Annotated in this window: 104 protein-coding genes and 1 tRNA gene (2 of these 105 only partly in view); 48 read left to right on the top strand and 57 right to left on the bottom strand. The window is 64.8% G+C overall.

Going from position 1 to position 114,163, the window contains the following annotated elements:
* The 11 genes from CEY09_RS05370 to CEY09_RS05320 form a co-directional block, all read right to left on the bottom strand.
* Nucleotides 1-1,419, bottom strand: partial view of a hypothetical protein gene (locus tag CEY09_RS05370; RefSeq protein WP_088587835.1) — the 5' portion only. Its footprint begins 717 nt before the window's first position; only the first 1,419 of its 2,136 coding nucleotides appear in the window; the start codon lies at nt 1,417-1,419; the stop codon falls past the left edge of the window.
* A 3-nt stretch (nt 1,420-1,422) separates the two neighbouring features.
* A complete protein-coding gene (locus CEY09_RS05365; protein WP_088587834.1) occupies nt 1,423-1,629 on the bottom strand; it encodes a hypothetical protein in 207 nt (68 codons plus the stop codon).
* Between the two features lie 17 nt (nt 1,630-1,646).
* The gene (locus CEY09_RS05360; protein ID WP_088587833.1) at nt 1,647-2,375 is read right to left on the bottom strand and encodes a hypothetical protein; all 729 of its coding nucleotides are present in this window, start codon (nt 2,373-2,375) and stop codon (nt 1,647-1,649) included.
* Nucleotides 2,375-3,145, bottom strand: coding sequence for a hypothetical protein (locus CEY09_RS05355; protein WP_143219541.1), 771 nt, complete (start codon nt 3,143-3,145; stop codon nt 2,375-2,377). The genes CEY09_RS05360 and CEY09_RS05355 overlap by 1 nt, the downstream gene beginning before the upstream one ends.
* Before the next feature lie 138 nt (nt 3,146-3,283).
* The gene (locus CEY09_RS05350) at nt 3,284-3,679 is read right to left on the bottom strand and encodes a hypothetical protein (RefSeq protein ID WP_143219540.1); all 396 of its coding nucleotides are present in this window, start codon (nt 3,677-3,679) and stop codon (nt 3,284-3,286) included.
* 304 nt (nt 3,680-3,983) lie between these two features.
* Complete coding sequence (locus tag CEY09_RS05345) at nt 3,984-6,521, bottom strand: phage/plasmid primase, P4 family (RefSeq protein WP_158218650.1); 2,538 nt, start codon at nt 6,519-6,521, stop codon at nt 3,984-3,986.
* Nucleotides 6,518-6,787 (bottom strand): hypothetical protein, encoded by a 270-nt coding sequence (locus CEY09_RS05340; protein WP_088587829.1) that lies wholly within the window; start codon nt 6,785-6,787, stop codon nt 6,518-6,520. Before CEY09_RS05340 ends, CEY09_RS05345 begins: the two co-directional genes overlap by 4 nt.
* A complete protein-coding gene (locus CEY09_RS05335; RefSeq protein WP_113914599.1) occupies nt 6,788-6,994 on the bottom strand; it encodes a helix-turn-helix transcriptional regulator in 207 nt (68 codons plus the stop codon).
* Nucleotides 6,995-7,362: 368 nt separating this feature from the next.
* Entirely contained in the window at nt 7,363-7,680 is a 318-nt protein-coding gene (locus CEY09_RS05330) for a hypothetical protein (RefSeq protein ID WP_088587828.1), read from the bottom strand.
* Nucleotides 7,681-7,965: 285 nt separating this feature from the next.
* A complete protein-coding gene (locus tag CEY09_RS05325) occupies nt 7,966-8,262 on the bottom strand; it encodes a hypothetical protein (protein WP_088587827.1) in 297 nt (98 codons plus the stop codon).
* Nucleotides 8,263-8,331: 69 nt separating this feature from the next.
* Complete coding sequence (locus CEY09_RS05320) at nt 8,332-9,525, bottom strand: tyrosine-type recombinase/integrase (RefSeq protein WP_088587826.1); 1,194 nt, start codon at nt 9,523-9,525, stop codon at nt 8,332-8,334.
* Between the two features lie 434 nt (nt 9,526-9,959).
* Between CEY09_RS05320 and CEY09_RS05315 the strand changes: the two genes are divergently transcribed.
* From CEY09_RS05315 to CEY09_RS05275, 9 genes are all read left to right on the top strand, one after another.
* Nucleotides 9,960-10,475: a sigma-70 family RNA polymerase sigma factor gene (locus CEY09_RS05315; protein WP_035212752.1), complete on the top strand. Its 516-nt coding sequence runs from the start codon at nt 9,960-9,962 to the stop codon at nt 10,473-10,475.
* 6 nt (nt 10,476-10,481) lie between these two features.
* Nucleotides 10,482-11,486 (top strand): FecR domain-containing protein, encoded by a 1,005-nt coding sequence (locus CEY09_RS05310; RefSeq protein ID WP_088587825.1) that lies wholly within the window; start codon nt 10,482-10,484, stop codon nt 11,484-11,486.
* 76 nt (nt 11,487-11,562) lie between these two features.
* Nucleotides 11,563-14,046 (top strand): TonB-dependent siderophore receptor, encoded by a 2,484-nt coding sequence (locus tag CEY09_RS05305; RefSeq protein WP_088587824.1) that lies wholly within the window; start codon nt 11,563-11,565, stop codon nt 14,044-14,046.
* Between the two features lie 3 nt (nt 14,047-14,049).
* A complete protein-coding gene (locus CEY09_RS05300; protein ID WP_088587823.1) occupies nt 14,050-14,331 on the top strand; it encodes a hypothetical protein in 282 nt (93 codons plus the stop codon).
* A complete protein-coding gene (locus CEY09_RS05295; protein WP_088587822.1) occupies nt 14,321-16,096 on the top strand; it encodes a PepSY-associated TM helix domain-containing protein in 1,776 nt (591 codons plus the stop codon). The genes CEY09_RS05300 and CEY09_RS05295 overlap by 11 nt, the downstream gene beginning before the upstream one ends.
* A gap of 88 nt (nt 16,097-16,184) precedes the next feature.
* The gene (locus CEY09_RS05290) at nt 16,185-16,700 is read left to right on the top strand and encodes a sigma-70 family RNA polymerase sigma factor (RefSeq protein ID WP_088587821.1); all 516 of its coding nucleotides are present in this window, start codon (nt 16,185-16,187) and stop codon (nt 16,698-16,700) included.
* Nucleotides 16,697-17,653 (top strand): FecR family protein, encoded by a 957-nt coding sequence (locus CEY09_RS05285; protein WP_088587820.1) that lies wholly within the window; start codon nt 16,697-16,699, stop codon nt 17,651-17,653. Before CEY09_RS05290 ends, CEY09_RS05285 begins: the two co-directional genes overlap by 4 nt.
* A 100-nt stretch (nt 17,654-17,753) precedes the next feature.
* Complete coding sequence (locus CEY09_RS05280; protein WP_088587819.1) at nt 17,754-20,141, top strand: TonB-dependent siderophore receptor; 2,388 nt, start codon at nt 17,754-17,756, stop codon at nt 20,139-20,141.
* A gap of 162 nt (nt 20,142-20,303) precedes the next feature.
* Nucleotides 20,304-20,741: a universal stress protein gene (locus CEY09_RS05275; RefSeq protein ID WP_088587818.1), complete on the top strand. Its 438-nt coding sequence runs from the start codon at nt 20,304-20,306 to the stop codon at nt 20,739-20,741.
* Between the two features lie 12 nt (nt 20,742-20,753).
* On the opposite strand, the gene CEY09_RS05270 is transcribed toward CEY09_RS05275, so the two are convergent.
* The 4 genes from CEY09_RS05270 to CEY09_RS05255 all read right to left on the bottom strand — a co-directional run bounded on the left by CEY09_RS05270 (nt 20,754) and on the right by CEY09_RS05255 (nt 24,982).
* Nucleotides 20,754-21,683: a hydroxymethylglutaryl-CoA lyase gene (locus tag CEY09_RS05270; protein WP_088587817.1), complete on the bottom strand. Its 930-nt coding sequence runs from the start codon at nt 21,681-21,683 to the stop codon at nt 20,754-20,756.
* A gap of 36 nt (nt 21,684-21,719) precedes the next feature.
* A complete protein-coding gene (locus CEY09_RS05265; RefSeq protein WP_088587816.1) occupies nt 21,720-22,679 on the bottom strand; it encodes a Bug family tripartite tricarboxylate transporter substrate binding protein in 960 nt (319 codons plus the stop codon).
* 71 nt (nt 22,680-22,750) lie between these two features.
* Nucleotides 22,751-23,959, bottom strand: a complete 1,209-nt coding sequence (locus CEY09_RS05260) for a CaiB/BaiF CoA transferase family protein (RefSeq protein ID WP_088587815.1) — start codon at nt 23,957-23,959, stop codon at nt 22,751-22,753.
* A gap of 162 nt (nt 23,960-24,121) precedes the next feature.
* Nucleotides 24,122-24,982 (bottom strand): LysR family transcriptional regulator, encoded by an 861-nt coding sequence (locus CEY09_RS05255; protein WP_234818225.1) that lies wholly within the window; start codon nt 24,980-24,982, stop codon nt 24,122-24,124.
* Between the two features lie 187 nt (nt 24,983-25,169).
* Between CEY09_RS05255 and CEY09_RS05250 the strand changes: the two genes are divergently transcribed.
* The 3 genes from CEY09_RS05250 to CEY09_RS05240 all read left to right on the top strand — a co-directional run bounded on the left by CEY09_RS05250 (nt 25,170) and on the right by CEY09_RS05240 (nt 28,877).
* A complete protein-coding gene (locus CEY09_RS05250) occupies nt 25,170-26,243 on the top strand; it encodes an RDD family protein (RefSeq protein ID WP_234818224.1) in 1,074 nt (357 codons plus the stop codon).
* A 29-nt stretch (nt 26,244-26,272) separates the two neighbouring features.
* On the top strand, nt 26,273-27,808 hold the full coding sequence (locus CEY09_RS05245; protein WP_088587812.1) for a tetratricopeptide repeat protein: 1,536 nt from the start codon (nt 26,273-26,275) through the stop codon (nt 27,806-27,808).
* Between the two features lie 442 nt (nt 27,809-28,250).
* On the top strand, nt 28,251-28,877 hold the full coding sequence (locus CEY09_RS05240) for a PIN domain-containing protein (RefSeq protein ID WP_377785523.1): 627 nt from the start codon (nt 28,251-28,253) through the stop codon (nt 28,875-28,877).
* A 21-nt stretch (nt 28,878-28,898) separates the two neighbouring features.
* Here the strand turns inward: CEY09_RS05240 and CEY09_RS05235 are convergent, their stop codons facing one another.
* The 4 genes from CEY09_RS05235 to rpsO form a co-directional block, all read right to left on the bottom strand.
* Nucleotides 28,899-30,116 (bottom strand): threonine ammonia-lyase, encoded by a 1,218-nt coding sequence (locus CEY09_RS05235; protein ID WP_006223618.1) that lies wholly within the window; start codon nt 30,114-30,116, stop codon nt 28,899-28,901.
* A 15-nt stretch (nt 30,117-30,131) separates the two neighbouring features.
* Nucleotides 30,132-30,857 carry a hypothetical protein gene (locus CEY09_RS05230; protein WP_088587811.1) on the bottom strand — a complete coding sequence of 242 codons (726 nt, stop codon included), beginning with the start codon at nt 30,855-30,857 and terminating at the stop codon, nt 30,132-30,134.
* Between the two features lie 181 nt (nt 30,858-31,038).
* The gene (gene pnp, locus CEY09_RS05225) at nt 31,039-33,201 is read right to left on the bottom strand and encodes a polyribonucleotide nucleotidyltransferase (protein WP_006223613.1); all 2,163 of its coding nucleotides are present in this window, start codon (nt 33,199-33,201) and stop codon (nt 31,039-31,041) included.
* A gap of 94 nt (nt 33,202-33,295) precedes the next feature.
* A complete protein-coding gene (gene rpsO / locus CEY09_RS05220) occupies nt 33,296-33,565 on the bottom strand; it encodes a 30S ribosomal protein S15 (protein WP_006223612.1) in 270 nt (89 codons plus the stop codon).
* A gap of 297 nt (nt 33,566-33,862) precedes the next feature.
* Here rpsO and CEY09_RS05215 point away from each other — a divergent pair, with 297 nt between their 5' ends.
* On the top strand, nt 33,863-34,381 hold the full coding sequence (locus CEY09_RS05215; RefSeq protein WP_088587810.1) for a hypothetical protein: 519 nt from the start codon (nt 33,863-33,865) through the stop codon (nt 34,379-34,381).
* A 65-nt stretch (nt 34,382-34,446) separates the two neighbouring features.
* Here CEY09_RS05215 and pssA read toward each other — a convergent pair whose 3' ends face one another.
* The 4 genes from pssA to CEY09_RS05195 all read right to left on the bottom strand — a co-directional run bounded on the left by pssA (nt 34,447) and on the right by CEY09_RS05195 (nt 38,755).
* A complete protein-coding gene (gene pssA, locus CEY09_RS05210; protein WP_006223610.1) occupies nt 34,447-35,220 on the bottom strand; it encodes a CDP-diacylglycerol--serine O-phosphatidyltransferase in 774 nt (257 codons plus the stop codon).
* A gap of 171 nt (nt 35,221-35,391) precedes the next feature.
* Complete coding sequence (ilvC, locus tag CEY09_RS05205; RefSeq protein ID WP_006223609.1) at nt 35,392-36,408, bottom strand: ketol-acid reductoisomerase; 1,017 nt, start codon at nt 36,406-36,408, stop codon at nt 35,392-35,394.
* A gap of 75 nt (nt 36,409-36,483) precedes the next feature.
* Nucleotides 36,484-36,975 (bottom strand): acetolactate synthase small subunit, encoded by a 492-nt coding sequence (gene ilvN, locus CEY09_RS05200; RefSeq protein ID WP_006223608.1) that lies wholly within the window; start codon nt 36,973-36,975, stop codon nt 36,484-36,486.
* 10 nt (nt 36,976-36,985) lie between these two features.
* Nucleotides 36,986-38,755: an acetolactate synthase 3 catalytic subunit gene (locus tag CEY09_RS05195; protein ID WP_255221298.1), complete on the bottom strand. Its 1,770-nt coding sequence runs from the start codon at nt 38,753-38,755 to the stop codon at nt 36,986-36,988.
* A gap of 540 nt (nt 38,756-39,295) precedes the next feature.
* Between CEY09_RS05195 and CEY09_RS05190 the strand changes: the two genes are divergently transcribed.
* Nucleotides 39,296-41,521, top strand: coding sequence for an FUSC family protein (locus CEY09_RS05190; protein WP_006223607.1), 2,226 nt, complete (start codon nt 39,296-39,298; stop codon nt 41,519-41,521).
* 264 nt (nt 41,522-41,785) lie between these two features.
* Here the strand turns inward: CEY09_RS05190 and yaaA are convergent, their stop codons facing one another.
* From yaaA to CEY09_RS05175, 3 genes are all read right to left on the bottom strand, one after another.
* A complete protein-coding gene (gene yaaA / locus CEY09_RS05185) occupies nt 41,786-42,556 on the bottom strand; it encodes a peroxide stress protein YaaA (RefSeq protein ID WP_088587809.1) in 771 nt (256 codons plus the stop codon).
* Nucleotides 42,557-42,576: 20 nt separating this feature from the next.
* Nucleotides 42,577-43,359: a 3-hydroxybutyrate dehydrogenase gene (locus tag CEY09_RS05180; protein WP_088587808.1), complete on the bottom strand. Its 783-nt coding sequence runs from the start codon at nt 43,357-43,359 to the stop codon at nt 42,577-42,579.
* Nucleotides 43,360-43,463: 104 nt separating this feature from the next.
* Nucleotides 43,464-44,690, bottom strand: coding sequence for a cation:proton antiporter domain-containing protein (locus CEY09_RS05175; protein ID WP_088587807.1), 1,227 nt, complete (start codon nt 44,688-44,690; stop codon nt 43,464-43,466).
* Nucleotides 44,691-44,889: 199 nt separating this feature from the next.
* Here CEY09_RS05175 and CEY09_RS05170 point away from each other — a divergent pair.
* A tRNA-Ser gene (locus CEY09_RS05170) sits at nt 44,890-44,980 on the top strand.
* A gap of 97 nt (nt 44,981-45,077) precedes the next feature.
* Here CEY09_RS05170 and CEY09_RS05165 read toward each other — a convergent pair.
* The 4 genes from CEY09_RS05165 to CEY09_RS05150 all read right to left on the bottom strand — a co-directional run bounded on the left by CEY09_RS05165 (nt 45,078) and on the right by CEY09_RS05150 (nt 50,271).
* A complete protein-coding gene (locus CEY09_RS05165) occupies nt 45,078-46,691 on the bottom strand; it encodes a methyl-accepting chemotaxis protein (RefSeq protein WP_088587806.1) in 1,614 nt (537 codons plus the stop codon).
* 330 nt (nt 46,692-47,021) lie between these two features.
* Nucleotides 47,022-47,639 (bottom strand): flavin reductase family protein, encoded by a 618-nt coding sequence (locus tag CEY09_RS05160; RefSeq protein ID WP_088587805.1) that lies wholly within the window; start codon nt 47,637-47,639, stop codon nt 47,022-47,024.
* 3 nt (nt 47,640-47,642) lie between these two features.
* Nucleotides 47,643-48,602, bottom strand: a complete 960-nt coding sequence (locus CEY09_RS05155; protein WP_006223601.1) for a carbon-nitrogen hydrolase family protein — start codon at nt 48,600-48,602, stop codon at nt 47,643-47,645.
* Between the two features lie 16 nt (nt 48,603-48,618).
* A complete protein-coding gene (locus CEY09_RS05150) occupies nt 48,619-50,271 on the bottom strand; it encodes an MFS transporter (protein ID WP_088587804.1) in 1,653 nt (550 codons plus the stop codon).
* A 172-nt stretch (nt 50,272-50,443) separates the two neighbouring features.
* Here CEY09_RS05150 and CEY09_RS05145 point away from each other — a divergent pair, with 172 nt between their 5' ends.
* The gene (locus tag CEY09_RS05145; protein ID WP_006223599.1) at nt 50,444-51,292 is read left to right on the top strand and encodes an IclR family transcriptional regulator; all 849 of its coding nucleotides are present in this window, start codon (nt 50,444-50,446) and stop codon (nt 51,290-51,292) included.
* 28 nt (nt 51,293-51,320) lie between these two features.
* On the opposite strand, the gene CEY09_RS05140 is transcribed toward CEY09_RS05145, so the two are convergent.
* On the bottom strand, nt 51,321-52,307 hold the full coding sequence (locus CEY09_RS05140) for a Bug family tripartite tricarboxylate transporter substrate binding protein (protein ID WP_088587803.1): 987 nt from the start codon (nt 52,305-52,307) through the stop codon (nt 51,321-51,323).
* A gap of 73 nt (nt 52,308-52,380) precedes the next feature.
* Complete coding sequence (locus CEY09_RS05135) at nt 52,381-53,508, bottom strand: mandelate racemase/muconate lactonizing enzyme family protein (protein ID WP_088587802.1); 1,128 nt, start codon at nt 53,506-53,508, stop codon at nt 52,381-52,383.
* A 162-nt stretch (nt 53,509-53,670) separates the two neighbouring features.
* On the opposite strand from CEY09_RS05135, the gene CEY09_RS05130 reads away from it, so the two are divergent.
* Entirely contained in the window at nt 53,671-54,555 is an 885-nt protein-coding gene (locus CEY09_RS05130; protein WP_088587801.1) for a LysR family transcriptional regulator, read from the top strand.
* Here CEY09_RS05130 and CEY09_RS05125 read toward each other — a convergent pair.
* Nucleotides 54,552-55,742 (bottom strand): amidohydrolase family protein, encoded by a 1,191-nt coding sequence (locus tag CEY09_RS05125; RefSeq protein WP_088587800.1) that lies wholly within the window; start codon nt 55,740-55,742, stop codon nt 54,552-54,554. The two genes, CEY09_RS05130 and CEY09_RS05125, sit on opposite strands and share 4 nt — an antisense overlap.
* A 63-nt stretch (nt 55,743-55,805) precedes the next feature.
* Nucleotides 55,806-56,003, bottom strand: coding sequence for a hypothetical protein (locus tag CEY09_RS05120; protein ID WP_006223594.1), 198 nt, complete (start codon nt 56,001-56,003; stop codon nt 55,806-55,808).
* Nucleotides 56,004-56,193: 190 nt separating this feature from the next.
* On the opposite strand from CEY09_RS05120, the gene CEY09_RS05115 reads away from it, so the two are divergent.
* Entirely contained in the window at nt 56,194-56,691 is a 498-nt protein-coding gene (locus CEY09_RS05115; RefSeq protein ID WP_088587799.1) for an ASCH domain-containing protein, read from the top strand.
* Between the two features lie 290 nt (nt 56,692-56,981).
* Nucleotides 56,982-57,317: a hypothetical protein gene (locus CEY09_RS05110; RefSeq protein WP_006223592.1), complete on the top strand. Its 336-nt coding sequence runs from the start codon at nt 56,982-56,984 to the stop codon at nt 57,315-57,317.
* 256 nt (nt 57,318-57,573) lie between these two features.
* Here the strand turns inward: CEY09_RS05110 and CEY09_RS05105 are convergent, their stop codons facing one another.
* From CEY09_RS05105 to CEY09_RS05090, 4 genes are all read right to left on the bottom strand, one after another.
* A complete protein-coding gene (locus CEY09_RS05105) occupies nt 57,574-57,822 on the bottom strand; it encodes a hypothetical protein (protein WP_081534068.1) in 249 nt (82 codons plus the stop codon).
* Nucleotides 57,823-58,051: 229 nt separating this feature from the next.
* Nucleotides 58,052-59,398 (bottom strand): serine--tRNA ligase, encoded by a 1,347-nt coding sequence (serS, locus tag CEY09_RS05100; RefSeq protein ID WP_006223591.1) that lies wholly within the window; start codon nt 59,396-59,398, stop codon nt 58,052-58,054.
* 42 nt (nt 59,399-59,440) lie between these two features.
* On the bottom strand, nt 59,441-60,781 hold the full coding sequence (locus CEY09_RS05095; RefSeq protein ID WP_088587798.1) for a replication-associated recombination protein A: 1,341 nt from the start codon (nt 60,779-60,781) through the stop codon (nt 59,441-59,443).
* 90 nt (nt 60,782-60,871) lie between these two features.
* Nucleotides 60,872-61,663, bottom strand: coding sequence for a deaminated glutathione amidase (locus tag CEY09_RS05090; RefSeq protein ID WP_088587797.1), 792 nt, complete (start codon nt 61,661-61,663; stop codon nt 60,872-60,874).
* A gap of 175 nt (nt 61,664-61,838) precedes the next feature.
* Between CEY09_RS05090 and CEY09_RS05085 the strand changes: the two genes are divergently transcribed.
* The 9 genes from CEY09_RS05085 (at nt 61,839) to CEY09_RS05045 (ending at nt 71,747) form a co-directional block, all read left to right on the top strand.
* A complete protein-coding gene (locus CEY09_RS05085) occupies nt 61,839-63,107 on the top strand; it encodes an amino acid deaminase (RefSeq protein WP_088588048.1) in 1,269 nt (422 codons plus the stop codon).
* A 113-nt stretch (nt 63,108-63,220) separates the two neighbouring features.
* The gene (locus tag CEY09_RS05080; protein WP_088587796.1) at nt 63,221-64,780 is read left to right on the top strand and encodes an ABC transporter substrate-binding protein; all 1,560 of its coding nucleotides are present in this window, start codon (nt 63,221-63,223) and stop codon (nt 64,778-64,780) included.
* Nucleotides 64,781-65,025: 245 nt separating this feature from the next.
* Nucleotides 65,026-65,967, top strand: a complete 942-nt coding sequence (locus CEY09_RS05075) for an ABC transporter permease (protein ID WP_088587795.1) — start codon at nt 65,026-65,028, stop codon at nt 65,965-65,967.
* 64 nt (nt 65,968-66,031) lie between these two features.
* Nucleotides 66,032-66,901, top strand: a complete 870-nt coding sequence (locus CEY09_RS05070; RefSeq protein WP_006223585.1) for an ABC transporter permease — start codon at nt 66,032-66,034, stop codon at nt 66,899-66,901.
* Between the two features lie 2 nt (nt 66,902-66,903).
* Nucleotides 66,904-67,911, top strand: coding sequence for an ABC transporter ATP-binding protein (locus tag CEY09_RS05065; RefSeq protein ID WP_088587794.1), 1,008 nt, complete (start codon nt 66,904-66,906; stop codon nt 67,909-67,911).
* Nucleotides 67,908-68,906: an ABC transporter ATP-binding protein gene (locus tag CEY09_RS05060; protein WP_088587793.1), complete on the top strand. Its 999-nt coding sequence runs from the start codon at nt 67,908-67,910 to the stop codon at nt 68,904-68,906. Before CEY09_RS05065 ends, CEY09_RS05060 begins: the two co-directional genes overlap by 4 nt.
* A 36-nt stretch (nt 68,907-68,942) precedes the next feature.
* Nucleotides 68,943-69,815, top strand: coding sequence for a MurR/RpiR family transcriptional regulator (locus CEY09_RS05055; protein ID WP_006223582.1), 873 nt, complete (start codon nt 68,943-68,945; stop codon nt 69,813-69,815).
* A gap of 14 nt (nt 69,816-69,829) precedes the next feature.
* The gene (locus CEY09_RS05050) at nt 69,830-71,323 is read left to right on the top strand and encodes an N-acyl-D-amino-acid deacylase family protein (RefSeq protein ID WP_088587792.1); all 1,494 of its coding nucleotides are present in this window, start codon (nt 69,830-69,832) and stop codon (nt 71,321-71,323) included.
* Between the two features lie 10 nt (nt 71,324-71,333).
* Nucleotides 71,334-71,747, top strand: a complete 414-nt coding sequence (locus CEY09_RS05045; RefSeq protein WP_088587791.1) for a RidA family protein — start codon at nt 71,334-71,336, stop codon at nt 71,745-71,747.
* A 204-nt stretch (nt 71,748-71,951) separates the two neighbouring features.
* On the opposite strand, the gene lolA is transcribed toward CEY09_RS05045, so the two are convergent.
* Both lolA and CEY09_RS05035 read right to left on the bottom strand, forming a co-directional pair.
* On the bottom strand, nt 71,952-72,575 hold the full coding sequence (gene lolA / locus CEY09_RS05040) for an outer membrane lipoprotein chaperone LolA (protein WP_006223579.1): 624 nt from the start codon (nt 72,573-72,575) through the stop codon (nt 71,952-71,954).
* Nucleotides 72,575-74,959 carry a DNA translocase FtsK gene (locus CEY09_RS05035; protein ID WP_085946895.1) on the bottom strand — a complete coding sequence of 795 codons (2,385 nt, stop codon included), beginning with the start codon at nt 74,957-74,959 and terminating at the stop codon, nt 72,575-72,577. Before CEY09_RS05035 ends, lolA begins: the two co-directional genes overlap by 1 nt.
* 42 nt (nt 74,960-75,001) lie before the next feature.
* Between CEY09_RS05035 and trxB the strand changes: the two genes are divergently transcribed.
* The 5 genes from trxB to CEY09_RS05010 are packed head-to-tail and all read left to right on the top strand — an operon-like array spanning nt 75,002 to nt 78,712.
* Complete coding sequence (gene trxB, locus CEY09_RS05030) at nt 75,002-75,961, top strand: thioredoxin-disulfide reductase (RefSeq protein WP_006223577.1); 960 nt, start codon at nt 75,002-75,004, stop codon at nt 75,959-75,961.
* On the top strand, nt 75,948-76,616 hold the full coding sequence (locus tag CEY09_RS05025) for a Smr/MutS family protein (protein ID WP_088587790.1): 669 nt from the start codon (nt 75,948-75,950) through the stop codon (nt 76,614-76,616). Before trxB ends, CEY09_RS05025 begins: the two co-directional genes overlap by 14 nt.
* On the top strand, nt 76,613-76,942 hold the full coding sequence (locus CEY09_RS05020; protein WP_006223575.1) for a DMT family transporter: 330 nt from the start codon (nt 76,613-76,615) through the stop codon (nt 76,940-76,942). The genes CEY09_RS05025 and CEY09_RS05020 overlap by 4 nt, the downstream gene beginning before the upstream one ends.
* Nucleotides 76,939-77,586 (top strand): hypothetical protein, encoded by a 648-nt coding sequence (locus CEY09_RS05015; RefSeq protein WP_088587789.1) that lies wholly within the window; start codon nt 76,939-76,941, stop codon nt 77,584-77,586. Before CEY09_RS05020 ends, CEY09_RS05015 begins: the two co-directional genes overlap by 4 nt.
* Entirely contained in the window at nt 77,573-78,712 is a 1,140-nt protein-coding gene (locus tag CEY09_RS05010; protein WP_088587788.1) for a hypothetical protein, read from the top strand. The genes CEY09_RS05015 and CEY09_RS05010 overlap by 14 nt, the downstream gene beginning before the upstream one ends.
* On the opposite strand, the gene CEY09_RS05005 is transcribed toward CEY09_RS05010, so the two are convergent.
* Together CEY09_RS05005 and CEY09_RS05000 are read right to left on the bottom strand one after the other, a co-directional pair.
* Complete coding sequence (locus tag CEY09_RS05005; protein WP_088587787.1) at nt 78,709-80,799, bottom strand: sodium:solute symporter family protein; 2,091 nt, start codon at nt 80,797-80,799, stop codon at nt 78,709-78,711. The two genes, CEY09_RS05010 and CEY09_RS05005, sit on opposite strands and share 4 nt — an antisense overlap.
* Entirely contained in the window at nt 80,799-81,083 is a 285-nt protein-coding gene (locus CEY09_RS05000; protein ID WP_088587786.1) for a DUF4212 domain-containing protein, read from the bottom strand. Before CEY09_RS05000 ends, CEY09_RS05005 begins: the two co-directional genes overlap by 1 nt.
* A gap of 1,028 nt (nt 81,084-82,111) precedes the next feature.
* Here CEY09_RS05000 and kdpF point away from each other — a divergent pair.
* The 9 genes from kdpF to CEY09_RS04955 all read left to right on the top strand — a co-directional run bounded on the left by kdpF (nt 82,112) and on the right by CEY09_RS04955 (nt 92,647).
* Nucleotides 82,112-82,201 (top strand): K(+)-transporting ATPase subunit F, encoded by a 90-nt coding sequence (gene kdpF / locus CEY09_RS04995; RefSeq protein ID WP_006223569.1) that lies wholly within the window; start codon nt 82,112-82,114, stop codon nt 82,199-82,201.
* Complete coding sequence (gene kdpA, locus CEY09_RS04990; protein WP_088587785.1) at nt 82,201-83,997, top strand: potassium-transporting ATPase subunit KdpA; 1,797 nt, start codon at nt 82,201-82,203, stop codon at nt 83,995-83,997. The genes kdpF and kdpA overlap by 1 nt, the downstream gene beginning before the upstream one ends.
* Before the next feature lie 22 nt (nt 83,998-84,019).
* Nucleotides 84,020-86,179 (top strand): potassium-transporting ATPase subunit KdpB, encoded by a 2,160-nt coding sequence (gene kdpB / locus CEY09_RS04985; RefSeq protein ID WP_088587784.1) that lies wholly within the window; start codon nt 84,020-84,022, stop codon nt 86,177-86,179.
* 43 nt (nt 86,180-86,222) lie between these two features.
* On the top strand, nt 86,223-86,843 hold the full coding sequence (kdpC, locus tag CEY09_RS04980) for a potassium-transporting ATPase subunit KdpC (RefSeq protein ID WP_088587783.1): 621 nt from the start codon (nt 86,223-86,225) through the stop codon (nt 86,841-86,843).
* Nucleotides 86,844-86,894: 51 nt separating this feature from the next.
* A complete protein-coding gene (locus CEY09_RS04975) occupies nt 86,895-89,681 on the top strand; it encodes a sensor histidine kinase (protein ID WP_088587782.1) in 2,787 nt (928 codons plus the stop codon).
* 12 nt (nt 89,682-89,693) lie between these two features.
* Nucleotides 89,694-90,386, top strand: a complete 693-nt coding sequence (kdpE, locus tag CEY09_RS04970; RefSeq protein WP_006223564.1) for a two-component system response regulator KdpE — start codon at nt 89,694-89,696, stop codon at nt 90,384-90,386.
* 117 nt (nt 90,387-90,503) lie between these two features.
* Nucleotides 90,504-91,271: a TorF family putative porin gene (locus CEY09_RS04965; protein WP_088587781.1), complete on the top strand. Its 768-nt coding sequence runs from the start codon at nt 90,504-90,506 to the stop codon at nt 91,269-91,271.
* 143 nt (nt 91,272-91,414) lie between these two features.
* Entirely contained in the window at nt 91,415-91,744 is a 330-nt protein-coding gene (locus CEY09_RS04960) for a hypothetical protein (RefSeq protein ID WP_234818223.1), read from the top strand.
* A gap of 3 nt (nt 91,745-91,747) precedes the next feature.
* Entirely contained in the window at nt 91,748-92,647 is a 900-nt protein-coding gene (locus CEY09_RS04955) for a 4-hydroxy-tetrahydrodipicolinate synthase family protein (protein ID WP_088587780.1), read from the top strand.
* Here the strand turns inward: CEY09_RS04955 and CEY09_RS04950 are convergent.
* The 3 genes from CEY09_RS04950 to icd form a co-directional block, all read right to left on the bottom strand.
* Nucleotides 92,625-94,166 carry a methyl-accepting chemotaxis protein gene (locus CEY09_RS04950; RefSeq protein WP_088587779.1) on the bottom strand — a complete coding sequence of 514 codons (1,542 nt, stop codon included), beginning with the start codon at nt 94,164-94,166 and terminating at the stop codon, nt 92,625-92,627. The genes CEY09_RS04955 and CEY09_RS04950 overlap by 23 nt on opposite strands.
* A gap of 215 nt (nt 94,167-94,381) precedes the next feature.
* A complete protein-coding gene (locus tag CEY09_RS04945) occupies nt 94,382-95,647 on the bottom strand; it encodes an O-antigen ligase family protein (RefSeq protein WP_377785519.1) in 1,266 nt (421 codons plus the stop codon).
* Nucleotides 95,648-95,765: 118 nt separating this feature from the next.
* On the bottom strand, nt 95,766-97,022 hold the full coding sequence (icd, locus tag CEY09_RS04940) for an NADP-dependent isocitrate dehydrogenase (RefSeq protein ID WP_006217809.1): 1,257 nt from the start codon (nt 97,020-97,022) through the stop codon (nt 95,766-95,768).
* 281 nt (nt 97,023-97,303) lie between these two features.
* Here icd and CEY09_RS04935 point away from each other — a divergent pair, with 281 nt between their 5' ends.
* Complete coding sequence (locus tag CEY09_RS04935) at nt 97,304-97,729, top strand: DUF1841 family protein (protein WP_006223558.1); 426 nt, start codon at nt 97,304-97,306, stop codon at nt 97,727-97,729.
* A gap of 72 nt (nt 97,730-97,801) precedes the next feature.
* Here CEY09_RS04935 and CEY09_RS04930 read toward each other — a convergent pair whose 3' ends face one another.
* Both CEY09_RS04930 and CEY09_RS04925 read right to left on the bottom strand, forming a co-directional pair.
* On the bottom strand, nt 97,802-98,164 hold the full coding sequence (locus tag CEY09_RS04930; protein ID WP_088587777.1) for a c-type cytochrome: 363 nt from the start codon (nt 98,162-98,164) through the stop codon (nt 97,802-97,804).
* Between the two features lie 11 nt (nt 98,165-98,175).
* Nucleotides 98,176-98,529, bottom strand: a complete 354-nt coding sequence (locus tag CEY09_RS04925) for a c-type cytochrome (protein ID WP_006217806.1) — start codon at nt 98,527-98,529, stop codon at nt 98,176-98,178.
* A 178-nt stretch (nt 98,530-98,707) separates the two neighbouring features.
* Here CEY09_RS04925 and CEY09_RS04920 point away from each other — a divergent pair, with 178 nt between their 5' ends.
* Nucleotides 98,708-99,589, top strand: coding sequence for an AAA family ATPase (locus CEY09_RS04920; RefSeq protein WP_006223556.1), 882 nt, complete (start codon nt 98,708-98,710; stop codon nt 99,587-99,589).
* 25 nt (nt 99,590-99,614) lie between these two features.
* Nucleotides 99,615-100,787, top strand: a complete 1,173-nt coding sequence (locus tag CEY09_RS04915; RefSeq protein WP_006223555.1) for a vWA domain-containing protein — start codon at nt 99,615-99,617, stop codon at nt 100,785-100,787.
* A gap of 72 nt (nt 100,788-100,859) precedes the next feature.
* On the opposite strand, the gene CEY09_RS04910 is transcribed toward CEY09_RS04915, so the two are convergent.
* From CEY09_RS04910 to CEY09_RS04900, 3 genes are all read right to left on the bottom strand, one after another.
* Nucleotides 100,860-101,417 carry a GNAT family N-acetyltransferase gene (locus tag CEY09_RS04910; RefSeq protein ID WP_088587776.1) on the bottom strand — a complete coding sequence of 186 codons (558 nt, stop codon included), beginning with the start codon at nt 101,415-101,417 and terminating at the stop codon, nt 100,860-100,862.
* Between the two features lie 102 nt (nt 101,418-101,519).
* A complete protein-coding gene (locus CEY09_RS04905; protein WP_088587775.1) occupies nt 101,520-101,897 on the bottom strand; it encodes a hypothetical protein in 378 nt (125 codons plus the stop codon).
* 249 nt (nt 101,898-102,146) lie between these two features.
* The gene (locus CEY09_RS04900; RefSeq protein ID WP_088587774.1) at nt 102,147-102,746 is read right to left on the bottom strand and encodes a GNAT family N-acetyltransferase; all 600 of its coding nucleotides are present in this window, start codon (nt 102,744-102,746) and stop codon (nt 102,147-102,149) included.
* A gap of 107 nt (nt 102,747-102,853) precedes the next feature.
* Here CEY09_RS04900 and CEY09_RS04895 point away from each other — a divergent pair, with 107 nt between their 5' ends.
* Together CEY09_RS04895 and CEY09_RS04890 are read left to right on the top strand one after the other, a co-directional pair.
* Nucleotides 102,854-105,610 (top strand): M16 family metallopeptidase, encoded by a 2,757-nt coding sequence (locus CEY09_RS04895; protein ID WP_088587773.1) that lies wholly within the window; start codon nt 102,854-102,856, stop codon nt 105,608-105,610.
* A gap of 287 nt (nt 105,611-105,897) precedes the next feature.
* The gene (locus CEY09_RS04890; RefSeq protein WP_088587772.1) at nt 105,898-106,287 is read left to right on the top strand and encodes a DUF4148 domain-containing protein; all 390 of its coding nucleotides are present in this window, start codon (nt 105,898-105,900) and stop codon (nt 106,285-106,287) included.
* A gap of 421 nt (nt 106,288-106,708) precedes the next feature.
* On the opposite strand, the gene dnaJ is transcribed toward CEY09_RS04890, so the two are convergent.
* The 7 genes from dnaJ to hrcA form a co-directional block, all read right to left on the bottom strand.
* Nucleotides 106,709-107,842 carry a molecular chaperone DnaJ gene (gene dnaJ, locus CEY09_RS04885; RefSeq protein WP_006223549.1) on the bottom strand — a complete coding sequence of 378 codons (1,134 nt, stop codon included), beginning with the start codon at nt 107,840-107,842 and terminating at the stop codon, nt 106,709-106,711.
* A gap of 109 nt (nt 107,843-107,951) precedes the next feature.
* On the bottom strand, nt 107,952-109,877 hold the full coding sequence (dnaK, locus tag CEY09_RS04880) for a molecular chaperone DnaK (protein ID WP_088587771.1): 1,926 nt from the start codon (nt 109,875-109,877) through the stop codon (nt 107,952-107,954).
* Nucleotides 109,878-109,957: 80 nt separating this feature from the next.
* Nucleotides 109,958-110,362: a thioredoxin family protein gene (locus CEY09_RS04875; RefSeq protein WP_088587770.1), complete on the bottom strand. Its 405-nt coding sequence runs from the start codon at nt 110,360-110,362 to the stop codon at nt 109,958-109,960.
* 17 nt (nt 110,363-110,379) lie between these two features.
* Nucleotides 110,380-110,937 carry a nucleotide exchange factor GrpE gene (grpE, locus tag CEY09_RS04870; RefSeq protein WP_088587769.1) on the bottom strand — a complete coding sequence of 186 codons (558 nt, stop codon included), beginning with the start codon at nt 110,935-110,937 and terminating at the stop codon, nt 110,380-110,382.
* Nucleotides 110,938-111,060: 123 nt separating this feature from the next.
* Nucleotides 111,061-111,297, bottom strand: coding sequence for a hypothetical protein (locus CEY09_RS04865; RefSeq protein WP_006223544.1), 237 nt, complete (start codon nt 111,295-111,297; stop codon nt 111,061-111,063).
* The gene (gene hemH, locus CEY09_RS04860) at nt 111,287-112,411 is read right to left on the bottom strand and encodes a ferrochelatase (RefSeq protein WP_088587768.1); all 1,125 of its coding nucleotides are present in this window, start codon (nt 112,409-112,411) and stop codon (nt 111,287-111,289) included. The genes CEY09_RS04865 and hemH overlap by 11 nt, the downstream gene beginning before the upstream one ends.
* Before the next feature lie 45 nt (nt 112,412-112,456).
* Nucleotides 112,457-113,461, bottom strand: a complete 1,005-nt coding sequence (gene hrcA / locus CEY09_RS04855) for a heat-inducible transcriptional repressor HrcA (RefSeq protein WP_006223542.1) — start codon at nt 113,459-113,461, stop codon at nt 112,457-112,459.
* 144 nt (nt 113,462-113,605) lie between these two features.
* Here hrcA and CEY09_RS04850 point away from each other — a divergent pair, with 144 nt between their 5' ends.
* On the top strand, nt 113,606-114,163 hold the 5' portion of the coding sequence (locus tag CEY09_RS04850; protein ID WP_006223541.1) for an NAD kinase. It continues 342 nt past the right edge of the window; 558 of the gene's 900 nt are visible here — the first part of the coding sequence; its start codon is at nt 113,606-113,608; its stop codon lies off the right edge, out of view.

Genomic DNA, 114,163 nt, shown 5'->3' with positions numbered 1-114,163 from the left:
ATCCAGTTGTTGCATCGCGGCCAAGTAGGTGCGCGAGTCGCCGAATGCGTTGTACAGCGCTCCCAGGACTTGCCCCCGCTGCTGTGGGGTCCCCGTCGTCAAAGCTTGGTTCAAGCTGTCGACTTCCGCCTTGAAGAATGGCGCCATCGTCACCGACACCTGCGGGTTTTGCACTTGAGCCGCTTCGATCGTGGCAACCCGGGCGCGCAGCTCGGTGCCGATTTCGGCGGTTCCGTTCGGGTTGGCAAGGCCGCCGAAGTTAAGCGGATTCACCACCAACCCGGCGCGAGCGCGCGCCCATTCCAAGGGCTCGTCCTGGATCAGCTTTGCATTCGCCTGCATTGCCCGTTGAAAGCGCTCGAGGCGCTGCACCTCGCGAGGCTCGCCACCCTGCTTTTGCAAGCGGGCGCGTTCCGAAACGATGTAGTTGGCCTGTTCACCGAGAGGCTGGGTCAGCAGCCGCTGCAACTCGGTCCCCTCCTGGTCGCGCGCCCGGTACTCGTCCTCGTAGGCAGTGCCGGAAACCGCCTGTTGCCATTGCGCCTGCTTCTGAGGCGTCGCAGGGATACCCGATGCTTCCTGCCGGTCGAGTTCGTTGAGCGCGCGCTGCGCCAACGCGTCGCGCCTGTCCGCCTGCACCTGCGCCGCCTTCGCTTGGCGGTCGAACATTTCCTCAATCTTAGGATGCACGCCGCCCGTAATCTCGCCCTTGTTAGCCTCGAAATACTGCCGGGCTTTCGTCGGATCTTGATACAAGGCGTTCTTGATCGCACCCAAGTGCATCGCCGACAGCGATTTGCCGATCTCAAATTGCTTCTGCTCATCGCTCCACCCGTTCAAGACGGCAGTAGCGTTGCTCTGGTCTAGGATGGTTTGCCGCGCGGCCGCCAGGGCGCCTGGCACAGTGAAATTCGCTACCGCCGTCTGTATCGCAGTATCGATTGACGCCTCGTAGGAATTATTCAGGGACACGCGGCGCTCCTGCGCCTCGAACCGCGACACGGCCCCTAAGGCAGTCTGCCGCGTCCCCTCGATGCCTTGCAAGAAAAGCTGTCTCTGCGTGGTGTTCTCGAGCCCTTCCGCAGCTTGACCAACGTTCTGCGCCCACCATTCCCCGGCTTGCTTCGTCGATCCGGTCGCCTCAGCGCCCCGACGATTGGAGAGCTCGGCCTGATAGGCTCGAAAGTTGTCCCGAACTTGCGCCTCAGCACGAAATACGGCGTCAGCGTTATCCCGCTTCTGCATGTCGGTGGCGATGTCAGTCGCGACCCTACCGGCGGACATCAGCGCATCGCCCAACTGCACTTGTTGCTTGGCGGCGATCTCGGCGCCCAACGGGCCTACACCGGGCTGCTGCCGGACTCCCGGAAGCGCGGACGAGCTGACGCGGGGCGCATCGACGATGGGTACACGGGGCATGATCTAGCTCCTATTTCCGAGTGAATCGCCCGCCATCGGCACGCGCGAAAAAAGCACTTGTTCACGCACCTCGGTAGACGTCGAGGTAAACGTGGCCAGTAACTTCTTGCGAAGAGCCAGGCGCGACTTGCTATCTTGCGCGTCAATGACACCCGCCTTGATGGCAGCAGCCTCGCAATCTTCGACCAACTGAATCATCGAATCGATCATTTGCTTTCCCTCTCCGTTCACTTCAACCGGCCCTGCGCCCGCTGGCGCGCCGCCGCTCGGGCCACAAGCACCACCGTGTCGGGGTCATCACCCAGCCCCCACCCATGCAACAAATTGCGCACACGAGGATCGCGGTTCAACAGTGCATTGGCGTCCTTGAGCGCCTTCTCGATGCCATCGGCGCCAAACTCGGCCGCCAACCGCACTCGGGCTTCGGCCTGTTGCAGCTCCGGCGGGACCGGGTTGTCGCGCAATGTCAGCGTGCGATCCTTCAACAACCGCACATCGTCACTGGACAGGCCAGTGTCGGCGGCCATTTCCCTGTATTCGTGGATGATCGCGGCCTGAACTTCTTGGGGCATATCCTCCGGCACCGTGCCGTGCTGCTCGAACATGTCGTCAGGAATCACGCTGCTGTACGTCTGCTGGGGCGAGTAGAGCTTTCGCGGTGTGTCTTCTTCACGAAGCGTGCGCACAGCGTCAGGCAGGTGCTTGTTCACGTCGAGCGCTGGCGGCTCCTGCGCCGCTTCCTCCGTGGCTGCCTGCTCGGGCTCGTCCGGCGGCGAATTCGGATACAGCTTGGCAACGTCGATCTGGGGCGGTTCCGCGGTGGGTTCGGAAGCGCGCGCAGAGGGCTGCACCTCTGGCGCCTGCGTGGACGTGAGCACCGTTGCGATAGACGGCTCGGGGTTGTCCAGCGCCGCAGAGCTGCCGAACAAATTGGCGGCAAGGGTCGCGTTATCCATCACTGGTCCCCTACCGACAACTCCCGCAGCTCGCTGTCCAGAACGTTCCGAATTCGGGGGATTTCACGCTCGGCCTCAGCCTTCAAGGTCGCATTGGCCAGGTACTCGACGGTCCAGACTCCGTAGGGGCGCAAATCCACGCAGCCGGCGGTGCACTCGTCGACTCCGGCACGCTTTAGCGCCGCGAGAATTTCGTTCGCGCCGAAGTCTCGAGAGCTTACGTTGCGCCCCGTGTTCATTTTCGACTGGCGGAAGTGGTCAAACCCTGCAAGGTGTTCACAAACCGTTTGCATCATCTCGTGGACAGACTGCCGCACCTCTTCATTGACGTTACGCCAGTCGCGCATTGCTTGGGCGAGTTGGCTGAAGCAACCGTCGAGCCGCTCCGCGATCTTGATGCGCTTCTGCGCGGCTGCGACAGCGTTGTCTCGACTCGTCGTGGCGTTCAGTACGCGTGCATTGCCACGGTCGGCCTCATCCTGCGATGCCGCTTGGACGCGCGCCTGTCGATACAACTCCAGGCGCCGCGATACGACAACCAGTTGTTCTTCGTTGGCGTCGATACGTTCCAGGACATCAGGGTTTTTCGGGGCCCCGACAAGTTCCAGGCCGAGCTCGCCTTTGGTGCGCGTCAGGGACTCGAGGTCGGCCGAAAGTGTGCGTATGAGCTGGTCAACGGTCGCGGTGCGGCTTTGCGCCTGGGCCGGTTCAGACGCGGCGGACGTTTTGTCGATTTCCGCTTGCGGCGACGAGGTGGGTTGGTTCTTCAAGGCAGGCACCATTCAAGGTCATTGGTGCCGCAAGTATTCAGTGCCTGACGGGCTTTCGCGAATCCGTATAGGGCGATATACGAGTTAGTTCATCTGGTGGGTACAGTGGTGGGTAGATTCCCGTTGCATACTCACAAGCTAGGCAACGCGTTGATCTATGGCGGAAATTATTTCCTCCATCCGACCCGCGAGCGCAGTCTCGATGCGCACCAGCGCTCCGGCTTTGTCGTAACGCCATAGCAGCCGGCCGTCCCCTTGCCGCTTGCTCCCCAAGCCCCGTAGAAGCTCTCGCGCCAAACTTGGGCATGCTGCTTGAATAGCGCGCGCAGTGTTCACCAGGCGTTGATACTCCGCGCTACGCGCCTTCGACACGCCGCCCGAATTCGCCACCTCGATACGCCAGCCCGGGACCGTAACGAGGGTGTGCAGCGCGGCCAGAGCCTCCGGGTTGGCCGGCACCCACGGTTGTAGGTTGTCAGGATCGCCAACCAGGTAATGATCGTTCTGTTTCACGAAGAGCACGGTGATGAGCATGTGTACGTCCTTTTTCAGGTGTCCGGATGTCATTTTTTTCAGGTGTAAGGTCGGCAGGCGCGTCTGCCTTTTTTAGGTGTCACATTGGCGCGGCCCGCGCCGCCTTTCAGGTGTGCGGATCACACGAAAAACGTTAAGTTCTGGCGCGCGTGCGTACTGCGCAGAAATGCCGCCCCGCGCCCCATTCCTGCAGGGCTGCAGGGTCCTGCAGGGGGTCCCAGGTTTCTCCCCTATTCTTGAATTTTCAATTCTCATATGGGAAAAGGTAGGAAAGGGTGCAGGACCCTGCAGCCCTGCAGGATTGCTAGTCAAAGCCGTTCCCCTCGGCCTTCAATCCGTAAAAAATTCCAGATTCGAGTTTCTTGAAGGCGATTCCCTCACGTTTAAGGCGCGTGGAAAAGGCTGTCTGGCTGCCGCCCGCGCTCGTGTCATGCCCTTCGTCTCCGCACCACCCGAGGAAGTCATCGAACAGCGCCGACGCCTTCGACCCCTGCTTCGGGTCACACCGTCCCCGACCGTCAAGCCACAAGCCGACGGGATCCTGTGCGCGGAAATAGGTGTTCGTCATGTCCGAAACCTCGGCCGGCGGCTCCAAGCCATCGCGACCATACGCCACCGCGCCAGCCACCAGCCACGCTAGGATGCCGGCGGCCTCGGCCTTGAGCTTGGGCACCAGGTCCTTGTCGCCATCGGCCAGTTGCGGATCGCGTGCCGGCGCGCCCGGGCGGTTCCAGCGCCGATCAAAAGGGATCAGGTGCAGGCGGCCCCGGATCGCGTCGTCGACGTGATCGAGGTTCGGGCGGTGATTTGTCATGAGCCACAGCTTGTGCGTGATCTCGAAGGTGAAGGGGCTTTCGTGCAAGCCGCGAGCCGTCATGTATCCGTCGCCGGTATGACGCTTGACCAGCGCCACGTCCAGGCGCTGGTTTTCCTTGCTCTCGCTGCTGATAGCCGCACGTGCGCCGGCCAGCTTGCGCGCGCTGGGCGTGGGCCTTTCTGCATCGGCGTCGAACCTGCCGGCCATCAGCGCTTCGGGCGCGATCGTCTGGCAGTAATCGCCCATGATCCAGGTCAGAATATCGAGCAGCACGTTCTTGCCGTTTGCGCCCTCGCCCACGGCGATGAACATCTTGTGTTCCCTGGCCAGCCCGGTAATGCTGTAACCCAGGGCCCGTTGCAGATAGCTCGCCAAGTGCGGCCGCATGCGGTGGCCACCTGGTGCGCGGGCGTCGGGTTTGGATGTGATCTCGTCAATGAACTGGCGCCATCGCGGCGCGCGGGCTCCGGCATCGAACGCGACAGGCGCGCGCCGCGTCACGAAGGCATCCCGGCCGGCGTCGTGCAACTGGCCGGTGCGCAGGTCAACGACGCCGTTTTCAGCCCCGAACAACCAGGGGTCGCGATCAAGATCAAGGATCGATACCGCGAAGCGCGCGTCGCACTTCGCCAACCCCTGCATGTTCACCAACGCGCTCCGATTGCGGCAGTGCACCGCCCACTTGTCCAGGCTATCGGCCGCCTTGGTGATCGCCTTGCGCTCCTTGTCGTCGTGCATGGGGTCCGCAGCGTCTTCTCGTACCTTGATTGCCTTGGCGTAGTAGAACTCGGCCACGCGCAAGGACTGCGCCTGCGCCGCCAAGCCAGCGGCGTCAACTTGCCAACGCCCAGCAGTCCAGCATAGCCAAGCGCTCGTTTCGGTCACATGGCGCAGGTCGCCACCGGTGAGATCGGCCAGCAGCGCCAGGTTGCCCGCATCGGTGCGATCAAGGCGCGTGTCGGCGGTAGCGTTTGCTTTCAGCGCTTCGGTGCTTTTGGGATTGAGCCAGCCGCGATCCGCTGCCCACTTGAAGATGGATTGATAGGTGAGCTCCTGCGGCTCAAGATCCTCATCCCATTTCCGTTGTGCTTCCACGGGGTCGTATTTTGACGATAGGTCACTGAAGGTGTGCCACATTTCCAGCGCCTGGGCATCGCGCCCGGCCTGGGCCAGGCTCTTGAGCGCCAAGCCCATTTCGGCCCAGAACGCATAGCCGTCTGCGTCTTCCGAATCGAAAGCGGCCATCGCCGACATCACGTCGGCGACGGTTTCATCGGACACCCGGTGCAGCGTCACGGTACGGTCTAGGTCGCTAGGCGGCAATCCCGCTGCACCGCGCTCAGGCCGCTCTATCGTGTCTGGCCCGTATGTAGCGCTCAGCCAATCGACGAAGCCCTCCGGCGCCGCCATCACGTCGGCCGCCGCATCGGGCAGCCGATGCCCCGTCACGGTCAGGTACCGCCCGCCGTTGCCACCATACACTTCGATCGGCTTGGCCCAGTCCTGGGCGATAGAGGCTTTGAGGAAGATGCGAACACCGCGCCCCGAGGGCGACAGCTCCGCATAACTTGCGGCCCGCTCCACGATCTCGGCGGCCCACGGCTGCAGCTCGCCGCTTGAATCCACGCAGGCGTCCAGGTCGATGCCAACAAGCGTCGACTGCTCAGACATCCGAAAGCCTAGCCCGCCCTCGCCAACCAGGCTCAGGACGTCGTGGCCGGCTACAGCGGTATCGAAGTCACTCCAGCCCGCCGCCCGATTGCTTGAGACGTTGCGCGAGACGTTGAGCGGGTTCTTCGGCACCTTTGTGTGCTTGCCCTTTTCTTCTGACCAAACTGCCTCCCACACGCACCAGCGCGCTGGGTATGCGCGCAGTGTTGCAGGAACGCCAGCGATGAGGGGAGACAGGAGGTCAGGCGGTTGGCATCCGCTGACTCTGGCGCCTACAATATCGACAGCAGAAATAACGCTTTGCAGTTCAATGACCCCGACCCGACCCGTCGGGGTTTTTTCTTTGTCGCTCATGCAACTCCCCCGTTCTTCTGATCCCATTCCAGACGGCCCACCTGCAACTGCGCAAAACCTTTGATATCGGCAGGCACCAGGCCATATCTGTCGCGCACATACGGGATCAGAACCGCCTCAGACCATACGGGATGGCCCGCCATGTCATAGTCGATAGGCTTGGGCAATGCGCCGCGGGCGTAGGCACATGTGAGCTGATGGGGGGTCAGGTTGAAAAGTGCCGCGACCTCGCTGAAGGACAATTCAACATAAGGGAATCGGGACATTTAGCGCCCCTGCTCAAGCAGGCGGTAGATGTCGGCCGCACGCCACATGGTCATGCGTTTGCCGAAGCGAACAGGCTGCGGGAAGCGCCCAGACTTAACTCCGTTCCACCACGTCGTGTGCGATACAGGGAAAATCGGGGGGATACCCTTCTCTTTGTCACCAAGTATCTGCTTGGCGCGAAGAAAGGTAGGTACAGGGTTCTGCATGGCAGGCTCCAATTTGGAACGATGCCACCGGCCAATACTGGAAGGTGAGCCGGCAGCGGCACCAGGCATACGCCTGGCGTGTCGATCCGCGATCTGCCGTCTCTGATGGGGATCAGAGGGAAGACGTTCCCAGGGAGCGGAAAAACCTGGGGCCGCGTCTTCACCATCTTTGGCCCTGTAGGGCCCGGGGAAGGTGCCTCGAACTACGCGAGTGATAGCCCACTGCGCAAAGCAATTCTTGATTGGTCGAAACCGTGCTGCAATTGTAGGACGTTGAATAATCGTCTACATCGCTACCCGACATTGCGCGGGCCTTAAACGGCCCGCGCGTTGCCATTTTGCTACATTAAATTAGCACCTGCTTATGTTCAGGCCACACCGCTCGCCACGGCGTTTGCTTCGCGCTCGAGCAAGTGAAATGTGTTGGCCATGAACCGCAACAGGGCCTGCTCCGTTGCAGGAGTCAAGGGCGCACCGTCTTCGACGCAATCTTCCGCACGAGCTTCGCGCTGAACGCTGTTGTTGAGCAGAATGGACAGGACCCTGGACGCATCGCTGGCCAGCGCCTCGGTCAAGCTTGCAAGCTCGACAACGCGATGCATTGGCGCCGGCGTGGCCAACAGCGCTTCGTCGCTGGGGGTGCTATGAGGAAATTCGAGAAACGAGATGGGGAGTTGATTAGCCATTGCGAGGCTCCTGGGGACGGTTAGGCCCGCGTCCCATCGCCAAATGGGGTGGGCGAGCAGAAAGCAGGGTTGGCGAACCGGCGTCCCAGGGGACCGGCATACCCGAAGGTATCCCCGCAATCGCCCGCCCAAAGAGGGTGCGCAACTGCAAACGGACGTAAAAATACCGCCAAGCGGCGGTCATCCGCCTGAGAACAATCTGGTCGCCAAACCAGGCCCCTGTTGAGCAGGGACGACTTCAGTATATAGAAGCGCGTTGCGCTTGTGAACAAGTTTCGACGCTGCCTATTTTTCTCGTGTCCGAGCAGCCCGCACCACCGCTAGTTTCGCTTCGTTGAAGCTCAGCTTCGAACCGCCGCCAACACGAGGTTTTGTGGCCGGCACGTCCACCCGCCGGGCCGCGGATAGGGAAGCCTTGTAATCATCCCAGACCGCATCCAGATCGGTGCGTTCATAGATGATGGACGGGCCCGCGGGCGTCCCCTTGCCGGCCAAGCGCGGCGCGATGTTGGTTTCAAAGAAACGACGCCGCACGCCCAGATAGGCCTGGACCTCTTGCGTGGTGAATCCGCGCTTTTCCATGACACGCCTCCTGCAAATGACCAGGCCCAGCCTACTTCAGATTGCGCATGACTGTCTGCTCAACTCGTTTTAGCAAGCGCTACTTTTCGGAGCGCACCAAGCAGCCCAGTCGCTCATCATCTGCCGCCGTCTTTCCAACATGTCGCCGCGCCGATACGCAGCCTCCACCTTGCTGCTTACCGCATGCGCAAGCGCCATTTCAGCCATTTCGGACGGGTATTCCGTTTGCTCTGCCGCCCAGTCGCGGAACGAAGAACGAAACCCGTGAACGGTATAGCCTGGCCGCATGCGGCGTAGCAACATCGTAAGCGCCATATCGGTCATGGGCTGGCCGCTGCGCACGCCAGGGAACACCCATTTGCTTTGCGCGATCCCTTTGGCGCGCTTCAGCACCTCTTGCGCGGCTTCGGAGAGCGGAACCCGGTGCGCCTTACCGGCCTTCATTCGGTCGCCGGCAATTGACCACAGCGTCCCGTCTGGCGAAAACTCATCCCACGTTGCTCGCAGAACTTCCCCACTGCGCGCGGCCGTGTAAATGAGAAATTCCACAGCAAGCGCGCTCACCCCAACCACACCGCGCAGGTCTTCCACGAATCCTGGCAAGTCGTCATAGGGCATGGCGGGGTGATGGCGAACCTTCGCCACTTTGGCAGGCTTAGGCAGAAGCTTATCGAGATGCCCGCGCCACCGCGCAGGGTTCTCACCCTGGCGCAGCTTGCGCGCCTTTGCCGCATCCAGCACGCATTCAATTCGACCGCGCAGCCGGCTCGCGGTCTCCGTTTTTGACGTCCAAATCGGTTGGAGGACCTTCAGCACAGCGACGTCGTCCACCTCGCCCACCGGCACGCCACCGAACACGGGGTACGCGTAAGTGGCCAACGTGTTCTCCCACTGCTGCAGGTGCTTCGGATTTTTCCAACCGGCACGATTCGCCTTTATGTATGCCTCCGCAGCGGCCTGAAACGTCACCTGTTGAGCGCGGCCCCGCGCATCCCGCTCCGATGACTCGGCGAGTAGCCTGTCGCGGTTGTCCACCGGGTCTACTCCATCCGCCAGCAGCGCGCGTGCCTTGATCGCCTTTTTTCGCGCTTCCTTGGCGGGCACTGCAGCCAATGCCCCCAACCCCATCTCACGCCTGCGCCGATTGAGCTGGTAGCGAAAGATCCAGGATTTCGCACCGGAACTGCTGACCTGCAGATAGAGGCCGTCGCCGTCCAGATGCATCCCCTCGTTCGCGTGCTTGATTTTCAGTTCACTCAGCATGACCGCTCCTGTCTATACCCGCCATTCTACCCACCACAATAGGCCTTTATTGTAACGGATCAATTTGAACAACATGGCACAAACTTTTCAGAGTAGGTTAATTTTATCCATGAAATCAAATAGATAAACAGGTAAAACTGAACCAATCCGTATTAAGTAACACCAAACAATGGCGGACACCGCTTCCGCCAAATATCGGCATCATCAGGGCCCATCGCCAGACTGCGGCCCGAACCGCCCCCCCGTGCAAGCCTTCGGGCTGGGCGCCATCACCGGCCGTGGCCGCCGGCTCCCTCCTCTTCCGACGTAAAGCCCTGCCCTGCAACACTTTTGTGTGAAGGATTGCGCGCGCGCCACCCGGATTCGGCAGGTTTTACAATGAGAACGATTATCCTTTAATATTCCAGGGCTCCCACTTCCCTGCGACGTGCTTTGTGTCGACCTCCTCTGATCAAGTGCACCAGCTTTACGACAGCCACCACAGTTGGCTTCGGACATGGCTGCGCGGGAAGTTGAACAATGTGCATCAGGCGGCGGATCTGGCCCACGACGTGTTCGTGCGGGTCCTGAGCAAGCCCTCGGACCTGGATCAGGTCCGCGAGCCGCGCGCCTACCTGACCACCATCGCCCGCCATCTGTTGTTTGACCACTGGCGGCGCCAGCAGATCGAACAGGCCTGGCTGGAGACCGTGGCGGCCCAGCCCGAGCAGTTCGCCCCGTCTCCCGAAGAAACCGCCCTGGCGCTGGAAGCGCTGATGGCGGTGGACACCATGCTCAACCGGCTGGGCGAGCGGCCACGGCAGGCGTTCCTGATGTCGCAGGTCTACGGCATGCGCTATCACGAGATCGGCACCGCCTTGGGCGTGTCCGAGCGCATGATCAAGAAGTACATGGCGCAGGCCATGCTGCATTGCCTGGCGCTGGACATGTCCGCAGCGCCGGCGGCGTAGTCCACCATGCCGCAACGCCCGCCGGAGGCTTCCGCGGATTCGGTGGAGTTCCGCATCCTGCAAGAGGCCGCCAACTGGTTCGCGCTGCTGGCGTCGGATTCGGTGACGTCCCAGGATCGGGAGGGCTGGCGCCGATGGCTGGCGGATTCCACGCAGCATCGGCACGCCTGGGCCCGGGTCGAAGCCATCAGCGGCCAATTTTCTCCCTTGTCCACCGACGCCACCCGCGTCCCGTCCATGGCGGCACTGCAATCCGCCGGGCGCAGGCGTCAGGCGACGCGGCGCCGCGCGCTGGCCGGCCTGGCCGCACTGGGGTTGGGGTCCTTGTTGGGTTGGGCGGCATGGCGCGATGGGCGCGGCGCGGCCTGGCTGGCGGCGATGAACGCCGATTACCGCAGCCCGTTCAGCGGGACGCGCGCCGTCACGCTGCCGGACGGCACCCGAATCTGGCTCAATGCCGATACCGCCTTCAACACCCATTACACCGACGGACTGCGCGAAATTGTCTGCCTGTCAGGTGAAATACTGGTCGAAACCGCCGCGGATCCCGCGCGGCCCTTCACGGTACGCACCGCCGACGGCCTGCTGCGTGCGCTGGGAACGCGGTTCACGGTCAAGCTGGAACCGGGCCAGACCTTTCTGGCGGTCTACGAAGGCGCGGTGGAAGTGCGGCCTGCCGACGGCGCCACGCCGCCGCAGGTGGTGGCTTCGGGACAGCAATTGCGCTTTACCCGAAGCGCGATCGGCGCAGCGCAGGCAGCGGAACCGGCGCGGCAAGCCTGGGCCTCGGGCGTACTGCTGGCGGAAGACACCGCACTGGGCGAACTGGTGCGGACCTTGAGCCAATACCGCAGCGGCTACCTCGGGTGCGATCCCCGCGTGGCCGCCTTGCGGGTCACCGGCGCCTTTCCGATTCACGACACCGACCGGGCGCTGGAAATGCTGGCGGCCGCCTTGCCCGTGCGCGTACGCACGACGCTGCCTTGGTGGACCACCGTGGATCCGCGCTAGGCAGGTTCCCTTTTTTTGCGGCCTGTCCGTCATACCGGAAGAACACGTAATTCTATTTCCGGATCGGAACCCTGCCATGACCTCATTGCCCCCGCCCGCGCGACACCGCTCCCACGGCCGCCTGCTGTCCCGATTGACGTTGCTGGCCCCGCTGGGCCTGTCCATGCAGCCGGCGCTGGCGGCATCCGGCGCGCAGCCTGCGCCTACCCTCGCCCAAGCTGCCACGGCGCCGGCGGCAATCCACTACGACATCCCGCCCGGCCCCCTCAGTCAGGTCCTGACGCAGATCTCTTCCCGGGCAAAGATCTTCGTGGTGGCGGATTCCGCGCTGACGGGCGGCAAGCGCAGCTCCGGGCTGAGCGGCACGTACACCCCTCAGGAAGCCATGTCGCGCGTGTTGGGCGAACAGGGCCTGCGCGCGGCGCAACAAAGCAACGGCACGTGGCTGGTGCAGGCCGCGCCGGCCCCGGGTGTGACGACCCTGCAACCCGTCACCGTCAGCGGCCGCCAGGACACGGCGCGCGGGGCGGTCGACGGCATTGTGGCCACGCGCAGCCTGGCGGGCACCAAGACGGACACGTCGCTGCTGGAAACCCCGCAGGTCATCAACGTGATTACGCGCGACCAGATGAACCAGCAGGGCGCCAACAGCGTCGCCGAGGCCTTGCGGTACACGCCTGGCGTCATCGCCGAACCCAACGGGTTCGACGTGCGCTACGACTGGAACTACGTGCGCGGCTACTCCACCATGGGCACGCAGTGGCTGGACGGCCTGGCGCTGCCGGGCGACCCCAGCAGTTATGCCGTGCCGCGCATCAACGGCTACGCGCTGGAGCGCGTGGAAGTCATCAAGGGCCCCGCATCGGTCCTTTACGGCAAGAGCGTGCCGGGCGGACTGCTGAATCAGGTAGGCAAGCGGCCGCAGGAAGAAGCCATGCGCGAAGTACAGGTGCAGGCCAGCGGGTTCGGCGGCACGCAGTTCGCCGCCGACCTCACCGGGCCCGTCACCGAGGACGGGCAGTGGCTATACCGGGTCGTCGGCCTGCAACGCCAGTTGCATACCCAGGTGGACCTGGAACGCGATCGCCAGACCTTGATTGCCCCCAGCCTCACGTGGCGGCCATCGGCGGCCACTTCGCTGACGCTCAATGCGTTCTACCAGAAAGACAAGCCCCAGATGAGCGCGCGCTTCTACCCGGCCAAGGGCACGCTGCACGACAATCCGGCCGGCAACATCCCGCGCAGCATGTACCTGGGCGAGCCGTCATCCGACAGCTTCAACCGCACCTATCAATCCATCGGCTACGAGTTCGAACACAAGTTCAACGACACCACGACGGTCCGGCAGAACCTGCGTTTCGCACAGGGCAAGCAGGACATGTTCCTGATCCGCGCGCATCCCTTCGTGGCCTATCAGCCGGATGGCCACACCTTGAACCGGGTCTCGGCGATCTCGGACGACAGCATCAAATCGCTGGCGGTCGACAGCCAGATCGAGACCCGGTTTGACACCGGCGCGTTGCGCCACACCTTGCTTGTGGGCTTGGACCTCCAGCGCGGCACGCTGTCGAACAACTTCGCCAACAGTTCCATCGGCGTCCCGCCGCTGGACATTCTTGACCCCATCTACGACCGGGTCATCCCCAAGCCCCCGGCCTACACCTCGTCGTCCTTCCAGAATGTGCGCCAGGTGGGCTTGTACGCCCAGGACCAGATCCGCTTCGGGCGGGCCATCGCCACGCTGGGCCTGCGTCACGACGATTCACGGATATCGGCCAATAACCGCATCACGAACGCAACCACGATCACGTCCGACTCGAAGGTCACCGGCCGCGCCGGCCTGACCTATGTCTTCGACAACGGCATCGCGCCCTATGCCAGCTACTCCACCTCCTTCCTGCCCACCACCGGGCTGGACCGCCAGGGCAATACGTTCAAGCCGCAGACCGGACGCCAGTTCGAATTCGGCGCGAAGTACGAACCGGCAGGCGGTTGGGGGTTTGCGACCTTGTCGTTCTTCCGCAATGACATGAAGAACGCCCGCACGCCGGATCCGGTCGACTCGATCTTCTTCGTGCAATCGGGCAAGCAGCGCGTGCAAGGCATCGAATTCGAAGGCAAGGCGCAACTCTCCACCAACCTGGATTTCCTGCTGTCTTATTCCTACATGAACTCCGAGGTGCGCTCCAGCAGCAACCCGGCTGACGTCGGCCGCCACATGCTGTACGTGCCGGAGCATCAGGCAAGTGCGTGGATCAACTATCGGCTGCCCGCCGTGCCCGGCCTGCAAGTGGGCATCGGCGGCCGCTTCATGTCTTCCTATGACACGGCATCGGACTACAACCCCGATCTGACGATTCCGTCACTGTTCCTGGCCGACGCCAGCGTGGCCTATGACTTCGGCGCGGTCAGCAACACGCTCAAGGGCACCATGCTGCGCGTCTCGGTCTGGAACCTGGCCGACAAATCCTATGTGTCGCACTGCCTGAACGCGACCGGCGCAACCTGCAACTACGGCGCCCGCCGCAGCGTCATCGCCAACCTGACCTATCGTTGGTAACCCATGACGCCGATGATTCTGGTCGGCGCATCGGCGGCCACCGTCGCGGGCGCGGCACTGATGCATTTGAGCTCCCGCCATCAGCAGTGGCTTGCGCACCCCCTGGGGCGCGCAAGCGGCTGGCTGGGCGCGATGGTCCTGGGCCTGAGCACGTGCGTTTGGGCGAGCTTGATGCACGTGGCGGCGGGCCTGTGCACCGCCCTGATCCTTACCATGGCGACGTGGATCGCCCTGCCTTACGGCGCGATCTGGCTACGGCGAAACAAGGGCGGACATGGCGGCTAAACCTTGGACCGCGTGGGACTGGTGCTGGCGGATCCTGGCCGGCAGCACGGCTGGCCTGACGCTCGCGTTCTTCGTTCCGGCCTGCTTCGCGCTGGCCGGAGACGGCATCATGCACCTGAACAAATACCAGGTCGCGATGTGGATGGTGCCGCCGCTTTGGGTCGCGGTGGTTGGTATCGGTTTCTCGTTGCGCACAACCTCGCGCGCCGGTCTGATCAAAACGTACAAGCAGGTGCACACCTGGACCGGCTTGTTGAGCGGGCTGGCGCTGTTCGTGGCCTTTTATGCCGGCGCGATCACCATGTTCAAGGAACCGATTGCGCGCTGGTCGGCTCCCCAGGCCAGCTTGCAGACGACGTTGCCGCAGTTGCCCGCATTGATTGACCAGGTGATGGCCGCGCACCCGGCCGCCGCCCGCGCGTTCGTGGTGGAGTTGGCCGCGGACCCGAGCGGCGGCGCCGCTCTGCACTGGCAAGAACCGGGGGCGGCAGGCAAGCCGCCCGGCGCCGGCACGACATTTTCGGCGCGCCGGGAAACCGACGGCACTCTGCAGGTGGACGCGGTCCGGCAAAGCCGCATCGGGCAATTCGTGGATGAGCTGCATCGCACCGCCGGCCTTCCGGCCGACCTGGAGTCCGGCGTCCTGGTGATGGCCGTCATCAGCGGCCTCTACGCGCTTGCCCTGGTGTCGGGTGTGGTCGTGCTGTGGCCCACCCTGATCAAGGATTTCTTCGCGCTGCGCTGGGGCGCCAATCTGAAACGCCTGTGGCTGGATGCACACAACGTCATCGGCATCGTCAGCTTGCCCTTTCATATGACGATGGCGTTGAGCGCCATGGTCTTCGGCTTGCATGACCCGATCTACGCCGTGCAAGACCGCCTGGTGTACGACGGGCAATTGGCCCGGATGTATGAGGAAAGCAGCCCGATGCGGGAAGCCCGCGCTGGGGAAGGCGCCCGCGCCATGCTGCCCGTCGCGGATCTTCTGGCTCGAGTTCGCGAACAGGAACCCGGCGTCACGCCCCTGCGGCTGACCTATCGCCACTATGGACAGACAGGCGCCACGGTCTGGTTGCAAGGCCGCGACGACCGCCAGTTCATGCGCAAGCCCGAAGGCGGGTTCCTGTTGGTCAGCGCGGAAACCGGCCAGGTGCTGAACCGGGAATATGGGCCGGGGGGCCAGGGGTGGATGCGCTGGGTGACCGGATTCTTCGCCCTGCACTTCGGCAGCTATGGCGGCGAACCCGTGCGCTGGGGTTACTTCGTCTTGGGGCTGGCCGGCGCCTTTCTGTTCTACACGGGCAACCTGCTCTGGATAGAATCGCGGCGCAAACGGGCGCGAGGCGCGTCGGGCAATGTCACGCAGCGCCGGGATGTCCGCGCCATGGGGGCGTTGACCGTGGGCGCCTGCATGGGCTGCATCGCGGGCGTTTCAGTGGCGATCGCCGCGGCGCGTTTCGTGGAGGGCCCGGCCTGGGCGCTCTATTACCTGACCTTTCTGGGATTTACCGGCGCCGCATTTGCCTTGGGGCCGGCCCGTGCCGCCACGGCCCTGCCGCGGGCGGCCGCGGCGGCCACGCTGGCCATTCCAGCGGCGACTCTGCTGGCGTGGGCGCTGTCGGGCTGGAACGCCCAGGTGGCGCTAAGCGCTCCAGGGGTAGACGCGGTGGCCCTGGTGGGCGCGGCCCTCCTGTGGCGGACGGCCGTCGCCGCCCGGCGGCGTACCCGCAACGGCCCGCAAGACAGCATCTGGGCAAGCGGCTGAGCCCTGCGGGTCTTCCCCTGCTGTTTGCGGCGCGCCTTTTTCTATATACTGAATGATACTTATTCCTATTTTTTAAGATCTTCAGTTCATGGGAAAGCACTCCGCCCATTCCGCCCTGGCTTCCCTGTACGTGAACTATCGCCCCTGGCTGGTGGACCGCCTGCGCTTTCGTCTGCGCAATCAGGCAGACGCTGAAGATCTGGCCTCCGACACGTTTCTGCAAGCCGCCGTCAGCCGCGAACCCGTGGCGGCGATCGCAGAACCCAAGGCCTACCTGTCCACCATCGCCCGCCGGCTGCTGTTCCATTTCTGGCGCCGGCGCGAACTGGAACAAGCGTATCTGCAATGGCTGGCCTTGCACGCCGACGACATGGCGCCCTCGCCCGAAGCCGTGGCGCTGGGCGTGGAAATGCTGATGCGGGTGGATGCCGTCCTGCACGGATTGCCTCCGGCGGTGCGCGCCGTCTTCCTCTATAGCCAGCTGGACGGCCTGGGGTATGAAGACATCGCGCGGCGCATGGGCTTGTCGGTGCGCACGGTGCAGCGGCACATGGCGCTGGCGCTTGAACGTTGCCTGCGCGTGCGCCGCGAGGGGCACGCATGAGCCCCGAGATCGATCGCCAGGCCGTGCAATGGATGCTGCGCCTGAATGCCGGCAACGCCGATGCCGCTGAACAACTGCGGTTCCAGCAATGGCGCCAGGCCGACCCCGCGCACGCCCAGGCCTGGACCACCCTGCAGGAAAGCGTGGCGGGCCCGCTGCAGGCGTTACGCGCGCTGGGTGCGGCCCAGACGCAGGATTCCGCCGGCGCGACGCTGCGCGGCATGCTGGTCCGGGGCCCGTCACGGCGCCTTTTCCTGGGCAAGACCCTGGCCCTGGCGGGAGTGGCAGTAGGCACCGGCTGGCTGGGTGCGCAGCAATGGCGGCAGCGTGGCGACCAGGTCACCGGCACGGGCGAGCGACGGTCCCTCACGCTGGATGACGGCAGCCAATTGCAATTGAACGCGGACAGCCGCATACGGCTGGAATTCACCGGCGCGGTGCGCCGCGTGCGGCTGCTGCGGGGCGCATTGATCGCCGCCGTGGCGCCTGACGAATCGCGCCCGTTTGGCGTCAGCACCGATGACGGCACGGTGTGGGCGCTGGGCACCCGCTACATGGTGCAGAAGGAAAGCGACCACAGCGTGGCTGCCGTGCTGGAGCATACGGTACGGGTCCGGGCGCGCAACGGCGCAACGGAACAACTGGCCGAAGGACAGGCGGCCGTCTATGACGTCTCGGGCGTCCGGCGGCTGAGCGGCTCGCCGGCCCACGCGCTGGCGGCCTGGGAAGCAGGCCGGATCGAGGTGCTGGACGCGTCGCTCGCAGAAGTCGCCTCGGCGTTGCGCCCCTACATGCGGGCAACGCTGCATGTGTCGGAAGCGGCGGGCCGGCTGCGGGTGCAGGGGGTCTTTTCGCTGGACCGGCCCGATGAGGCCTGGGCCGCGCTGGCAGCGACGTTGCCGTTGCGCATCAACCATTACGGCGGCCTGCTGACCTGGGTGGACCGGGCCTGACCCTGCACCCGCGCTTTTTACAATTTTGTTGTCCGGTTTTCCGGCGCCGATACACCTCTGGGTAGGAATTCGAGAAATCAGCAACCCGGAGTTGTACGTCATGCATCCTTTGTATCGGGCCAGCCTTGCGGTGGCCGTCGCCGTGGTCTCCCCTGCCGCGCTTGCGCAGCCGGCCCCCACTTCCCAGCACTACGACATTCCCGCCGGGCCGCTGGCGGTCGCCTTGAACCGTATCGCGGCGCAGAACAACCGCGTGCTGTCGGTCGACCCCGCAATGGTCCGCAATATCAGCGCGCCCGCGCTTAGCGGCACCTACTCGTTCACCGACGCGCTGGGCCGCATCACCGCCGGGTCCGGCCTGGAAGTGGTGACGCTGCCCGGCGGCGCGTTGACCGTGCGCCGCGTCCCGCAGTCAGCCGTGACGACGCTTGCGCCGATCAACGTGACCGCCAACGCGGAAACGGCCTGGAGCCCGGTCACGGGATACGTGGCCAAGCGCAGCGCCACCGGCACGAAGACCGACACGGCCATCCTCGAAACACCGCAATCGATCTCGGTCGTCACCGCCGACCGCATCAGCGCCATTGGCGCCACCACGCTCAAGGATGCGCTGGGCTACACGCCAGGCGTGGCCACCACCACCTACGGCGCCGATTCCCGTTACGACTGGATCGCGATCCGCGGCTTCGACGCCTATTCCCCCGGCTTCTACCTGGACGGCATGCCGCTGCGCAACAACGGCAACTGGGGCATATGGCAGACGGAAAACTACGGCGCGGAACGGATCGAGATCCTGCGCGGGCCGTCATCGGTGCTGTACGGGCAGACGGGCCCTGGCGGCCTCGTCAATGTGGTCAGCAAGCGACCGACCGAAGAGCCCCTGCACGAATTGCAGGCCCAGTTGGGCGACCATTCCCGACGGCAGTTAGCCGGCGACTTTTCGGGACCGCTCGACGAAGACGGAAAGTGGCTGTACCGCATCACGGCGATGGGGCTGGATTCCGAGATGCCGGCCCACGGCATCTCCAATGATCGCCTGTACATCGCCCCGTCGTTGACGTGGCGCCCGTCCGCCGACACCTCGCTGACGCTGCTGTCGCAATACGGCCGCAAAGAGGGCGGCACCTATACGCGCGTTCGTCCGGCCGTGGGTTCTCTCGTGCCCACGCCCATTGGCACCCGCATCCCCACCGACCTGTTCGTGGGCGAACCCGATTACGACAATTTCGACCAGACGCAATGGATGGTCGGCTACCTGTTCGAACACCGCGTCAATGATGCGGTGACGCTGCGCCAGAACGCGCGCTATGGCAAGTTGCGGGTGGATTACGCCGCGGTGCAGTCCCTGGGCTACCTGCCCGTCAATGAAGATCCGTCCGATCCGGCCAACTATCAGACCTTGCGGCGCAGCGTCTCCGGCAGCAAAGAGAACATTTCCAGCTTCACCATCGACAACCAGGCGCAGACCGATCTGCGCTTCGGCAACTGGCAGCATCGGATACTGCTGGGGGTGGACTACCAGCGCACCACCATCGACCAAGTCAGCTTCAACGGCGGCTATGCCCCCCCGCTGTCGATTTACGATCCCGTCTATGGCCGGGGCGGCATCGAACGGCCGACGCCGTGGATGGACGCCGACATCAGCGTGGCGCAGACCGGCGTGTATCTGCAAGACCAGATCAAATGGAACGACCGGTGGGTCCTGACCCTGGGCGGCCGGTACGACGACGTATCGGGCAAGATGCGCAACCGCCAAGACGGATCCACCACGCGCTTTCCGGATAACCACTTCACCAGCCGCGCCGGCCTGGTGTATGTGGATCCGACGGGCTGGGCGCCGTACCTGAGCTATTCGGAATCGTTCTCCCCCACCGCAACCATCGATCCGGTCAGCGGCACCCCGTTCAAGCCTGAAACCGGCAAGCAATACGAAGCCGGCGTGCGCTACCAACCGGTCGGACGCACGGACAGCTACAGCGCCGCGGTCTTCGAGCTGCGCCGCAAGAACTACATCACCTACGACGACCAGTCGATGCCCAGCCAGAAGGGCGAAGTGCTGGTGCGCGGCCTGGAGCTTGAAGCCACCTTCCAACCCCTGCCCCGCTTGAATGTCGTGGCCGCCTATACCTGGACGCCGAAGGCCGACGTGGTCGAAAGCAGCAATCCCGCAGAGGTCGGCAAGCAGGCCACCGCCGTACCCAAGCATCGCGCATCGCTGTGGCTGGACTACCGGTTCGAATCCGCCATCAAGGTCGGCGTGGGCGCACGCTACACCGGCACGAACTTCGGCGACGGCGAAGCCGCGCCGGCCAAGGTGCCGTCGTTCCTGCTGTTCGACGCGATGATCGGCTACCAGATCAAGAACTGGACCCTGGCGCTGAACGCCCGCAATCTGACCAACAAGACCTACATCGCCAACTGCGGCTATGGCAACTGCTACTACGGCGACCAGCGCACCGTAGTGGGCACCGCCACTTACCGCTGGTGAAGACCGGCCGGCCACGCTTCGTGGCCGGCGCTTGATCCGCGTCAGGCGCGGGCGGACGCGCGCCTACCGGGCCGGGTAGCGCAGGCGTAGTATGGGACTTGTTGTTCTCGCCCCGCGTGGCGGCCATGACCCGCGCCGCCCTCCCCACCCTCGGAGGTTGCCATGTACAAGCACATTCTTATCCCCATCGACGGATCCAGCCTGGCCAATACCGGCCTGGAACAAGGGTTGGGCCTGGCCCGCGCATTGGGCGCCAGCGTTACCGTGGTGACGGCATACGGCTCCTTCCATATGCCATCGATGGAAACCGTGCAGCTGGAGGGCGTGCGCAAGACCTACGAACACCAGGCCAAGGAACTGGCTGGCTCGTACCTGGCAGAAGCCGCCGCCCGGGCCCAGGCCTTGGGCGTGCCTTGCACGACTGAAATGCGGGAAAGCGACACGCCCTACCAGGTCATCATCGACATCGCCTTGACGCAAGGCTGCGACCTGATCGCCATGACCTCACACGGACGCAGCGGCATGGCCGCCCTGTTGTTGGGCAGCCAGACGCAAAAGGTCCTGGCGCACTCGACCGTGCCGGTACTGGTGTACCGCTAGGCCTGCGGGCCGTTACCCCACGGCCGCCGCGCCGTGGAACGTCTTGGGGATGCCTGCCGCGGCCACGCCGCTGCGCAGGGTCTCTTGCGGCAAGGCGCCGGCCAGCAACGCGCGCGCGGCCAGCAACCGGCCCAGGTCCACCCCCGTCCGGTAGCCCATGCTTTCCAGCATGAACACCAAGTCCTCGGTGACGATGTTGCCCGATGCGCCCGGCGCAAAGGGGCATCCGCCCAGGCCGCCCAGGCAGGAATCGAAGCTGCGGATGCCTTCGTTCAAGCCAGCCAGCGCATTGGCCAGGCCCAACCCCATGGTGTCGTGCAGATGCAGCTTGGTCAGTTGGCTGCCCACCGCATCCTGCGTGGCGCGCACCACGTCGCGCACCTGAGCCGGATGCGCATAGCCCACGGTGTCGGCCAGCGCGATTTCATCGACACCGGTTCGCGCCACGGCCTCGGCCACCAACGCCACGCGCCGCACCGGCACGTCGCCTTCCATCGAACACCCGAACGCCGTGGCGACTGCCGCGTCGATGCGCATGGGGCGCGGCTGCGACCGCACCCAGTCGACGATCGACGCCATCATCTCTACCTGCGCGTCGGTGCCCTTGCCCACGTTGGCATGGCTGTGGGTGTCGCTGACCGAGATCGGGAACGACAGCACGTGCGCGCCCGCCTCGTAGGCGGCGATGGCCCCCTTCAGATTGCAGGCCAGCGCGCAGACGGTCAGGCCGTCTATCTTCAGCACGTGAGGCAGGAGGACGCCCGTGTCCGCCATCTGCGGCACCAGCCGCGGCGAGACGAAGCTGCCCACCTCGATTTCCCGCAAGCCCGCCTCTGCCATCTGGCGGATCCAGCGCAGCTTGTCGGCCGCCGGCATCATGCCCTTGGCCATTTGCAGCCCGTCACGCGGCCCCACCTCACAAAGCCTGACGTCCTGGTTCATGTGCTCTCCTGTCGTGTACCCAAGCCTCTGCGCAGCCTATTGCTGCACCACGATGCCGGCGCTCTTGATCGTCTGCTGCGCCTTGCCGATATCCGACTGGATCAGCGCGGCGAACTGCGCGCTGGACACCGGGTCCGTTTCCAGCCCCTGGGACGCCAATGCCTCCTGCACGTCCTTGCGCGACAGCAGCTTGTTGAAATCGGCGTTCAAGCGCGCCACGATGTCGGCGGGCGTCTTGGCCGGCGCCAGCACGCCGTAGTAGGTCACCACGCTGAAATCCTTGTAGCCCAGCTCGGCCACGGTCGGCACATCCGGCAATGCGGGATTGCGCTTGGGCGACGTCACCGCCAGCGCGCGCACCTTGCCCGCCTTGATCAGCGAGGCCGCCGACGAGATCGACGAACCGGCAAACTGCAGATGCCCGCCCATCAGGTCGGCCAGCGCAGGCGCCGATCCCTTGTACGGCACGTGCTGCATCTTGAAGCCGGCCTCGTGCTGCAGCATTTCCATGGCGATGTGCACCCCGCCACCCGTGCCCGACGTGCCATAGGAGATCTTGTTGGGCTCTTTCTTGGCGGCGTCGATCACTTCCGGCAAGGTCTTGTAGGGCGAGTTCTCGGCTACCAGCAGCACCATGGGCGTCGTGGCCACCAAGGCCACGGGCGCCAGATCCCTGATGGGGTCGTAGGCCACCTTCATCAGCAACGGAATCAGCGTGACGTTGTCGGATTGGCCGATCACCAGGTCATACCCTTGCGCCGGTGCGCGCGCCGCTTCAGCCAGGCCTAGCGCGGTGCCGGCGCCGGGCTTGTTCTCGGGCACCACGGCCCAGCCGTTCAGCTCATGTAGCTTGTTGCTCATCAGGCGGCCGATGTAGTCGGTGCCGCCGCCCGGCGTGGACGGGATGATGATGCGGATGGGCTTGTTGGGATAGTCCTGCGCGTTGGCCGTGCAGGCGACGGCCAACGCGGCCAGCGCAATCAGTTTTCGAATCATGGGGTCTCCTCTTTGATGGATGTCTTGGCGGTCTAGCGCCGCCTCGACAGGGCACAAGCGCTATGGCCTGGTCATGCAATGACTCCCGCCGCGCGCAGCGCATCGATACGCGCCGCATCCAGGCCCAGGCCCTGCAAGATGGCGTGGGTCTGGCCGCCTTGCACGGGCGGATCGCAACGCTTGCCGGCCTTGCGCCCGTCGAATTCGATGGGCAGCGCGGCCGTGGATATTTCACTGCCGTCAGGCAGCAGGGTCTTGAGCAACGCGCCCCCCGCATTCAGGTGCGCGTCGTCCAGCAAGTCATGGGGCTGGCGGATCGGTCCGTAAGACAGATTGGCGGCCTCCAGGGCCTCGCACAATGCATCGGTCTTCCAGGTTTTCAGGATCTCGGCCACGCCGGGCACCAGCCACGACCGAGCGGCTTCGCGGTCGACGGCCGTGGCCAGCCGCGGGTCGGCGGCCCACTCCGGCGGCAGGAATTTCTGAGCGAAATTGCGCCACTGCGCATCCCCCACCACGGCGACGAACACGCGGCCGTCCGCCGTCTCGAAGACGTCGTACACGCCCCAGGGCGGCTTGCGCTCCGCGCCCATGGGTTTGGGCGCCGTGCCGGTCAACTGATATTGCGCGATGAACTGCGCCACCAGCAGCAGGTTGTTCTCGAACAGGCCCGACCGCACATGGCGGCCGCGGCCGGTAGCATGGCGGTCGTGTAGCGCAGCCAGTGCGCCCACCACCCCGAAGGTGCCGCCCAGGATGTCGTTGACGGACGCCGCCACGCGCTGCGGCGTATCCGCGCCGCCGTTGATATAGGCCAGCCCGCCCATCATCTGCACGACTTCATCCAGCGCCGTGCGATGCTTGTACGGGCCCGACAGGAAACCCTTCAACGACACATAGATCAGCCCCGGATTTTCGGCCGACAGGGACTCGTAGTCCAGCCCGTACTGCGCCAGGCTGCCATCGCGGAAGTTCTCCACCACCATGTCGGTCTGCAGGGCCAGCTTGCGCACCACGTCCTGCCCTTCAGGCGATTTCAGATCGATCGCCAGGCTCTGCTTGTTGCGGTTGAACACCGGGAAATAACCGCTGCCCGACCCTTTCAGGCGGCGCGTGCGGTCGCCGTCGATGGGCTCCACCTTGATCACGTCGGCGCCCAGGTCCGCCAGCGACAGGCCGGCGGCCGGCCCCATGATCATGTGGGACAGTTCCAGCACCTTGATTCCCCGCAGGGGCAACTCAGAACTATCCATGAAGGGTGAAGCCGGTGCTGCGCTCATCAACGTTTCCTCTGCCTGCCGGGTGGTCGGATGCGTGCCGGCCAGGTCAGAAGACCGTCATGCCGCCCCGCGAATGCGTCCATCATCGCGGGCCTGCCCGTCTTCGGGGTAGCGGTCTTTCAGCACGGGGGCATTCTCGTTTGGGAACGTCCGGGTTTGCCCCTAACGCTCGCCCGCCGGCAGCACGCCCAAATGGGCCAGCAAGGCCCGGGCGGCGGGCGACAGGGCATCCGGATCCCGCACTGCAATACAGATCGGCGTGCTGGACCACGCGCCAGTCAACGGCACGAAGCGGATGTCCAGGTGCGACAGGCGCGCCTTCAGGTACTGCGGCACCACGGCCACGCCCATGCCGCGCGCGACCAGCATGCAGATGGTCTCGTGCGAACTCACCCGCGCGCTGATGCGCCGCATCACGCCCGCGTCTCTCGCGGCCTGTTCAAACACGCTGCTGATGCCGTTGTCGCGGTTCAGCTCGATCTGTTCAAACGGCAGCAATTGCGCGTAATCCAGCGTCTCGCGGTCGGCCAGCAGGTGCTGGCCCGGCACCACCGCCGCCAACTCGCAATGGCCGCAGGCGAACACCTGCAAGCCGTCATGGCCGAAATCCGACCCGGCGGCCACATCGGCGTGGCCGTCCAGCACGGCGCGGAACGCCGCTTGGGTCGTGTCTTCTTCCAGCGAGATATCGATTTGCGGATAGGCCCGGCGAAACGACTGGATCTGGGCGGGCAGCTCGCCCGACAGGGCCGCCACGCTGACGGCCAGCCGGATATGGCCGCGCACGCCGGTCGCAAACCCCGCCATCTCGCGATGCATGCGGTCCATGTCCTGCAGCAGGCGGCGCGCATGGGTGGCCAGTGCGTTGCCCGCCGGCGTGGGTTGCACCCCTTTGACGCCGCGCTCCAGGAGGGGCACGCCAAAGGCTTCTTCCATCTCGGACATGCGCTTGCTGACGGCGGACGGCACGATGTTTTCGCGCGCGGCGGCGCGGGCCAGGCTGCCTTCTTCCAAGGCGGACAAGAACAATCGAAGCGATACGGGGTCGATATCACGGGGGGCTGGCGGGACAGGCTGGACAGGCTTCATGGCAGGAAGTGTCCCGCGTTGCCCGCCCGGGGAGGGATCGGGGTTTTCCCGCACGCAGGACCTGGGTATGATCCGCAGTCCGGCCGCTCAGCGGCCTTCGTTTTGCGGATCACGCGCCCCCATGCAATGCCCACGCTGTAACTGGCAGAACCCGGCCTCCAATACCCTGTGCTTCAGTTGCCAAGCGCCATTGCCGGTCAAAGCGGCAGCGCCTGCATCCGCCCCCGCCAAGCGGGCGGCCCCGGCGCAGAATGCACCCGTCTTCCCCAGCATCTGGGTCCGGCTGGGCGCCACCGCCATCGACGGCCTGTTCATGGTGGCGGCGATATTCACCCTGATCTGGGCCGCCTCGCTTACCTACGAGGGTCTGACCGGCGAGCCCCGGCCCGTGCTGCTGCTGGTACTGGCCGGGCTGATCGGCTGGCTGCTGCCGGCCTTCATGGACGCGTGGACCAATGGGTCCCCCGGCAAACGCCTGTTGAAACTGCTTGTGGTGAACCGCAAGGGGCAGGCCCCTGGCCTCGCCCGTTCAATATGGCGGCACACGCTGAAGTACACGCTGAATCTGGCGCTGCCGGGCCTGTTCCACCATATCCAGCAAGCCATCTTCGGCGAACGGGCGATGCACAACGCCCTGGCCGGCACGCACGTCGTCGCCAGCCGGGCGCACCCGCGTGCGGTGCAGGCAGCCGTCGCCAAGGCGCCCGCAGTCACCGGCACGGGCAAGTTCCTGTTCTTCGTGTTCGGCGTCCTGGCGCTGGTGCTGGGCGGCGTGGTCATCGGGGTGGGCGTCATGAGCGGGGACGATAGCGACAACCCCTTGCATGCCGACGTCCGCCGTTTTGACCTGGTGTCCGACCCCATCCGCATGCTGGTCGAGAACCACTATCGCAGCAAGAAGGCCTTTCCCGCAACGCTGGAAGATATCGGCATGACCCAGGAATCGCTGCAGAACAGCGGCTTTTCCAAGCTGGAGATGAACCCCGTCAACGGCGTGCTGCGGCTGACGATTGCCGGCACGCCGCGCGAGGACGGTTTTCCCACGCTGGCGGGCAAGCACCTGATGTACCTGCCGGAGCTGCGCTCGGAGAAGAAAGGCGGCGGCATCCGCCGCTGGCAGTGCGGCAGCGACGATATCGCCCAAGCCGACCGCCCCTATAGCTGCCGCCACGACACCAGCGCCTTTGCGCGCTAGTCCGCCCTTTTGAATACGGAACACCCCGCATGTCCAGTCTGATCGAAGCCATCCACCGCGCCGACGACGGCCACGACCACGCGCAGATGCTCGCCTTGTGCGAACAGGGCGTGCGCGAACAGCCCGGGTCCGCGGTGATGTGGGCCCTGCGCGCCCGCTATCACGACAAGCGCAGCGCCCACGCCTTGCGCGATGCCGACCTGGCCCGGTCGCTGACCTTGGACCCGCAGTGCAGCGACGCCCTGCGCGTGCGCACCACCGCGCTCTATGACGCCGGCGAACAGCAGGAAGCCTGGCGCCTGCTGCGCGACGCACGGCAGCGCGCGCCCTCGCATTTCGGCTTGATGATGTCCGAAGCCTATCTGCTGATCAACGATCGCCGGCTGGAAGACGCCATCGAATGCTGGGCCCGCGCCTCCCAGCTGCGGCCGTCCGCCGCGGCCCCGCATTGCTACATCGGTTCCAACCTGCACAACGCCGGCCGCTACCAGGACGCCCTGCCCTACCATCAGCGCGCCGTGGCGCTTGCGCCCAACAACGGCGGCTTCCTGTATGACGCGGGCAACAACTACCGCCGCCTGGGCGACCTGAAGAACGCCATCGCGATGTTCGACCGCGCCCGCGCCATCCTGGGCGAGGAAAACGCCATCCAGCACAACCGGGCGTCATGCCTGCAAGCGCTGGAGCGTCATGAAGACGCGGTGGAAGAATGGACCAGCCTGCTGCGCCGCGAACCCGATTGGGATTGGCCGCTGGAAGGCAAGGCGCGGTCGCTGCACCGCCTGGGCCGCGCCCAAGAGGCCGTGCCGTTGTGGCGGCATCTGGACGCGCTGTCGGACAACGGCTGGGAAGGCCGCAAGGAACAGGCACGCGAATACGTGCGCAGCGGCGACCCTGAATTGGCCGAGCAGGCCTTGCAAGGGCTGGATCCGATGAACAGCGGCGACGCGCAATTGCTCTTCGTCGCCGGCAACGCGCAGCGAGACCAGCGCAACTGGGAAGCCGCGCTTGCCTACTACCTGCGCGGCTATGAACTTGCGCCCGACAACGATTTCCTGCCGGGCAACGCCGCCGACATGCTGACCCGCCTGGAGCGCTACGCCGAAGCCCTGCCGCTGTCGGAAGTGGCGATTTCGCTGGACCCCGACTGGCTGAAGTGGCGCCGGGTCCGCATCGACGCGCTGACGAACCTGGGCCGTGGCGCCGAGGCGGTTGCCGATGCCGACCGCGCGCTCACGAAGTGGCCGGACAGCGGCCCCCTGCACGCCGAACGCATCAACGCGCTGATTGCCGCCAAGCAACAGGAAGAAGCGCTTGCCGCGTGCGACCGCCTGATCGGGCTGGATCCCGACTACCGCAGCTGGGCCATGTTTTCGCGCGGCGAAATCTACGGCCACCTGAAGCGCCATGCCGAATCGGCCATGGCCTTCCGCCAGGCAGCGGCCTCGTACCAGCAGAACGGCAAACCCGAATACCAGGACCTGTCGCTGCGCCGCGCCCAGGCGGCGGAAGATGCCGCTGCCGCGCCGCGCGGGTTCCTGGGCCGCTTGTTCGGCCGGAAGTAGGCGCGTGGTTGCCCCGGTTTGCCGCGGGCGCGACAATATCCCTGCGCCCAAGATGGTATAGTCACGCCCGCTGCCGGCCCTGCATGAGCCGCGCAACGCCCGAGTGGTGAAATTGGTAGACACAAGGGACTTAAACTAATTTGAGCCCTTTGGAGGAAACTCCAAAGGTGTAGCCCGTCAAATTCGGCGAACGCCCTGGACCCGTTCCGAGCCAACGCCGAGCCAAGCCCCGGTTGAAAAACCGGGGAAGGTGTAGAGAGCAGACGGCGGGCACCTAAGGCCGCAAGGCTATGGTGAAGGCGTGCTCCAGACCACGAACAGCGCCCCGCGCTGGCGGCGAAAGCCGAAGTGGTAAGAAAATCCCTCGGCCGCAAGGCCGTACCGGTTCGATTCCGGTCTCGGGCACCACTATTTTTGCCGTTCGAAGGCCTTGGCCTTTCACATTCCCATCTTGACCGCTCCTGCCGCCCCCGCCCCCTTCATCGTCCTGGACGCCTGCGTGCTGATGTCCGGCATTCTGCGCCGGTTGCTGCTGCGTCTGGCCGAGGCTGGCGTGTTCATTCCGGTCTGGACGGAACGCATCGGCGAAGAATGGCGCCGCAACGCCTCACGCATCTGGGACATCCCGCCGGAAGTGCTGGCGGAATTCTGGGCCGACATGAACGCGCGCTTTCCCGAGGCCAACGAAGCCGACACGCAGGTCTACGAAGCGTCGCTGCGCTACAGCGACCCGAAAGACTTCCACGTGATCGCGGCCGGCCTGGCGCGGCGCGCGCGCTGCGGGCTGCAACAGCCGCCCGTCGTGCAGATCGCCACCTGGAACCTGAAGGATTTCAACCGGTCGGAATTGCGCCGCCAAGGGCTGGATGTCTACAACCCGGACCGGATGCTGGTGCAATGGTGGCAAGGCAACGTCGAGCGCATGCGCGAAGCCATCGCCCAAATTCCGGCCGATTACGTCGCGCTGGGCCGCGAGCCCGAGCCCCTGTCCACGACCTTACATCGCGAACGCCTGTACGGCCTGAAGAGCCTGGTGGCGCGCGACGCCGCGCAACGCGACGCCGCCTGATCGCCCGGCTAACCGTCGTTTCTAGTGATCGTGATTGCTGGCCGCAAACCCGGCAGCATTCAGAATGTCGATCACTTCAAGGATGTGGTCAGGACCGCGCGTCTGCAACACGAAGTCCACCTCGACGTTACGCACCGGCAATGAGGTGAACGCGCGCTGGTGATGCACTTCGGTGATGTTTGCCTGGGCGTCGGCGATCAGCTTGGTGGCGTGCGCCAAAGCACCCGGCAAGTCGCGCAAGTCCACGCGGATGCGGGCCAGACGCCCGGCGCGCACCATGCCGCGTTCGATCAATTCGCCCAGCATCAACGGATCGATGTTGCCGCCCGTCAGCACCAGCCCGATGCGCTTGCCCTTGAAGCGGTCGCTGCCCGCTTCCTGCGCGCGCAGCAGTGCCGCCAAACCCGCGGCGCCGGCGCCTTCCACCACGGTCTTCTCGATTTCCAGCAGCACGACGATGGCGTGCTCGATATCGCTTTCGCTGACCAGTTCAATCTGGTCGACTAGCTGGCTGACGATGGGCTGGGTCAACGCGCCCGGCGACTTCACGGCGATGCCTTCGGCAATGGTGTACTGGCCCTGCGGCATGGACACGCCCTTGACGGCGGCGTACATCGACGGGAAGCGCTCGGTCTGCACGCCAACGATTTCGATGCCCGGCTTCAAGGCCTTGGCTGCCGTGGCGATCCCCGAGATCAGGCCGCCACCGCCGATGGCGATGACCAGCGTGTCCAGCTGGGGCTGGTCTTCCAGCATCTCCAGCGCCACGGTGCCCTGCCCCGAAATGACGGCTTCGTCGTCATAGGGGTGGATCATGATCAGCCCGCGCGCTTGCGCCAGCTCATAGCCATGGGCCTTGGCGTCGTCAAAGGTGTCACCCGCCAACACCACTTCGGCGCCGAAGCGGCGCGTGTTGGCCACCTTGACCGTCGGCGTGAAGCGCGGCATCACGATCACGGCGGGCACGCCCATGCGCTGCGCATGGTAAGCCACGCCCTGGGCATGGTTGCCGGCCGATACCGCGATCACGCCCTTGGCGCGCTCTTCGTCGGATAGGGTCAGCATGCGGTTCAACGCGCCGCGTTCCTTGAACGAAGCCGTGAACTGCAGGTTCTCGAACTTCAGCCAGATCTCGGCGCCGAAAATGTCGGACAGCGTGCGCGACAGGGTAAAGGGGGTCTTCAGCACCTGGCCGCGCAGGTTTTCGCGGGCGGTCTGGATAGAGGCGATATCGATCACGATGGGTAGATCCGGTTAGCGGACAGGCAGAAAATTGAACAGCAGCAGGCCCTGCGCATAGTTGATCCCGATGCGCCGCGAGTTTTCACCCAGCAGGTTGGCGATCAGGTCCAGCCGGCCGATGATGGCGCCGAACTCCCGCTCGAAGCTGAGGTTCGTGGCGTTGGGGGACATTTCGTTGGCCAGCAACAGCGGCTCGCCTTGATTGTTGCGGCGCGACGCCAGCAACCAAGCGGCGGCCTCGACATTCCGTGCGGCATTGTAGACCCGCTGGCCGTCCAGCGCGTCGGTGGCATACAGCCGGGTCTTGCCGTTGTGGGCCGCGATGATGGTGTCGGCCAGGCCGTAGATGAAGGCGCCGACGCGGTCGCCCGAGTAGTTGGGGTCCAGCGACACAGCCAGGATCTGGATGTCGCGCAGGCCGGCCAGGTCGCTGGGCGGGATGCGGACCTCGATGGCGTGCTTGACGCGATTCACGGCCGTCTTCTGGTCGGCCACGCCGGTCTTGCGCCATTCTCGGGGGTTTCGGCGGTAGAGCTTGTCCAGCAGGGAATACAGGCTCGCCAGGTTGTCGCGGACTTCCAGCGTGACGGTGCGGTTGAAGTCGGTCTGTCCGAACTGATCGGCCGACATGTCTTCGCTATTGGGTCCGCGCTGGCCCGGACCGGGGCTGCTCATGCAGCCAGTCAGCAGCACGGCAAGCAGCACCGCGGCGGTGGCGCCACCTGGCCATCCCGTCATACCTGACTCATCCGATTCCCCCTTTTCTGCCGCAAGACTTTACAGCAAGGTCGGCGAAGATGGGAGACGTCAGCGGGGTGAAGTCGCAAGAAGATGAATCAGGCCGCTGGCCGATTTATTGTGGCGCAGCAAAAAAAACGGCGCCTCGCGGCGCCGTTCTTTGTTCAATCAGCCTGCCAGCTTATTCAGCTTGCGGTTCCGATTGGGGGGCTGCCTCGGTAGCGGCAGCGGGTTGCTGCGCTTCGATGCCGCCGATCGCCTTGATGGACAGGCGCAGGCGGCCCTTGTCGTCGGCCTCGATGACCTTGACGCGGACTTGCTGGCCGACCTTCAGCACATCGTTGATGTTCGCGATGCGGTAGTTGGCGATTTCCGAGATGTGCAGCAGACCATCACGGCCCGGCAGCACTTGCACGATGGCGCCGAAGTCCAGCAGACGCAGGACCGAGCCTTCGTAGATCTGGCCCACTTCGACGTCGGCGGTCAGTTCGACGATGCGGCGCTGGGCTTCTTTGGCCTGCGCTTCGTCGACGCTGGCGATCACGATCGTGCCGTCGTCGGAGATGTCGATCTGCGTGCCGGTTTCTTCGGTCAGCGCGCGGATGGTGGCGCCGCCCTTGCCGATCACGTCGCGGATCTTCTCGGGGTTGATCTTGATGGTCAGCATGCGCGGGGCGAAAGCCGAGAGCTCGCCACGCGAACCGTCCAACGCTTCCTTCATCTTGGTCAGAATGTGCAGGCGGCCTTCGCGGGCTTGCGCCAGCGCCACTTGCATGATTTCCTTCGTGATGCCCTGGATCTTGATGTCCATCTGCAGTGCGGTGACGCCGTTTTCGGTGCCCGCGACCTTGAAGTCCATGTCGCCCAGGTGATCTTCGTCACCCAGAATGTCGGTCAGAACAGCGAACTTGCCGCCGTCCAGGATCAGGCCCATGGCCACGCCGGCCACGTGATCCTTGACCGGCACGCCGGCGTCCATCATGGCCAGCGAGCCGCCGCAGACCGAAGCCATCGACGACGAGCCATTGGACTCGGTGATTTCCGACACGATGCGAATCGTGTACTGGAAGTCTTCAGGCGCCGGCAGCAGCGGGATCAGCGAGCGCTTGGCTAGGCGGCCGTGGCCGATTTCGCGGCGCTTGGGCACACCGATGCGGCCCGTTTCGCCGGTGGCGAACGGAGGCATGTTGTAGTGCATCATGAAGCGGTCACGGTACTCGCCCATGAGCGCGTCGATGATCTGTTCGTCTTGCTTGGTGCCCAGCGTGGCCACGACCAGCGCTTGCGTTTCACCACGGGTGAACAGCGCGCTGCCGTGTGCGCGGGGCAGCACGCCCAGACGCACGCTGATGGGGCGCACGGTGCGGGTGTCGCGGCCGTCGATACGCGGCTCGCCGTTCAGGATCTGGCCGCGGACGATGGCCGATTCCAGCGAGAACATGATGTTGTCGACGGTCACGGCGTCCGGCAGCGACTCGCCCTTTTCAGCAGCGGCGGCAGCCAGCTTGGCCGACACGTCAGCCGACACTTCACGCAGCTTGGCGGTACGGGCTTGCTTTTCGCGGATCTGGTAGGCGGCGTTCAGGCCTTCCTGGGCAGCCGAGGTCACGGCGGCGATCAGGGCTTCGTCCTTGGCCGGAGCTTGCCAGTCCCAGTCGGGCTTGCCAGCGTCCTTCACCAGTTCGTGAATGGCGTTGATGACAGCCTGCATTTGCTCGTGGCCGTAGACCACGCCACCCAGCATGATTTCTTCGGACAGCTGTTGGGCTTCCGATTCCACCATCAGCACGGCGTTTTCGGTACCGGCGACAACCAGGTCCAGCTTGGACGACTTCAGCTGCGAAGCGGTCGGGTTCAGGGCGTACTGGCCATCGATGTAGCCCACGCGCGCGGCGCCGATCGGGCCGTTGAACGGGATGCCCGAAATGGCCAGCGCGGCCGAGGCGCCGATCATGGCGGCGATGTCGGGATCGATCTCCGGATTGACCGACAGCGTGTGGATGACCACTTGGACTTCGTTGTAGAAGTCTTCGGGGAACAGCGGACGCAGCGGACGGTCGATCAGGCGCGAGGTCAGCGTTTCCTTTTCGGACGGCTTGCCTTCACGCTTGAAGAACCCACCCGGAATACGGCCGGCAGCGTAGGTCTTCTCGATGTAGTCGACGGTCAGCGGGAAAAACGTTTGACCCGGCTTGGCCTTCTTGGAAGCCACAACGGTGGCCAGAACAACGGTGTCCTCGATCGACACCACAACGGCGCCGGAGGCCTGGCGAGCGATCTCGCCAGTTTCCAGAACGACCGTATGCTGGCCGTATTGGAACGATTTTGTCACTTTGTTGAACATGACGATTATTCCTTACAAATGAAAAACCGTGGCCGTCGCGACAATACGTCGCACCGACCACGGTTATTGCGTCATGGGGAGCCAGCCCCGTCGATCACTTACGCAGACCGAGTTTTTCGATCAGAGCGCGGTACGAATCGGGATTGCGGCCCTTGAGATAGTCGAGCAGCTTGCGGCGACGGCTGACCATACGCAGCAGACCGCGGCGCGAGTGATGGTCCTTCATGTGTTCTTTGAAGTGACCAGTCAGTTCGTTGATACGGGCGGTGAGCAGAGCCACCTGAACTTCGGGGGAGCCGGTATCGCCTTGAGCGCGTTGGAATTGCGCAACGATATCGGATTTCTTGATGTCAGCTACAGACATTGATGACCTCTTCGGACATGCGACAGGGCCGAGGTGCCCTGACGTGGTTTGGAAAAAATTTGCGATTCCGGCGATAAGCGTTTTTGCTTTCTCACTGCTGCTTCAATAGCTGTGAAGGGGCCCTCTGAAGGCGGTTCCTTCTCCAGCCGGACTGCCGGCGCAAAGCATCTTGCAAAATCAATACACTTGATAAAGCTCGATGATTATAGCTGATTCGCTAGAATTACCCCAGAGACGGTTTCGGCCGATCGGCAGAGGCCGGCAGGTGCCCGACCGGCGCCCCAGAGGAGCAAACATATGTCTAAATATTACAAAACTGCCCGCACCGCCCTCGCCTCGCTGGCGCTGACCGGGCTTGCGGCTTGTGCCAACCTGGCCCAGGTGCCCCCCGGCACGCCTTACGGCGAGGTCCTGACCCAGTTCGGGCAGCCCAACTTTACTTGCCCGCAAGCCGGCGGCGGCCAACGTGTGATCTGGACGCAACAGCCCATGGGCCAATTCGCCTGGGGGACCAATGTGGGCACCGACGGCCGCGTGGGCCAAGTGGTGCCGCTGCTGACCGACCAGCACTTCAAGGTGCTGGAAGTGGGCGAATGGGGACCGGACCGCGTGCGTTGCGAATTCGGGCCGCCAGCGCGCATCGAAGAAGCGGGCCTGGGCGAAAAGCGCGAAGTCGTGTGGTCGTATCGCTACAAGGAAAACGGCGTCTGGAATTCGCTGATGTACGTCTACATGGGCCGCGACGGCAGCAAGCTGACGCACTTCCACCCCGGTCCCGACCCCATGTACGACGACGACAAATTCATGTGGCGCTGACTTCCCCCGCCTCAAAAACAAAACCCGCCGAATCGGCGGGTTTTGTTTTGAATGGTGCGAGCGGGTCAGGAAGAATGGCCGCGGCGCTCTTGCGTCAGGCGGCGGGCCTTGTTCCAGCGCCAGCCCCACATGATCCAGCCCGACAGGCCGTACAGCACGAAGAGGCCGAACAGCACGACCGGAGGATCGCTGGACACGAAGACGAACACCGCCACCACCAGCAAGATGCCCCAGAACGGCACGCTGCGGCCCAGGGCGAAGCTCTTGCCGCTGAAGAACGGGGCGTTCGACACCATGGTGATGCCGGCGTACATGGTCAGCGTGAACGCCACCCAGGCCATCAGGCTGTCATGGATAGGCAGTTTGTTGTCCACGGCCAGCCAGACGAAACCCGCCACCAGCGCGGCCGCAGCCGGGCTGGGCAAGCCCTGGAAATAGCGTTTGTCGACGACGGCGATATTGGTGTTGAACCGTGCCAGGCGCAAGGCGGCACCGGCCACGTAGACGAAGGCGGCCAGCCAGCCCCAGCGGCCCAGGTCGTTCAGGATCCACTCGTACATGACCAGCGCGGGCGCCACGCCGAAGGACGTCATGTCCGACAGCGAGTCGTATTGTTCGCCGAAGGCGGACTGCGTGTTGGTCAGCCGGGCGACCCGGCCGTCCATGCCGTCCAGCACCATGGCCACGAAAATGGCGATGGCGGCGACTTCGAAGCGATCGTTCATGGCCTGCACCACGGCATAGAACCCCGCGAACAACGCCGCAGTGGTGAATGCGTTGGGCAGCAGGTAGATGCTTCGGTGGCGGTTCTCGGAATCGCGCATGGAAAAATTGGGCATGGTCTCAATAACTTACAACGGACTGTGAAAGGTTAACCCATCTGGCCCCGCTTGCGGGACAGAGCAAGCCTCGTGCCTGAGCAATAAGCCAAGAAAAAGCGGCATGCCCTCGCAGGCATGCCGCTTTGATCGCTGTTGCGCGAGGGTTAACCCCCCGCGCATGGGCGTCGATCAGTTCTTGGACTTGTCCACCAGCTTGTTGGCGGCGATCCAGGGCATCATGGCGCGCAGCTTGCCGCCCACTTGCTCGATCTGCGATTCCGCGTTGATGCGGCGGCGCGAGGTCAGGGTCGGGGCGCCGGCGGTGTTTTCCAGGATGAACTTCTTGGCGTATTCGCCGGTCTGGATGTCCGTCAGGCACTGACGCATGGCCTTGCGGGTTTCGTCGGTGACGATCTTCGGGCCCGTTTCGTACTCGCCGAACTCGGCGTTGTTCGAAATCGAGTAGTTCATGTTGGCGATGCCGCCTTCATAGATCAGGTCGACGATCAGCTTCAGTTCGTGCAGGCATTCGAAGTACGCCATTTCGGGCGCGTAACCGGCTTCCACCAGCGTGTCGAAACCGGCCTTGATCAGTTCGACGGTACCGCCGCACAGGACGGCTTGTTCGCCGAACAGGTCGGTTTCGGTTTCTTCGCGGAAGTTGGTTTCGATGATGCCGGCACGGCCGCCGCCGTTGGCGCTGGCGTACGACAGGGCCACGTCACGCGCGGCGCCCGACTTGTCCTGGTACACGGCCACCAAGTGGGGTACGCCGCCACCTTGCTTGTACGTGTTGCGCACCGTGTGGCCCGGGGCCTTCGGGGCGATCATGATGACGTCGATGTCTTCACGCGGCACGACCTGGCCGTAGTGGACGTTGAAGCCGTGGGCGAAAGCCAGCGCAGCGCCGGCCTTGATGTTGGCGTGCACTTCCTTGTTGTAGACCGAGGCGATGTTCTCGTCGGGCAGCAACATCATGACGATGTCGGCGGACTTGACGGCATCAGCCACTTCCTTGACTTCCAGGCCGGCGTTGGCGGCCTTGTTCCACGAAGCGCCGCCCTTGCGCAGGCCGACGATGACCTTCACGCCCGACTCATGCAGGTTCTGCGCGTGCGCGTGGCCTTGCGAACCGTAGCCGATGATGGCAACGGTCTTGCCTTTGATGAGGGACAGATCGCAGTCTTTGTCGTAGAAAACTTTCATGGTTGTGCTCCAGATTCCAGTATTTGGATATTCGATTGGTTCAGATGTAGGGTGCGGCTTGGCCTGGAAGGCCGGTCAAATCTTCAAAATCCGTTCACCGCGTCCGATGCCGGACACGCCGGTGCGTACGGTTTCAAGGATGGCACTGCGGTCCAGGGCCTCCAGGAAGGCCTGTACTTTTTCCTGCACCCCGGTCAATTCGATGGTGTAGGACTTGTCGGTGACGTCGATGATGCGGCCGCGGAAGATGTCCGCCATGCGCTTCATCTCTTCGCGTTCCTTGCCCACGGCGCGCACCTTCACGAGCATCAGCTCGCGCTCGATGTGGGCACCTTCGGTCAGGTCCACCACTTTAACGACATCCACCAGGCGGTTCAGGTGCTTGGTGATCTGTTCGATGACTTCATCGGAACCGGTCGTCACGATGGTCATGCGCGACAGCGTGGAATCCTCGGTGGGCGCCACGGTCAGGGTCTCGATGTTGTAGCCCCGCGCGGAAAACAGCCCCACCACGCGCGACAGCGCGCCGGGTTCGTTCTCGAGGAGGACGGAAATCACGTGCTTCATAGTGGCCTCCTTACAGGTCTTCAGAGCCAAGCAGCATTTCGGTCAGCCCGCGGCCTGCCTTGACCATCGGCCACACGTTTTCGGTGCGGTCGGTGATGAAATCCAGGAAGACCAGACGTTCCTTGTGCTTGCCGAACGCTTCGCGCAACGCCGGTTCGACATCTGCCGGACGCTCGATGCGCAGACCCACGTGGCCATAGGCCTCGGCCACCTTGACGAAGTCAGGCAGCGAATCCATGTAGGACTCGGAATAGCGCGAGCCGTAATCGATCTGCTGCCATTGCCGGACCATGCCCAGGAAACGGTTGTTCAGGCAGACGATCTTCGGCGTCAGACGGTACTGGTGGCAGGTCGACAGTTCCTGGATGTTCATCTGGATCGACGCTTCGCCGGTGATGACGGCGACATCGTGCCCAGGGTTGGCCATCTGCACGCCCATCGCGTACGGCAGCCCCACACCCATGGTGCCCAGGCCGCCGGAGTTGATCCAGCGGCGCGGCTTGTCGAACTTGTAGTACTGGGCCGCCCACATCTGGTGCTGGCCCACGTCGGACGTGACGAAGGCGTCGCCGCCGGTCACTTCCCAGAGCTTTTCCACCACGTACTGCGGCTTGATGACTTCATCCGAGTTGGCGAACTTCAGGCATTCCTTGCCGCGCCAGGTCTCGACCTGCTCCCACCATTTGGTGATGGAGGCGGGCTTGTGCTCGGCGGCTGCGACTTCGTACTGGGCGCTCAGGTCGGCCAGCACGTCCTTGACGTTACCGACGATCGGGACGTCCACGCGCACGCGCTTGGAGATCGACGACGGATCGATATCGATATGGATGATCTTGCGGGCGTTCTGCGCAAAGTGCTTGGGATTGCCGATCACGCGGTCGTCGAAACGGGCGCCAATGGCCAGCAGCACGTCGCAGTGCTGCATCGCCATATTGGCTTCGTACGTGCCGTGCATGCCGGGCATGCCCACGAACTGGCCGCTGCTGGCCGGGTAGCCGCCCAGACCCATCAGGGTGCTGGTGCAGGGCGCGCCCAGCTGCGACACGAGCTTGTTGAGCTCGGGCGCGGCGTTCGACAGGATGACCCCGCCGCCCGTGTAGATCATCGGCCGCTCGGCGGCCAGCAGCATCTGCACGGCTTTCTTGATCTGCCCCTGGTGGCCCTTGTTCACAGGCGCGTAGGAACGCATCGAGATCTCGCCCTTGGGCGGCGTGTACTTGCACTGCGCGACGGTGATGTCCTTGGGGATATCCACCAGCACCGGGCCGGGACGGCCCGTGCGCGCGATGTAGAACGCGCGGCGCATGGTTTCGGCCAGGTCCTTGACGTCGCGCACCAGGAAGTTGTGCTTGACGCAGGGACGCGTGATGCCGACGGTGTCGCATTCCTGGAAGGCGTCCTCGCCGATGGCCGCAGTGGGCACTTGCCCGCTGATGATGACCATGGGGATGGAATCCATATAGGCGGTGGCGATGCCGGTGACGGCATTGGTCACGCCCGGGCCGCTGGTCACGAGGCAGACGCCAACCTTTTGCGACGAGCGCGAATAGGCATCGGCGGCGTGCACGGCAGCTTGCTCGTGACGAACCAGGATATGCTGAAATTTGTCTTGCTTGAAGATCGCGTCGTAGATGTAAAGCACTGCGCCGCCGGGATAGCCGAAAACGTGTTCCACGCCCTCATCGGCCAGGCAGCGCACGACGATATCGGCGCCATTCATTTCCATGTTGTATTTCCTTTCAGTACCGGCCCTGCAACCCTGACTGCTGCTCGCCCGGATACGGCGGCAACGGAACCCATACCGGCTACGACAACATGATCCGGCGCTTAGCGGCTCACGGAGCCACGCCACCCGGACACCCTGCCGACCCGGCACACGCTCGACAGAACGCAGTGCAAACGCCCCTTGGGGACGCTGGAGGTCGAAATGGAAGCTTTGGCAACACACGCTTGTGGCGCGGCCAACAGCAAGTATCACTGCGGCAGGATGGCTGGGAGGTGACCCTGACCATCCGCCTCAACGCGCCGGTTTCGGATAGGCAGACCGACGCAAGAGATGGAATTTACCGCGTTGCGTCAAAGGTAGCAAATCAAGGTTTGACAACCGTTGCACGGGCGATGCACCGGCCGGCCGTCCGCGATGCAGGGAAACTCCGGTAACGATCTGACCCCGAATATATGCCCCCACGCTTCGCACACTGCGTGTGCTCTCTGCCCCCCGAGGGGGCCCTTTCCCCTTGGGGCGGCCCGGCGGGGAAAGACCCTAAGGAAGGGGCGCATCTATATACTTGCCGCATCTCGAGAAACGAAGCCCTGACTCATGGATTTGCGCATTGCCAGCATCCGCCGCTTCCTCTATAGCCACTACTTCTTCGGAGGGGTGCGCCAGGGGGTCGGCATGCTGTTGCCCGTGCTGGTGCTGGGCGGCATCTTCGGCAACTACACCACGGGGCTGGTCGCGACTTTCGGCGCGCAGTGCCTGGCCATCATCGACCAGCCGGGCGGGCCGCAGCGCCATCGCACCAACGAGATGCTGGGCGGAGCCGCGCTGGGCACGTTGACCGTCATCATCACCGGGCTGGCGTCCACGCACCCGGTGCTGATCTGGCTGGTCGTCATTGCCCAGTGCTTCGTCTATTCGATGTTCACCGTGTTCGGCAAGCGCGGCGGGCTGATCGGCTTTGCCGGCCTGCTGCTGATGACCTTGACCATGCATTCGCCGCTGGAGCCGCACGAGGTCCTGGCGCATGCCGCCGCCACCCTGGGCGGCGCCCTGTTCTACGTGGTGTTCAGCCTGGGCTTTTCGCGCCTGTTCTGGCTGCGCGAGGAACAGCAGGCCATGTCGGTGGCGCTGTTCGCCACCGGCGACTACGTGGCGGCCCGCGCCGCCTTCTACGACGCGACCGCCGACCTGGACGAGGCCTACCGAACGCTGATCCAGCGCCAGTCCGTCATGACGGAAAAGCACCAGGCCGCCCGCGACATGGTCTTGCGCGCCCTGCCCCGCGGCAAAGGCCTGGGCGACCGCCAGCGCGTGATGATCTGGAACATGTTCGTCGACATGCTGCAGTTGCTGGACACGCTGGTGGCCACGCACACCGACTACGCGGCGCTGCGCCGCACGCTGGCCGGCAACGACTGCCTGATGTTCATGCGGGACGCGCTGGTGAAGATGTCGCTGGAGCTGAACCGCATCGCGCTGGACGTGTCGCGCGGCCGCCAGGTGCAGTACCGCAGCAGCGCCCGCGCCGAATTGCGCGCCATCGAATACGAGATCGAACAGTTGAAGCAACAGGGCCTGGGCGAGCGCGAACCCGAGATGCTGGCGCTGATCATCCAGGTGCTGCGCCGGCTGCGCAATTCCGCCCGCATCGTCGACCGGCTGGCGGACCACACCGCGGCTTCGCCGGATGCCAAGCCCACCGACGTGCTGCGCATCAACAAGTCGCTGACCCGATTCATCTCGCGCCAGGAATTCCGCTTCGGCCTCTTGACCAGCAACCTGCGGCTGGATTCGCCGCATTTCCGCTATGCGCTGCGCGTGACGGCGGCCGCGGCCATCGCCATGACGCTGGCCAGCCGCTGGCTGTCGCCGGCGTTTTCGGCGCACAACTACTGGATCATGCTGACTATCGTCATCATCATGAAACCGGGTTTTGCGCTGACGCGGCAGCGCAACGGCTGGCGGCTGGGCGGCACGCTGATCGGCTGCATCTGCGCACTGCTGCTGTTCAACGTCACCGACCGGCCAGAGATACTTTTCGCCGTGCTGCTGGGCGCCTGCGTCATGGGCAACAGCCTGGTGCAGCTGAACTACATGGCCAGCGCCATCTTCAACACGCTCTTCGTGGTGCTGGTGTTCCACTTCGTGTCGCCGGGCACCGTGTCCATGTCCGTGATCGGCGAACGCGCCCTCGACACGCTGCTGGGCTGCGCGTTGGCGCTGGTGTGCAGCTACATCCTGCCGTGGTGGGAGGCCCGCTACCTGAAGCCCCTGGCTGCCGCCGCCACGCGGGCCAACCGCGAATACCTGATCGCCGGCCTGCGCTATGCCGATGCGATGCAGGCGCATGGCGCACCGGTCGGCGACGCCGCGGCCGACAAGCCGGCGGTGATCGACGCCGACCTGGCCTGGCGCCTGGCGCGCAAGAACGTGCACATCGCGTTCAGCAATTTCGCCGAAGCTTTTTATCGCATGATGAGCGAGCCGAAATCGCACCAGGTCAGCGTGCCGGAACTGAACAACCTGCTGATCCAGAACCACGTGCTGGCCTCGCAGATCACCGCGGCGATCCCCATTCTGGCGGCCTTGCCGAAGACGCCCGAAGCGGTGCAACTGGCCATGAACGGCATGGTGGACCTGCTGGATGAACGCCGCCCTGAGATCGCCGCGAACCTGCCCACGCAGTTCGACACCGAAGGCGAACAGGCCGCGCTGGCCTACCCGGTCAAGCAGATGCTGAAGGCGTCCCACATGATCCGGCAAGAACTGCAGGCCTTGGCCGACCCGACGCACGCGCCGCCGGTGGCGGCGGCGGCGTCCTGAACACGGGCGCTTAACGTCAGGGTCGTAGGATGGGTGAAGCGCGGGAGAATGCCCGCAAGAACCTGATATCCAAACGCGCGGAACCCATCAAGCAACGGTTGCGTTGTGGCTGAAGCCGTTAAGGATTCACCGCCGCTTGATGGGTTCCGCGCGATCGACAATCGAGTTCTTGCCTACGCCCTCTCGCGCTTCACCCATCCTACGGTCGATAAACCCCGCGCGCCATCACAAGCGCGTCCGGCCTCCCCATACGGCAATCGCCCCTTACAGCTTGCGGCGGAACACCAGCTTGTCTTCCGACGATGCCGACGCGTCGTACGCGTACCCTTCCAGGTCGAAGCCTTGCAGGCCTTCGGGCTTGGTGACCTTGTGCTGGATCGCGTAACGGGCCATCAGGCCGCGTGCGCGCTTGGCGTGGAAGCTGATGATCTTCCAGGCGCCGTTCTTCCAGTCCTGAAACACGCATTGCACCACGCGAGCCTTCAGCGTCTTCAGGTCGACCGACTTGAAATACTCTTCGGACGCCAGGTTGACGATCACCGGCGACTTCTTGCCTTCCTGGCGCTCGTTCAGGTAGGCGGCAATGGTCGAACCCCAGTACTCGTACAGGTTCTTGCCCTTGGGCGTTTCCAACCGCGTGCCCATTTCCAGGCGGTACGGCTGCATCAGGTCCAGCGGGCGCAGCACGCCGTACAGGCCGCTAAGGATGGCCACGTGTTCTTGCGCCCATTCCAGCTGCTTGGCCGACAGGGTCGACGCGTCCAGCCCTTCGTACACGTCGCCATTGAAGGCCAGCACGGCCTGGCGCGAGTTGGTCTGCGTGAAGGTGCGCTTCCAGTGGGCGTAGCGCTGCGCGTTCAGCTCGGACAGCGCCGGGCTCAGGCTCATCAGTTCGGAAATATCGTCCGCGGACTTGGTCTTCAAGACCTTGATCAGGCCGGCGGCCTGGTCCACGAACAGCGGCTGGGTATGCGTCTCGATGTGCAGCGGCGAGTCGTAGTCCAGCTTCTTGGCGGGGGAAAGCAGAAACAACATTCGGGGATTCCTTTACTTGATTAACGCGCCGTCCAGCCGCCATCGACGGAGACGGACGTTCCAGTGATTTGGGCCGCGGCGTCCGAGGCCAGGAACACGGCGGTGCCGCCCAGTTGTTCCGGCGTCACGAATTGCAGCGACGGCTGCTTTTCGCTCAGCAATTCACGCGCAGCGGTTTCCTGGTCGACGCCATTCTTCTCAGCCAGCGCGGTGATCTGCTTTTCCACCAGCGGGGTGCGGACCCAGCCCGGGCAGATGGAGTTGGCCGTAATGCCCTGGCCGGCGGTTTCCAGCGCCGTGACCTTGGTGAAGCCCACCACGCCGTGCTTGGCGGCCACATAGGCCGACTTGTTGGCCGAGGCCACCAGGCCATGCGCCGACGCGATGTTGATGATGCGGCCAAAGCCCTGCTTCTTCATGTGCGGCAAGGCGGCGGCGGTGCCGTGGAACACGGCCGACAGGTTGAGCGCAAGAATGGCGTCCCACTTTTCAGCCGGGAAGTCCTCGATCAGCGCGGTGTGCTGGATGCCGGCGTTATTGACCAGGATATCGATGCGGCCCAACTGGCGCACCGTGCTCTCGACCAGGCCGCGCACGGCGTCGCCCTTGGACAAGTCGGCGCCGTCATAGATCACCTTCACGCCATGCTTGTCGGCCAGGCCGGCGCGCACCTTTTCGATCTCGGCCGCGTCGCCGAAACCATTCAGGACGATATCGGCGCCCTGCTGGGCGAAGGCGGTAGCGATACCCAGGCCGATGCCGCTGGTGGAACCGGTGACAAGGGCGACTTTTCCTTTGAGCATGAGCATTCTCCTGTGATCTGGCGGTGTGCGGGATGCAAAAGCGGGGTTCAAGTGTAGCTGCCCCGCGTGACGGCGATCATGCCATGTCCCCACAGTGCGCGGGGTCAAGCGGTCGGCGGCTTGTCCCGGGGTTCGGTGGGCGGCGACGCGTCGTCGGCGTTGGCCGCGACGGGCTCGGCAGTCGGCAGATCGGCCATGCCGCCCCGGTTCTCCGGCACGCGTTCCAGCAGCTTGATCAGCACCGGCACCACGCCCATCGACACCGCCACCACCACCGACAGCACGTCGCGCTGCTCCAGGTTCATCAGATGGTTGTCCCAGGCTTCGTTGAAGATGGCGAAGCTGAATTCCCCGCCCTGCGCCAGCACCATGGCGAACAGCAACCGGTGGTAGCGCGGCAGCCCCAGAAAGCGCGCAAAGCCATACAGGACCAGCGCCTTGACTGCCAGCAAGGCTGCAACGCCCGCGAGGATCAGTTTCCAGTGGACCTCAACCACCCCCAGGTTGATGGACATGCCGATGGCCAGGAAGAACAGGCCCAAAAGCAGGCCCTTGAAGGGGTCGATCGCTTTTTCCAGATCGTGGCGGTAGCGCGATTCCGCCATCAGCACCCCGACGAGGAAGCCGCCCAGGCCTGCCGACAATCCCGCATAGTCGAACAACTGCGCCGCGCCCACCACCATCAACAGCGCCGCCGCCGTGAACAGTTCGTTCAACTGCGCTTTCGCGGCCCAGCCCAGCAGCCGCAGCCGGTAGGCCACCGCCACGACAGTCACCGCCACCAGCGCTTCCTTGAAGGACGGCGCCGACGTGCCGTCCGAGCCCAGCAGCCCGGCTGCCACCAGCATCGGAATCGCCGCCATGTCCTGGAACAGCAGGACGCCCAGCGCCGACCGGCCCAACGGCGTACGCGTCAGCGTGCGCTCGTCCAGCAACCGCAGCGCCACCGCCGTGGACGACAACGCCAGGGACAGTCCGCACAGCACCGCCGCTTGCCACTCCATGCCCGCTAGATGCCGCAGCGCCGCCCCGAACACCAGCCCCAGCAGCAGGCCGCAGGCCAGCATCTGCAGCGACCCCAGCACGAAGACCTCGCTGCGCATGGCCCACAGCCGCTTGGGCGACAGCTCCAGCCCGATGATGAACAGCATCATCACCACGCCCCATTGGGACACGCTGATCATGGTGTCCACATTGGTCACGAGCTTCAGGCATGACGGCCCGATCAACACGCCCGCGATCAGGTAGCCCGGAATGGCGCCCAGCCCCAGCCGCTGGGTGATGGGCACGCACAGGACAGCGGCAAGCAGGAGGATGAGGATTAGATCCATGGACCCGATTCTGGGCAAAGATCAGCGCCGCCGGAAGCCCGGAATAAGCCCCTGTAAAGTTTTTTTCGCACCCTCTTTACACAAGCAAAAAAAATCCTGTAGAATTGCGGGCTTCGCTGCTCCAACAACGAAGATCCTTCCGACCAGGGATCTTTCCGTGAAGCCTCTTAGAGGCAACACCGTTTTGGAACCCAGCCACGGAGAGGTGGCAGAGTGGTCGAATGTACCTGACTCGAAATCAGGCGTACGGTATCCCCGTACCGTGGGTTCGAATCCCACCCTCTCCGCCAGTATTCAAGAACGAAGCCCCTGAGAAATCAGGGGCTTTTTTCTTTGTGTCTTTGGTGAAAGATCGGGCGGGAAACCCCGCCCGAACCTTTACCCGCATCAATACGCCGCAATCTGCCGGACAGGCGCCGCCAGCCGCACCGCCTGCGCCTCGCCTCCGCCCGCCTGCCCCGCCCCCGGCAGCTTGAACGCGCTGACCGCCCGCGTCAGCTCGGCTGCCTGATCCTGCATCGAGCCTGCCGCCGCGGCGGCCTCTTCCACCAGCGCGGCATTCTGCTGCGTGACTTCATCCATCTGCGACACGGCCCGGTTGACCTGTTCGATGCCGTCGGCCTGCTCGGCTGACGCTGCGGCGATTTCGCCCATGATGTCGGTCACGCGCTGCACCGAGCTGACGATTTCCTGCATCGTGGCGCCGGCGCGTTCGGCGCTGATCGAGCCCTGGCTGATCTTCTGGACCGTGTCTTCGATCAGCGTCTTGATTTCCTTGGCCGCTTGCGCGCTGCGTTGCGCAAGCGTGCGGACTTCGGCGGCAACGACCGCGAAGCCCTTGCCCTGTTCACCTGCGCGGGCAGCTTCAACGGCAGCATTCAGCGCCAGGATGTTGGTCTGGAAGGCGATGCCGTCAATCACCGACACGATGTCGGCGATCTTGACCGAGCTGGACGAGATCGCGCTCATCGTGCTGACGACTTCGGACACGGTTGCGCCGCCGCGGGAGGCGGTATCGGACGCGGCGGCGGCCAGCTGGTTGGCCTGGCGCGCGCTGTCGGCGTTCTGCTTCACGGTGGATGACAGCTGCTCCATCGACGCCGCCGTCTCTTCCAGCGACGCCGCCTGCTGCTCCGTGCGCGACGACAAATCGGTATTGCCCGCTGCGATCTCGCCCGAGGCGGACGCCATGCTGTCGACGCCCGTTCGAATACTGGCGACCGTGCCTGCCAGGTTGGCGTTCATCGATTCCAGCGCCTGCATCAGCTGGCCGATCTCGTCGCGCGAGCGCACGGTGATGGTGCTGGTCAGGTCATTGGCGGCCACCGTTCGGGCGACACGCACCGCGTCGGACAAGGGCCGGGTGATGCTGCGCGTCAACAGTATGGCCAGCAGCAGGCCGCTGATCAGCGCAATGGACCCGATCGCGATCATCCAGAAGTTCGCGATGCCATAAGCGCTTTGGATATCCGCTGCGCTCGCATCGATATCCGCGCGCTGCAAGTTGGTCAGCTTGGTGATCTGATCAATGAACTGGCGCGTGGCGGGCAGGAATTCCTGCGTGAAGACGCGGTTGGCCGCGTCCACGTCGCCATCCTGCTTGGCCTTGAAGATCGCGTCGCGCGTGCGCAGATAGTCGCCGCGGGATTTGCGGATGCCTTCCCACAGTTTTTTCTCTTCGTCGGTTTCGATCAGCGGTTCGATCTGCTGCTGTAACGCCGAAGAATTTTTCGTGGACACGGCCGCCTCTTCGGTGAAAAAGCCGGCCAGGCTGGCATCGGCGCTTTTGGCGATGGCGGTGGTTCGGGTGACGCCGGTCTGAATGTTGCGCGCCCAATCACTGATCAGGCGTTCCTTGATCAGCGACCGCTGGGTGACGGTTTCAACCGAGTCGTTGATGTTCGCCAGACTGACCAGCCCGACGATGCTCATGATGATGATCATGGCGAGCAAGACGGAAAAGCCACCCGCAAGACGGGTTCCGAGCTTCATATTCTTCATACTGCCTCCAGCATCCAACCAGGCGCTTGAATGCGGGCTTCGGCAGTTGCGAAGGCGCCGGCCGAAAGCCGCCACCTCTGCAAGCCAGACGCCCGTAAGCCCCTGGATGATCCGCCCCCAAAATATTGGTGTTCGTTGTGTCAAAAAAGCGCCGCCGGAGAAGTCGGATTCGAGGATTCTCTCAACGGTCCAGGAAATGCTAGCAGCCCGGATTTAGGCGGCAATGGGCGAAATGGGGAGTGTTTTGGCACAAGCTCCCGCGTTTGCGTAACCGGCGCCTGCCGCCGATGCGAAGACAAAAAAAAGCGGCCTTCCTGGCCGCTTCGGGTTTCAGTCTGCGACAGTAGGCCGCGCCAGCTGGAACAGGTCCGTACTGCGGGCATACCAACCGCTGCCGTGCATGCGGGCAACCAGGCCCATCTCGGCGGTCTTCACGTATCCGCGCTCGGCATCCTCCACAAAGGCGTCATCCACGTGCGCGCCCAGCACCCGGCCAATGACGACGACCTGGTGCGGCCCGGTCACGATCGTTGCCTGGCTGACGCATTCCAGCGACACCGGGCTGCCCTGGATCAGCGGCGGCCGCACATGCGCGGCCGGCAACGCCGTCAGCCCCGCCTTGGCCAGCTCGTCCACACCGGGCGGGTAGTCCGCGCAGGTCTGGTTCATCTGCTGCATCATCGACTCAGCCACCAGGTTCACCACGAACTCGCCGTTCTGGATAATGTTGGCGCTGGTGTCCTTGAGCTCGCCATTGGCGCGGCGCATCAGGCCGATGGCCACGGTGGGCGGCTGGTGGCCCATGACGTTGAAGAAGCTGAACGGCGCCGCGTTGACGCAGCCCTCGTCCGACATTGTGGTGACCCACGCGATCGGACGCGGCGTGACGGTCGAGGTCAACAGCTTGTAGACCGTCTGCGATGGCAGGGCGCTGAAATCGAAATGCATGGCTCAGGGCTCCTGCGGGCCAGTCGCGCTGATGGCGGATACCGCCCGCTTCTCGCGGGTGTCGACGTGCAGCTGGAACACGTCCGGCCGCGCGTAGTGGCCGGACACGTCGAAGTCGTACTTGCCGCGCAGGATCTGATTGGGGTTGATGTCGGCGTACAGGATCGTTTCGGCGGAAAAGTCCGGACCCGCCAGCACTTCGCCCAAGGGATCGATGATGGCGCTGCCGCCGCGCATCAGCACGGTGTCGGGGCTGTCGCCCAGCGCGCATTCGAAGTCTTCCGGATACGCGTCGCGGCGCAAGTGCTGGCAAGCGGTCAACACATAGCAGCGGCCTTCCAGCGCAATGTGGCGCATGCTGGGGATCCAGCTGTCGCGGTCGTCCGCCGTCGGCGCGCAATACAGGGCGACGCCCTGGCTGTACATGTACATGCGCAGCATCGGCATGTAGTTTTCCCAGCAGATGACGGCGCCGATCTTGCCGTAAGGCGTATCGAAGACGGGCATCGTCGAGCCATCGCCAAAGCCCCAGATCAGCCGCTCGCCCGCGGTCGGCATCAGTTTGCGGTGCTTGCCGGCAAGGCCTTCCTGGCCGTTGAAATACAGCACGGTGCAGTACAGCGTGCCGCCGTCGGCCTCGATGCAGCCCATCACGACGAAGGTGTCGGTGTCGGCCGCGGCCTGCGCCACCACCGCGACTTCCTCGCCGTCCAGGCGGATGGCTTGCTGGTGATAGCTGGCGAAGGCATCGCGGCCTTCGGCCTTGCGCATGCCGATGGGCGCGCCGAAGGAATTGCCCTTCGGGTAGCCGCCCAGGAAGGCTTCGGGGAACACCAGCACGCGCGCCCCCTGCTCTGCGGCCTGGCGGATCAGGGAGGCGGCCTTGTTGGCGCAGGCCAGGCTGTCGGTCGGGATGGACGCCGCCTGGATGACGGCAGCCTTGAAACTGGATTGCACGGACATGTCTCTCCTCGCTTTTCTAGTGGATGGGGTCTTCGTCGATGGCCTGGGCGCGGGTGTTCGGCAGGAACAGGCTGCCGATGATGCCCACCACCACCATCACGACCACCGGATACATCAAACCGCCGAAGATATTGCCGCTTGCCTGCGCCAGGTACGTCGCAGTGAACGGCACGATCCCGCCGAAGATGCCGGCGCCGATGTGATACGGGAAGGATAGCGCGGTGTAGCGGATGCGGGCCGGGAACAGCTCGACCAGATAGGACGCGACCGGCCCATAGACCATGGCGACCACCGCCGTCATCAGCACCAGGATCAGGATGATGGTGGCACGATCCACGCGTGCGGGATCGGCGCGGTCCGGGTAGCCGGCGGCCGTCAGCGCACGCGCGTAGCCAGCGCGGTCGAAGCCATTGACGGTGACGCCCCCCACGCTCATGGCGATGTCCTGCCCCGGCAGCGGGGCGGCGTATTCGAAGTTGATGCCCTTGCCCACCAGGAATTTCTTGGCCTGCACGCACACCTTCTTGTGGTCGGCGTGGCTGCCGATCATTGCGGCCTGCAGGCCGAAGTCGCATGCGCCGCCGCTGGTGTCGGCATGGACCCGCACCGGCGTGCTTTGCATGGCCTGCGCCAGCGCCGGGTTGCCGGCTTTCAGCAGCACGTCGAACATGGAGTGGTAGCCGATGGCGGCGATGAACAGGCCCGCCATCATGATCCACTTGCGGCCGATGCGGTCGGACAGCCAGCCGAACAACACGAAGGTCGGCGCGCCGATGATGAAGCCGATCAGGATCAGCGTGTAGACGCTGGTCTGGTCGATCTGCACCGCCTGCTGCAGGAAGATCATCACGTAGAACTGCCCCGTGAAATAGGTCGCGCCCTGCCCGGCGGTCACGCCGATCAGCGCCAGCAGCACCAGCCGCAGGCTGGACCATTGGCCGAACGTTTCCTTGATGGGGTTCTTGGACAGGCGCTTCTGCTGTTTCATCCGCGTGAAGACAGGCGATTCATGCAGCTTGGCGCGCACATAGATCGAAATGGCCAGCATCACGATCGACAGGATGAACGGCAGGCGCCAGCCCCATTGGCGGAAGTCCTCGGGGCTCATGGCGGCCTGCGTGCAAAGGATGACGACCAGCGACAGGATCAGGCCGGCCGACGAGGTGATCTGGATCCAGCCCGTCAACAGGCCGCGGCGCCGGGGTTCGCAGTGCTCGGCCACGTAGATGACGGCGCCGCCGTATTCCCCGCCCACCGCCAGACCCTGCACGACGCGCAGCGTCAGCAGCAGGATCCACGATAGGTGGCCTGCCGATTCATACGTGGGCAGGCAGCCGATCAGCACGGTGGCGCCGCCCATCATCACCACGGTGATCAGGAAGGTGTACTTGCGGCCCCACTTGTCGCCCAGATAGCCGAACATCACCGCGCCCAGCGGGCGGATGATGAAGCCCACCGCCAGCGCGCCCAAGGCGGCAAGCAGTGCCACGGTGGGGTTGTCCTGCGGGAACAGCACCTGGCTCATGAAGACGGCCAGCGTCCCGTAGATGAAAAAGTCGTACCACTCGAACAACGTGCCCAAGGTTGAGGCCACCACCACCTGGCGTTCCTCTTTCCGGCTGAGCGTCGGCGCGGCGTCTATCCGCGGCATTGCGACATTGGCTTCCATGCTTGCATTCCCCGATCGTTTTTAATTGATACTGCTGTACGCATTAACTATTATCAAACTTGAATCCAGGCCGCACCTAGCTGGGGGAAACCCGGAAAACCTGTCCCCGCCATCGTGCAAAGCGCGGCTGAGCCGCTGCTACACTGCCGCCAAAGACACAGTGGAGGCAGTGATGGCAAGGCCCGCCGGCAAGGTTGAAAAGAACGCGGAACAGGCGCCGACCGCTGCGCGCAGGGGCATCCAATCGATCGAAGTGGGGTTCCGGATCCTGGATGTGATCCGCAAGACCGGCCGTCCCATGCCCTTGAAGGAAATCGCCGACGCCTGTGAGCTGACCGTGCCCAACGTGCACTACTACCTGGTCAGCTTCCAGAAGGTGGGCGTGGTGCAGCAGCATGCCGACACCGGCCACTACGGCCTGGGGCCCTATGCCTTGCGGCTGGGCCTGGCGGCCCTGGAGCAGTTCGACGTGTTCACCACGGCACGGCCCATCATGGCCGAAGTGGCCGCCGTCACCGGGCACACCGTGTTCCTGGGGGTATGGGGCAACAAGGGGCCGACGATCGTCTACCGCGTCGAAGGCAGCCGCAGCCGTCCATTGCTGGAACTGCGGGTGGGCAGCGTGATGCCGCTGCTGTCGTCCGCGCTGGGGCGCAATTTCCTGGCCCATCTGCCAGATGCCCTGACACGCGACCTGCTGGCGCAGGAACTGGCTTCGTCAGTACCGGAAAGCCATGGCGGCACGCCGGGCAATTCCTACACGATGAAAGACGTGCAGGCGATCCGCGACGAGGTGCAGAAGCATCACATCAGCCGTTGCCGCCACGCGCTGCTGCCGCACTTCACGTCGCTGTCGGCGCCCATCTTCGACATGCTGGGTGAGATGACCGCGGCCATTACCCTGATGGGTCCGGTGGGCGCGATCGATGATGAGCTGGAGTCCGGCACCGCGCGCCTCTTGCGGGAAAAAGCCCGCTCGATCTCGGCGATGGCGGGCTGGGTGGACCCGGACGCGCGCTGAGCCGCCACGTCGCGGGCCCGTTGCCGCGTCAGCTTTCGACGACGATCTTCGCGTCCTTGATCGTCTTGGCGTATTTCTGTTGCTCTTGCGTCATGAAGTCAGCAAAACGCTGGACGCTGCCGCCGCCGTCTTCCGCCCCCACCTGCGCCAGCTTCTCCTGCACGTCCGCCATGGCCAACACGCGGTCGATGTCGCGGTTCATACGCTGGACCATGCCCTCAGGCATCTTGCCCGGTCCCACCATGCCGAACCAGATGCTGGCCTCGAACCCCGGATAGCCCTGCTCGGCGACCGTCGGCACGTCCGGCTGGCTTTTCGAACGCTGCTGCAGGGTCTGCGCCAGCGCGATCACCTTGCCCGACTGCAGCAGCGGCGTAGCAGTAGTCATGCCTTCGAAGCAGTACTGCACGTGGCCGCCCATCAGGTCATTCATGAGCGGCGCGGAGCCCTTGTACGGCACGTGCAACACGTCGATGCCGGCACGCGCCTTGAAAATCTCCAGCGCCAGGTGCTGCGCAGAACCGGCGCCGGCGGAACCAAACACGATCTTGCCGGGCTGGGCACGGCACAGCTTGACCAGGTCGGGCAAGGTCTTGGCCGGCTGCGATGCGCCGCCGATCAGGATGGTGGGCGTCTTGCCCACCAGCGCGATGGGCGAGAAGTCGCGGCCCACCGAATAGGCGAGCTTGGGCTGCAGGCCCGGCGCGATGCCGTGGCTGTTCACGTGCGCCATCAAGAGCGTGTTGCCGTCGTTGGGTTGGCGCGCCACCTGCTCAGCGGCGATGATGCCCGCCGCACCCGCGCGGTTTTCTACGATGACGGGGATGTTCCACATCACACCCAGCTTCTGCCCCAGCAAGCGGGCCAACACGTCGGTGCCGCCGCCTGCCGGAAAGCCCACCACGATTTTCACGGGGCCGGACGGCAAGTCCGGCTGTTGCGCCCGGGCCCCGGCGGGCAGGACCAGCCCCACCCCCAGCGCCGCGGCGCCGGTCATGAATTGCCTGCGTTGCATTCTTGTCTCCTCGCGCCGGTCCCGTAGGCCGGCGACTGGTTTTAGGGAAGCACTGCCTGCGGGTAATGCGACCTCAGCGGCCGACGCGGGTCCACTTGCCGAACCGTTCGACCATGCGTTCGTCGAAGCCGAAGCCCAAGCCGGGCTCCTGGTGCAACACCACGCGTCCTTGCTTATGGGTCAGTTGGCGATCGACCAGCTTGCGGAAGTTCAGCACCTGGTCGTCCCAGAAGAATTCCACGTAGCGGGCGTTTGGCGTGGCCGCGACCAGCGGCGCGTGCACGTCGTGGAACCAGTGCGGGCAAACGACCACGCCATAGCTGGCCGCGGTGGCCGCAATACGCTTCCATTCGGTGATGCCGCCGCACACCGCCGCGTCCGTCTGCAGGATGCCTGCCGCCCCTTTGTCCAAGAGTTCCTTGTGATACCAGCGGCCATAGCCGATTTCGGCAGTGGCGATCGGCAGATGCGTCAGGCGCGCCAGCTTGGCATGGCTGTCGATATCATCCGGGCTGAACGGTTCTTCGATGAAATAGGGCTCGTACTGCTCGAAGCGGCGGATGTACTGCATGGCCTGAGTCACGTCCTGCCAGGCGTTATTGCAGTCCATCATCAGCTCGACGTCCGGGCCTACGGCCTCGCGCGCCGCCTTCAAGCGCGCTTCTTCTTCGCGCGGCGACAAGCGGCCGGTCTTCATCTTGACCGCCTTGAAGCCCTTGTCCACATAGCTGGCCATTTCTTCGCCCAGATGCTGCGGCGTCTTGCCTTCCAGGTAGTAGCCGCCGCTGGCATAGGCAGGTACGGTTTCCAGTTCGACCGCGCCCAGGAACTTGTGCAGCGGCAGGCCGGCCGTCTTGGCGTTCAGGTCCCACAGCGCGATGTCCAGTGCGCTCAACGCGCGCATCACGGTGCCCTGGCGGCCTTGCAGCAGCGCCTCCTGGTACATGGCCTGCCACAGGCCTTCCACGGCATGCGAGTCCTTGCCCAGCAACACGGGCCCCAGCAGGCTTTGCACCGCCGCCTCGAAGATGGCGCCACCAGCGCTGCCCACATAGCAAAAACCGATGCCTTCCACGCCGTCGGTGGAACGCACCTTGACCAGGCCATAGTGCCGCGTGGAGACGGTGCGGTTCGAGAATGAAGTGACTTTGTCCAACGGCACCGCGGCGGCGCATACGTCAATGGATTCAATGATGGGCACGGCAGGCTCCTTGATAAGGGAAAAATTCCGACAGGCGGCGCCAACGCAGCTTGCGCGGACTGAATGCTCTGGACGTATTCTTCCCTTCGCCAAAGAAAACAACAATTATCGTCACGCATCTTTAGAATATGGATATTCCATCTTCCCAAGAGGCTTGCCGCCGTGGACTCGCGCTTTCTGCAAACCTATGTGCATGTCGTGGAACTGGGGTCCATCGCCCAGGCCGCGCGGCACCAGGGGCTGACGCCGGCCACCGTGCAACAGCGGCTGCGGGCGTTGGAAGCGGACGTAGGCAGCGCACTGATCGCCCGCTCCGGGCGCACCGTCAAACCGACGCCGGCCGGCCTGCGCATCCTGGACCGCGCCCGCCACATCCTGCGCGACGTGCGGGACCTGCGCTCGGCCGCCAGCGACACCGACCTGCCCGCCGGCCCCTTGCGGCTGGGCGCCACGCCCACCGCGCTGACCGGCATCATGCCGCCCGTGCTGCGCACCTGGGTCGCCCGCCACCCGCACATCGAAATCTATATCGAACCCGCGCCCACCACGCTGCTGTACGGCAAGGTGCTGTCGGGCGAACTGGACGGCGCGTTGCTGGTGCACCCGCTGTTCCCCCTGCCCAAGACCTGCGCGTGGCGCGACCTGCGCCATGAACCGCTGGTGCTGGTCACCCCCGCCGACATGAAGGTGCGCGACCCGCTGGCGGTTATCGCGCGCGAGCCCTACATCTGCTACGACCGCAGCGTGGTTGGCGGGAAAATGGCGGACGACTATCTGCGGGCGCGCAACCTGCGGCCGCACGTGCGATTCGAGCTCGATGGCATCGATTCCATCGCCAAGCTGGTCTCAGAGGGATTGGGGGTGGCGCTGTTGCCGGACTGGGCCGCCTCCGACGCGCTGGCGGCGCGGGTCAAGCGCTGGCCATTGCCGGCGCCCTGCCCGGTGCGCACGGTAGGCGCGATCTGGTTGCGCGCCGGCGTGCGGTCGGAGCTGATGCGGGCCTTCGTGGAACTGACCGAGTCGCAGCTCGGCCTGTCCCAGCCTTAGGCGATCGCGTCCTGCCCGTTGCGCGCCACGATCGCGCCGGCGGACACGACCAGGCGGCGGGGCTTGCGGGTCACCACCGCTTCGGCCACGCAGCTGGCATCCACCAGGACCAGATCGGCGCGCGCGCCCGGCGTCAGGCCGTAATCCGCGAAACCACAGGCGCGGGCCGCGGCTCCCGCCACGCAATCGAATGCCCATTCGACCTCGTCGTCGCGACGCAGGTCGTTGCGCAAGCCGATCATCATGGCGCGCGCCAGCATGTCGGGGCTGCCATACGGCGTCCAGGTATCGCGGATGCCGTCATTGCCGCCAAAGATCGTCACGCCGGCCTCGCGGCAGGCGCGCACGGCCGGCACGGGCCGCGATGGCGGCGCCGTGGTCAGCACGGCCACGTCCAGCGCGGCCAACCGCCGAAGCAGGCCGTCCAGCCGTTTGGCGTCGATCCCGCCCAGGCAGAAGGCATGGCTGATGACCACCTTGCCCTGCATGCCCAGCGCCGCGACGCGGTCCAGGGTCAGGTCCAGCGTGAACGCGCCCAGCTCGCCGGGTTCGTGCAGATGGATGTCCACGGGTTTGCCATGCTTGTCGGCCAGGCCGAACAGCACATCCAGGGATCTTGCGGGGTCGCGGTCGATGGCGGACGGGTCCAGGCCACCCAGCACGTCGGCGCCTTGGGCCAGCGCCTGGTCCAGCAATTCGGCCGTACCCGGACGGATCAGCAAGCCCGATTGCGGGAAAGCCACCGTCTGGATCTCGATGCGGCCGGCCAGTTCTTCGCGGGTGGCATGCACGCCATCCAGGTGGCGCAAGCCGGCATCGGTATCGACGTCGACATGGCTGCGGATGCGCGTCGTGCCTTCGCGCAGAAAGGCCAGCGCCAAGGCGCGCGCATGGCTGGCGGCGTCATGGCCAGTACTGGCGCGCCAGGCGCGTTCGTTGTCGATGCGGTCCGTCAGCGCAGACCCGACCTCGTTGACGTACCAGGGTGATTCCCAGTTGGTCTTGTCCAGGTGGGTGTGCCCTTCGATCAGGCCCGGCAGCAGCAAGGCGCCACCGCCGTCCTCCACCAGGGCATCAGCTGCGCCTTCGATGGCAGCGCCGATGTGAGCGATGCGGCCGGCGCGCACCAGCACGTCCACGGTATCGGCGGGCGACACGCGGACATTCTTCAATAACAGGTCGGTCATGGTGTGTTCCGCACAAGCGCAGGCGGCCGGCCCCAGCGGCCGGCCACGCAAACCCCTTCGGCATCAACCTTGCGGCGGTTCGATCCAGAAGAAGCGCTCACCTTGGCGGACCATGTCGGCCACGCCTTCGGCGCCGATGCGGTAGTCCGTACCCATCAGCGATGCGCCGCCGTCTTCATGGATGTGGATGACGGCCAGCGGGTCGTTGGCCATGGTGTACCAGTAGTAGCCAGGCTTGAGGTCATGCAGGTCTGTAGTCATGCCTTGAGTATACAAATAACGACGGCGGTACAAAAAGACAACACTAATACAAACCGTGCCTGACATCATGAACACGACACGTCATACTGCCTCCACCTGGATAAAAATAGCTGGTGCACTGGTCACACATCGATTTCGACGCGCGGGCGCAAACGCGCGGGACGTTAATCGAGAGGAGAATAGCGAGCGCATGAAAAGGCAGTCACTTCAATTCAGCGAACCGCTTAAGCAAGCCGTCTTGAACGGTTCTAAAGTGCAGAGCCGCCGCATTTTGAAGCCGCAGCCGACTAAACCCACCACGGTCTGGTATGCGGACGCGGAAGATTCCGGCAGATGGGTCGCCATGGGCCCCAGCCGCGATAACCCGTCGGAGCTGCGCAAGACATCCAGCTGGGTCAGATGCCCCTATGGGAAATCCGGCGAGAGCATCATATTGACGGATGAAGCGGGCCAGCCGTTCGCCACCGCGGTGATCGTGGGCGTACGCATACAGCGTTTACAGAACCTGACCGAAGCCGACGCACGCGCCGAAGGCACGCAAGCCCTTTATGAATCATCGGCGTTGCTGCCGGGCGTGCCCCTGCAAACGGCGTTTGCGCTGACGTGGTGCGAGCGCTACGGCTCCCACGCCTGGGCCGCGAATCCGTGGGTCTGGGTGGTGGAGTTTCGCCGTCAGCAGGCGGAATAAGGGCCGCGCCCGTCATAGGGCGGCCCCGCCGCCCTTGCAGGATGGTGACGGCGTGTAACGCACCCGTTTAACTTCATCCCATTCCAGCTGATTTCAATCGATTTCAAGTGCGGGTTTACCAGAGCGGACGCACCACGCCGCAGTGCAGCACGCCGCCGGTTCCAGGCAACAGCGCGGTTGCGGATTGTCGCTATTGAGGGAGGCCCGCTTACCAAAAGCGAGCGGGAAAGACCGAAAATAGGGCCGTCGAATACTCAACTTTGCTGTGTCATGCAGCAGGCAGGTGCAACATGAAAAAATGGCTTATCGCAGGTGCCGGTGCCGCAGGTCTGCTGATCTCCAGCGTCGCATTGGCCCGTGTGGATGTGGGCATTTCCATCGGCGTACCCGGGGTGGTCTATCCGGCGCCGGTCTATGTCGCGCCCGCACCGGTCTACGTGGCCCCGCCGCCGCCCGTCTACTACCGCCCGGCCCCCGTGTACGTGGCGCCCCCGGTGGTCTACCCCGCTCCGGTCTATTACCGCGGCGGCCCCTACTGGCGCGGCGGCCCGCCCCCGCGTTACTACGGCCCGGGCCCGGGTTATTACCGCGGACACGGCCACGGCCACGGCGATTGGCGCCGTTAAAAGGCAAAGGCCACTCGATGAGTGGCCTTTTTTTTGCCCGCGACGCGTGAGACGCGTGGAGGGCGGCACTGCGTTTTCCTTGGGGACATTGTCCGGTGCCCCGTTGGAACGGTATCAAGCTGCGGGAGCCGGTACCGGTTTGCCAGCCATGGCGGCCGGCTTTTGCAATGCCGCGTTGGCCTTATTGGCCTCCTGCGGCGATTCCTGAACAAGATCGATCCATCTACGGGGCGCACTCGACGCCCGCCACCAACCATTATGCGGACGCATGAGCAAACTCCGGTTCACCGTTAAAACGCACACCATTGATTTCTTGGAACAATTGACGGCTTTCCTGTTCTGCTTCGTGCAAGTCAGAGAACGGCGCCTGTCCCGGCACCGTCCAGCATTTTTCCGGTGCGGTACCGCCAACCCGGCGGGTCCATATCTGCACGCGGTAGCCCTGTTCGTCTTCATGAGCGACAGAGCATCTCACACGAAAATCTCCAATCATTCTTGAAGTCATGGACAACTCCTTGTTTTATATGTGAATGAAGCGTGTAGAACGCGGGTGTATTGTGCCGCAACTATCCGGCCCTTTTATTGAAAATACACAATTGCTCACATCAAAATCAAGCACACACGCGCTCACGATAATGAGCAAAAGCGACAGGAATATGTCGCATGATAAAAAAAAACGGAGCCCGCAGGCTCCGTCTTTTTATCCTCCAAATGGAGGATAGGCGCAAGGCGCCTCAGGGTTTCAGCACCGAAATGCCGCCCATATAAGGCTGCAGCGCTTCCGGAATCAGCACGCTGCCGTCGGCTTGTTGGTGATTTTCCAACACGGCAACCAATGCGCGGCCGACCGCCAGGCCGGAACCGTTCAAGGTATGCACGAATTCCGGTTTACCTTGGGCGTTGCGGAAACGCGCCTGCATGCGGCGGGCCTGGAAGGTCTCGCAGTTGGACACCGACGAAATCTCGCGCCAGGTGTTTTGCGCCGGCAGCCACACTTCCAGGTCATAGGTCTTGGCCGAACCAAAGCCCATGTCGCCCGTGCACAGCAGCACCACGCGGTACGGCAGGCCCAGCAACTGCAGCACGCGCTCGGCGTGGCCGACCATGTCTTCCAGTGCCTCGTAGGACTGGTCGGGTTGCGTGATCTGCACCATTTCGACCTTGTCGAACTGGTGTTGACGGATCATGCCGCGGGTGTCGCGGCCGCCGCTGCCGGCCTCCGAGCGGAAGCAAGGCGTGTGTGCGGTCAGCTTCAGCGGCAGGTCGGCGGCGGCCTGGATGGTGTCGCGCGCCACGCTGGTCAGCGTGATTTCGGACGTGGAGATCAGGTATTGGTCTTCACGCACGTACGGGTTGCCAGCCGCGTCCACCTTGGGATCGTCGTCGCCGCCGCCCTTGGACACGGCAAACATGTCGTCCTTGAACTTCGGCAACTGGCCCGTTCCGTACAGGGTCGAGGCGTTGACGATGTAGGGCGTGTAGCACTCGGTATAGCCGTGCGTACCCGTTTGCAGGTCCAGCATGAACTGGGACAGCGCACGGTGCAGACGGGCGATCGGGCCGCGCATGAACGAGAAGCGCGCGCCCGACAGCTTGGCCGCCATGTCGAAATCCAGGCCCAGCGGTTCGCCGATGGCGACGTGGTCGCGCGCTTCGAACGCCAGGGCCGGCGGGTTGCCGTCAGCGCCGGCGGCGCCAGGCAGCCAGCGGCGGACCTCGACGTTGTCGTCGGCGGATTCGCCCAGCGGCACGCTGGCGTGGGGCAGGTTCGGCACCGACATCAGCAAGTCGTTGAGCGGAGCCTGCAGCGCGGCCAGCTCTTCTTCCAGCTGTTTCAAGCGGACCGGCACGGCCTGCGATTCGGCCATGACGGCGCTGGCGTCTTCGCCCTTCGCCTTCAACTGACCGATCTGCTTGGCCAGCGCGTTGCGGCGGGCTTGCAGGGACTCGGTTTCGGTCTGGACGGCCTTGCGGCGAGACTCCAGATCGTTGAACCGTTCCGTGTCGAAGGACACGCCACGGCTCTTGAGGCGGTCTACGACGGTTTGCAGGTCTTTGCGCAGCAGTATCGGGTCTAGCATGGTGATGTCAGTGAGGTGGCAGAAAGCAACGGGCGCGGCCCGTTACCGGTTCTTGGCGCGTTCCTGCGAGTCCAACTCGCGCAGGAATGCCAACTTCTGCTGGATTTTAGCCTCCAGCCCCCGATCGGTCGGCCGATAGAAGGAAGGCTTCAGTCCATCAGGGAAATATTGTTCGCCCGCGGCGTAGCCGTGCGGCTCGTCGTGGGCATAGCGGTACGCCTTGCCGTGGCCCAGTTGCTTCATCAGCTTGGTGGGCGCATTGCGCAGGTGGATGGGCACCGGCGCGCTGCCGTGCTCGGCGGCAAACTGGCGGGCTTGATTGTAGGCGTTGTAGACGGCGTTCGATTTGGCCGCACAGGCCATGTAGACCACCGCCTGCGCCAGCGCCAGTTCGCCTTCGGGCGAACCCAGGCGTTCATAGATGTCGGCGCCGTTGACCGCCAGGTCGGTGGCGCGAGGGTCGGCCAGGCCGATGTCCTCGACCGCCATGCGCACCAGCCGGCGCGACAGGTATTTGGGATCGGCGCCGCCGTCGATCATGCGGCAGAACCAATACAGGGCGGCGTCGGGGTTGGAGCCGCGCACCGATTTATGCAGCGCGCTGATCTGGTCGTAGAAGGCGTCGCCGCCCTTGTCGAAGCGCCGCAGGTTCTGCGACAGCGAAATCTCCAGCCAGGCGGCGTCCACCGAATCCCGGCCCGCCGACTGCGCGGATTCGGCCACGACTTCCACCGCGCTGATCAGGCGGCGCGCGTCGCCATCGGCCCAGGCCGCCAGCTGCTCGCGCGCGTCGGCCTCCACCCGGATGACCTCGCCCTCTTCCAGGCCGTCGTTCAGCGCGTCGACCGCGCGGTCGACCAGTTGCTGCAGTTCTTCGGGAGAGAGCGACTGCAGCACGTACACCCGCGCCCGCGACAGCAAGGCCGAGTTGACCTCGAACGAGGGGTTTTCGGTGGTGGCGCCGATGAAGGTGAAGAGCCCGCTTTCCACATAAGGCAGGAACGCGTCCTGTTGCGCCTTGTTGAAGCGGTGCACTTCGTCGACGAAGAGGATGGTGCGGCGGCCCTGGCCTTGCGCCACCTGCGCCACCGTCACGGCTTCGCGGATGTCCTTGACGCCACCCAGCACGGCCGAAATGGCGATGAACTGGGCGTCGAAGCCGTCGGCCATCAGGCGCGCCAGCGTGGTCTTGCCCACCCCCGGCGGCCCCCAGAAGATCATGGAATGCGGACGGCCGGATTCGAAAGCGACGCGCAGGGGCTTGTCCGGGCCCAGCAGGTGCGACTGCCCGACCACGTCGGACAAGGTGCGCGGGCGCAGGCGTTCGGCCAGGGGCACATAGGGCCGATGCGCTGGATCGGCCGCGAAGAGATCGTTGCTCATTGGCAGCAGATGAGGGAAGACAGCAAGAAGTTCAAGTCGGTATTACACCATGCCCGCCGCCCCCGCCCGGCCCAGCGGGCAGCGCGGCGTTCAGGACAATTCCGGCGGCGCGAAACGGCGGTTGGCCAGCACGGGCAGCACGCGGCGGGCATGCGCCAGGCGCTCGGGGTCGATGTCGGCGAACACCAGCGCCGGCGCTTCGCCCGCACGCGCCGTCACGACGCCCAGCGGATCCACCACCATGCTGCAGCCGATATTGCGTTCGCCGCATTCGCCGGTGGCCGCCACATAGCAGGTGTTCTCCAGGGCGCGCGCCGTGACCAGGACTTCCCAGTGCATTTCCTTGAGCGGGCCGCGCACCCAGGCGGCCGGCAGCACCAGCAGATCGGCCCCGTCCAGCGCCAGGCGGCGCGCCATTTCGGGAAAGCGCACGTCATAGCAGGTCATCAGCCCCACGCGCAGGCCGGCGATTTCCAGCAAGGGCGGGATCTCGGTGCCGGGGGTGACGTTGGTGGACTCCTTCATGTTGAAGGCGTCGTACAGATGCAGCTTGCGGTACTGCGAGACGATCTCGCCGTCGCGCAGCGTAATGAGCGTATTCCAGACCCGGCCTTCGCCCGTCGGGATGTGCACGCACATCATCGTCGATAGGGACGAGCCGCGGCTGGCCTCGCGCAGGCGCGTCATGAAGGGCCCGTCCAGCGGCTGCGCGGCCTTCAGCACGATCTGCGGATCGGTGATGTCGCGGGCCAGGATGCCTTCGGGCAGCACCAGCACGTCGGCGCCGCCCTCGCGGGCGCGCTCCATCAGGTCGACGCAGACCTGGGCGTTCTCTTCCCAGACGCGGCTGACGGCGAACTGGCCCAAAGCGACTTTCAGCATGACTCTTTCCTTGAGGGATCCATTTTTCGGGCAATTTCCCGGGTTTTCCTATTGTCGCGCCAACCGGCGCTGCGCGCCGACTACGGGAAACTCCTAGCTCCCGCTTGTAAATTTCTTTCACGATAATGAAAAAAACCGGATTTGACGTAAATATTTTCCATAGATGGCGCCCACCATGACGAACTCTTCCTCCCCCGCAGCCCTGTTGGACGTGAACGGCAAAGGCCTGGGCGCGTTTCCCGACTCCTGTACCACCGCCGACGTGGCGGCCCTGAACTGGAACCTGCTGGACGAAGACATCAGCCTGCCGGTGGCGGTGCTGTACGAAGCCCGTGTCCGCCACAACCTGCAGTGGATGCAGCAGTTCATGGAGGCCTACCACGTCAAGCTGGCCCCGCATGGCAAGACCACGATGAGCCCGGCGCTCTTCAAACGCCAGATCGACAACGGCGCCTGGGGCATCACGCTGGCGACCGCGCCGCAGGTGCTGGCCGCATATCAACATGGCATCCGCCGGGTGCTGATGGCCAACCAGCTGGTTGGCCGCGCCAACATGGCCATCATCGCCCGCCTGCTGCAGGATCCGGCCTTTACCTATTTCTGCATTGTGGATTCCCCCGCCAATGCCGCCCAGCTGGGCAAGTTCTTCGGCGAACAGGGCCTGACACTGCCCGTGCTGATCGAACTGGGCCCGACCGGCGGGCGCACGGGCGTGCGCGATGACACGCAGCTGCAAGCGGTGGCCGAGGAAATCGGCCGCTGGCCCGGCCTGGCGCTGGCGGGCATCGAAGTCTATGAAGGCGTGCTGCAGGAAGAAGGTGCCATCCGCGCCTTCCTGCGCCGCGCCACCGACGCCCTGCGCGGCCTGGCCACCGCCGGCCGCCTGCGCAAGAGCGGCCCCTCGCTGATTTCCGGCGCCGGTTCGGCCTGGTTCGACGTGGTGGCCGAAGAATTCTCGCAGCTGGATATCGGCACGCCGCTGGAAGTGGTGCTGCGCCCCGGCTGCTACCTGTCGCACGACGTGGGCGTCTACCGCTCGGCTGCTGAACGCATCAACGCCCACAACCCGGTGGCCAGGAAAATGGAACCGGGCCTGCTGCCGGCCTTGCAGGTCTGGGCCTATGTGCAATCGCTGCCCGAACCCGGCCGCGCCATCATCGCGATGGGCAAGCGTGACGCCGCGTTTGACGCCGGCCTGCCCACGCCCGCCCTGCACTTCCGTCCCGGCCAGGATGCGCCCGCCGTCGCGTCCCAGACGTGGAAGCTGGCCGCCATGATGGACCAGCACGCTTTCATGCAGATCGGCGAAGGCGACGACATCCAGGTCGGCGACATGATCGCCTTCGATATTTCCCACCCCTGCCTGACGTTCGACAAGTGGCGCCAGGTGCTGCTGGTGGACGAGCAGTACCGCGTCACCGACGTGGCCGAAACCTTCTTCTGAACGCCCCCTGCCTGCCGCACCGCGCCAGGCCCGAGGGGGCTGAAAGACCTGGGATCCCGGCGTTTACCCGATACCACGCGACAACCTGTTTTTGACCCTCTGGAGAGAGAATCATGAACTTCCGTACCTCCCGGCGAGGCGGTGGGCTGACCAGCCTGCTCGCGGCCGGCGCAATTGGCTTGACCGCATTGTCGTCCCCCGCCCTCTGTGCCGCGCCGGTCAAGGGAGGCACGATATCCGTCGCCACCATCGGTGAGCCGCCCACGCTTGACCCGATGACCAGCACCGCCGACCTGGTGGGCATCCTGACGCAGCATTTCTTCGAAACGCTCTACACCTTCGACGCCAAGTGGAACCTGACCCCGCTGCTGGCCGACAAGATGCCGGAGGTTTCCGCGGACGGCCTGATCTACACGATCCCGCTGCGCCAGGGCATCACGTTCCATGACGGCTCCAAGATGGATTCGTCTGACGTGCTGGCCTCCTTGAAGCGCTGGACCGAAACCGCCACGCGCGGCAAGGGCGCCGCCAAGGTCATCAGCAGCATCGAGGCACCGGACGCCAACACCATCCGCATCACGCTGAAAGAACCGTACGCGCCGCTGACCGCACTGCTGGCCATGAACAATGCCGCGGCCGTCATCATGCCCAAGAGCAAGATCGCGCCGGTGCTGACCGAAATCGTCGGCACGGGCCCCTATCAGTTGAAGGCCCGCGTGCCGGACCAGTACATCCAGCTGGTGCGCTTCGAAGGCTACAAGCAGCGCGAAGGCGAGCCCGACGGCTACGGCGGCGCGCGCAAGCAATACCTGGACGAAATCCGCTTCGTGCCGGTCAGCAATGCCAATACCCGTTCGGAAGCCGCCGCCGCCGGCCAGTTCGACTATGTCGACTCGCTGCCCGTGGAAGCGCTGGACAAGCTCAAGGGCGGCCGTTCGGACCCGGTGATGCTCAAGCCCTTCGGCTGGCCGCGCCTGGTCCTCAACACCAAGCAAGGCATCATGTCCAACCTGGCCGTGCGCCAGGCGGTGCAGCTGGCGCTGAACGAAGAAGACATGCTGTTCGCCGCCTTCGGCAACAAGGAGTTCTACAAGCTGAACGGCGACCTGTATCCGGAAGGCTACCCGTGGGCCACCTCGCTGGGCGGCAAGGTCTACAACAAGGCCGACTCCGCTGCCGCCAAGAAGCTGCTGGACAGCGCCAATGTGGCTGACAAGAAGATCCGCATCCTGACCAGCCAGCAGTACGAGTTCCATTACAAGATGGCGCTGGTGGCCGCGGAATACCTGAAGGCCGCCGGCTTCACGGTGGACATGCAGGTCGTTGACTGGGCCACCTTGACGCAACGCCGCCAGGACCCGGCCGTGTGGGACATCTTCATCACCCACAGCGTGTTCCTGCCGGAACCCGCGCTGATCGACTTCCCGTCCAAGGATGCGCCGGGCTGGTGGGACACGCCGCGCCGCGCGCAGGTGATGGACGCCTTCAACCAGGCGCGCACGCAGGAAGAGCGCATCAAGCGCTGGGCCGACGTGCAGCAGGCCGTGTATGACGAGATTCCCTTCGTGAAGGTCGGTGACTTCAACGCCCAGGCCGCGCGCTCGCCGTCACTGCAAGGCACCAAGCCCGCCCCGTGGCCGTTCTTCTGGAACGCCTGGAAGGCCCCGAAGTGACGGCACGTGGCTCGTAGGATGGGTGCAGCGCGCGAGTTCTTAACGAAGAACTCGATTGCCCAGCGCGCGTAACCCATCGAACGGCGGTTGCGTTGTGGCTGAAGCTGCCAAGAAATCACCGCTGCTTGATGGGTTACGCGCGGGGGGGCAATTGGGTTCTTGCCCTGGGCATCTCGCGCTGCACCCATCCTACGCCCCCCACGAACCGTCTCCCTGCACCGAACGACGTTTTCTAGGACATCATCGTGTTGCGTTATCTCTTAAACCGGCTGGTCGGGCTGGTGGCCGTGATGTTCATCGTCGCGACCATCGTGTTCGTCATCATCCGCGTCACGCCCGGCGACCCGGCCGCAGTGATGCTGGGTCCGCAGGCCAGCCAGCAGGACATCGCCGCGCTGCGCACGCAGCTGGGGCTGGACCAGCCCATGGCGATGCAGTACCTGTCGTGGCTGGGCAAGTTGGCGCAGGGCGACCTGGGCCAATCCATCTTCATGAACAAGCCCGTGCTGTCGGCGCTGGCCGACCGCGCGGAACCGACGATCCTGCTGACGCTGATGTCGCTCTTGATCGCCAGCTCCATCGCGCTGCCGGTGGGGATCCTGTCTGCCGTCAAACGCGGCACCACGCTGGATCAGTCGGTGCTGTCGTTCTCGATGTTCACCTCCAGCGTGCCGAGCTTCTGGCTGGGCCTGCTGCTGATGCAGATTTTCTCGGTGAAGCTGGGCTGGCTGCCCGTGTCCGGCTATGGCGGCCCCGATGCGTCGCTGGCCACGCGCCTGTCGCACCTGATTCTGCCCGCCGTGGTGCTGGGCCTGGTGAATTCCGCGCTGATCACCCGCTTCATCCGCGCCAGCATGCTGGACGTGCTGCGCGACGACTACGTACGCACGGCGCGGGCCAAAGGCCTGCCGGAAAGCAAGGTCATTCTGAAGCATGCCGTGCGCAACGCGCTGATCCCGATCCTGACGGTGCTGGGCCTGACGACGGCCCTTCTGATCAGCGGCGCGGTCGTGACGGAAACGGTGTTCGGCCTGCCCGGCGTGGGCAGCCTGGTGGTGTCGGCGGTATTGCGCCGCGACTACCCCGTCATCCAGGGCGCGCTGCTGGTCATCGCGGCCATCTACGTGCTGATCAACCTCCTTATCGACCTGCTGTACCTGGTGGTCGATCCTCGGGTCCGTTACTGATGATGCGTCTTACCCCCGAAGCGCCCGCGGCGCTTACCGATGCACCGCAAGTGGAGCAACTGACATGACAACCGGGACTACCGTGAATTCCGGAACCGACCGCTGGCAGGTGCTGCGCCTGCTGGTGTCGCGCAAGACGGTCCTGATCAGCCTGATCGTGATCATCGTGCTGGTGGCCGCCGCGCTGCTGGCGCCGTGGGTCAGCCCCTACGATCCATTCAAGCTGTCCATCATGAATCGGCTGAAGGCGCCGGGCGCCGCGCACTGGTTCGGCACCGACGACTTCGGACGCGACGTGTTCAGCCGCGTCATCTATGGCGGCCGGCTGTCGCTGATGGTGGGCTTTTCCGTCGTGATCGTGTCCAGCGTGCTGGGCATCGCGCTGGGCCTTGTCGCCGGCTTCTTCCGTTCTGCCGACAAGTTCGTCTCGCGCCTGATCGACGCCATGATGGCGTTTCCCGACATCCTGCTGGCGATCTCGCTGGTGGCCGCGCTGGGGCCGTCGTTGATCAATGTGGTGATCGCGCTGGGCATCGTCTACACGCCGCGCCTGGCCCGCATCGTGCGCGCCTCGACGCTCGTGATCCGTGAACTGCCTTTCGTGGAGGCAGCCCGCGCGCTGGGCGTGCCGACCTGGCGCATCGTCACCGTGCACGTGCTGCGCAACCTGGTGTCGCCCATCCTGGTGCAGGGTACGTTCATCTTCGCCTACGCGATCCTGGCCGAAGCCGGCCTGTCGTTCCTGGGCGTGGGCGTATCGCCCGACATCCCCACCTGGGGCACCATGATCAACGCCGGCCAGCAATACATGGGCTCGGCCGACTGGATCATGATCTTCCCCGGCATCGCCATTGTCCTGTCCGTGCTGTCGCTGCAACTGGTCGGCGACGGCCTGCGCGACGTACTCGACCCGCGCCTGCGCAAGGAGCTGTAATCATGACGGCAAGCACCCGAGACGTCGTGCTGTCCGTGGAAGGGCTGAAGACCTGGTTCCACAGCCGCGACGGCATCGCCAAGTCCGTGGACGGCGTCACCTTCGATCTGGCCCGCGGCGAAACGCTGGCCATCGTGGGCGAATCCGGCTCCGGCAAATCCGTGACCAGCCTGTCCATCATGGGTCTGTTGCCCAAGCCGGCCGGTCGCATCGAAGGCGGCAAGATCCTGTACCGCGACCGCCAGGGCACGCAGCACGACCTGGCCCGCGCCACGCCCGCCACCCTGCAGAAGATCCGCGGCGCCGAAATCGCCATGATCTTCCAGGAACCGATGACCAGCCTGAACCCGCTGTACACGGTGGGCGACCAGATCGCCGAAGCCGTGCTGCAGCACGAAGGCGGCTCTTATGCCTCGGCGATCCGGCGCGCCCGCGACATGCTGGAACGCGTGGAGATCCCCGCCGCCGACCGCCGCGTCAACGAATACCCGCACCAGATGTCGGGCGGCATGCGCCAACGCGTCATGATCGCGCTGGCGCTGGCCTGCAACCCGGCGGTGCTGATCGCCGACGAGCCCACCACCGCGCTGGACGTGACCGTGCAGGCCCAGATCCTGGACCTGCTGCGCCGGCTGCAGAAAGAGATGAACATGAGCATCCTGTTCATCACCCACAACCTGGGTGTGGTGGCCGAGATCGCGCATCGCGTGGCCGTCATGTACGCCGGGCGCGTGGTGGAAGACGCGGGCGTCTACGACCTGTTCGAAAAGCCCACGCACCCCTACACCCGCGGCCTCCTGTCCTGTCTGCCCACCGCCGCCCTGCTGGCTTCGGGCGAACGCCTGCGCGCCATCCCCGGCAACGTTCCCAGCGTGCTGTCGCTGCCGGCGGGCTGCACGTTCGCGCCGCGCTGCGAACTGGCCGCTGACGACTGCCGCGCCGCCGTGCCCGAACTGATCGCCGTGCAACCCGACCACCGAGCGCGCTGCATCAAGGTGAAACCGATATGACTAGCCCCCAAGTGAGCGTGCGCGCCGAAGATCCGCTGGTCCGCATTGAAGACCTGAAAGTCCACTTCCCGACCTCGCAGGCGCGCAACGCGCCCGTCGTGCGGGCCGTGGACGGCGTAAGCTTCGATGTGCCCAGAAACACCATCGTGGGCCTGGTGGGCGAATCCGGGTCGGGCAAGACCACCACGGGCCGCGCGCTGCTGCGCCTGTTCGCGCCAACCGCCGGCCGCATCCTGTTCGACGGGCAGGACATCACCACGCTGAACGAAAAGCAGATGCTGTCGTGGCGCCGCCGCATGCAGATCGTGTTCCAGGACCCGTACGCCAGCCTCAACCCCCGCATGACGGTGGCCGAGATCCTGGGCGAGGCGCTGGACACGCACCGGCTGGCGCAGCACCGCCGCTCGGCCCGCATCGGCGAACTGCTGGAGCGCGTGGGCCTGAACGCCGACCACAGCCGCCGTTACCCGCACGAGTTCTCGGGCGGCCAGCGCCAACGCATTGGCATCGCCCGGGCGCTGGCGGTGGAGCCCGACTTCATCGTGGCGGACGAACCCGTGTCGGCGCTGGACGTGTCGGTGCAGGCGCAGGTGCTGAACCTGCTGCAGGACCTGCAGCGCGACCTGGGCCTGACCATGCTGTTCGTCGCCCACGACCTGGCGGTAGTGGACTACCTGTGCGACGAGGTCGTCGTGATGTACCTGGGCCGCGTCATGGAACGCGGCCCGACCAGCGAGGTCTACGCCCGCCCGCGCCACCCCTATACCCGCGCGCTGCTGTCCGCGGCGCCCGTGCCGGATCCGCGCGCGCCGCGTTCGCGTATTCTGCTCAAAGGCGATATCCCCAGCCCGGTCAATCCGCCATCCGGCTGCGTGTTCCGCACGCGCTGCCCGCATGCCATCGACGCCTGCGCCACGATCGACGCGCAGGCCGTCAGCGTGGGCCCCGGCCACTTCGTGGCCTGTTCGCGCATCGACGACCCCGAACTGGCCTAGCCTTTGCCCCGCCCCGATCTGATCCAGGAACCCCACATGAACATCATCCGCGACATCGTCTTCCAGATACGCAGTCGGCGGGACGCATTGAGCGTGACTGAACGCAAGGTCGCCGACGCCATCCTGGACGACATCATGTGGGGCGCCAGCGCCACGGTCGACCAGCTGGCGACGAAGGCGGGCGTCAGCATCGCCACCATCTCGCGCTTTGCGCGCACGGTGGGCTGCGAAGACACCCGCGACCTGAAGATGAAGCTGGCGCAGGCCAGCACGGTAGGCAGCCGCTTCCTGGACCCCAGCGCGCCCGCCGAGGAAAGCACCTTCTACGCCCGCATCTACGCCGACATCGAAAGCACGCTGCGCGCGCATCTGCCTACCTTCACCGAACAGCTGTTCGAGCAGGCCTCATCCATCGTCGACGGCGCGCGCATGATCTACGTGTTCGGCATGGGCGGCGCCTCCGCCGTGCTGGCGCAGGAAGTGCAGTCGCGCCTGGTGCGCCTGGGCTATCCCATCGCCGTCTACAGCGACGCGGTGCTGCTGCGCATGGTGGCCGCCACCCTGGACGAGCGCGATGCGGTCCTGATCCTGTCGGCCTCCGGCCTGACGCCCGAAATCGTCGGCGCCGCCCGCATCGTCAAGCAATACCGCGCCCGCATCGTCGCCATTACGGACGCCACCTCTGAACTGGCCAAGCTGGCCGACGTGGTGCTGCCGATCCGCACGGACGAAACCGACTTCATCTACAAACCCTCGGCATCGCGCTACGCGATGATGCTGGCCATCGACCTGCTGTCGACCGAACTGGCCATGCTGAACCAAGAGGAAAACCGCGAACGCCTGCGCCGCATCAAGCTGGCGCTGGACGAGCACCGCGGCGGCCCGAACCGTTTGCCGCTGGGCGATTGAACCTGGAACCCAAGATGTACGACACCCTCATTGGCAACGTCCGCGTCCTGGACGGTACCGGCGGCCCAGAAATCCGCGCCAGCGTGGCCCTGGCCGATGGCCGCATCGCCGCCATCGGTGCCTTGCCCGGCGCGCAAGCCCGCCACATCATCGACGGCACGGACCTGGCGCTGGCCCCCGGCTTCATCGACGTGCACACGCATGACGACACCAACGTCATCCGGACGCCGGGCATGCTGCCCAAGCTGTCCCAGGGCGTGACGACCGTGGTGGTGGGCAATTGCGGCATCAGCGCTTCGCCCGTGTCGTTGCGCGCCGAGCCCCCGGATCCGATGAACCTGCTGGGCGGCCGCGAAGACTTCAACTACCCCACCTTCGCCGACTACACGCGCGCCATCGAAGCCGCGCAACCGGCGGTGAACGTAGCCGCGCTGGTGGGCCACACCGCCCTGCGCAGCAACCACATGGACCGCCTGGACCGCGCCGCCACGCAGGACGAAGTGCTGGCCATGCGCGAGCAACTGCGCGATGCGCTGGCACACGGGGCGATCGGGCTGAGCACGGGCCTGGCCTATGCGTCCGCCTTCGAGGCCGACACGACCGAGGTCAAGCTGCTGGCCGAAGCGCTGGATGAATTCGGCGCGCTCTACACCACGCACCTGCGTTCCGAGTTCGCGGCCATTCTCGAGGCCATGCAGGAAGCGTTCGACATCGCCCTGCACGCCCGCGTGCCGGTGGTGGTGTCGCACCTGAAATGCGCCGGCGCCGGCAACTGGGGCCGCACGAAGGAAGTGCTGTTCAAGCTGGAGAACGCGGGGCGCCTGCAACACGTGGGCTGCGACTGCTATCCGTATTCGGCCAGCTCGTCCACGTTGGACTTGAAGCAGGTCACCGATGAGTTCGACATCGACATCACCTGGTCCGTGCCGCATCCCGAGCAAGCCCGTCGCAAACTGGCCGCCATCGCGGCCGACTGGGGCGTGACGCTGCGAGAGGCCGCGCAACGCCTGCAACCGGCCGGCGCCGTCTATCACAACATGCATGAGGACGACGTGCGCCGCGTGCTGTCGCACCCGCTGACGATGGTCGGGTCGGACGGACTGCCCAATGACCCGATGCCACATCCGCGCCTGTGGGGCGCCTTCCCGCGCGTGCTGGGCCATTACAGCCGCGACGTCGGGCTGTTCCCACTGATCCAGGCCGTGCACAAGATGACCGGCTTGTCCGCCGCCCGCTTCGGCCTGGCCGACCGCGGCCTGGTGCGCGAGGGCTATCACGCCGATCTGGTGCTGTTCAATCCGGACACTGTCATCGACCGCGCCACCTTCGCCGCGCCGGTTCAGACCGCGGCCGGCATCGAAGCCGTCTGGGTCAACGGCACCCTGTCGTACCACCAGGGGCAGCCCACCGGCGACCGCGCCGGCCGCTGGCTGCCGCGCAACGGCGACCTGCGCGCGAGCTTCGCGGCGGCGTCTTCCCTTTCTCCGGCATCAACCCCATCCCAATAGGAGCCTCCCCATGAGCAATGCCCCCACTGTCGACCAAAACGGCATCACCCGCTACGGCGTCGCCGGCGGCACCGGCCAAGGCGGTTCGCACATGCCGTTCGCGCGCGCCGTCGCCGCCGACGGCTGGCTGCACGTGTCCGGCCAGGTGCCGATGGAAAACGGCGAAGTGATCGAAGGCGGAACCGTGGCGCAGTGCCACAAGGCCATCCAGCAACTGCTGGCCATCCTGAAGGAAGCCGGCTACGGCCCGGAACACGTGGTGCGCTGCGGCGTCTGGCTGGACGACGCCCGCGACTTCCCGTCGTTCAACAAGGTCTTCAAGGAATACTTCGGCGAAAACCCGCCCGCACGCGCCTGCGTGCAGTCCAGCCTGATGGTGGACGCCAAGGTGGAGATCGATTGCGTGGCGTATAAGCGGCCTTGATGGGGGCGTTGCGACGTAGGATGGGTGAAGCGCGAGAGGATGGCGGCAACAACACCGCTGTAGAACGCGCGTAACCCATCAAGCAGCGCCACACTTCTTATCTGATTTAGCCACAACACAACCGCTGCTTGATGGGTTGCGCGCGCTGGGCGGCTGGTGTTTTGCGCACAGTTCCCTCGCGCTTCACCCATCCTACGGCCCCGCCTACATTTTTACGACGTCTACGCCCTTGGGCGCCGTGAATTGGAATTCCTTGGCGGACAGCGACGGGTTGGCGGCGATTGCGGACAAGTCCACGCGCGTCGTCTGGCCGAAGGAATCCAGGAGTTCGACGCGCACCGGCAGGTTGTCCTTCATGCCGATGTCCACGCGCGAAAAACCGGCGTCGGCCGTGCGCGGCTTGGCGCGCAGCCACTCCACGCCATCCTTGGCCGGCAGCGCCGACACGTCGAACGATTGCTCAAGCGAACCGGAGCCGAACAGGATCGCGGCGGGCGAGGTGCCGATGGCGGCATCCACCTTGCGCTCGGTCACTTGCGCCAGATCAGGGTCGAACTGGAAGACCGTGCGGCCGTCCGAGATGACGAGCTGTTCGTACGGCTTCTGCACCGCCCATTTGAACTTGCCCGGGCGCTGGAACGAAAACACGCCGGTCTGCGCAGGCTGCGTGCGGCCCTGGTTGTTCACCGTGTACTGGGAGAACGAACCGGTGGCCGCCGTGACAGACGAGACGAAGGCCTTCAATTGCTCTTGCGCGCTGGCGGCAAACACCAGGGCAGGCGCCAGACTCAAGGCGGTGGCGATGGCCAGGCGGCGAAACGTCTTCATCATGCTTCCTCTCGGGCGGCGGCTGCGGCAGGGACCAGGATTTCCCGGTTGCCATTGGATTGCATCGCCGACACCATACCCGATTGCTCCATTTGCTCGAGTAACCGGGCCGCGCGGTTGTAACCAATGCGCAGGTGACGCTGCACCAGCGAGATCGAGGCGCGGCGGTGCTTGAGCACCACTTCGCAGGCCTGGTCGTACATCGGGTCGGATTCCGCGTCGCCGCCGATGCCGGTGACGCTGCTGGCGCCTTCGCCATTGTCGCCCTCGACCCCGCCTTCCAGCAGGCCTTCGATGTAGTTCGGTTCGCCCTGCGCCTTCAGGCTTTCCACCACGCGATGCACTTCATCGTCACTGCAGAACGCGCCGTGCACGCGCACCGGCAAGCCGGTGCCCGGCGGCATGTAGAGCATGTCGCCCTGGCCCAGCAGGGTTTCGGCGCCCATCTGGTCAAGAATGGTGCGCGAGTCGATCTTGGACGACACCTGGAACGCGATGCGCGTGGGGATGTTGGCCTTGATCAGGCCCGTGATGACGTCCACGCTGGGGCGCTGCGTGGCCAGGATCAGGTGGATGCCGGCGGCGCGCGCCTTCTGCGCCAGGCGGGCGATCAGTTCTTCGATCTTCTTGCCCACCACCATCATCAGGTCGGCCAGCTCGTCGATGACCACCACGATGGTGGGCAGCGGCGACAGCGGCTCGGGCTGGTCGGGCGTGAGCGAGAACGGGTTCGGAATGGGTTCTTCGCGCTTGATGGCGTCGCGAATCTTGGTGTTGTAGCCCGCCAGGTTGCGCACCCCCATCTTGCTCATGAGGCGGTAGCGCTTTTCCATTTCGCCCACGCACCAGTTCAGCGCGTTGGACGCCTGGCGCATGTCGGTCACGACGGGGGCCAGCAAGTGCGGGATGCCCTCGTAGACGCTCATTTCCAGCATCTTGGGGTCGATCAGGATCAGGCGGGTGTGGGACGCATCGGCCTTGTACAGCAAAGACAGGATCATGGCGTTGATCCCCACCGACTTGCCCGAACCCGTCGTACCGGCCACCAGCAGGTGAGGCATCTTGGCCAGGTCGGCGACGACCGGGTTACCGGCGATGTCCTTGCCCAGCGCCATCGTCACCACCGAATGGCTGGCGTGATAGGTCTGCGAACCCAGAATTTCAGACAGGCGCACCATCTGGCGGCGCGGGTTGGGCAGTTCCAGGCCCATCAGGTTCTTGCCCGGGATGGTTTCCACCACCCGGATGCTGACCAGGCTCAGCGCGCGCGCCAGGTCCTTGGCCAGGTTGACGATCTGGCTGCCCTTCACGCCGGTGGCCGGCTCGATTTCATAGCGCGTGATGACCGGGCCGGCCTGCGCCGCCACGACCGTGACGGACACGCCGAAGTCGGCCAGCTTCTTTTCGATCAGGCGCGAGGTGAATTCGATGGTCTCGGCCGACACCGTTTCCTGATTGGTCAACGGCGGGTCCAGCAGGCTGATGGCCGGCAGGTCGCCTTCGGCGCCGCCCGAAGGCGCAAAGAACAGCGACTGCTGCTTTTCCTTTTCGACGCGTTCGGACTTGGGCACGACGGTAATGGCGGGTTCGATGCGCACCGGCTGCTCGTGCACCAGCTTTTCCTGCTTGGCCTCGACCTGCTCGGTACGCACGGCCTTGGCGACCTGGCCAACCTTGCGGTCTTCGCGGGCGGCGTAGGAATTGCGGACGCGGCGGATCAGGCCTTCCATCCAGGAGCCCACGCGTTCGGCCACGGCCAGCCACGAGAACGAAAAGAACAGGCTCAGGCCGATGGCCAGCATGACCAGGAAGGCCAGCGTGCTGCCGGTAAAGCCGATGCTACGACTGATCAGGTCGGCCAGCGTATGGCCGATGACGCCGCCTGCGCCGCTGGCGGATTCAGAAGCGCCGGGCAGATGCGTGCCGCGGCTGGCCAGGCGCAGGGCTTCCATGCCCAGCGAGCCCAGCAGCAGCAGGAAGAAGCCGATGCCCTCTTCCCAGTGGACGCGCGGCAACACTTCCGGTTGTTTACTATTAGTTACCTTAAGCTGGCTGGCGAGTCGCCGGTAGCCCGCGCGCACCCGGTGCAGCAGCAGAACCACCCACCACCAGGCCGAAAAGCCGAAGAGATAGAGGAGGATGTCCGCCAGATAGGCGCCCAGCCGTCCCCCATGGTTGCGCACGACGTCGCCGGGCACGGAGTGCGACCAGCCAGGGTCGGACGCGCTCCAGGTGGCCAGCACCAGGGTGAGCCAGGCCGCCAGGGCGGCAAATAGGATCCAGCGGGCTTCGCGCAGCAACGCGGAAATACGCGTTTGTAGCGGCGAAGGCCCGTTGCGGGTGTTGCGCGAGGCGCGCGGAGAAGCAGTCGAGATACGCGGCATGCGGCTCATTATAATTGGGCGTTAACCTAAAGATACCCGCCCATGTCCACGCCTACGCACGCTAAAGTTTTGATACTCGGTTCCGGCCCTGCCGGTTACACGGCGGCCGTCTATGCGGCACGCGCCAATCTGAGCCCTGTTCTTGTTACAGGTCTGGCCCAAGGCGGCCAGCTCATGACCACCACGGACGTCGACAATTGGCCGGCCGACGCGGATGGCGTGCAGGGTCCGGACCTGATGCAGCGCTTCCAGAAGCACGCCGAACGCTTCAACACCGAAATGCTGTTCGACCACATCGCCAAGGTGGACCTGTCCAAGCGCCCGTTCACGCTGACCGGCGACACCGGCAAGATCTACACCTGCGACGCCCTCATCATTGCCACCGGCGCCTCGGCCAAGTACCTGGGCCTGCCGTCCGAGCAGTCCTTCATGGGCCGTGGCGTGTCCGGTTGCGCCACCTGCGACGGTTTCTTCTACCGTAACCAGGACGTGGTCGTGGTCGGCGGCGGCAACACCGCCGTCGAGGAAGCCCTGTACCTGTCGAACATCTGCCGCAAGGTCACGCTGATCCATCGCCGCGACAAATTCCGCGCCGAACCGATCCTGGTTGACAAGATGATGGCCAAGGTCGAGAACGGCAACATGGCGCTCAAGACCTTCCACACGCTGGAAGAAGTGCTGGGCGACGACAGCGGTGTAACTGGCGTGCGCGTACGCCACGTGGACACTGGCGTCACCGAAGACATGCCGGTCACCGGCGCCTTCATCGCCATCGGCCACCAGCCGAATACGGAAATCTTCCAGGGCCAGCTGGAAATGAAGGACGGCTACATCGTCACCAAGAGCGGCCTGTCCGGCATGGCCACGATGACCTCGGTTCCGGGCGTGTTCGCCGCGGGCGACGTCCAGGACCACGTCTACCGCCAGGCCATCACCAGCGCCGGCACGGGCTGCATGGCTGCCCTGGACGCCCAACGGTGGCTGGAGAATGCGGGGCAGTAAGGTCGGCCTGGCCGACCTGAAACGCCTGAAGAAAGACCTGCAGGCCGAGCGCGAACGCGAAGCGCTCGCCAAGCGGGTCGCGGTGCTGAAGAAACCGGAAAGTGCGCCGCTGGATGACAGGGCCGCTTTCCAGCGCACGATGAAGTCCGTCACGCCGATCAAGGCGGCCGCCCGCGCGGAACACAAGCCCGTGGCGGAACCCGCCCCGGCGCTGCGCCGCGCCAACGCGCTGGGCGAAACGCCGTCACGCGCGGACGCCGGCGTGTCTGACGGCGGCGAAATCACGCACCTCTTGTCCGAAGGCGGCACCGCCTTCGTGCGCAGCGACGCAGCACCCGACACCGCCCGCAACCTGCGCCGCGGTCAATGGCGCGCGGGCGCGGAGCTGGACCTGCACGGCCTGCGTGTCGAACAGGCCCGCCACGCGCTGCTGTCCTTTCTGGACGAATGCCAGGAACACGGCATCCGCTGCGTGCGCGTCGTGCATGGCAAGGGCTATGGCTCGCAAGGGCTGGAGCCGGTGCTGAAAGACAAAGCGCGCACCTGGCTGGTGCAGAAGAATGAAGTCCTGGCGTTTTCCGAGGCGCCAGAACGCGAAGGCGGCGCAGGCGCCCTGCTGGTGCTGTTGCGGCAATCCGAAGGAATGCGCAAATGAAATGGCTCTACCTGGGCGTGGCGATCATCGCCGAGATCTTCGCCACCAGCGCCCTGAAGGGCTCTGAAGGCTTCACCCGGCTGGTGCCGTCCCTCATCACGGTCACCGGCTACCTGATCTCCTTCTACTTCCTGTCGCTGACGCTGCGCGAGATCCCGGTAGGCATCGCCTACGCCATCTGGTCCGGGGTCGGCATCGTGCTGATCTCGATCGTGGGCGCGGTGCTGTTCAAGCAGCACCTGGACACGCCGGCGATGATCGGTATCGGCCTCATCATCGCCGGCGTGGTGGTGATGAACGTGTTTTCGAAATCCGTCTCGCATTGAGCCGCGCCGTCGCGCCGCCGGCTGCGTTGTGGGTCCGCCGTTGGCTGGCGGCCTGGTTGTGCGTCGGCTGCCTTGCCTTCCTGCTGGCCGGCAACGCGTGGTCACAGGAATTCAACCGCGCCGCGGAGCTCGTGCGCTACCGGGCGTGGCTGACGGACTTCAAGCAAGATCTGGACCGCCTGTCCGCCTCGCGGCGCCCGCTATCCGAGGCCGAGCTGGACGCGATGTTCGCCCGCACGGTGGTGCCCGGATCGCGCGCAGCGGGATTCATCCGCCAGAGCTTCGCGCGGCGTGGCAGCGACGGGGCCTATCTCTCGCAACACGGTCCGCGAGCGGTGTTCCTGGGCGTGCTGGACAGCGGCATCCCCGCCGGCCAGGGCGGCGTGTATCCAGAAGCGGACCCGGCGTTGAACGTCGGGGACCTGACCGTCTGGTATCTGCACGTGGACGTGGGCGACATGACCAATACCTACCTGCTGTCGGATAAGCATTTCACGCCCTACCGGCTGCCGCCCCCCGGCAAGCTGGAACGCAACGCCTACCCGTTCCTGCTGATGGATACGCACGGCGGCGCGCTGCGCTTGGGCGGGGTCAGCAGCGAACTCTGGGGGCTGGTTGCCCACCTGCACAATGCCGCGCGTTGAACCTGCCCTGCGCCTGCTGGCGCTGACCGCGCTGTCGATGGCGCCCGGCCTGGCCAGCGCGCTCTGCGAGCCGCTGGCCGCATCCGCCCAACGCCAGACGCGGGTCATGGACATCTCGCTGGAGGGCACAAACACCTTGCTGGCGCTGGACGGTTCGCGCATCCAGTCATGGCAGCCCGCCGTCTCGGTGGAGACCGGCGCGCGCGCCACGCCTGTGATCTGGGCCGAACACGTGGATTGGTCGGTGTACGCCGCCGCGCCGGATGCGCGTATCGGCGTCGCGATGCTGCGCTTCGAAACCGGCGCCGACGGGCGCCGGCATCTGTGCGGCATCGCGCGCTACAGTGTCAACGCCGTGGATGCGGCCCGTGAATCCCGCAAGGCCGCCCTGCCGTCACCCGACTCGGAAACCCGCTACTACTATGGCGATGGCGACCGTCTGACCGGTTATGAAGAGCGCTCCCGCGCGGCGGACGGCCGCCCGAACCCACCGGTACGCTACTGTCTGCGCTATGACGAACACGGCTGGCTGGCCGAACTGGGCGCCAACGATTGCGCCGCAGCCTCCCAACCGATGACCCGCTACGTGCATGACGCGGCAGGCCGGTTGCTGCGCGTCATCGCGTATCAGGAGAAATCCGGCGAGGCGTCGCAGGTCGTGGCCTATGACGGCCAGGGCCGCACGGTGCAGCGCTACTTGCGCCCCCACATCGGGTGGGCCGAAGACGGCCCTGCGCTGGGGCTGCCCTATCGCGAGATTCAAAGCGACTACGCCGTGCTGGTATTGCCGGGCCCGACCTGGAAGCCGCCCGCGCTGGATTCGTACCACTATGACTGGGCCATCGTGCGGCCCACGCCCGGCAACGGCGGCCGCGACATCTACGCCGCCAAGCGCGACCCCGCCCAGGTGCTGGCCAAAGGCAACAGCGGCAATGGCGGCCAGTTCGCCCTGACCGCCGCGCAGAAGCAGCGCATCTGGGAAGCCGCCGGCCAGACGCCGGGCGGTGTGCAATGGCTGTGGGCGCCGGGCCAGACGTATACCTTGCTGCAAGCCATGCCCGACGCCGTGTGGGCGGCCTGCACCGATCCGGACAATCGCAAGACCGACGCCTGCGGCACGCCTTAGGCGTTTTCGGCCGGCGGGCGCGGCGCGCCCGGGTGGCGCAGATAATCCACCAGCGCCAGCGTCGCGCGGTCAGGCGGCGGCGTCAGCAGCGACACCACGATGATCGTCAGGAAGGCCACGGGCGCGCCGAATATGCCGGCCGCGATCGGCTGGATGCCCCACCACAGGTCGACCGGTTGCGTGCGTGAAATGCCCAGCACCCATTCGCGCAGCCACGGATGCGTGTGCGTCATGTAGGCGAAGGTCACTGCCAGCCCCGCCGCCATGCCCAAGGTGGCGCCCCATTTGTTGGCGCGGCGCCAGAATACGCCCATGACCAGGGCGGGAAAAAAGGACGACGCCGCGAACGAAAAGGCGGCTGACACCATGAACAGGATGTCGGCAGGCTTGCGCGCCGCCACCCAGGCCGCGCCGAACGCCACCACCAGCAACAGGATTTTCGACACCATCACCCGGCGCGCGGCCGACATGCGCGGCGACACCATCCGGTACCACATGTCGTGCGACAGGGAATTGGACAAGGTCAGCAACAGGCCGTCGGCGGTGGATAGCGCGGCCGCCAGCCCGCCGGCCGCCACCAGGCCTGAAATCACGTAGGGCAGCCCCCCGATCTCAGGCATGGCCAGCACCACCACGTCGGCGCCCATGCTGATTTCACTTAGCTGCACGACGCCGTCGCGGTTGATGTCGGTGACGTCCAGCAGGTTGCTGTCGACCGCGCTCCAGGCGTGTACCCAATTGGGCAGGCTGAGGAAATTCGACCCCACGACCTGCGTATAGACCTCGTACTTGACCAATAGGGCCAGCGCGGGCGCCATGAAATACAGCAGCAGGATGAACAGCAGAGACCAGCACACCGACTTGCGCGCCTCGATCACCGAGGGCGTGGTGTAGGACCGCATCAGGATGTGCGGCATGCCCGCGGTTCCCAGCATCAGGCACAGCACCAGCGCCAGGAAATTGATGCGCATGTTGCGCCGCTCTTCCGGGTCTTTGGCGGGAAAGGGTTCGGCATGCGGCGTGGGGGGTGCGGCCCGCGCTTCGAAGGTCGCACGGGCTTGCGACCAGAGCACGCGCGCATCTTCCACGCTGGCCGGGTACGCGGCCAACTCCCGTTCGGCGGAACGGATCTCGACCATGGGCGCATCGCTGGCGTTCAACTGCGCCAGCCGGCTACGCAGCTTGTCCTTTTCCAGCGTCCAGGATTCGGGCAGCGCCTGCACGCGCTGCGCCATCTGGTCGGCGTGCTGCTGCCAAAGCCGGCGCACCTCGATTTCGGACGGGTCGTTCTGCAGGTAGATCTCTTTTTCGGTCACCTGCTGCAGCACCACGCCGGCCGACAGCTGCGGCACGGGCATGTCGGTGTGCTTGATCGACAGCCACACCACCGGCACCAGGTAGGCGATGACCAGGATGATGTACTGCCCCACCTGTGTCCACGTCACGGCGCGCATGCCGCCCAGGAACGAACAGACCAGCATGCCGCCCAGCGCCACGAAGATGCCCAGCTCGAACGAAATGCCGGTCATGCGCGTGGTGATGATGCCCACGCCGTAGATCTGCGCCACCAGGTAGGTGAACGAACACAGGATGGCGCAGGCCACGCCCGCCAGGCGCGGCATGTTGCCGCCATAGCGCGCGCCCATGAAGTCGGGAATGGTGTACTGGCCGAAGCGCCGCAGGTATGGCGCCAGCAGCATCGCCACCAGCACGTAACCGCCCGTCCAGCCCATGATGTAGGCCAGCCCGCCATAGCCGGTCAGGTACAGCGTGCCCGCGACCCCGATGAAGGACGCGACCGACATCCAGTCCGCCGCCGTCGCCATGCCGTTGTAGATGGCGGGCACGCGCCGCCCAGCTACGTAGTATTCGACCTGGTCCGAGGTGCGGCACACGATGCCGATGCCCGCGTACAGGCTGACCGTGACCAGCAGGAAGACGTAGCCGATCCAGTTGCGCGGCATGCCCAGGATTTCGGCCAGCGCCATCAACAGGATCATTAGCGCGAAGCCGGCCGTGTACAGCACGTAGATGCGGCGCAGTCGGATCCGGAATTCCTGGGGAGTGTCTCCGCTGAAAAACGGCATCAGCGGTCCCCGCCCGCGGCTTCTGCCTCGGCGCGCTCGTCGGCCCGGTTCATGATCCGGGCATACACGCCGATGATGATCAGGTAGGCCAGCGGCGCCCCGTAGGCCGCCATCCAGAAAGCGAACGGCCAGCCGATGAAATCGAAGGTCAGGCTGCGGGCGAAAAAGGCGGGAATGAAGGTAAGCGCCGCCCAGACGGCCAGCTGCAACACGATCAGCCGCAAGTTGCGGCGCCAATAGGGGGTGGAAGCGGGCTTGGAGGTAGAAGCGAGGGGTTCGGGCATAGCTAGGATGTTCAGACCCTACCTGGATAGCGCGAAACGCTGCGTCTGAAAAGCCCTGGCGGATGATATTCGGGCTTTTTATGCGACAACGGCTGGCACTGCCTGGTGCCAGCCGTTGTGCGTTTTGCTTTTTTTGAGTACTGCTTTACTTTTTTTATGTACCGGTGCCGCCGGTATTTGCCCATGCAGGGCTTTGTCTCCTCACCTGCATGGGAAGAGATTCTGCACCAAGTGCGGGAATGCCACACTAGGGGAATGCCCTAAGACGGAGCATTCATTTACATATTCCATGCACCACAGTAGTGCAATTTGACCGCAAAGTTCTAAATATTGGGATTTTTTGGCGAAAAAGCACGAATTGAGCCAAGTTCAGAAATGCCGCCGATCCCGGAATATGACGATCGCCACCGCAGCATGCCCGGAATCGGGCGCGGCTCCAAAGGGCAGCAACACCCTCCAAAAGAACCCCGCAACGCTCGCAAGAACGCCCCACACGCCACCAGAATAGCCGCGCCGCCGCCGGGCCGTCCCAAGGCGGCGCAGCCCCCTCGGGGGGCAGCAAGCGCGCAAAGCGCGCGCAGCGTGGGGGTCCTCCCTGCGCCGCCGCCGGGCCGCCCCCAAGGCGGCGCAGCCCCCTCGCGGGGCAGCAAGCGCGCAAAGCGCCCGCAGCGTGGGGCCCGCGCCGCCGCCGGGCCGCCCCCAAGGCGGCGCAGCCCCCTCGGGGGGCAGCAAGCTCGCGAAGCGAGCGCAGCGTGGGGGCCCACCCCTCTTTATTTTTTGTTTACACCCCCCTCCCGAACGTATATCCCGTTTTTATCCCCTGCTCCGTAACCTGCCGGTGTCCTGATTGGTCACCTGGCCTGCCCGGCGCGCATCCGCCTTTGCCGCGCAGGCCCGTCGTTCGAAGGGAGCCGTGCTCCCGGGAGGAAAAACGTGGATGCCATCTATATCGCCGTCTTCGCCGTCATGGCCGGGCTGACTGTCGCCCTGCTGCGCTTCTGCGAAGCCCTGTCTACGGGAGAGCCGTCATGAACTGGCTCTATTGGGTCAGCGGCCTGACCGCCGCCCTGCTGTTCGTGTACCTGCTGGTCGCCCTGTTCAAACCGGAGAAATTCTGATGACCGCCGAATTCGTCGGATTGCTGGTCCTGTACCTGGCAGTCCTGCTTGCGATCGCGCCCCTGCTCGGGCGCTACATCCGCATCGCCATGGAAAACGGGCAATCCCGGCTGACCGCCTGGGGCCGCCCGCTTGAGCGCGGCATATACCGGCTTGCGGGCATCGACCCGCAGGCCGAGATGGGCTGGAAGCGCTACACCCTGGCCGTGCTGGCCTTCAACATCCTGGGCATCGTGGTCGTCTACGGCCTGCAACGGCTCCAGGGCATGCTGCCGCTGAACCCGGCCGGCATGGGCGCCGTGACGCCGGACTCGGCCCTGAACACCGCCATCAGCTTCGTCGCCAACACCAACTGGCAAGGCTATGCCGGCGAATCCACGATGAGCTACCTGACGCAGATGCTGGCGCTGACGGTGCAGAACTTCGTCTCGGCCGCCACCGGCATCGCCGTCCTGTTCGCGCTGATCCGCGGGCTGGCGCGGCACTGCTCGGCCACCGTCGGCAACTTCTGGGCCGACATGGTCCGCTGCACGCTGTATGTGCTGCTGCCCCTGTCCTTCGTGCTGGCGCTGGCGCTCGTCAGCCAGGGTGTGATCCAGAACTTCAGCCCCTACCAGGACGTGCAGACGGTGGAAGCCCTGCATTACGACCAGCCGCGCGTGGACGCCCAGGGCCAGCCGGTGCTGGATGCCAAGGGCCAGCCCGTGACCGATCCCGCCGTCACCTCGACGCAGACGCTGGCGATGGGCCCGGTGGCCTCGCAAGAAGCCATCAAGCTGCTGGGCACCAACGGCGGCGGCTTCTTCAACGCCAACTCGGCGCATCCGTTCGAGAACTCGACGCCGCTGGCGAACTTCCTGGAGATGCTGGCGATTCTGGCGATCCCCGCCGCGCTGTGCTTCACCTTCGGCGAGATGGTGGGCAGCCGGCGCCAGGGCATCGCGATCCTGGCGGCGATGACGGTGCTGTTCGCCGCCTTCGCGTTGGGCACCGCCTACTTTGAGCAGCAGCCCAACCCCATGGCGGCCCAGGCCGGCGCCGACAGCGCAATGACCGCGTTCTCGCCGGGCGGCAACATGGAAGGTAAGGAAACGCGCTTCGGCATCGCCGCGACATCGCTGTTCGCCGTCATCACCACGGCCGCCTCCTGCGGTGCGGTCAACGGCATGCATGACTCCCTGACCGCGATGGGCGGGCTGTCGCCGATGTTGCTGATGCAGTTGGGCGAAGTGGTCTACGGCGGCGTGGGATCCGGTCTCTACGGCATGCTCGCCTTTGCCATCCTGGGGGTCTTCATTGCCGGCCTGATGATCGGCCGGACGCCCGAATACCTGGGCAAGAAGATCGAGGCCTACGACATGAAGATGGTCTCCATCGTCATCCTGGCAACGCCGCTGCTGGTGCTGGGCGGCACCGCGTTGGCCGTCTCCGTGTCGGCCGGCCAGGCGGGGGTGCTGAACCCCGGCATCCACGGCTTCTCGGAAATCCTCTACGCGCTGTCCTCCGCCGCCAACAACAACGGCAGCGCCTTCGCCGGGTTGTCCGCCAACACGCCCTTCTACAACGTGCTGCTGGGCATCGCCATGTGGTTCGGCCGTTTTGCCGTGATCATCGCCGTGATGGCGATGGCCGGGTCGCTGGCGGCCAAGCGCCGGCTGCCCGCCGGCCCCGGCAGCATGCCCACGACCGGTCCCCTCTTCGTGGTGCTGCTCATCGGCGCCGTGCTGCTGGTGGGCGCCCTGACATATGTGCCCGCGCTGGCCTTGGGCCCGGTCGCGGAACACCTGCAACCCTGAATGCAACAGGCTAGGAAAGAAAATGGCCAAGATTGAAATGCCAACAACCAGCGCAGGCGGCGGTGCCGCCCGCGCGCCCGCCGCTGCGTCCCAAGACCGTTCCTTCTGCATGTGGTCGCGCTCGCTGGTCGGGCCCGCCGTGCTGGACAGCCTGCGCAAGCTTTCGCCCGCCGCGCAGTTGAAGAACCCCGTGATGTTCGTGGTCTACGTCGGCAGCATCCTGACGACCTTGCTGTGGGTGATGGCCCTGCGCGGCCAGGCCGAGGCCCCTGCGGGCTTCATCCTGGCCATCTCCGTATGGCTGTGGTTCACCGTGCTGTTCGCCAACTTCGCCGAAGCATTGGCCGAGGGGCGCGGCAAGCAGCAGGCGGCCACCTTGCGCGGCCTGCGCACCACCATCAATGCCCGTCTGCTAAAGAATTTCCGCGAGGCGGACATCCGCGACGCGCAGCCCGGGCAATGGCGCGACCAGGCCGTCAGCCAGCCCTCGGGCCTGCTGCGCCGCGACGACGTGGTGCTGGTTGAAGCCGGCGAGACCATCCCCGGCGACGGGCAAGTGATCGCGGGCGTCGCCTCGGTGGACGAAAGCGCCATCACCGGCGAATCCGCGCCCGTCATCCGCGAATCCGGCGGCGACTTCTCGTCGGTCACGGGCGGCACGCGCGTGCTCTCCGACTGGATCTTCGTGCGCATCGCGGCCGATCCCGGCGAGAGCTTCCTGGACCGCATGATCGCCATGGTGGAAGGCGCCAAGCGCCAGAAGACGCCGAACGAACTGGCGCTGACCATCCTGCTGGTCGGGCTGACCGTGGTGTTCCTGCTGGTCGTCGTGACCCTGATGCCGTTCTCGATCTACGCGGTCAGCGCGGCCGGCGGCGGCTCGGCGGTCACCGTGACCGTGCTGGTGGCGCTGCTGGTCTGCCTGATCCCCACCACCATCGGCGGCCTGCTGTCGGCCATCGGCGTGGCAGGCATGAGCCGCATGATGAGCGCCAACGTCATCGCCACGTCGGGCCGCGCGGTGGAAGCGGCGGGCGACGTCGATGTGCTGCTGCTGGACAAGACCGGCACCATCACCTTCGGCAACCGCCAGGCCTCCACCTTCCTGCCCGCGCCGGGCGTCTCCCCGCGTGAACTGGCGGATGCGGCCCGCCTGGCCTCGCTGGCCGACGAAACGCCGGAAGGCCGCAGCATCGTGGCGCTGGCCGACAAAGCCATCCACGCGCCCGCACCCCACATGGCCGAGGTCGAATTCGTGCCCTTCACGGCGCAGTCGCGCATGAGCGGCGTGAACCTGGGCGACCGCATGATCCGCAAAGGCGCGGTCGATGCGATCCAGGCCTGGCTGGCCGCGCAGGAGACGACCGTGCCGGACCAGGTCTTGCGTCTGGCCGAAGACGTGGCCCGCCGCGGCAGCACGCCGCTGATGGTCAGCGACGGCAACCGTGCGCTGGGCGTGGTGGAACTGAAAGACATCGTCAAACCCGACATCCAGTCGCGCTTTGCCGAACTGCGCCGCATGGGCATCAAGACGGTGATGATCACGGGCGACAACAAGCTGACGGCGGCCTCCATCGCGGCCGAGGCCGGCGTGGACGACTTCCTGGCGGAAGCCACGCCCGAGGCCAAGTTGAAGCTAATCCGCGCCTATCAGTCCGAAGGCCGGCTGGTGGCGATGACGGGCGACGGCACCAATGACGCGCCCGCACTGGCGCAGGCCGATGTGGCGGTGGCGATGAACTCGGGCACCCAGGCCGCCAAAGAAGCCGGCAACATGGTGGACCTGGACTCCAACCCGACCAAGCTCATCGAGATCGTCGAAATCGGCAAGCAGATGCTGATGACCCGCGGCGCGCTGACGACGTTCAGCGTGGCCAACGACGTGGCCAAGTACTTCGCCATCATTCCCGCCGCGTTCGCCACGGTCTATCCGCAGCTCAACGTGCTGAACATCATGGGCCTCACCACACCGGCCTCCGCCATCCTGTCAGCCGTGATCTTCAACGCGCTGATCATCGTCGTGCTGATCCCGTTGGCGCTCAAAGGCGTGCGTTACCGGCCCCTGGGCGCGTCCGTGCTGCTGCGCCGCAACCTGCTGATCTATGGCCTGGGCGGCCTGCTGGTGCCCTTCGTGGGCATCAAGCTGGTCGACATGGTGCTGACCGCGTTGGGCTGGGTCTGACCCCGTCCGCCGCATCCAGCCCAACTGAAGAAAGGAATCCATCATGAAACACGCAACGCAATCCGCCCCCGCGCGGCCGTACTCGGGCGGCATCCTGCGTCCGGCACTGGTCGTCTTCGCCGCCCTGTCCCTGGTGACGGGCCTGGCCTACCCCTTCCTGACCAGCGGCGTGGCGGCCGCGGTATTCCCGCACGAAGCGGCGGGTTCGCTGATCAAGCAGGGCGACAAGGTCGTCGGCTCGGAACTGATCGGGCAGTCCTTCACGTCGCCCCAGTACTTCTGGAGCCGCCCGTCGGCCACCGCGCCAATGCCGTACAACGCCGCAGCCTCGGGCGGGTCGAACCTGGGTCCGCGCAACCCCGCGCTGGCCGAAGCCATCCAGGCCCGCATCGCGGCGCTCAAAGCAGCCGACCCCGAGAACCCCACGCCCGTGCCCGTGGATCTGATCACGGCCTCGGGCAGCGGGCTGGACCCGCACATCAGCCCGGCCGCGGCAAGCTACCAGGCGGCGCGGGTCGCCCGCGCGCGGCACCTGCCCCGCGAACAGGTCGATGCCCTGATCCAGGCCAATACCGAAAAGTCCTGGCTGGGCGTGCTGGGCGACCCCGTCGTCAATGTCCTGATGCTGAACCTGGCGCTGGACCAACTGGGCACGGGACGCTGATGCCGCAGCGTATAGTATTGCCAGCCTTCCCCACCCAACCCTTGCGCGTTCATGGCTGACATTGCTGGCGAGCGTCCCGACCCCGACGCGCTCTTGAAAACCTTGGACGACGCCGCGCGCCAGGCGGTGCGCGGCAAGCTGCGCGTGTACTTCGGGTCATCGGCCGGCGTGGGCAAGACCTACGCCATGCTGGTCGCAGCCCGGGCGCAAGCCGCGCAGGGGGTCAGCGTGCTGGCCGGCATCGTCGAAACCCATGGCCGCCGCGAAACCGCCAGCCTGCTGGAAGGCCTGGCGGTCTTGCCGCTGAAAGACGTGGCGTACCGCGGCCATGTGCTGAAGGAATTCGACCTGGACGGCGCGCTGGCCGCCCGGCCCGGCCTGGTCCTGGTGGATGAACTGGCGCACTCGAACGCACCCGGTTCCCGCCACGCCAAGCGCTGGCAGGACATCCAGGAATTGCTGTCGGCCGGCATCGACGTCTGGACCACGCTGAACGTGCAGCATCTGGACAGCCTGAACGAAGCGGTGGGCAGCATCACCGGCGTGCGCGTCTGGGAGACCGTGCCCGACGAGGTCTTCGACGCCGCCGACGAAGTCATCCTGGTGGACCTGTCGGCCGACGAGCTGCTGCGGCGATTGAAGGAAGGCAAGGTCTACCTGCCCGAACAGGCCCGCCACGCCACCCGCAATTTCTTCCGCAAGGGCAACCTGATCGCCTTGCGCGAACTGGCGCTGCGCCGCACCGCCGACCACGTCGACGACGACGTCCAGGCCTATCGGCGCGACCGCGCGATCGAACCCGTCTGGCGCACCCGCGAAGCCGTGGTCGCCTGCATCGGTCCGGACATCGACGCCGAATACGTGATCCGCAGCGCGCACCGGCTGAGCCAGCAGCTGGAATGCGACCTGCACGTCGTCACCATCGATACGCCGCGCGCGGCGCCCACGCCGCAGGCCGAGCAAGACCGCATGCAGCGCAGCCTGGCCCTGGCGGATTCCCTGGGCGCGCGCACCGAAACCCTGGCCGGCGGCGACATGGTCGATGCCGTGGTGCGCTACGTGCGCCGGCACAACATCACCAAGGCCATCGTCGGCCGCACGCGGGCCACGGGCCTGCAACGCCTGCGCCTGTCGGTGTCGGCCTTGCTGACGGCGGCCATCACGCCCGGCTGGCTATGGCGCCGGCACAGCTTCGCCGACATGCTGGCTGCGGGCTGCCCCGAAATCGACATCATCCGGCTGGGCGCCCCGCCCCTGCCCGCCAGCGCCGCTTCCGGCCGCGACCCGCTCACGCTGGGGCGCCGGGCAGGCCAGAACGGCGACGAACGCAATGCCCGCCCACTGGCCGGCTACGCCTGGGCGCTGTGCTATTGCGCGGCGGCCACGGGCCTGTCGATGCTGGCCTTTCCTGTACTGCACCAGACCAACATCGTCATGCTGTTCCTGCTGGCGGTGGTGGGCGTGGCGCTGCGACATGGACGCGGGCCAGCCGCGCTGGCCTCCGTCGTCAGCGTGGGGCTGTTCGACTTTTTCTTCGTGCAGCCGCTGGCCTCGTTCGCCGTCTCGGACGTGCAGTACCTGCTGACCTTCGGCGTCCTGCTGTCCGTGGGCCTGCTGATCGGTCAACTAACGGCAGGGCTGCGCCTGCAGGCCCAGGCCTCGGTCAAGCGCGAGGCCGATGCGCGCAGCCTGTACGAGTTCGCCCGCGAACTGTCGTCGGCGTTGCTGCCCGAACAGATCGTGGCCTCGGCCGGCGCCTTCGTGCATGCCACCTTCGGCTCGCGCTGCGCGCTGTACATCCTGGGCCTGGACGACCGCCTGAAGCTGGCCTCGCCCGCGGCCGACGACATGCCGCCCCTGGAATCCGCGCTTGCCCAATGGGTCTATGACCACGGCCAGCCGGCCGGTGCCGGCACCGCCACGCTGTCCAACAGCGATCTGCTGTACCTGCCGCTGAAGGCGCCCATGCGCACGCGCGGAGTACTGGCGCTGGCCGCGCCCCGCCGCAGCCTGTTCACCCATCCCGATTCGCGGCGCCAGATCGAGGCCTACGCCACGCTGATCGCCATCGCGCTGGAGCGCTTGCACTACGTGGAAGTAGCGCAGCAAGCGCTGGTCAGCATGGAATCGGAACGGCTGCGCAACTCGCTGTTGGCCGCCGTGTCGCACGACCTGCGCACGCCGCTAACCAGCCTGATCGGCATGACCGACACCCTGACGCGCCAGCAGACGGCGCTGCCGCCCGACGTGCAGGACACCGTCCGCGCCATGCGCGACCAGGCGCAACGCATGCATGCGCTGGTCGTCAACCTGCTGGACATGGCGCGGCTGCAAAGCCGCGACACCCCGCTGCGCCTGGAATGGCAATCCATCGAAGAACTGGTGGGCGCGTCGCTGGCCGCCATGCGCGAACCTCTGGCCGGCCATCACGTTACCGTGGCCAGCCTGTCGCAATTGCCGCTGGTGGAATGCGATGGCGTACTGATCGAACGCGTGCTGTGCAACCTGCTTGAGAACGCGGCCAAATACACGCCGGCGGGCAGCACGCTGCGCATCCACGCCGCGGTGCATGAAGCGGAACTGCGCGTGGCCGTCAGCGACAACGGCCCCGGCGTCGCCCCTGGCGCCGAACGCCGCATCTTCGAAAAATTCACGCGCGGCGAGCGCGAATCGGCCACGCCAGGCGTCGGCCTGGGCCTGGCCGTGTGCGAAGCCATCATCTCGGCCCATCACGGCCGCATCTGGGTCGAGCACACGCCCGGGCTGGCCTCCGGCGCGCAGTTCGTCTTCAGCCTGCCGCTGGGCACGCCGCCCGCGATCCAACCCGAAACCCTTTGACCGGCCATCCGCATGTTCGACTACCAGCCTACCGTCCTGATCATTGAAGATGACGCCAACATCCGGCGCTTCGTCCGCCAGGCGTTGGAAAGCGAAGGGTGCGTGGTGCACGAGGCGGACACCGTCCGCCGCGGCCTGATTGAGGCCGGCACCCGGCAGCCCGACGCCATCGTGCTGGACCTGGGCCTGCCTGATGAAGACGGCATGACCCTGATCCGCGAACTGCGCGGCTGGACGGAAGTGCCCGTCCTGGTGCTGTCCGCCCGCAGCGCCGAAGCCGACAAGGTGGCCGCGCTGGATGCTGGCGCCGACGACTACCTGACCAAGCCTTTCGGGGTCAGCGAACTGCTGGCCCGCCTGCGCGTGCTGCTGCGCCGGCATGCGCGCGGCGGCGCGGGCAACGCGGCCGAGATTGCGTTCGGCGACGTGCGCGTCGACTTCTCCAAACGCGTTGTCGAACGCGCCGGCCAGCACGTGCATCTGACCGCCATGGAATACCGCCTGCTTGCCGCGTTGCTGGCGCACCGGGGTAAGGTCATGACCCACCGCGAACTGCTGCGCGAGGTCTGGGGGCCGTCCCACGTGGAAAGCAACCACTACCTGCGGATCTACATGGGCCATCTGCGCCAGAAGCTGGAAGCCGACCCCGCCCAGCCCGTCTACCTGCTGACCGAAATCGGCGTGGGCTACCGCTTCGCGGGCTGAACGCCCGCGCCATTCGCATGCATTGATGCGGCCTTTACGCGGACGGCGCGAGTCTTGTCTCGCGCTTTATGCCGATCCTCCTATTGTTGCGGTCCCGTTCAACATCTGGAGCATCCCATGTCCCGCAACACCCTGGCCGCGCTTGTCCTGCTGACGCTCAGCGCCACCGCGCACGCCAGCGACGCACCCGCCGCCGCAGAAGCCCCCGCCGCCTCCGATTTCAGCCTGACGGCCAACGTCACGCTGGCCAGCCAGTACCGCTACCGCGGCCTGATGCAGTCGAACAACAAGCCCGCCATCCAGGGCGGCTTCGACCTGGCGCACGCCAGCGGCTTCTACCTGGGCAACTGGAACTCCAGCATCAGCTGGCTCGGCGACACCAACAGCGAGGTCTCCGCGCCCGTCGAGATGGACTTCTACGGCGGCTACAAGGGCAACCTGACGGACAACGTGCCCGTCGACCTGGGCGTCTTGCAGTACTACTACCCCGGCGACTACCCGTCCGGCTACACCAGCCCCGATACCACCGAGTTGTATGCCGGCATCGGCTACGGCCCCGTGATGTTCAAGTACTCCATCGCCCTGACCAACCTGTTCGGCTTCGCCGACAGCAAGTACAGCCAGTACTTCGACGTGTCGGGCAACATCGACACCGGCATCTGGGGCCTGACCGTCAACGCCCACGTCGGCCGCCAGGTCGTGCGCAACGTCGACAACGGATCCTATACCGACTGGAAGCTGGGCCTGACCAAGGACTTCGGCCAGGGCCTCTCGGTCTCGCTGGCGTACCTGGACACCAACGCGGACCGCGCCGTCTACACCAACACGCACGGGCGCGACATGGGCCGCGCGACCGGCCTGCTGTCAGTGACCAAGACGTTCTGAGCGCCCGGGGCGTTGACACGTTTTTTACGCGCCGCGCCCGCTTTTATCGGCAGGATTTACGGCGCCGTTCCTATAGTGGAATCGTCATCAACCAACCGGAACCGCGGACCGCGCCAGACGGCGCCTCCGCTCCCCCCGCCGCCATGATTCCCCGACTGGACCGCCGCAGCCACGCTTTCCCCGATCGTTCCCCGGCCCCTTGCCTGCCGCCTCTGCCGCAATCCGAAATGGTGGCGCTGACGGTCAGGATCGACACGCTGGATGCCCTGAAGGTGCGCCTGGCGCTGCACCGCGAACTGGGCGACCGCATCGGCATATACCTGCTGTCGGTGGACCACGCCCATGCGCAAAGCATCTTGCAGCTGCAATGTGCGCGCGGTGAACTGGACGCCTTGATGCACGCCGTCATGTGCGGCCTGCCCCAGGCGGAATTCGGCCCGGTGCGCCCGGCACCCGCGATCACGGTGCAATAAGCCATGGACATGCCAGCCAAGACGGTTTTCGACGGCATCTGGTTGCCGATGGTCACGCCGCTGCGCGGCGGCTATGTGGACCTGGACGCCGCGCAGGCGCTGGCCCGCTATTACCGCAATGCGGGCATCGCGGGCCTGGTCCTGTTCGGGTCCACGGGCGAAGGCAATCTGCTGAGCCTGTCGGAGAAGACCGACATGATCGAGGCCATCGCCAGCGATCCGCACGCGCTTCCGATGGTGTTTGGCGCGGGCGGCGTCGATACGCGGGGCGTGGCCACCGCGATCCGCCGCCTGGACAAATATGCGCCCTCGGGCTATCTGGTGCCCCCCCCCTACTACCTGGGCCCGTCGCAGCCGGGCATGCTGTGGCACTACCGGCAGATCGCCTGGGCGACCGAACGGCCCATCATCCTGTACAACATCCCCAAGCGCACGGGCGTCACCATGACGGTCGAAACCATGGAGACCCTGGCGCTGCTGCCCAACTTCACGGCGGTCAAGGAATGCAACCCGTCAGTGCTGGCCACCTTGAATGCGCGCGGCAAGCTGAACGCGCTGTGCGGCGAAGATCTGGCGCTGCTGGACCACTGGCTGGCCGGCGGCCGCGGCGCCATTCCGGCCGCGGCACACCTGTTCCCCGAGCGCTACGTCGAAGTCATGCAACTGGCGCGCGACGGCCACGCCGAGGCCGCGCGCGAGCTCTTCGAACCCTTGCGCGGCCTGATCCGGCTGCTGTTCGCCGAACCGAACCCGGCGCCACTCAAGCGCGCCCTATCCCTGCAAGGGCTGATCGCCGACGAACTGCGCATGCCCATGATGCCGGCCAGCCGGGAACTGAGCCCCCGGCTGCAACGCGCCATGAGCGCGGTCCAGGGTTCCCCTAACCGGCTGCAGACAGCTTGAAGATGGACACGGCGCGGGCCAGGTCGTCGGCCTGCTCGTGCAGGGTAGCCGCAGACGCGGCGAATTCCTCGACCAGCGCGGCGTTCTGTTGCGTCACGCTGTCCAGATGCGTCACGGCCTGATTGATCTGCTCGATGCCCACGCTCTGCTCGGCCGACGCCGTAGCGATCTCGCCCATCAGCGGCGCGCTGGTGGCGGCCGATTCCAGCACGCTGCCCATCGTGGCGCTGGCCTGCTCGACACGTTGGCTGCCGCGCGCGACCGACTCCGACGAGGTTTCGATCAAGCCCTTGATTTCCTTGGCCGCGGTGGCCGACCGCTGCGCAAGCGCACGGACTTCGCCCGCCACGACCGCGAACCCGCGCCCCTGCTCGCCCGCCCGCGCCGCTTCCACGGCGGCGTTCAGGGCCAGGATGTTGGTCTGGAACGCTATGCCATCGATCACGCTGATGATCTCGTCGATGCGCTGGGAGCTGTGCGAAATCTCGCGCATGGCGTCGATGGCGTGTTGGGTTTCTTCGCTGCCCTGGCGCGCCAGTTGCGCCGCCTCTCCAGCCAGCGAACTGACCTCGCGCACATGCTCCGCGCTTTGCTTGGCCGTGGCGGTGATCTCCTCCACGCTGGCGGCCGTCTGCTCCAGGGCTGCGGCCTGCTTCTCGGTGCGGTCCGACAGGTCCATGCTGCCCGCCGCGATCTGGCGCGACGCCGCCGCGATCGATCCCGTGGATTGCACGATGGTACGCACGGCGGCATCCAGGCGTTCCTGCATCCGCGCCATGGCGTCGAACAGGCGACCGATTTCGCCGCGATGGTGACGCGACACGATGCTGGACAAATCGCCGTTGGCCACGCGTTCGCACAGCGCCACCGCCTCGTCCAGCGGACCGATGACATGCGTGCGGAAAAAGCGCAGCGCGGCAATCAGCACCAAGGCCAGCAAGCCCAGCGTCACGGCGCCCTGGCGCCATAGCGTGCCATAGAACGCGGCGTCCACATCATCCACATACAGGCCTGTGAAAATGAGCCACCCCCAGTCGGCGTCGTAAGTCGCGTAACTGATCTTCGGCAAGGCCTCGACCTCACCCGGCCGCGGGAACCGGTACTGCACATAACCCCCGCCCGCCTTGCCCCCGGCATACAGGTTTTCAAAGATCGGCAAGCCGTCGACGTCCTTGATGGCGCGCACGTTCGTGCCCACGAGCTTGGCGTCGGGGTGGACCAGCAAGGCGTAATCGTCGCCGAAGACGCCCACATACCCGTCGGCGCCGTAGCGCAATTGCGCCAACCGCCGCGCCACGTTGCGCTTGGCGTCGGCCAGGGGCATGCCCTCGCTGACGCTCTGCTTGCCGTTGCGTAGGATGCCGGCCGCCAGGTCCAGAACGTGGCGCAGTTCCGTCTTGCGCTCGGCCACCATTTCGGTGCGGCGTTGCCACGCGTCCCAGGCGCCCAGAACCAGGACGGCGGCGCCGATGGCGAACACGAACCACAGCAGTTCCCTGCGCAGGCTGGAATTTTTCACAGGCTCTCCTCTTAGTGCCCACTCCTGCCAGTGAAACCATTAGCGGCAGAATGTGACGGTTTATGTATTGCGTTCCGTCAGGATACGGGGACACAGCAGGGTTTTCACCAAGTCGAAGCATCAAGCTTGATCTAGCGCAACCCCAAAAGAAAAACGCAAGGCGGATACGCCTTGCGTTCAGGGAGGTCTGGCTGGCGGGACGTTCCCGCAGGTTGTCAGCGCGGCGCCGCGGCGGGTGCGGCGCGGGCCGCACGGGGAGTCGTCAACGCAATCAACGTCACGACGATCAGTGAATAATTCGGCACGCTGCGCATGTTGCGGAACATCATTTCGGTGAGGCTGAAGGCGCAATAACCCAGGCAGAACAACAGCCCCAATTGCGCGCCCACGCGGATCACACGGTCATCGCTGGCCAGCCGCCGAAAGAAGATGGCCGCAGGCAGCAGGTACAGCGTCAGGATGCTCAGCAACCCCAGCAGGCCGTAGCCGGACAGGGCCGCCAACATGTCGTTGTGGGGTTCGCCAAACCCCTCGACGACTTCTTCCGTCACGATGTCCTGCTTTTGCAGTGCCAGCAATTCATCGCGGAACTTGCTGGGGCCGACGCCCACGATCGGGCTTTTCTCGAACATCAGGATCGATGCGTGCCACAGCTGAAGCCGGATGCCGAAGGACGTATCGCGGTTGGCCGACGTCGCGAAGCCCTCGACGTCATGCGAGATCTCCTGCATGCGGCTGCTGAACGTCCAGATGGCGGCGGCACTGGCAGCCAGCGCCACACAGACGGCCAGCGCGCAATAAACCTTGTGGCGGCGCTTCCAATTGCGCAGGCCCAAGAGGAAGACCAGCCCCAGGATCGGCAACAGCATCCAGCTGCTGCGTGTTTCGGATACCCAGGTGGCAGCCACCGTCAGCACAACCGCCAACAGCTTCACCCCGGTTTCGATGCGGGGCCAACGCGTGCTGGGGCCCCAGCCCAGGGACAGCAGCGTCATGGCGCCGAACAGCAAGGTCATGTTCGCGAACGCCACGGCGTTGTAGCGCCCGCCCACGTCGACCACGGCCCCGCGCCCCTGCGTTTCCATCGTGACGATCAGCAACCCAGCCCCAGCCAATGCACCGACAACAATGCTCCACTGCACCAGCTTGAGCCAACGCTGCGGCGCGCGCAGCAGCAGCCAAAGCACCGGTATCGCCAACGCAAACCGCAGCAGCTTCTCCAGTTCGGAATTGCTCCACACCCCTCGGACAAGGGATGTGGCGAACATACAGGCCAGGGGCAGCAACAGCGCCAGCGCCATGGGCCACAAGGCCTTGAAATCCATGGGTTCGTAGCGCTTGATCGCATTGGCAGCCAGGGCAGCCAGGGCAATTCCCCCGCTCAAGTAGACGACAGCGGGCCCTCCCACCGGACTGGTCAATGCCAGCGCGGGAACCAGCAATACAAGCCATGTGGCCAGGGATACATACATTCGGGGCACAGCAATCAACCTAATAGGGAAAACGGGAGCGCCGCGCGCATCCTGCGGGTCAGGTAGACAAAACCCGCCCGCCATGACGGCGGGCGGGTTCTGCAAGACTCGCGGGGTAACCCGGGAATTACATGTTTTCGATCATGACCTGGCCAAAGCCCGAGCACGACACCTGCGTCGCACCTTCGAGCAGCCGGGCGAAGTCGTACGTGACCTTCTTGGACAGGATGGATTTTTCCATGCTGGAGATGATCAGGTCAGCGGCTTCGGTCCAGCCCATGTGGCGCAGCATCATTTCGGCCGACAGGATTTCGGAACCCGGGTTCACGTAATCCTTGCCCGCATACTTCGGCGCCGTGCCATGGGTGGCTTCGAACATGGCGACCGAGTCCGACAGGTTGGCCCCCGGCGCAATGCCGATGCCACCCACTTGCGCGGCCAGCGCGTCGGAAATGTAATCGCCGTTCAGGTTCAGGGTGGCGATCACGTCGTACTCGGCCGGACGCAGCAGGATCTGCTGCAGGAAGGCGTCGGCGATCACGTCCTTGACGATGATCTCGCGACCCGTCTTCGGATTCTTGAACTTGCACCACGGGCCGCCGTCGATCAATTGGGCGCCGAATTCCTTTTGCAGCAATTCGTAACCCCAGTCACGGAAGCCGCCTTCCGTGAACTTCATGATGTTGCCCTTGTGCACCAGCGTCAGTGACGTGCGATCGTTGTCGATGACGTATTGCGCGGCCTTGCGCACCAGGCGCTCGGTGCCTTCGCGCGACACAGGCTTGATGCCGATGGAGGACGTGTTCGGAAAGCGGATCTTCTTCACGCCCAGCTTGGTCTGCAGGAACTGGATCAGTTCCTTGGCCTGCTCGCTTTCGGCCATGTATTCGATGCCCGCATAGATGTCTTCCGAGTTCTCGCGGAAGATCACCATGTTGGTCTTCTCGGGCTCGCGCACCGGGGACGGCACGCCCTTGAAGTACGCCACCGGGCGCAGGCACACGTACAGGTCCAGCTGTTGGCGCAACGCCACGTTGAGCGATCGGATGCCGCCGCCCACCGGGGTGGTCAGCGGGCCCTTGATGGACACCACGTAGTCTTTGACGACTTCCAGGGTTTCATCGGGCAGCCAGACGTCCGGGCCGTAGACCTTGGTGGCCTTCTCGCCGGCATAGACTTCCATCCAGTGGATCTTGCGCTTGCCGCCGTAGGCTTTCTGCACCGCCGCGTCGACGACCTTGATCATCACCGGGGTGATGTCGGCGCCCGTGCCGTCGCCTTCGATGAAGGGAACGATGGGCTGTTCAGGCACATTCAGCGAGAAATCAGCGTTGACCGTGATCTTCTGGCCGCCAGCGGGAACCTTGATATGTTGGTAGGACATGAATGCTCCATTTGCTCCGGGTGGTTTTTCTGCAAGCGCCGCATCGGAAAGCGTCCGATTCCGCGGGGAAACCGCCCTCGCGAACCGCACACCGGATGGCGGATACCGATCAATTCTATATCGCAAAGTGGCCGTCCGACCCCACGGCCCAGATGGATGCCTGAAAAAAGGCCCCAGCTTCGCCACTACCTGCCTTCGCTCCCTCCGAAGGGGCATTCCCCCCCCAGGGACCGCCCGGCGGTAAAATAACGTTTCTATAGCCCGCATTCCCTTCCCTGCAGATGTTCAATCCTTCCCGCGACCAAGTCCGCGAATTCTTCATCGACACCTGGCGCAAGCACCGCGCCAACGAGGTGCTGACCCCGCTCGAGGCCATGGCGCTGGACTGGATCATCGAGCATCCCGAATACCACGGCGACCTGGAAAGCCCCGATGCCATGACCATGGAATATGCGGTGGAAAAGGGGCGCACCAACCCCTTCCTGCACCTGTCCATGCACTTGGCGATTGCAGAGCAGTTGTCCATCGACCATCCGCCCGGCATCCGCCGTGCTTACCAGCAACTGACGGCGCGCTCGGATGCGCACCAGGCGGCGCACGAGATCATGGAATGCCTGGGCCAGGTCGTCTGGGAAGCGCAGCGACTGGGCACGCCCATGGACAGCGACACCTACATCGACCTGATCCGCCGCCGCGCCAGCCTGTAAAGGCCCGCCGCCCACAATGAAAAAACCCTCGGGTATCCCCGAGGGTTTTTTATTGCGCCAGGCCGCCAGGGCTTACTTGCGCACGCCCAGATCGCTGGGCAATGACGCCAGCCAGGCAGAGACGTTGGAGATGTCCTGGTCGGACAGCTGGGTCGCGAAAGCGCCCATGATGGGGTTCTTGCGCACGTTGGCCGTGGCCGCGCTGCCGGAGGCGCCGCGCTTGTACGCCTTCAGGGCGTGGACCAGGTAATCGGCGTGCTGGCCTGCCAGCGTCGGGTAGGCGGGGTCTACCGCCGTCTTGGCATCGGCGCCGTGGCACGATGCGCAATTGAACTTGTCGAAGACGGCCTTGCCGGCCGCCAGATCCTGCGCCTGGGCGGCGGTGCCTGCAAAGGCCAAGGTCGCGCCCGCAAGGGCAAGCATGGTGCGGTTCATGTGTTTGCCCCTTATTTGAGATTCGAGTAGTACGCGGCCAGATCGGCGATGTCCTGGTCGGACAGGCTGCCGGCAATGGCGTCCATCGTGGGATGGCTGCGCGCGCCTTTCTTGTACTCGTTCAGGGCAGTTTCGATGTACTTGGCGTTCTGGCCAGCAATCATCGGCACGTGATAGAGCTCGGGAAACGTCGCCTTGTAGCCTTCGATGCCGTGGCAACCGATGCACATGGAGACTTTGTCTCGGGCGTTTTGGATGTTGCCGACAGGCGCTGCGTCAGCAGCAACAGCCTGGCCGGCGATCGCACAGGATGCCATCGCGGCCAACACGGAAACCGTGCACTTCAGAGAGGTTCGCAACTTCATTGGAATGGCTCTTCTTGGTATGGCTTAAGGACTAGGGCCTGCATCACACGAAAAGGCCCCCTGCAAACACGTTGCGGGTCGAACCCAACTGCAAAACCGCCTGATTGTACGATAATTGCTCAGGATTAATACCTTACGATGGTATTGATCCCCGTCAATCCTCGGAAGCCATCAGACAATGTCCGCAGCCCAGTCCGCCCCCTCCACCTCGCCTGCCCGCTTCAACGGAACCGACAGCTACGTCGCCACCGACGACCTGAAACTGGCTGTGAACGCCGCCCTGACCTTGCAGCGGCCGCTGCTGATCAAGGGCGAGCCCGGCACGGGCAAGACCATGTTGGCCGAAGAAGTGGCGCGCGCGCTGGGCCGCCCCCTGCTGCAATGGCACATCAAGTCCACGACCAAGGCGCACCAGGGCCTGTACGAATACGACGCGGTGTCGCGCCTGCGCGACTCGCAACTGGGCGACGAGAAAGTCCGCGACATCCGCAACTACATCGTGCAAGGCACGTTGTGGCAAGCCTTCCAGGCGGACGAGCCGGTGGTGCTCCTGATCGACGAAATCGACAAGGCCGATATCGAATTCCCCAACGACCTGCTGCGCGAGCTGGACCGCATGGAATTCCACGTGTACGAAACGCGCGAGACCATCGCGGCGCGGCACCGCCCGCTGGTCATCATTACCTCCAACAACGAGAAGGACCTGCCCGACGCGTTCCTGCGCCGCTGCTTCTTCCACTACATCCGCTTCCCTGATCGCGAGACCATGCGCGACATCGTGGCCGTGCACTATCCGCACCTGAAGCAGGACGTGCTACGAGCCGCACTGGACACGTTCTTCACGCTGCGCGACGCACCGGGCCTGAAGAAAAAACCGTCCACGTCCGAACTGCTGGATTGGCTGCGCCTGCTGCTGGCCGAAGACGCCACGGCCGCCGAGATCGACGCGCACACCGCCACCGCAGTGCCGATGATGGCCGGCGCACTGCTGAAGAACGAACAAGACGTGCACCTGCTGGAGCGCCTCGCGGCCATGACGCGCGGCGGTCAGCGCCGTTGATCCTGCAGCTACCGGCGGCCCGCACATGCTGATCGACTTCTTCTATCACCTCCGGGCGCACAAGCTGCCCGTCTCTGTCCAGGAATACCTGACCCTGGTGGACGCGCTGCGCCAGGACCTGATGGCGCCCACGCTGGACGAGTTCTACTTCCTGGCGCGCGCCACGCTGGTCAAGGACGAGTCGCTCTACGACCGTTTCGACAAGGCCTTCGGCGCCTATTACAAGGGCATCGAAGCCGCCTTGCCGGCAGGCAAGGAAATTCCGCTGGACTGGCTGATCAAGCAGTTCGAGAAAAGCCTGTCGCCCGAAGACAAGGCCGCGATCGAAAAGCACGGCTGGGACAAGCTGATGGAGCTCTTCAAGGAACGCATGGAAGAGCAGAAGGAACGCCACGCGGGCGGCAGCAAATGGATCGGCACCGGCGGCACCTCGCCGTTCGGCAACGGCGGCTACCACCCGGAAGGCATACGCGTGGGCGGCGCATCGGCCGGCAACCGCACGGCGGTCAAGGTCTGGGACATGCGCCAGTTCAAGGACTACGACGATCAGGTCGAACTCGGCACGCGCAACTTCAAGGTGGCGCTGCGCCGGCTGCGGCGCTTTGCGCGCCAAGGCGCCGAGCTGGAACTGGACCTGGACGACACCATCGCCAGCACCGCGCGCAACGCCGGCCACCTGGACTTGCGGATGGTCCCTGAACGCCACAATACCGTGAAGGTGCTGATGCTGCTGGACGTGGGCGGCAGCATGGACGACCACATCGGGCGCGTCGAAGAGCTGTTTTCAGCGGCCCGCAGCGAATTCCGCAACCTGGAAGTCTATTACTTCCATAACTGCCCCTACGAAAGCCTGTGGCAAAGCAACCGCCGGCGCCAGAACGAACGCTTCGACACCTGGGACGTACTGCGCAAGTACAACCCGGACTGGCGGCTGATCATCGTCGGCGACGCCACCATGAGCCCCTACGAAATCCTGCAGCCCGGCGGCTCGGTCGAGCATTACAACAAGGAACCCGGCGCCGAGTGGATGCGGCGCTTGCTCGATGCGTGGCCCAAATCGGTCTGGTTGAATCCCGAACCCACCGCGTCGTGGCAGTACCGCCAGTCCATCGCGCTGATGCGCGACATCATGCAGGACCGCATGTACCCGGTTACCGTCGCCGGCCTGGAACAGGCTATGCGGGTGCTATCCAAGTAGGATGGGTGAAGCGCGAGCAGAAGCTCCGCAAAGACCGCGAGGCTTCAACGCGCGCAACCCATCGTGCAGCCGTCAGCCATCCACCGGCTGCTCAGGCGTATCCAGCGTCAGCTGATAGAACGCCAGATCCAGCCAGCGGCCGAACTTGAATCCGGCTTCCTTGATCGTGCCGGCATGCTTGAAGCCCAACTTCTCGTGCAGCCTGATGCTGCCATCGTTCGACGCGTCGATGCCGCCAACCAGCACGTGCACCTGATTGACGCGCGCGCGCTCGATCAGCACGCGCATCATGGCCTCGCCCAGGCCCATGCCGCGGAACCGCCCGTCGACGTAGACCGAATGCTCCACCGAATATTTGAATGCGGGCCACGCGCGAAACGTGCCGTAGCTGGCAAACGCCATCAACTCGCCCGCCGCGTTCTCGAACCCCACCACGGGAAAGCCGCCTTGCTGCTTGGCCTGGAACCAGCCCTGCATCGCCTCGCGCGGCCGCGGCTTGTAGTCGTAGAGCGCCGTAGAGTTGACGATGGCGTCGTTGAAGATGGCCAGTATCTGGTCCGCATGGCGTTCATGCGTGCAGTCGACAAGGATGGCGCCATCGGGCGCGAAGGTTTCAGCGGGCGAGGTCATTGAAAAATTGTACCGGGCGCGCCTGCGCCACGACACGCGTCCGCCCGAAAAAAAACCGGCGAATCCGCCGGTTCAGTGCGTTGCTGCCGCTTCTGGCCACTCTCAGGCGGCGCGGCTCTCCACAGATCGGTGGGCGGCGGCTGCCTGGCGCAGGCCAGGACACTGCCGCCAGGAAAGCTCATCGGCGTCCATGTCCAGGTCGAACAGGTCATTGGCAGCCGGCCAGGGATGACTGCGCGCTGCGGCGCCTTCCATTTCCAGCACATGTCCGGCAAACCCGCGGGGCGAACCACCGCACTCCGCGAAATACCGTTGAGTGCTCAGGTCCACGACATAGGTGGTCATGTCATGCGTCAATATGGCCACGAATTGGCCGTCATCACTGGCATAGGCGTACTGGAATTGCCCTTTGATCCCGTCGCCGCTCAGGGCGCTACCGGTCAATTGGGACAAGGCACGCGTGACGATCTCGGTCAGCATGGGTCGTTCCTCCGAAAAATGCGCCGGCAGGATGCCGGCAGCGAAGGCGCGAACGACAAGCACCGGCGCCGCGCTTGCGGCGGCGTCTGGCGTTGGACGGGAAGCCGGTAGACGGCTGTCGCGCATCCCGTCGGCAACAGCTACTACGTTCTTCAAAGCTTACACCCGCACGCGGACCGACCTCAAATTTGCCTTGTGCGCTAAGGATGTTGCATTGCAGCACCCTATGGCGTCGCGGCTTTCCGGCCCTTATGCGGCCGCAACCGGCGGCCCGCCTGACTCTGCGTCACCCTTTTCCTGCTGGCGCCATTGCGCCTGGCCCATGCGGTACAGCACATGGCGACGCAGCGGATGGCCTTCGGGAACGGCGGGATGATCGAACGGATCGGCGTCCTCCTGCATGCCCAGGCGAGCCATCACCGCGCGTGAGCGCTGGTTGCCCACCGCCGTGAACGCCACGATCTCGCCCAGTCCCACCTGCTCGAACCCCACGCGCAGCGCGGCCAGGGCGGCCTCGCTGGCGTAGCCGCGCCCCCAGAACGGCTGGGCCAGGCGCCAGCCGACTTCCACGCCCGGCGCAAATGGCAACACCGGCGGCATCGGCTTGATGCCCACAAATCCCACGAAAGGCGCCACGCCGGGCGCCTCGACCGCCCAGAAGCCCCAGCCGTGCTCGTCTATGCCCGCTGCCAGACGGCCGGCCAGGGCGTCGCTTTCCGGCGCGGACAGCGGCAGCAGGAACTCCGTCACGCGCGGGTCCGCATTCATCTCGGCGAACGGCTTGCGGTCGTCAGCGCGCCACTGCCGCAGCACCAGGCGTGGCGTTTCAACTTCCAGCGATAAAGACATGTCGGATTTCCTTGCGGTTGGCGGGGAGCGCTGCCGGGATCGGCCCTTGAACCATTGCCAACGTATACACTCCAACGGATTCTGCCATGCCAAAGGAATTGTCTGCCATGCGCCTGTCCCTATCGAAGCTGCCGCGCCCGCTGGGTGTGCTGCTGTTTTCCTCCTTTCTGGCCTTCCAGGCCGGCGCCGCCAGCCTTCCGGCCGGCGTCTCGGAGGCCGCCTCGATTGAAGGCATCACCGAATACCGCCTGGCCAATGGCCTGAGAGTGCTGCTGGTCCCCGACGAATCCAAGCCCTCGACCACGGTCAACATGACCTATCTGGTCGGCTCGCGCAACGAGAACTACGGCCAGACCGGCATGGCGCACCTGCTTGAACACATGCTGTTCAAGGGCACGTCCACCACCCGCAACGCCATGGGCGAGTTTTCGCGCCGCGGCCTGCAGGCCAACGGCTCGACCTCCAGCGACCGCACCAACTATTTCGCCAGCTTCGCCGCCAACCCCGAGACCCTCAAGTGGTACCTGGGTTGGCAAGCCGACGCCATGGTTAATTCCCTGATCGCCAAGGAAGACCTGGATTCGGAAATGACCGTGGTCCGCAACGAAATGGAAAGCGGGGAAAACAGCCCCTCCCGCATCCTGATGCAGAAGATGCAGGCCGCAGCCTTCCAGTGGCACAGCTATGGCAAGAACACCATCGGCGCCCGGTCCGACGTGGAAAACGTGGACATCGGACAACTGCGCGCTTTCTATCACGAGTACTACCAGCCGGATAACGCCGTGCTGATCGTGGCCGGCAAGTTCGACCCGCAGGCCACGTTGGCGGACATCGAGGAAACGCTGGGCAAGCTGCCCAAGCCGGACCGCAAGCTGCCGCCCGAATACACCGTGGAACCCGTGCAGGACGGCGAACGCTCGGTCACGCTGCGCCGCACCGGTGGCACCCCGCTGGTCGCTGCGATGTACCACATCCCTGCCGCCGGCAGCCCCGATTTCGTGCCGCTGGACCTGGCCACCGTCATCCTGTCCGACACGCCGTCGGGCCGCCTGTACCATGCGCTCGTCGCCACCAAGCTGGCCTCGGGCGTGTTCGGTTTCACCATGGAAAACCGCGACCCGGGCCTGGCGATGTTCGGCGCGCAACTGCCCCCCGGCAAGAATCTGGACACCGCCGTGCAGGCCCTGACCAGCACGCTGGAAACGCTGGGCAAGAAGCCCTTCACGCAACAGGAACTGGACCGCGCGCGCAGCAAATGGCTGACCGCATGGGAACAGACCTATAGCGATCCCGAACAAGTCGGCGTGGCGCTGTCCGAAGCCATCGCCGCGGGCGACTGGCGCCTGTTCTTCCTGCAGCGCGACCGCGCGCGCAAGGCCTCGCTGGCCGACGTCCAGCAAGCCGCCGTCACCTACCTGGTGCAAAGCAACCGCATCGAAGGCCGTTACATCCCCACGGAAAAGCCCCTGCGCGCGCCGCAGTTGCAGCGTGAAGACCTCTCCGCCGTGTTCAAGGACTACAAGGGCGATCCGGACTTCAAGGCCGCGTCCGCCTTCGATCCCACCCCTGCCAACATCGACAAGCTGACCCAGCGCAAAAAGCTGGACCTGCCCAATGGCCCGGTTCAACTGGCACTTCTGCCCAAGGCCACGCGCGGCAACCGCGTGCAGGCCCAGATGCTGATTCAGTTTGGCAACGAAAAAGACCTGCTGGGCCAGCGCGTGAATTCCAGCGCCGTGGCCGACCTGCTGACTCGCGGCACGGCCAAGCTGTCGCGCCAGGACATCCAGGACCGCCTGGACAAGCTGCAAGCCGAACTGGGTTTCAGCGGCGGCGGCACCACCCTCAAGATCGCCATGTCGACCAAGGGCGAGAACCTGCCTGAACTGACCGCCCTGGCGCTTGATATCGTCCGCAACGCCAACTTCCCGAAGGAACAGCTCGAGGAGTACCAGCGTCAGCTTGAAACCTCGATCCAGAACGCCATGACCGAGCCTTCGGCCCTGGCCGGACGCGCGCTGGCCCGTCAAGACAATCCGTGGCCTGCCGACGACCTGCGCTATGTGCCCACGTTCGAAGAATCGCTTGCCAGCGTGCGCGGCCTGAACCGCGAGGCGCTCGCCAAGTTCCACGCCAAGTTCTACGGCGCGGGCAAGATCGAATACTCGGCCGTTGGCGACTTTGAGCCGGAAGCCGTGGAAAAGGCCATCAAGGCCGGTCTGGCTGGTTGGAAGAAAGCGCCCGCCTACACGCGCGTCGGCAACCCGTACCGCGACATCCCCGCCAAACAGTTCGACATCGACACGCCCGACAAGGCCAACGCCTTCTACGTCTCGCGCATGCCGCTGAAACTGCAAGACACGGATGCCGATTACGCCTCGCTGTACCTGGCCAACTACCTGTTCGGCGCTTCCGAAACCTCGCGCCTGTGGAACCGCGTGCGTGAAACCGAGGGCCTGTCCTACAACGTCCGCAGTTCACTGTCGGTCTCCTCGTTCGAGCCCAGCGCCAGCTGGACCATGTACGCCATCTACGCGCCGCAGAACCGCGAACGCCTGGAAAAGGCCATCAACGAGGAACTGGCCCGCGTCTTGAAGGAAGGTTTCTCGGAAAAGGAAATCTCTGACGGCATCAACGCCCTGCTGAACTACCGCAACCTGGCCCGCGCGCAAGACGACGTCCTGGCCAGCACGTGGCTGGATTACCTGCAGCGTGGCCGCACGTTCGAATGGTCGGCCGAGATGGACAAGAAGATCTCGGCGCTGACGCCCGACGCGGTCAATGCCGCCCTGCGAAAGTACCTGCGCCCGGATGGCTTCAGCACGGCGGTCGCCGGCGACTTCAAGAAGAAAGCCGCCCCCTGACACCCCGCTTCTGCAATACCGGCCCCTGCCTTGGCAGGGGCTTTTTTTTGCATGATGAAATGCCAGCCCCCCTGGTGTTCTGACCTTCGTATCCACAAAACCATGCCATGGGCGGGGAGATTTCTGCATAACCGATCTATTACTCGGTTATTTGGAAAGATGTTTTCAGGGAATACGGGTTTATCCCAGGTGGGATAACGCGCAGAATTCAGTCATCGGGAACAAACAACGAACCACGACGGAGGGCCGCCGGATTCGGTCCCCACTGACAAGATTGGAGGTCTACCATGAAAACCCTAACCACCACCCTGCTGCTATCCCTGGCCCTGGTTGGCGTTGGCGCCCAAGCCGCCGGCGTTGAACAAGGCAAGACCAGCGCCCAAGTCGCGACCGAACTGCAACAAGCCAAGGCTACCGGCCAATACACCTTCGGTGAACTGGACTACCCGCCCGCCCTGCCGCAAGGCGCCAGCCTGAGCTCGCAAGAAGTGCAAGCCCAGCTGCAGCAAGCCAAGGTCAGCGGCCAGTACACGTTCGGCGAACTGCAATACCCGCCCGTCGCCGCAGCGCCCGCCGCCGTCAAGACGCGCGCCGAAGTCCAGCAGGATCTGGCCCAAGCCAAGGCCAGCGGCCAATACACGTTCGGCGAACTCGAATATCCGCCGATCACCCGGTGAGCTGCTTGCTGTAGCCCGGCCGGCCTCAGGCGGCATCATGGCTTGGGGCCGGTTTTTTCGGTACAGCGGCAACCGCAGTAGCAGTGCCTGAGTAGTACCAAAGCAGTACCTAAGCAGTAGAGCAGTACCTGGCAGTAAAGCAGTATCCAGCAGTAGATGTAGCAGAAGCAGTACTGAGCAGTCGCAGCACCTAGCAGTCGCAACACAAGTAGTAGTAGTGGCAACACCTAGCAGTAGCAGCACCTGCAGTACGGCCGCGGCGTCACAGCCGCGGCCTTTTTATTGCGTGGGAAGGCTGAAACGCGAATCCTGGCCAAAGAAATCCGCCGCGGGTCGCACGCCTCATCAGCCCCGACTCCACGATCGACAGCCAAAAAAAAGCCGCGACACAGGTTCGCGGCTTTTTCATGCATCAAGCGATTCAGCTGAAGAATTCCTTCACGCGGTCCGTCCAGGACTTGCTTTGTGGCGAGTGGCGGTCGCCCCCGTCGTTCAGCGAGGTCTCGAACTGGCGCAGGATGCTCTTCTGGTCTTCGCTCAGGCGCACCGGCGTTTCCACGACAACGTGGCAGTACAGGTCACCCGGATAGCTGCCCCGCACGCCGCGGATGCCCTTGCCGCGCAGGCGGAAGGTCTTGCCCGACTGCGTGCCTTCGGGAATCGAGATCTCGGCTTTGCCGCCCAGCGTGGGCACCTGAAGCTCGCCGCCCAGTGCCGCCGTGGTGAACGGGATGGTCAGCTCGCAGTGCAGATCGTCGCCGTCACGCTGGAAGATCTTGTGCTGCTTGATGTGGATTTCCACATACAGGTCGCCCGGAGGGCCGCCGTTGATACCCGGTTCGCCATTGCCGCTGGAGCGGATGCGCATGCCGTCGTCGATACCGGCCGGAATCTTGACCTGCAGGGTCTTGTTGCGGCGGATACGGCCCACGCCGTCGCAGGACGGGCACGGATCCGTGATTTCCTTACCGTTGCCGTGGCAGGTCGGGCAGGTCTGCTGCACGCTGAAAAAGCCTTGTTGCATGCGCACGGCGCCCGAACCGCCGCAGGTGCGGCAGGTCTTGGGCGAGGTGCCGACCTTGGCACCGGAGCCGTGGCAGGTGTCGCAGTTTTCCCAGCTGGGTACGCGGATTTCGGTGTCGAAACCGGCTGCGGCCTGTTCCAGCGTGATTTCCAGCGCGTACTTCAGGTCGGCGCCGCGATACACCTGCGGGCCGCCGCCACGACGGCCACCACCGCCGCCGCCACCGAAGATTTCGCCGAAGATATCGCCGAAGGCGTCGGCAAAGCCGCCGCCCATGCCCGCCCCGCCCATGCCGGCGGAGTTGGGGTCGACGCCCGCATGGCCATAGCGGTCATACGCGGCGCGCTTCTGTTCATCCCCCAGGACCTCGTAGGCTTCCTTGGCTTCCTTGAACTTCTCTTCGGCTTCTTTGCTGTCCGGATTACGGTCCGGATGGTACTTCATGGCCAGCTTTCGATAGGCCTTCTTGAGTTCGTCGTCCGAGGCGTTTTTCGCTACGCCCAGAACTTCGTAATAGTCGCGTTTTGCCATGATCCGTGGGCTCAAAAACGAGCCATCTTTTCAGTGCTACAGAATGAGTTCGCCCGGTAGGCGGATTTCTCCGGCTACCGGGCGGCAGAGGCTGGTCAGCGCCCGGCCATTATTGGTCGCGCTTGACTTCCTTGAAGTCGGCGTCGACGACGTTGTCGTCCACCGGCTTCGCGTTGTCGGCCGCTTGTTGCTGGCCGGCGGCTTGTTGCGCCTGCATGTCGGCGTACATCTTCTCGCCCAGCTTCTGCGATGCGGTCGACAGGGCTTCCACCTTGGCGTCGATCGCGGCCTTGTCGCCTTCCTTCAGCGTGTCTTCCAGGTCCTTGATGGCGGCTTCAATGCTTTCCTTTTCGGAAGCCTCGAGCTTGTCGCCGTACTCGGTCAACGACTTGCGGGTGGCGTGCACCAGCGCGTCAGCCTGGTTGCGCGACTGGGCCAGCTCGGCAACGCGGTGATCTTCCTCGGCGTTGGCCTCGGCATCCTTGACCATGCGCTGGATCTCGTCTTCCGACAGACCCGAGTTGGCCTTGATGGTGATCTTGTTTTCCTTGCCGGTGCCCTTGTCCTTGGCGGACACGTGCAGGATGCCGTTGGCGTCGATGTCGAACGTGACTTCGATCTGCGGCATGCCGCGCGGCGACGGCGGAATCCCTTCAAGGTTGAACTCGCCCAGGGCCTTATTGCCCGCAGCGATTTCGCGCTCGCCCTGGAACACCTTGATCGTCACGGCCGGCTGGTTGTCGTCAGCGGTCGAGAAGGTCTGCGAGAACCGGGTCGGGATCGTCGTGTTCTTCTGGATCATCTTCGTCATCACGCCGCCCAGGGTTTCGATACCCAGCGACAGAGGCGTCACGTCCAGCAGCAGCACGTCCTTGCGGTCGCCCGACAGCACGGAACCTTGGATGGCGGCGCCAGCGGCGACGGCTTCATCGGGGTTCACGTCCTTACGCGGCTCCTTGCCGAAGAATTCCTTCACCTTTTCCTGAACCTTGGGCATGCGGGTCATGCCGCCGACCAGGATCACGTCGTCGATGTCGGAAACCTTCACGCCGGCGTCCTTGATGGCGACGCGGCAGGGCTCGATCGTGCGTTCGATCAGTTCTTCGACCAGCGCTTCCAGCTTGGCGCGCGTGATTTTCAGGTTCAAGTGCTTCGGACCCGAGGCATCCGCCGTGATGTACGGCAGGTTGATTTCGGTCTGCTGAGCGGACGACAGTTCGATCTTGGCCTTTTCAGCGGCTTCCTTCAGGCGTTGCAGCGCCAGCACGTCCTTGGACAGGTCAACGCCTTGTTCCTTCTTGAACTCGGCAATGATGTAGTCGATGATGCGCTGGTCGAAGTCTTCGCCGCCCAGGAAGGTGTCGCCGTTGGTCGACAGCACTTCGAACTGCTTTTCGCCGTCCACGTCGGCGATTTCGATGATGGACACGTCAAACGTGCCGCCACCCAAGTCATACACGGCGATCTTGCGGTCGCCCTTTTCGGTCTTGTCCAGGCCGAACGCCAGCGCGGCAGCGGTGGGTTCGTTGATGATGCGCTTGACTTCCAGACCGGCGATTCGGCCAGCGTCCTTGGTGGCTTGGCGCTGGCTGTCGTTGAAGTAGGCGGGCACGGTGATGACGGCCTCGGTCACTTCTTCGCCCAGGTAGTCCTCGGCGGTCTTCTTCATCTTGCGCAGCACGTCGGCCGACACTTGGGGAGGCGCCATCTTCTTGCCACGCACTTCCACCCAGGCGTCGCCGTTGTCGGCGCGGGCGATGGTGTAGGGCATCAGGTTGATGTCCTTCTGCACCGCCTTTTCTTCGAACTTGCGGCCGATCAGGCGCTTCACCGCATACAGGGTGTTGCGCGGGTTGGTCACGGCCTGGCGCTTGGCGGGCGCGCCGACCAGGGTCTCGCCGTCGTCCATGTAGGCGACGATCGAGGGAGTGGTGCGAGCGCCTTCCGCGTTTTCAATGATTTTGACCTGCCCGCCGTCCATGACAGCCACGCAGCTGTTGGTCGTGCCCAGGTCAATGCCAATAATCTTGCTCATGGTGGGTACCTTGAATTAAATCTATGAAAATAGAGGGAAACTTCTTGTCCCCACATAACTGGGGCTACTCGCAGGGTTTTTCAAGACGCCTGGGCGGAATTTTCCGCACCCCGGTCCTGCAACCGCTGGATTGCCGCGGTGAACTGGGGCAATCCGGGCCAGCCGGTGATGCGTCCAAGCCGCTTTCCGGCCCGGTACAGCACAAAAGTGGGGACGCCATGCAGGGAAAAACGGCGGCCCAGGGGCTCGTCGGCGTAGACGTCGGCCTCGAACCAGGTCAGGCCCAGGCCCAGCAACGTCTCTTGGTGCAGCAACGCCGCCTGCTTGAAAAGATTGCAGTTATAGCAATCCTGGCCCCACAGGAACACGCAGCGCAAATCCGACCCCGGCGCCTGGACCACGGCGGCATCGAATCCAGCGGTGTCGACACGACGCATGCCGAACACCTCGAAGACCTGAGCCGGATCGAAACGGGGATCGGTCATGGTGCGCAGAGCCGCTATCAGCCTTGGCCCGCGGACACCACCACCAGCGCCGGGCGCAGGGTCCGGTCGGCGATGGCGTAGCCCTTCTGCAGCAACTGCAACACGGTGTTGGCGGGCTGCGCGTTGGGAATCGACGAGATAGCTTGATGCAGGTGCGGATCGAACTTGTCGCCCTGGGCCGGCGCGATTTCCTTGAGCAGGTTGCGCTCGAAGGCCGCGGCCAATTGCTTCAGGGTGACTTCAACGCCTTCACGCAACGTTTCAACGGTCTGGTCGGGCTGGGCCAATGCGGCTTCCAGGCTGTCCTTGACCGGAACCAGGCTTTCGGCGAACGACTCGATGCCGAATTTGCGCGCCTTGGACACTTCTTCCTGGGCGCGGCGGCGCACGTTCTCGGCTTCGGCGTGCACACGCAGAAGCTGGTCGTGCTGCTCATTGACGGTAGCCTGGGCGGCGTCCAGTTGGGCGCGCAACTCGTTCAGCTCGGCCTGCGCGGCGTCCTGGGCGGCGGGGGCCGCGTCGGCGTTCTGGCCGACTTCGGGCGTCTGATCTACAGGCTCGTGGGGTGCCGTCATGGGGAATCCTCCAAAAAGAATGGCTTTCGCAGACATGAATGGGGGCCAATACCCCTATTTCAAGCCCGGGAAAGCGAAATATTCCCTGACGGCGCCCGCCCGGGTCCCGGGCGGAGCGACCGCTTACTTCTTGTGGGGCTGCGCCGGCGCGACGGGGTCGCTGGCGGGGAAGCTTTCTTTCAGCGCGCGGTCGACGTGCGCGTCGTCGTCATCCGGTTCGGACCGGATCGCGATGGGATCGCTGGCCGGAAAGGTCTCGGCCAGGGCTTCGTCCAGATCGTGCTCGACCTGATCCTCATCAACAGGGGTTGAAACCGTCCCCTTTTTCACTGCCTTGCCGCTCTTGGGATCATGGTGCATGCGCCTTCTCCTTCAAGTCCGTGGGGGCCCGGGATGTCAGCGGCCAGCCCTGCAAGTTCCGTTCCACCATGCCGGCCAGGCCGGCGATCCAGGCCGGATCGTCGTTCAGGGCGGGGATGTAGCGGAATTGCTTGCCGCCTGCCTCGACAAACGCGTCGCGGCATTCCAGGCTGATCTCTTCCAGGGTTTCCAGACAGTCTGCCACAAATCCCGGACACACCACATCCACCTCCGTCACCCCCGAGGCCGCCAGCGCCTTGAGGGTGGGTTCGGTGTAGGGCTCCAGCCAGCGGGCGGTGCCGAAGCGGCTCTGGAACGTCACTTCGATCTGTTCTCGGGGTAAGGACAGCCGTTGCGACAACAGGCGCGCCGATTCCATGCAATCCCGGTAATAAGGGTCGCCCAGCTCGATCGAATAGCGCGGCAGGCCGTGAAAGCTCATCACCAGCTTCTGCGGCTTGCCATGTTCGCGCCAAAAGGCTTCGATGCGCGCGGCCAGCGGGTCCAGCCAGGCTGGGTCTTCATGAAAGCGCTTGGTGAAGCGCAGTTCGGGCTGGTCGCGCAGACGGGCAGCGTGACGGGTCACCGCGTCGACCACGGTGGCCGTGGTGCTGGCGGCGTACTGCGGATACAGCGGCACGGTCAGGATGCGCTCGCAGCCCGCAGCCCGCAGGCGCGTGATCGCGTCGGGGATCGACGGGTTGCCGTAGCGCATGCCCAGTTCCACCACCGCATCGATGCCCGCCGCGTGCAGAGCCGCGCGCACGCCATCGGCCTGGCGCTGGCTGTAGACCATCAGGGGCGAACCCTCTTTAAGCCACACCCCGGCATAGCGCGGCGCCAGCTTCTTGGGACGCAAGGTCAGCACCAGCCCGTGCAGGATGGGCTTCCACAGGTAGCGGGGGATTTCGATCACACGGGGGTCGGACAGGAATTCGCCCAGGTACTTCTTGATACCGGCCTTGTCCGGCGTGTCCGGGGTGCCCAGGTTCACCAGCAGCACGCCGACCTTGCCTGGCCCGCGCGGCGGCGGATCTTCGTTGAAGGGGTCGTCCTGCTCGGTTTCCGGCAGATAGCGTTCAGGCCACAGGTACTTGAACAGGCGAAGAAACACAAAAACTCCCCTTCCTCCGCAAGGAGGATGTAGCTTTGAATGGACCTACTGGTTGTGGCTGAGGGCGTTGGAGAGCAAACGCGCCGTGATGTCCACGATGGGAATGACGCGCTCGTACGCCATGCGGGTGGGACCGATCACGCCCAGCGTGCCCACCACCTTGCCGTCCACGCCGTAGGGCGCGGTAATGACCGACACTTCTTCCATCGGCACCAGTTGCGAGTCGCCGCCGATGTAGATCTGCACCCCCTGCGCGCGGCTGGACACGTCCAGCAGCTGCAGCAGGTCGGTCTTCTTTTCGAACAGCGAGAACATCTTGCGCAACCGGTCCATGTCGGAGGCGATGTCCGTCACGTCCAGCAGTTTTCGTTCGCCGGAAATGATCATGGCGTCGCCGTCTTCGGCAGCTTCGGCGCTGGCCTCCACCGCTGCCTGCATCAGGCGCGAGATGTCTTCGCGCAGTTGGGCAAGCTCGGTGGACAAGGTCTGGCGCACCGCATTGAAGGACTTGCCTGCGAAATGCATGTTGAAGAAATTGCCGGCTTCCAGCAATTCGGCTTCGACGTAATCGCGCTGCACGAACAGGATGCGGTTCTGAACGTCGCCGTCGGGCGTGACGATGATCAGCAGCACCCGCTTGTCGGACAGCCGGATGAATTCGATCTGGCGGAACACCTGGGCGCGCTTGGGCGTAAGCACCACGCCGGCGAACTGCGTCAGGTTAGACAGCAGCGCGGCCGCGGCATTGACGGCGCGGGTGGGTTCGGCGGCCGACAGCATTTCGCCCATGTTGTGCGGTTGCAGCTGATAGGACTGCACGGCCAGCAAGGAATCGACGAACATGCGATAGCCCCGCGGCGTGGGAACTCGGCCGGCGGACGTATGCGGGCTATGGATCAGCCCCAGCTCTTCCAGGTCCGCCATCACATTGCGGATCGTGGCCGGGGACAAGTCGAAGACTTTCGATAGCGTCCGCGAGCCGACTGGCTGCCCATCGGCGATGTAGCGTTCTATCAACGCTTTCAGTAGTGCGCGTGCGCGGTCATCCATAACAGGTATTTTAGGGAATCTTTTCCAATTAAGGCGATTTTTGTCCCGCAAGCGGATATGCGGCCCCATATAATCGGCTAATCAGCCCCCCCTCCGGGCGGGTTTCGGCTTTCTGGCTTTACCTTTTTCGATAAGCACGCATCCATGCACTTTCCTACCGTCGCCCTGATCGGCAGATACCAGGACACCGGCCTGGACACACCGCTGAGAGCTCTTGCGCACGCGCTGACGCAAGCGGGCAGGCACGTGCTCATCGATGCCGATACCGCGCGCAATACCGGCCTGACCGAATACCCCGTCGCCACCCTCGAAGAAATCGGCCAGCGCGCGTCGCTGGCCGTCGTGATGGGCGGCGACGGCACCGTGCTGGGCGCGGGCCGCCACCTGGCGCCCTTCGGCGTGCCGCTGGTCGGCATCAACCACGGGCGGCTGGGCTTTATCACCGACATTCCGCTGCAAGACGCGCATGGCGCGCTGGCGCGCGTGCTGGAAGGCAGCTTCCAGATCGAAGAGCGCATGCTGCTGGAAGGCAGCGTGTGGCGCGGCGACCAGAAGATGTATTCCGCGTCGGCCTTGAACGACGTCGTGCTGAACCGCGCCGGACGCGGCGGCATGATCGAAGTGCGGGTGGAGCTGGACGGCGCCTTCATGTACACGCAGCGCGCCGACGGCCTGATCATCGCCACGCCCACGGGTTCCACC

Origin of the sequence: Achromobacter marplatensis, assembly GCF_002209535.1 — a bacterium.
GTDB lineage: Bacteria > Pseudomonadota > Gammaproteobacteria > Burkholderiales > Burkholderiaceae_B > Achromobacter > Achromobacter marplatensis.
The sequence above is the reverse complement of the archived record's forward strand: the minus strand, read 5'-3'. Positions and strand labels throughout refer to the sequence as shown.

What these genes read in the sequence shown, in the direction of transcription:
- CEY09_RS04930 (WP_088587777.1), bottom strand. Translation starts at nt 98,164, where the DNA reads ATGAACCGCACCATGCTTGCCCTTGCGGGCGCGACCTTGGCCTTTGCA.
- CEY09_RS05360 (WP_088587833.1), bottom strand. Translation starts at nt 2,375, where the DNA reads ATGGATAACGCGACCCTTGCCGCCAATTTGTTCGGCAGCTCTGCGGCG.
- pnp (WP_006223613.1), bottom strand. Translation starts at nt 33,201, where the DNA reads ATGTTCAACAAAGTGACAAAATCGTTCCAATACGGCCAGCATACGGTC.
- CEY09_RS04910 (WP_088587776.1), bottom strand. Translation starts at nt 101,417, where the DNA reads ATGACCTCGCCCGCTGAAACCTTCGCGCCCGATGGCGCCATCCTTGTC.
- CEY09_RS05155 (WP_006223601.1), bottom strand. Translation starts at nt 48,602, where the DNA reads ATGTCCGTGCAATCCAGTTTCAAGGCTGCCGTCATCCAGGCGGCGTCC.
- CEY09_RS05245 (WP_088587812.1), top strand. Translation starts at nt 26,273, where the DNA reads ATGTCCAGTCTGATCGAAGCCATCCACCGCGCCGACGACGGCCACGAC.
- CEY09_RS05305 (WP_088587824.1), top strand. Translation starts at nt 11,563, where the DNA reads ATGACCTCATTGCCCCCGCCCGCGCGACACCGCTCCCACGGCCGCCTG.
- CEY09_RS04895 (WP_088587773.1), top strand. Translation starts at nt 102,854, where the DNA reads ATGCGCCTGTCCCTATCGAAGCTGCCGCGCCCGCTGGGTGTGCTGCTG.
- CEY09_RS05010 (WP_088587788.1), top strand. Translation starts at nt 77,573, where the DNA reads ATGCCGCGCGTTGAACCTGCCCTGCGCCTGCTGGCGCTGACCGCGCTG.
- CEY09_RS05105 (WP_081534068.1), bottom strand. Translation starts at nt 57,822, where the DNA reads ATGACTTCAAGAATGATTGGAGATTTTCGTGTGAGATGCTCTGTCGCT.
- CEY09_RS05230 (WP_088587811.1), bottom strand. Translation starts at nt 30,857, where the DNA reads ATGACGGGATGGCCAGGTGGCGCCACCGCCGCGGTGCTGCTTGCCGTG.
- pssA (WP_006223610.1), bottom strand. Translation starts at nt 35,220, where the DNA reads ATGCCCAATTTTTCCATGCGCGATTCCGAGAACCGCCACCGAAGCATC.
- serS (WP_006223591.1), bottom strand. Translation starts at nt 59,398, where the DNA reads ATGCTAGACCCGATACTGCTGCGCAAAGACCTGCAAACCGTCGTAGAC.
- CEY09_RS05175 (WP_088587807.1), bottom strand. Translation starts at nt 44,690, where the DNA reads ATGGATCTAATCCTCATCCTCCTGCTTGCCGCTGTCCTGTGCGTGCCC.
- CEY09_RS05310 (WP_088587825.1), top strand. Translation starts at nt 10,482, where the DNA reads ATGCCGCAACGCCCGCCGGAGGCTTCCGCGGATTCGGTGGAGTTCCGC.
- CEY09_RS05265 (WP_088587816.1), bottom strand. Translation starts at nt 22,679, where the DNA reads ATGATTCGAAAACTGATTGCGCTGGCCGCGTTGGCCGTCGCCTGCACG.
- CEY09_RS05270 (WP_088587817.1), bottom strand. Translation starts at nt 21,683, where the DNA reads ATGAACCAGGACGTCAGGCTTTGTGAGGTGGGGCCGCGTGACGGGCTG.
- CEY09_RS04915 (WP_006223555.1), top strand. Translation starts at nt 99,615, where the DNA reads ATGCTGATCGACTTCTTCTATCACCTCCGGGCGCACAAGCTGCCCGTC.
- dnaK (WP_088587771.1), bottom strand. Translation starts at nt 109,877, where the DNA reads ATGAGCAAGATTATTGGCATTGACCTGGGCACGACCAACAGCTGCGTG.
- CEY09_RS04920 (WP_006223556.1), top strand. Translation starts at nt 98,708, where the DNA reads ATGTCCGCAGCCCAGTCCGCCCCCTCCACCTCGCCTGCCCGCTTCAAC.
- CEY09_RS04890 (WP_088587772.1), top strand. Translation starts at nt 105,898, where the DNA reads ATGAAAACCCTAACCACCACCCTGCTGCTATCCCTGGCCCTGGTTGGC.
- CEY09_RS05275 (WP_088587818.1), top strand. Translation starts at nt 20,304, where the DNA reads ATGTACAAGCACATTCTTATCCCCATCGACGGATCCAGCCTGGCCAAT.
- CEY09_RS05125 (WP_088587800.1), bottom strand. Translation starts at nt 55,742, where the DNA reads ATGACCGACCTGTTATTGAAGAATGTCCGCGTGTCGCCCGCCGATACC.
- CEY09_RS05290 (WP_088587821.1), top strand. Translation starts at nt 16,185, where the DNA reads ATGGGAAAGCACTCCGCCCATTCCGCCCTGGCTTCCCTGTACGTGAAC.
- trxB (WP_006223577.1), top strand. Translation starts at nt 75,002, where the DNA reads ATGTCCACGCCTACGCACGCTAAAGTTTTGATACTCGGTTCCGGCCCT.
- CEY09_RS05050 (WP_088587792.1), top strand. Translation starts at nt 69,830, where the DNA reads ATGTACGACACCCTCATTGGCAACGTCCGCGTCCTGGACGGTACCGGC.
- kdpC (WP_088587783.1), top strand. Translation starts at nt 86,223, where the DNA reads ATGAAACACGCAACGCAATCCGCCCCCGCGCGGCCGTACTCGGGCGGC.
- CEY09_RS05165 (WP_088587806.1), bottom strand. Translation starts at nt 46,691, where the DNA reads ATGAAGAATATGAAGCTCGGAACCCGTCTTGCGGGTGGCTTTTCCGTC.
- kdpB (WP_088587784.1), top strand. Translation starts at nt 84,020, where the DNA reads ATGGCCAAGATTGAAATGCCAACAACCAGCGCAGGCGGCGGTGCCGCC.
- CEY09_RS04865 (WP_006223544.1), bottom strand. Translation starts at nt 111,297, where the DNA reads ATGCACCATGATCCCAAGAGCGGCAAGGCAGTGAAAAAGGGGACGGTT.
- CEY09_RS04960 (WP_234818223.1), top strand. Translation starts at nt 91,415, where the DNA reads ATGATTCCCCGACTGGACCGCCGCAGCCACGCTTTCCCCGATCGTTCC.
- CEY09_RS04925 (WP_006217806.1), bottom strand. Translation starts at nt 98,529, where the DNA reads ATGAAGTTGCGAACCTCTCTGAAGTGCACGGTTTCCGTGTTGGCCGCG.
- CEY09_RS05365 (WP_088587834.1), bottom strand. Translation starts at nt 1,629, where the DNA reads ATGATCGATTCGATGATTCAGTTGGTCGAAGATTGCGAGGCTGCTGCC.
- CEY09_RS05335 (WP_113914599.1), bottom strand. Translation starts at nt 6,994, where the DNA reads ATGCAGAACCCTGTACCTACCTTTCTTCGCGCCAAGCAGATACTTGGT.
- kdpA (WP_088587785.1), top strand. Translation starts at nt 82,201, where the DNA reads ATGACCGCCGAATTCGTCGGATTGCTGGTCCTGTACCTGGCAGTCCTG.
- CEY09_RS05345 (WP_158218650.1), bottom strand. Translation starts at nt 6,521, where the DNA reads ATGAGCGACAAAGAAAAAACCCCGACGGGTCGGGTCGGGGTCATTGAA.
- CEY09_RS05080 (WP_088587796.1), top strand. Translation starts at nt 63,221, where the DNA reads ATGAACTTCCGTACCTCCCGGCGAGGCGGTGGGCTGACCAGCCTGCTC.
- icd (WP_006217809.1), bottom strand. Translation starts at nt 97,022, where the DNA reads ATGTCCTACCAACATATCAAGGTTCCCGCTGGCGGCCAGAAGATCACG.
- CEY09_RS05115 (WP_088587799.1), top strand. Translation starts at nt 56,194, where the DNA reads ATGAAAAGGCAGTCACTTCAATTCAGCGAACCGCTTAAGCAAGCCGTC.
- CEY09_RS05065 (WP_088587794.1), top strand. Translation starts at nt 66,904, where the DNA reads ATGACGGCAAGCACCCGAGACGTCGTGCTGTCCGTGGAAGGGCTGAAG.
- CEY09_RS05340 (WP_088587829.1), bottom strand. Translation starts at nt 6,787, where the DNA reads ATGTCCCGATTCCCTTATGTTGAATTGTCCTTCAGCGAGGTCGCGGCA.
- CEY09_RS04975 (WP_088587782.1), top strand. Translation starts at nt 86,895, where the DNA reads ATGGCTGACATTGCTGGCGAGCGTCCCGACCCCGACGCGCTCTTGAAA.
- hrcA (WP_006223542.1), bottom strand. Translation starts at nt 113,461, where the DNA reads ATGGATGACCGCGCACGCGCACTACTGAAAGCGTTGATAGAACGCTAC.
- CEY09_RS05140 (WP_088587803.1), bottom strand. Translation starts at nt 52,307, where the DNA reads ATGCAACGCAGGCAATTCATGACCGGCGCCGCGGCGCTGGGGGTGGGG.
- CEY09_RS05045 (WP_088587791.1), top strand. Translation starts at nt 71,334, where the DNA reads ATGAGCAATGCCCCCACTGTCGACCAAAACGGCATCACCCGCTACGGC.
- CEY09_RS05110 (WP_006223592.1), top strand. Translation starts at nt 56,982, where the DNA reads ATGAAAAAATGGCTTATCGCAGGTGCCGGTGCCGCAGGTCTGCTGATC.
- CEY09_RS05145 (WP_006223599.1), top strand. Translation starts at nt 50,444, where the DNA reads ATGGCAAGGCCCGCCGGCAAGGTTGAAAAGAACGCGGAACAGGCGCCG.
- CEY09_RS05350 (WP_143219540.1), bottom strand. Translation starts at nt 3,679, where the DNA reads ATGCTCATCACCGTGCTCTTCGTGAAACAGAACGATCATTACCTGGTT.
- dnaJ (WP_006223549.1), bottom strand. Translation starts at nt 107,842, where the DNA reads ATGGCAAAACGCGACTATTACGAAGTTCTGGGCGTAGCGAAAAACGCC.
- CEY09_RS05090 (WP_088587797.1), bottom strand. Translation starts at nt 61,663, where the DNA reads ATGCTGAAAGTCGCTTTGGGCCAGTTCGCCGTCAGCCGCGTCTGGGAA.
- CEY09_RS04900 (WP_088587774.1), bottom strand. Translation starts at nt 102,746, where the DNA reads ATGTCTTTATCGCTGGAAGTTGAAACGCCACGCCTGGTGCTGCGGCAG.
- CEY09_RS05055 (WP_006223582.1), top strand. Translation starts at nt 68,943, where the DNA reads ATGAACATCATCCGCGACATCGTCTTCCAGATACGCAGTCGGCGGGAC.
- grpE (WP_088587769.1), bottom strand. Translation starts at nt 110,937, where the DNA reads ATGACGGCACCCCACGAGCCTGTAGATCAGACGCCCGAAGTCGGCCAG.
- CEY09_RS05070 (WP_006223585.1), top strand. Translation starts at nt 66,032, where the DNA reads ATGACAACCGGGACTACCGTGAATTCCGGAACCGACCGCTGGCAGGTG.
- CEY09_RS05060 (WP_088587793.1), top strand. Translation starts at nt 67,908, where the DNA reads ATGACTAGCCCCCAAGTGAGCGTGCGCGCCGAAGATCCGCTGGTCCGC.
- CEY09_RS05295 (WP_088587822.1), top strand. Translation starts at nt 14,321, where the DNA reads ATGGCGGCTAAACCTTGGACCGCGTGGGACTGGTGCTGGCGGATCCTG.
- CEY09_RS05180 (WP_088587808.1), bottom strand. Translation starts at nt 43,359, where the DNA reads ATGCTCAAAGGAAAAGTCGCCCTTGTCACCGGTTCCACCAGCGGCATC.
- CEY09_RS05020 (WP_006223575.1), top strand. Translation starts at nt 76,613, where the DNA reads ATGAAATGGCTCTACCTGGGCGTGGCGATCATCGCCGAGATCTTCGCC.
- CEY09_RS05025 (WP_088587790.1), top strand. Translation starts at nt 75,948, where the DNA reads ATGCGGGGCAGTAAGGTCGGCCTGGCCGACCTGAAACGCCTGAAGAAA.
- ilvC (WP_006223609.1), bottom strand. Translation starts at nt 36,408, where the DNA reads ATGAAAGTTTTCTACGACAAAGACTGCGATCTGTCCCTCATCAAAGGC.
- CEY09_RS05250 (WP_234818224.1), top strand. Translation starts at nt 25,170, where the DNA reads ATGCAATGCCCACGCTGTAACTGGCAGAACCCGGCCTCCAATACCCTG.
- yaaA (WP_088587809.1), bottom strand. Translation starts at nt 42,556, where the DNA reads ATGTTGTTTCTGCTTTCCCCCGCCAAGAAGCTGGACTACGACTCGCCG.
- kdpE (WP_006223564.1), top strand. Translation starts at nt 89,694, where the DNA reads ATGTTCGACTACCAGCCTACCGTCCTGATCATTGAAGATGACGCCAAC.
- kdpF (WP_006223569.1), top strand. Translation starts at nt 82,112, where the DNA reads ATGAACTGGCTCTATTGGGTCAGCGGCCTGACCGCCGCCCTGCTGTTC.
- CEY09_RS05085 (WP_088588048.1), top strand. Translation starts at nt 61,839, where the DNA reads ATGACGAACTCTTCCTCCCCCGCAGCCCTGTTGGACGTGAACGGCAAA.
- CEY09_RS05160 (WP_088587805.1), bottom strand. Translation starts at nt 47,639, where the DNA reads ATGCATTTCGATTTCAGCGCCCTGCCATCGCAGACGGTCTACAAGCTG.
- CEY09_RS05325 (WP_088587827.1), bottom strand. Translation starts at nt 8,262, where the DNA reads ATGGAAAAGCGCGGATTCACCACGCAAGAGGTCCAGGCCTATCTGGGC.
- ilvN (WP_006223608.1), bottom strand. Translation starts at nt 36,975, where the DNA reads ATGAAGCACGTGATTTCCGTCCTCCTCGAGAACGAACCCGGCGCGCTG.
- CEY09_RS05280 (WP_088587819.1), top strand. Translation starts at nt 17,754, where the DNA reads ATGCATCCTTTGTATCGGGCCAGCCTTGCGGTGGCCGTCGCCGTGGTC.
- CEY09_RS05035 (WP_085946895.1), bottom strand. Translation starts at nt 74,959, where the DNA reads ATGCCGCGTATCTCGACTGCTTCTCCGCGCGCCTCGCGCAACACCCGC.
- CEY09_RS05190 (WP_006223607.1), top strand. Translation starts at nt 39,296, where the DNA reads ATGGATTTGCGCATTGCCAGCATCCGCCGCTTCCTCTATAGCCACTAC.
- CEY09_RS04955 (WP_088587780.1), top strand. Translation starts at nt 91,748, where the DNA reads ATGGACATGCCAGCCAAGACGGTTTTCGACGGCATCTGGTTGCCGATG.
- CEY09_RS05095 (WP_088587798.1), bottom strand. Translation starts at nt 60,781, where the DNA reads ATGAGCAACGATCTCTTCGCGGCCGATCCAGCGCATCGGCCCTATGTG.
- CEY09_RS04965 (WP_088587781.1), top strand. Translation starts at nt 90,504, where the DNA reads ATGTCCCGCAACACCCTGGCCGCGCTTGTCCTGCTGACGCTCAGCGCC.
- CEY09_RS05260 (WP_088587815.1), bottom strand. Translation starts at nt 23,959, where the DNA reads ATGAGCGCAGCACCGGCTTCACCCTTCATGGATAGTTCTGAGTTGCCC.
- CEY09_RS05000 (WP_088587786.1), bottom strand. Translation starts at nt 81,083, where the DNA reads ATGCCCGAACCCCTCGCTTCTACCTCCAAGCCCGCTTCCACCCCCTAT.
- CEY09_RS05005 (WP_088587787.1), bottom strand. Translation starts at nt 80,799, where the DNA reads ATGCCGTTTTTCAGCGGAGACACTCCCCAGGAATTCCGGATCCGACTG.
- CEY09_RS05300 (WP_088587823.1), top strand. Translation starts at nt 14,050, where the DNA reads ATGACGCCGATGATTCTGGTCGGCGCATCGGCGGCCACCGTCGCGGGC.
- CEY09_RS05285 (WP_088587820.1), top strand. Translation starts at nt 16,697, where the DNA reads ATGAGCCCCGAGATCGATCGCCAGGCCGTGCAATGGATGCTGCGCCTG.
- CEY09_RS05320 (WP_088587826.1), bottom strand. Translation starts at nt 9,525, where the DNA reads ATGCTGAGTGAACTGAAAATCAAGCACGCGAACGAGGGGATGCATCTG.
- lolA (WP_006223579.1), bottom strand. Translation starts at nt 72,575, where the DNA reads ATGAAGACGTTTCGCCGCCTGGCCATCGCCACCGCCTTGAGTCTGGCG.
- CEY09_RS04935 (WP_006223558.1), top strand. Translation starts at nt 97,304, where the DNA reads ATGTTCAATCCTTCCCGCGACCAAGTCCGCGAATTCTTCATCGACACC.
- CEY09_RS04905 (WP_088587775.1), bottom strand. Translation starts at nt 101,897, where the DNA reads ATGCTGACCGAGATCGTCACGCGTGCCTTGTCCCAATTGACCGGTAGC.
- CEY09_RS05150 (WP_088587804.1), bottom strand. Translation starts at nt 50,271, where the DNA reads ATGGAAGCCAATGTCGCAATGCCGCGGATAGACGCCGCGCCGACGCTC.
- CEY09_RS05120 (WP_006223594.1), bottom strand. Translation starts at nt 56,003, where the DNA reads ATGACTACAGACCTGCATGACCTCAAGCCTGGCTACTACTGGTACACC.
- CEY09_RS04875 (WP_088587770.1), bottom strand. Translation starts at nt 110,362, where the DNA reads ATGACCGATCCCCGTTTCGATCCGGCTCAGGTCTTCGAGGTGTTCGGC.
- CEY09_RS05215 (WP_088587810.1), top strand. Translation starts at nt 33,863, where the DNA reads ATGTCTAAATATTACAAAACTGCCCGCACCGCCCTCGCCTCGCTGGCG.
- rpsO (WP_006223612.1), bottom strand. Translation starts at nt 33,565, where the DNA reads ATGTCTGTAGCTGACATCAAGAAATCCGATATCGTTGCGCAATTCCAA.
- CEY09_RS05330 (WP_088587828.1), bottom strand. Translation starts at nt 7,680, where the DNA reads ATGGCTAATCAACTCCCCATCTCGTTTCTCGAATTTCCTCATAGCACC.